General features: G+C 48.6%; 97 protein-coding genes, 2 tRNA genes and 2 pseudogenes (2 of these 101 only partly in view). 40 read left to right on the top strand and 61 right to left on the bottom strand.

Annotated elements, in window-relative coordinates; genetic code table 11:
* Together rpsA and htpG are read left to right on the top strand one after the other, a co-directional pair.
* Nucleotides 1-896 carry the 3' portion of a 30S ribosomal protein S1 gene (gene rpsA, locus T499_RS0105930; protein WP_013063631.1) on the top strand. Its footprint begins 883 nt before the window's first position, so the window shows 896 of its 1,779 coding nt (coding positions 884-1,779); its start codon lies beyond the left edge, outside the window; it ends in the stop codon at nucleotides 894-896.
* Nucleotides 897-1,503: 607 nt separating this feature from the next.
* A complete protein-coding gene (gene htpG / locus T499_RS0105925; RefSeq protein WP_033150078.1) occupies nucleotides 1,504-3,558 on the top strand; it encodes a molecular chaperone HtpG in 2,055 nt (684 codons plus the stop codon).
* A gap of 51 nt (nucleotides 3,559-3,609) precedes the next feature.
* On the opposite strand, the gene T499_RS0105920 is transcribed toward htpG, so the two are convergent.
* The 11 genes from T499_RS0105920 to T499_RS0105870 form a co-directional block, all read right to left on the bottom strand.
* Nucleotides 3,610-5,517 (bottom strand): sensor histidine kinase, encoded by a 1,908-nt coding sequence (locus T499_RS0105920; RefSeq protein WP_033150077.1) that lies wholly within the window; start codon nucleotides 5,515-5,517, stop codon nucleotides 3,610-3,612.
* On the bottom strand, nucleotides 5,510-6,991 hold the full coding sequence (locus T499_RS0105915; RefSeq protein WP_033150076.1) for a HAMP domain-containing protein: 1,482 nt from the start codon (nucleotides 6,989-6,991) through the stop codon (nucleotides 5,510-5,512). Before T499_RS0105915 ends, T499_RS0105920 begins: the two co-directional genes overlap by 8 nt.
* Nucleotides 6,992-6,993: 2 nt before the next feature.
* Nucleotides 6,994-7,962 (bottom strand): PDC sensor domain-containing protein, encoded by a 969-nt coding sequence (locus tag T499_RS0105910; protein ID WP_157054524.1) that lies wholly within the window; start codon nucleotides 7,960-7,962, stop codon nucleotides 6,994-6,996.
* Between the two features lie 130 nt (nucleotides 7,963-8,092).
* Nucleotides 8,093-8,797 carry a sigma-70 family RNA polymerase sigma factor gene (locus T499_RS0105905; RefSeq protein ID WP_052173451.1) on the bottom strand — a complete coding sequence of 235 codons (705 nt, stop codon included), beginning with the start codon at nucleotides 8,795-8,797 and terminating at the stop codon, nucleotides 8,093-8,095.
* Nucleotides 8,798-8,883: 86 nt separating this feature from the next.
* Nucleotides 8,884-8,960, bottom strand: a tRNA-Arg gene (locus T499_RS0105900).
* 30 nt (nucleotides 8,961-8,990) lie between these two features.
* A tRNA-Arg gene (locus T499_RS0105895) sits at nucleotides 8,991-9,064 on the bottom strand.
* 84 nt (nucleotides 9,065-9,148) lie between these two features.
* Nucleotides 9,149-10,033 carry an AraC family transcriptional regulator gene (locus T499_RS0105890; RefSeq protein WP_033150074.1) on the bottom strand — a complete coding sequence of 295 codons (885 nt, stop codon included), beginning with the start codon at nucleotides 10,031-10,033 and terminating at the stop codon, nucleotides 9,149-9,151.
* 3 nt (nucleotides 10,034-10,036) lie between these two features.
* Nucleotides 10,037-10,924: a 4-hydroxy-tetrahydrodipicolinate synthase gene (gene dapA / locus T499_RS0105885; RefSeq protein WP_013064109.1), complete on the bottom strand. Its 888-nt coding sequence runs from the start codon at nucleotides 10,922-10,924 to the stop codon at nucleotides 10,037-10,039.
* A gap of 17 nt (nucleotides 10,925-10,941) precedes the next feature.
* A complete protein-coding gene (locus T499_RS0105880; protein WP_013064961.1) occupies nucleotides 10,942-11,895 on the bottom strand; it encodes an SPFH domain-containing protein in 954 nt (317 codons plus the stop codon).
* Between the two features lie 42 nt (nucleotides 11,896-11,937).
* Nucleotides 11,938-12,387, bottom strand: a complete 450-nt coding sequence (locus T499_RS0105875) for an NfeD family protein (RefSeq protein WP_033150073.1) — start codon at nucleotides 12,385-12,387, stop codon at nucleotides 11,938-11,940.
* A gap of 6 nt (nucleotides 12,388-12,393) precedes the next feature.
* A complete protein-coding gene (locus tag T499_RS0105870) occupies nucleotides 12,394-14,751 on the bottom strand; it encodes a C10 family peptidase (RefSeq protein ID WP_033150072.1) in 2,358 nt (785 codons plus the stop codon).
* A gap of 114 nt (nucleotides 14,752-14,865) precedes the next feature.
* On the opposite strand from T499_RS0105870, the gene T499_RS0105865 reads away from it, so the two are divergent.
* The 6 genes from T499_RS0105865 (at nucleotide 14,866) to T499_RS0105845 (ending at nucleotide 22,708) form a co-directional block, all read left to right on the top strand.
* Nucleotides 14,866-17,226, top strand: coding sequence for a TonB-dependent receptor (locus tag T499_RS0105865; RefSeq protein WP_033150071.1), 2,361 nt, complete (start codon nucleotides 14,866-14,868; stop codon nucleotides 17,224-17,226).
* A 121-nt stretch (nucleotides 17,227-17,347) separates the two neighbouring features.
* The gene (locus tag T499_RS0105860) at nucleotides 17,348-19,918 is read left to right on the top strand and encodes a DUF4842 domain-containing protein (RefSeq protein ID WP_033150070.1); all 2,571 of its coding nucleotides are present in this window, start codon (nucleotides 17,348-17,350) and stop codon (nucleotides 19,916-19,918) included.
* Nucleotides 19,919-20,068: 150 nt separating this feature from the next.
* On the top strand, nucleotides 20,069-20,479 hold the full coding sequence (gene mce / locus T499_RS0105855) for a methylmalonyl-CoA epimerase (RefSeq protein ID WP_013064811.1): 411 nt from the start codon (nucleotides 20,069-20,071) through the stop codon (nucleotides 20,477-20,479).
* A gap of 42 nt (nucleotides 20,480-20,521) precedes the next feature.
* The gene (locus tag T499_RS0105850; RefSeq protein WP_028908505.1) at nucleotides 20,522-22,087 is read left to right on the top strand and encodes an acyl-CoA carboxylase subunit beta; all 1,566 of its coding nucleotides are present in this window, start codon (nucleotides 20,522-20,524) and stop codon (nucleotides 22,085-22,087) included.
* Nucleotides 22,088-22,124: 37 nt separating this feature from the next.
* Nucleotides 22,125-22,277 (top strand): hypothetical protein, encoded by a 153-nt coding sequence (locus T499_RS14830; protein WP_170857798.1) that lies wholly within the window; start codon nucleotides 22,125-22,127, stop codon nucleotides 22,275-22,277.
* A 2-nt stretch (nucleotides 22,278-22,279) separates the two neighbouring features.
* Nucleotides 22,280-22,708: a biotin/lipoyl-containing protein gene (locus tag T499_RS0105845; protein WP_028908504.1), complete on the top strand. Its 429-nt coding sequence runs from the start codon at nucleotides 22,280-22,282 to the stop codon at nucleotides 22,706-22,708.
* A gap of 79 nt (nucleotides 22,709-22,787) precedes the next feature.
* Here T499_RS0105845 and T499_RS0105840 read toward each other — a convergent pair whose 3' ends face one another.
* Entirely contained in the window at nucleotides 22,788-23,837 is a 1,050-nt protein-coding gene (locus T499_RS0105840) for an ATP-grasp domain-containing protein (protein WP_033150069.1), read from the bottom strand.
* Nucleotides 23,838-23,963: 126 nt separating this feature from the next.
* On the opposite strand from T499_RS0105840, the gene T499_RS0105835 reads away from it, so the two are divergent.
* From T499_RS0105835 to T499_RS0105825, 3 genes are all read left to right on the top strand, one after another.
* On the top strand, nucleotides 23,964-25,157 hold the full coding sequence (locus T499_RS0105835) for an ATP-binding protein (protein WP_013063784.1): 1,194 nt from the start codon (nucleotides 23,964-23,966) through the stop codon (nucleotides 25,155-25,157).
* A gap of 68 nt (nucleotides 25,158-25,225) precedes the next feature.
* Complete coding sequence (nifJ, locus tag T499_RS0105830) at nucleotides 25,226-28,801, top strand: pyruvate:ferredoxin (flavodoxin) oxidoreductase (protein ID WP_013065372.1); 3,576 nt, start codon at nucleotides 25,226-25,228, stop codon at nucleotides 28,799-28,801.
* A 75-nt stretch (nucleotides 28,802-28,876) separates the two neighbouring features.
* Nucleotides 28,877-29,992 carry an alpha/beta hydrolase family protein gene (locus T499_RS0105825; RefSeq protein ID WP_232221056.1) on the top strand — a complete coding sequence of 372 codons (1,116 nt, stop codon included), beginning with the start codon at nucleotides 28,877-28,879 and terminating at the stop codon, nucleotides 29,990-29,992.
* 6 nt (nucleotides 29,993-29,998) lie between these two features.
* On the opposite strand, the gene T499_RS0105820 is transcribed toward T499_RS0105825, so the two are convergent.
* Nucleotides 29,999-30,895, bottom strand: coding sequence for a LysR family transcriptional regulator (locus T499_RS0105820; protein WP_033150067.1), 897 nt, complete (start codon nucleotides 30,893-30,895; stop codon nucleotides 29,999-30,001).
* A 223-nt stretch (nucleotides 30,896-31,118) separates the two neighbouring features.
* Here T499_RS0105820 and T499_RS0105815 point away from each other — a divergent pair, with 223 nt between their 5' ends.
* The 4 genes and pseudogenes from T499_RS0105815 to T499_RS14975 all read left to right on the top strand — a co-directional run bounded on the left by T499_RS0105815 (nucleotide 31,119) and on the right by T499_RS14975 (nucleotide 34,821).
* Nucleotides 31,119-31,448: a hypothetical protein gene (locus T499_RS0105815; RefSeq protein ID WP_143040057.1), complete on the top strand. Its 330-nt coding sequence runs from the start codon at nucleotides 31,119-31,121 to the stop codon at nucleotides 31,446-31,448.
* Nucleotides 31,449-31,468: 20 nt separating this feature from the next.
* Nucleotides 31,469-32,755, top strand: coding sequence for a threonine/serine exporter family protein (locus T499_RS0105810; protein ID WP_052173450.1), 1,287 nt, complete (start codon nucleotides 31,469-31,471; stop codon nucleotides 32,753-32,755).
* A 110-nt stretch (nucleotides 32,756-32,865) separates the two neighbouring features.
* A pseudogene (locus tag T499_RS0105805) lies at nucleotides 32,866-34,536 on the top strand (Na/Pi cotransporter family protein); the annotation flags it as partial.
* Between the two features lie 24 nt (nucleotides 34,537-34,560).
* Complete coding sequence (locus T499_RS14975) at nucleotides 34,561-34,821, top strand: winged helix-turn-helix domain-containing protein (RefSeq protein ID WP_224083076.1); 261 nt, start codon at nucleotides 34,561-34,563, stop codon at nucleotides 34,819-34,821.
* Between the two features lie 32 nt (nucleotides 34,822-34,853).
* Here T499_RS14975 and T499_RS0105800 read toward each other — a convergent pair whose 3' ends face one another.
* Nucleotides 34,854-35,270, bottom strand: a complete 417-nt coding sequence (locus T499_RS0105800; RefSeq protein ID WP_052173448.1) for a D-Ala-D-Ala carboxypeptidase family metallohydrolase — start codon at nucleotides 35,268-35,270, stop codon at nucleotides 34,854-34,856.
* Nucleotides 35,271-35,557: 287 nt separating this feature from the next.
* Here T499_RS0105800 and T499_RS0105795 point away from each other — a divergent pair, with 287 nt between their 5' ends.
* On the top strand, nucleotides 35,558-35,866 hold the full coding sequence (locus T499_RS0105795; protein WP_033150066.1) for a helix-turn-helix domain-containing protein: 309 nt from the start codon (nucleotides 35,558-35,560) through the stop codon (nucleotides 35,864-35,866).
* Between the two features lie 375 nt (nucleotides 35,867-36,241).
* Here T499_RS0105795 and T499_RS0105790 read toward each other — a convergent pair whose 3' ends face one another.
* The 4 genes from T499_RS0105790 to T499_RS0105775 all read right to left on the bottom strand — a co-directional run bounded on the left by T499_RS0105790 (nucleotide 36,242) and on the right by T499_RS0105775 (nucleotide 38,236).
* Nucleotides 36,242-36,973, bottom strand: a complete 732-nt coding sequence (locus tag T499_RS0105790; RefSeq protein WP_157054523.1) for a hypothetical protein — start codon at nucleotides 36,971-36,973, stop codon at nucleotides 36,242-36,244.
* A gap of 283 nt (nucleotides 36,974-37,256) precedes the next feature.
* The gene (locus T499_RS0105785) at nucleotides 37,257-37,622 is read right to left on the bottom strand and encodes a HepT-like ribonuclease domain-containing protein (RefSeq protein ID WP_033150064.1); all 366 of its coding nucleotides are present in this window, start codon (nucleotides 37,620-37,622) and stop codon (nucleotides 37,257-37,259) included.
* Complete coding sequence (locus T499_RS0105780) at nucleotides 37,606-37,905, bottom strand: nucleotidyltransferase family protein (RefSeq protein ID WP_033150247.1); 300 nt, start codon at nucleotides 37,903-37,905, stop codon at nucleotides 37,606-37,608. Before T499_RS0105780 ends, T499_RS0105785 begins: the two co-directional genes overlap by 17 nt.
* Before the next feature lie 115 nt (nucleotides 37,906-38,020).
* Complete coding sequence (locus tag T499_RS0105775) at nucleotides 38,021-38,236, bottom strand: helix-turn-helix transcriptional regulator (protein WP_033150063.1); 216 nt, start codon at nucleotides 38,234-38,236, stop codon at nucleotides 38,021-38,023.
* Nucleotides 38,237-38,413: 177 nt separating this feature from the next.
* Here T499_RS0105775 and T499_RS0105770 point away from each other — a divergent pair, with 177 nt between their 5' ends.
* The 11 genes from T499_RS0105770 to pflA all read left to right on the top strand — a co-directional run bounded on the left by T499_RS0105770 (nucleotide 38,414) and on the right by pflA (nucleotide 49,399).
* On the top strand, nucleotides 38,414-39,361 hold the full coding sequence (locus tag T499_RS0105770; protein WP_033150062.1) for a hypothetical protein: 948 nt from the start codon (nucleotides 38,414-38,416) through the stop codon (nucleotides 39,359-39,361).
* Complete coding sequence (locus tag T499_RS0105765) at nucleotides 39,333-40,268, top strand: hypothetical protein (protein WP_157054522.1); 936 nt, start codon at nucleotides 39,333-39,335, stop codon at nucleotides 40,266-40,268. Before T499_RS0105770 ends, T499_RS0105765 begins: the two co-directional genes overlap by 29 nt.
* A 374-nt stretch (nucleotides 40,269-40,642) precedes the next feature.
* Nucleotides 40,643-41,086 (top strand): hypothetical protein, encoded by a 444-nt coding sequence (locus T499_RS0105760; protein WP_157054521.1) that lies wholly within the window; start codon nucleotides 40,643-40,645, stop codon nucleotides 41,084-41,086.
* A 224-nt stretch (nucleotides 41,087-41,310) separates the two neighbouring features.
* A complete protein-coding gene (locus T499_RS0105755) occupies nucleotides 41,311-42,642 on the top strand; it encodes a hypothetical protein (protein ID WP_157054520.1) in 1,332 nt (443 codons plus the stop codon).
* A gap of 2 nt (nucleotides 42,643-42,644) precedes the next feature.
* Nucleotides 42,645-43,607: a CHC2 zinc finger domain-containing protein gene (locus T499_RS0105750; protein ID WP_033150058.1), complete on the top strand. Its 963-nt coding sequence runs from the start codon at nucleotides 42,645-42,647 to the stop codon at nucleotides 43,605-43,607.
* A 1-nt stretch (nucleotide 43,608) separates the two neighbouring features.
* Nucleotides 43,609-43,827 (top strand): DUF4248 domain-containing protein, encoded by a 219-nt coding sequence (locus T499_RS0105745; RefSeq protein WP_033150057.1) that lies wholly within the window; start codon nucleotides 43,609-43,611, stop codon nucleotides 43,825-43,827.
* A gap of 188 nt (nucleotides 43,828-44,015) precedes the next feature.
* Nucleotides 44,016-44,573: an HU family DNA-binding protein gene (locus T499_RS0105740; RefSeq protein WP_033150056.1), complete on the top strand. Its 558-nt coding sequence runs from the start codon at nucleotides 44,016-44,018 to the stop codon at nucleotides 44,571-44,573.
* Between the two features lie 58 nt (nucleotides 44,574-44,631).
* The gene (locus T499_RS14635) at nucleotides 44,632-44,733 is read left to right on the top strand and encodes a smalltalk protein (RefSeq protein WP_157054519.1); all 102 of its coding nucleotides are present in this window, start codon (nucleotides 44,632-44,634) and stop codon (nucleotides 44,731-44,733) included.
* Nucleotides 44,734-44,888: 155 nt separating this feature from the next.
* The gene (locus tag T499_RS14115) at nucleotides 44,889-46,286 is read left to right on the top strand and encodes an endo-1,4-beta-xylanase (RefSeq protein WP_084162908.1); all 1,398 of its coding nucleotides are present in this window, start codon (nucleotides 44,889-44,891) and stop codon (nucleotides 46,284-46,286) included.
* A gap of 129 nt (nucleotides 46,287-46,415) precedes the next feature.
* Entirely contained in the window at nucleotides 46,416-48,662 is a 2,247-nt protein-coding gene (gene pflB / locus T499_RS0105730) for a formate C-acetyltransferase (protein WP_013063977.1), read from the top strand.
* Nucleotides 48,662-49,399, top strand: coding sequence for a pyruvate formate-lyase-activating protein (gene pflA / locus T499_RS0105725; RefSeq protein ID WP_198021244.1), 738 nt, complete (start codon nucleotides 48,662-48,664; stop codon nucleotides 49,397-49,399). Before pflB ends, pflA begins: the two co-directional genes overlap by 1 nt.
* Before the next feature lie 58 nt (nucleotides 49,400-49,457).
* Here pflA and nqrF read toward each other — a convergent pair whose 3' ends face one another.
* From nqrF to T499_RS0105695, 6 genes are read right to left on the bottom strand one after another with little or no spacing between them, the layout of a single operon-like run.
* Nucleotides 49,458-50,726, bottom strand: coding sequence for an NADH:ubiquinone reductase (Na(+)-transporting) subunit F (nqrF, locus tag T499_RS0105720; protein ID WP_033150054.1), 1,269 nt, complete (start codon nucleotides 50,724-50,726; stop codon nucleotides 49,458-49,460).
* Between the two features lie 29 nt (nucleotides 50,727-50,755).
* Entirely contained in the window at nucleotides 50,756-51,382 is a 627-nt protein-coding gene (nqrE, locus tag T499_RS0105715; protein WP_013064075.1) for an NADH:ubiquinone reductase (Na(+)-transporting) subunit E, read from the bottom strand.
* Between the two features lie 3 nt (nucleotides 51,383-51,385).
* On the bottom strand, nucleotides 51,386-52,009 hold the full coding sequence (locus tag T499_RS0105710; RefSeq protein ID WP_013065051.1) for an NADH:ubiquinone reductase (Na(+)-transporting) subunit D: 624 nt from the start codon (nucleotides 52,007-52,009) through the stop codon (nucleotides 51,386-51,388).
* A gap of 4 nt (nucleotides 52,010-52,013) precedes the next feature.
* Entirely contained in the window at nucleotides 52,014-52,676 is a 663-nt protein-coding gene (locus tag T499_RS0105705) for an FMN-binding protein (protein ID WP_049769215.1), read from the bottom strand.
* Between the two features lie 2 nt (nucleotides 52,677-52,678).
* Nucleotides 52,679-53,839 carry an NADH:ubiquinone reductase (Na(+)-transporting) subunit B gene (locus T499_RS0105700; RefSeq protein ID WP_033150053.1) on the bottom strand — a complete coding sequence of 387 codons (1,161 nt, stop codon included), beginning with the start codon at nucleotides 53,837-53,839 and terminating at the stop codon, nucleotides 52,679-52,681.
* Nucleotides 53,840-53,866: 27 nt separating this feature from the next.
* Nucleotides 53,867-55,210, bottom strand: a complete 1,344-nt coding sequence (locus tag T499_RS0105695) for a Na(+)-translocating NADH-quinone reductase subunit A (RefSeq protein ID WP_033150052.1) — start codon at nucleotides 55,208-55,210, stop codon at nucleotides 53,867-53,869.
* Between the two features lie 189 nt (nucleotides 55,211-55,399).
* Between T499_RS0105695 and T499_RS0105690 the strand changes: the two genes are divergently transcribed.
* Nucleotides 55,400-59,776, top strand: coding sequence for a translocation/assembly module TamB domain-containing protein (locus T499_RS0105690; RefSeq protein ID WP_033150051.1), 4,377 nt, complete (start codon nucleotides 55,400-55,402; stop codon nucleotides 59,774-59,776).
* A 112-nt stretch (nucleotides 59,777-59,888) separates the two neighbouring features.
* Here T499_RS0105690 and T499_RS0105685 read toward each other — a convergent pair whose 3' ends face one another.
* The 8 genes from T499_RS0105685 to T499_RS0105650 are packed head-to-tail and all read right to left on the bottom strand — an operon-like array spanning nucleotide 59,889 to nucleotide 67,931.
* Nucleotides 59,889-60,806, bottom strand: a complete 918-nt coding sequence (locus tag T499_RS0105685) for a DMT family transporter (RefSeq protein ID WP_013065547.1) — start codon at nucleotides 60,804-60,806, stop codon at nucleotides 59,889-59,891.
* A gap of 50 nt (nucleotides 60,807-60,856) precedes the next feature.
* Nucleotides 60,857-61,612 (bottom strand): tRNA pseudouridine(38-40) synthase TruA, encoded by a 756-nt coding sequence (gene truA / locus T499_RS0105680; protein WP_033150050.1) that lies wholly within the window; start codon nucleotides 61,610-61,612, stop codon nucleotides 60,857-60,859.
* Entirely contained in the window at nucleotides 61,606-62,199 is a 594-nt protein-coding gene (locus T499_RS0105675) for a hypothetical protein (RefSeq protein WP_052173445.1), read from the bottom strand. The genes truA and T499_RS0105675 overlap by 7 nt, the downstream gene beginning before the upstream one ends.
* Nucleotides 62,200-62,201: 2 nt before the next feature.
* Nucleotides 62,202-63,407 (bottom strand): ABC transporter permease, encoded by a 1,206-nt coding sequence (locus T499_RS0105670; protein ID WP_033150049.1) that lies wholly within the window; start codon nucleotides 63,405-63,407, stop codon nucleotides 62,202-62,204.
* Nucleotides 63,391-64,560: an ABC transporter permease gene (locus T499_RS0105665; protein ID WP_033150048.1), complete on the bottom strand. Its 1,170-nt coding sequence runs from the start codon at nucleotides 64,558-64,560 to the stop codon at nucleotides 63,391-63,393. The genes T499_RS0105670 and T499_RS0105665 overlap by 17 nt, the downstream gene beginning before the upstream one ends.
* A gap of 31 nt (nucleotides 64,561-64,591) precedes the next feature.
* The gene (locus T499_RS0105660; protein WP_033150047.1) at nucleotides 64,592-65,584 is read right to left on the bottom strand and encodes an HlyD family secretion protein; all 993 of its coding nucleotides are present in this window, start codon (nucleotides 65,582-65,584) and stop codon (nucleotides 64,592-64,594) included.
* An 8-nt stretch (nucleotides 65,585-65,592) separates the two neighbouring features.
* Nucleotides 65,593-67,050 (bottom strand): TolC family protein, encoded by a 1,458-nt coding sequence (locus tag T499_RS0105655; RefSeq protein WP_033150243.1) that lies wholly within the window; start codon nucleotides 67,048-67,050, stop codon nucleotides 65,593-65,595.
* An 8-nt stretch (nucleotides 67,051-67,058) separates the two neighbouring features.
* Entirely contained in the window at nucleotides 67,059-67,931 is an 873-nt protein-coding gene (locus T499_RS0105650; RefSeq protein WP_013064421.1) for a hypothetical protein, read from the bottom strand.
* A 198-nt stretch (nucleotides 67,932-68,129) separates the two neighbouring features.
* Here T499_RS0105650 and T499_RS0105645 point away from each other — a divergent pair, with 198 nt between their 5' ends.
* Genes T499_RS0105645 through T499_RS0105635 form a run of 3 tightly spaced genes read left to right on the top strand, consistent with a single transcriptional unit; the run spans nucleotide 68,130 to nucleotide 71,065 of the window.
* The gene (locus T499_RS0105645; RefSeq protein ID WP_033150046.1) at nucleotides 68,130-68,348 is read left to right on the top strand and encodes a DUF4492 domain-containing protein; all 219 of its coding nucleotides are present in this window, start codon (nucleotides 68,130-68,132) and stop codon (nucleotides 68,346-68,348) included.
* A 39-nt stretch (nucleotides 68,349-68,387) separates the two neighbouring features.
* Nucleotides 68,388-69,920 carry a cytochrome ubiquinol oxidase subunit I gene (locus T499_RS0105640; RefSeq protein WP_013065568.1) on the top strand — a complete coding sequence of 511 codons (1,533 nt, stop codon included), beginning with the start codon at nucleotides 68,388-68,390 and terminating at the stop codon, nucleotides 69,918-69,920.
* Nucleotides 69,917-71,065, top strand: coding sequence for a cytochrome d ubiquinol oxidase subunit II (locus T499_RS0105635; protein WP_033150045.1), 1,149 nt, complete (start codon nucleotides 69,917-69,919; stop codon nucleotides 71,063-71,065). Before T499_RS0105640 ends, T499_RS0105635 begins: the two co-directional genes overlap by 4 nt.
* Nucleotides 71,066-71,174: 109 nt before the next feature.
* Here the strand turns inward: T499_RS0105635 and T499_RS0105630 are convergent, their stop codons facing one another.
* From T499_RS0105630 to T499_RS0105605, 6 genes are all read right to left on the bottom strand, one after another.
* Nucleotides 71,175-71,711 carry a TlpA family protein disulfide reductase gene (locus tag T499_RS0105630; RefSeq protein ID WP_369793359.1) on the bottom strand — a complete coding sequence of 179 codons (537 nt, stop codon included), beginning with the start codon at nucleotides 71,709-71,711 and terminating at the stop codon, nucleotides 71,175-71,177.
* A 54-nt stretch (nucleotides 71,712-71,765) separates the two neighbouring features.
* Entirely contained in the window at nucleotides 71,766-73,295 is a 1,530-nt protein-coding gene (locus T499_RS0105625) for a sodium:solute symporter family transporter (RefSeq protein WP_033150043.1), read from the bottom strand.
* 57 nt (nucleotides 73,296-73,352) lie between these two features.
* On the bottom strand, nucleotides 73,353-74,441 hold the full coding sequence (locus T499_RS0105620; protein WP_073043128.1) for a hypothetical protein: 1,089 nt from the start codon (nucleotides 74,439-74,441) through the stop codon (nucleotides 73,353-73,355).
* Between the two features lie 376 nt (nucleotides 74,442-74,817).
* Nucleotides 74,818-76,038 carry a DUF4374 domain-containing protein gene (locus T499_RS0105615; protein WP_033150041.1) on the bottom strand — a complete coding sequence of 407 codons (1,221 nt, stop codon included), beginning with the start codon at nucleotides 76,036-76,038 and terminating at the stop codon, nucleotides 74,818-74,820.
* Nucleotides 76,039-76,051: 13 nt separating this feature from the next.
* Complete coding sequence (locus T499_RS0105610) at nucleotides 76,052-78,148, bottom strand: TonB-dependent receptor (RefSeq protein ID WP_232221055.1); 2,097 nt, start codon at nucleotides 78,146-78,148, stop codon at nucleotides 76,052-76,054.
* Between the two features lie 202 nt (nucleotides 78,149-78,350).
* A complete protein-coding gene (locus tag T499_RS0105605; protein WP_033150039.1) occupies nucleotides 78,351-79,676 on the bottom strand; it encodes a glycosyl hydrolase family 8 in 1,326 nt (441 codons plus the stop codon).
* 133 nt (nucleotides 79,677-79,809) lie between these two features.
* Between T499_RS0105605 and T499_RS0105600 the strand changes: the two genes are divergently transcribed.
* Together T499_RS0105600 and T499_RS0105595 are read left to right on the top strand one after the other, a co-directional pair.
* Nucleotides 79,810-81,882: a DNA topoisomerase 3 gene (locus T499_RS0105600; protein ID WP_033150038.1), complete on the top strand. Its 2,073-nt coding sequence runs from the start codon at nucleotides 79,810-79,812 to the stop codon at nucleotides 81,880-81,882.
* Between the two features lie 46 nt (nucleotides 81,883-81,928).
* Complete coding sequence (locus T499_RS0105595; protein ID WP_052173443.1) at nucleotides 81,929-83,986, top strand: PorE family type IX secretion system protein; 2,058 nt, start codon at nucleotides 81,929-81,931, stop codon at nucleotides 83,984-83,986.
* Here the strand turns inward: T499_RS0105595 and T499_RS0105590 are convergent.
* From T499_RS0105590 to T499_RS14110, 4 genes are read right to left on the bottom strand one after another with little or no spacing between them, the layout of a single operon-like run.
* Nucleotides 83,898-84,281: a DUF5056 domain-containing protein gene (locus tag T499_RS0105590; protein ID WP_176763599.1), complete on the bottom strand. Its 384-nt coding sequence runs from the start codon at nucleotides 84,279-84,281 to the stop codon at nucleotides 83,898-83,900. The two genes, T499_RS0105595 and T499_RS0105590, sit on opposite strands and share 89 nt — an antisense overlap.
* The gene (locus T499_RS0105585; protein ID WP_013063870.1) at nucleotides 84,271-84,813 is read right to left on the bottom strand and encodes an RNA polymerase sigma factor; all 543 of its coding nucleotides are present in this window, start codon (nucleotides 84,811-84,813) and stop codon (nucleotides 84,271-84,273) included. The genes T499_RS0105590 and T499_RS0105585 overlap by 11 nt, the downstream gene beginning before the upstream one ends.
* A gap of 28 nt (nucleotides 84,814-84,841) precedes the next feature.
* Nucleotides 84,842-85,039 (bottom strand): PspC domain-containing protein, encoded by a 198-nt coding sequence (locus T499_RS0105580; protein ID WP_074762322.1) that lies wholly within the window; start codon nucleotides 85,037-85,039, stop codon nucleotides 84,842-84,844.
* Nucleotides 85,032-85,721, bottom strand: coding sequence for a DUF6249 domain-containing protein (locus T499_RS14110; protein WP_157054518.1), 690 nt, complete (start codon nucleotides 85,719-85,721; stop codon nucleotides 85,032-85,034). The genes T499_RS0105580 and T499_RS14110 overlap by 8 nt, the downstream gene beginning before the upstream one ends.
* Nucleotides 85,722-85,834: 113 nt before the next feature.
* Between T499_RS14110 and T499_RS0105570 the strand changes: the two genes are divergently transcribed.
* Genes T499_RS0105570 through T499_RS0105560 form a run of 3 tightly spaced genes read left to right on the top strand, consistent with a single transcriptional unit; the run spans nucleotide 85,835 to nucleotide 88,567 of the window.
* Nucleotides 85,835-87,175: a methyltransferase RsmF C-terminal domain-like protein gene (locus T499_RS0105570; RefSeq protein WP_369793358.1), complete on the top strand. Its 1,341-nt coding sequence runs from the start codon at nucleotides 85,835-85,837 to the stop codon at nucleotides 87,173-87,175.
* A 54-nt stretch (nucleotides 87,176-87,229) separates the two neighbouring features.
* Entirely contained in the window at nucleotides 87,230-88,024 is a 795-nt protein-coding gene (locus T499_RS0105565) for a thymidylate synthase (RefSeq protein ID WP_013063515.1), read from the top strand.
* Between the two features lie 57 nt (nucleotides 88,025-88,081).
* Nucleotides 88,082-88,567 (top strand): dihydrofolate reductase, encoded by a 486-nt coding sequence (locus tag T499_RS0105560; RefSeq protein WP_033150036.1) that lies wholly within the window; start codon nucleotides 88,082-88,084, stop codon nucleotides 88,565-88,567.
* Between the two features lie 3 nt (nucleotides 88,568-88,570).
* On the opposite strand, the gene T499_RS0105555 is transcribed toward T499_RS0105560, so the two are convergent.
* Together T499_RS0105555 and T499_RS0105550 are read right to left on the bottom strand one after the other, a co-directional pair.
* Entirely contained in the window at nucleotides 88,571-88,954 is a 384-nt protein-coding gene (locus T499_RS0105555; protein WP_157054517.1) for a hypothetical protein, read from the bottom strand.
* Nucleotides 88,955-89,543: 589 nt separating this feature from the next.
* Complete coding sequence (locus T499_RS0105550; RefSeq protein WP_033150034.1) at nucleotides 89,544-90,926, bottom strand: inositol-3-phosphate synthase; 1,383 nt, start codon at nucleotides 90,924-90,926, stop codon at nucleotides 89,544-89,546.
* A gap of 180 nt (nucleotides 90,927-91,106) precedes the next feature.
* Between T499_RS0105550 and T499_RS0105545 the strand changes: the two genes are divergently transcribed.
* Nucleotides 91,107-93,164, top strand: coding sequence for a TonB-dependent receptor plug domain-containing protein (locus T499_RS0105545; protein WP_033150033.1), 2,058 nt, complete (start codon nucleotides 91,107-91,109; stop codon nucleotides 93,162-93,164).
* Here T499_RS0105545 and T499_RS0105540 read toward each other — a convergent pair whose 3' ends face one another.
* From T499_RS0105540 to T499_RS0105515, 6 genes and pseudogenes are all read right to left on the bottom strand, one after another.
* The gene (locus T499_RS0105540; protein WP_232221054.1) at nucleotides 93,165-93,713 is read right to left on the bottom strand and encodes a YiiX/YebB-like N1pC/P60 family cysteine hydrolase; all 549 of its coding nucleotides are present in this window, start codon (nucleotides 93,711-93,713) and stop codon (nucleotides 93,165-93,167) included.
* Nucleotides 93,714-93,787: 74 nt separating this feature from the next.
* Nucleotides 93,788-95,209 (bottom strand): chromosomal replication initiator protein DnaA, encoded by a 1,422-nt coding sequence (gene dnaA / locus T499_RS0105535; protein WP_033150032.1) that lies wholly within the window; start codon nucleotides 95,207-95,209, stop codon nucleotides 93,788-93,790.
* 328 nt (nucleotides 95,210-95,537) lie between these two features.
* Nucleotides 95,538-96,440 carry an MlaD family protein gene (locus T499_RS0105530; protein WP_033150031.1) on the bottom strand — a complete coding sequence of 301 codons (903 nt, stop codon included), beginning with the start codon at nucleotides 96,438-96,440 and terminating at the stop codon, nucleotides 95,538-95,540.
* A 17-nt stretch (nucleotides 96,441-96,457) separates the two neighbouring features.
* Complete coding sequence (locus T499_RS0105525; protein ID WP_052173439.1) at nucleotides 96,458-97,684, bottom strand: N-acetylmuramoyl-L-alanine amidase family protein; 1,227 nt, start codon at nucleotides 97,682-97,684, stop codon at nucleotides 96,458-96,460.
* 99 nt (nucleotides 97,685-97,783) lie between these two features.
* Complete coding sequence (folB, locus tag T499_RS0105520; protein ID WP_033150029.1) at nucleotides 97,784-98,149, bottom strand: dihydroneopterin aldolase; 366 nt, start codon at nucleotides 98,147-98,149, stop codon at nucleotides 97,784-97,786.
* A 90-nt stretch (nucleotides 98,150-98,239) separates the two neighbouring features.
* Nucleotides 98,240-98,680, bottom strand: a pseudogene (locus tag T499_RS0105515) (ribonucleoside-triphosphate reductase); the annotation flags it as partial.
* 307 nt (nucleotides 98,681-98,987) lie between these two features.
* On the opposite strand from T499_RS0105515, the gene T499_RS0105510 reads away from it, so the two are divergent.
* Nucleotides 98,988-99,752 (top strand): nitroreductase family protein, encoded by a 765-nt coding sequence (locus T499_RS0105510; RefSeq protein ID WP_033150028.1) that lies wholly within the window; start codon nucleotides 98,988-98,990, stop codon nucleotides 99,750-99,752.
* Between the two features lie 180 nt (nucleotides 99,753-99,932).
* Here T499_RS0105510 and T499_RS0105505 read toward each other — a convergent pair whose 3' ends face one another.
* From T499_RS0105505 to T499_RS0105470, 8 genes are all read right to left on the bottom strand, one after another.
* The gene (locus tag T499_RS0105505; protein ID WP_033150027.1) at nucleotides 99,933-101,387 is read right to left on the bottom strand and encodes an MFS transporter; all 1,455 of its coding nucleotides are present in this window, start codon (nucleotides 101,385-101,387) and stop codon (nucleotides 99,933-99,935) included.
* A 1-nt stretch (nucleotide 101,388) separates the two neighbouring features.
* Nucleotides 101,389-102,375 (bottom strand): 5-dehydro-4-deoxy-D-glucuronate isomerase, encoded by a 987-nt coding sequence (kduI, locus tag T499_RS0105500; protein ID WP_033150026.1) that lies wholly within the window; start codon nucleotides 102,373-102,375, stop codon nucleotides 101,389-101,391.
* Between the two features lie 30 nt (nucleotides 102,376-102,405).
* On the bottom strand, nucleotides 102,406-103,782 hold the full coding sequence (locus tag T499_RS0105495) for a PTS galactitol transporter subunit IIC (RefSeq protein WP_033150025.1): 1,377 nt from the start codon (nucleotides 103,780-103,782) through the stop codon (nucleotides 102,406-102,408).
* An 81-nt stretch (nucleotides 103,783-103,863) separates the two neighbouring features.
* Nucleotides 103,864-105,816, bottom strand: coding sequence for an ATP-binding response regulator (locus tag T499_RS0105490; RefSeq protein ID WP_033150024.1), 1,953 nt, complete (start codon nucleotides 105,814-105,816; stop codon nucleotides 103,864-103,866).
* Nucleotides 105,813-107,276: a PDC sensor domain-containing protein gene (locus T499_RS0105485; protein ID WP_084162907.1), complete on the bottom strand. Its 1,464-nt coding sequence runs from the start codon at nucleotides 107,274-107,276 to the stop codon at nucleotides 105,813-105,815. Before T499_RS0105485 ends, T499_RS0105490 begins: the two co-directional genes overlap by 4 nt.
* 159 nt (nucleotides 107,277-107,435) lie before the next feature.
* Nucleotides 107,436-109,484, bottom strand: coding sequence for a PP2C family protein-serine/threonine phosphatase (locus T499_RS14105; protein WP_232221053.1), 2,049 nt, complete (start codon nucleotides 109,482-109,484; stop codon nucleotides 107,436-107,438).
* 227 nt (nucleotides 109,485-109,711) lie between these two features.
* The gene (locus T499_RS0105475) at nucleotides 109,712-110,221 is read right to left on the bottom strand and encodes an NUDIX hydrolase (protein ID WP_033150237.1); all 510 of its coding nucleotides are present in this window, start codon (nucleotides 110,219-110,221) and stop codon (nucleotides 109,712-109,714) included.
* A 6-nt stretch (nucleotides 110,222-110,227) separates the two neighbouring features.
* Nucleotides 110,228-110,839 carry a DUF4840 domain-containing protein gene (locus tag T499_RS0105470; RefSeq protein WP_033150022.1) on the bottom strand — a complete coding sequence of 204 codons (612 nt, stop codon included), beginning with the start codon at nucleotides 110,837-110,839 and terminating at the stop codon, nucleotides 110,228-110,230.
* 199 nt (nucleotides 110,840-111,038) lie between these two features.
* Here T499_RS0105470 and T499_RS0105465 point away from each other — a divergent pair, with 199 nt between their 5' ends.
* Nucleotides 111,039-111,863: an EFR1 family ferrodoxin gene (locus T499_RS0105465; protein ID WP_033150021.1), complete on the top strand. Its 825-nt coding sequence runs from the start codon at nucleotides 111,039-111,041 to the stop codon at nucleotides 111,861-111,863.
* Here T499_RS0105465 and T499_RS0105460 read toward each other — a convergent pair.
* The 3 genes from T499_RS0105460 to T499_RS0105450 are packed head-to-tail and all read right to left on the bottom strand — an operon-like array spanning nucleotide 111,835 to nucleotide 114,292.
* Complete coding sequence (locus T499_RS0105460; protein ID WP_033150020.1) at nucleotides 111,835-112,509, bottom strand: YggS family pyridoxal phosphate-dependent enzyme; 675 nt, start codon at nucleotides 112,507-112,509, stop codon at nucleotides 111,835-111,837. The two genes, T499_RS0105465 and T499_RS0105460, sit on opposite strands and share 29 nt — an antisense overlap.
* Before the next feature lie 20 nt (nucleotides 112,510-112,529).
* Nucleotides 112,530-113,006, bottom strand: a complete 477-nt coding sequence (locus T499_RS0105455) for a DUF4494 domain-containing protein (RefSeq protein ID WP_033150019.1) — start codon at nucleotides 113,004-113,006, stop codon at nucleotides 112,530-112,532.
* Nucleotides 113,003-114,292 carry a protein kinase family protein gene (locus T499_RS0105450; protein WP_033150018.1) on the bottom strand — a complete coding sequence of 430 codons (1,290 nt, stop codon included), beginning with the start codon at nucleotides 114,290-114,292 and terminating at the stop codon, nucleotides 113,003-113,005. Before T499_RS0105450 ends, T499_RS0105455 begins: the two co-directional genes overlap by 4 nt.
* A gap of 127 nt (nucleotides 114,293-114,419) precedes the next feature.
* Between T499_RS0105450 and T499_RS0105445 the strand changes: the two genes are divergently transcribed.
* On the top strand, nucleotides 114,420-115,343 hold the 5' portion of the coding sequence (locus T499_RS0105445; RefSeq protein WP_013064730.1) for a pyridoxal phosphate-dependent aminotransferase. The gene runs 282 nt beyond the window's last position; the window shows 924 of its 1,206 coding nt (coding positions 1-924); the start codon lies at nucleotides 114,420-114,422; its stop codon lies off the right edge, out of view.

The raw sequence follows: 115,343 nt of genomic DNA, 5'->3' as shown, positions 1-115,343 counted from the left end.
ACCTCAAGGTGGGCGACCACGTTAAGGGTAAGGTAGTTGTTATTGCCGACTACGGTGCATTCGTTGAGATCCAGCCTGGTGTTGAGGGTCTGATCCACGTTTCAGAGATGTCATGGAGCCAGCACCTCCGTTCTGCTCAGGAGTTCCTGAAGGTTGGCGACGATGTAGAGGCTGTAATCCTGACTCTGGACCGCGACGAGCGCAAGATGTCTCTGGGTATCAAGCAGCTCCGCGAGGATCCATGGGAGGCTATCGAGACTAAGTATCCTGTAGGCAGCAAGCACACCGCTAAGGTTCGCAACTTCACCAACTTCGGTGTATTTGTTGAGCTCGAGGAGGGTGTTGACGGTCTGATTCACATCAGCGACCTGAGCTGGACTAAGAAGGTTAAGCATCCTTCAGAGTTCACACAGGTAGGTGAGCAGATTGAGGTTGTAGTTCTGGATATCGATAAGGAGAACCGTCGTCTTTCTCTCGGTCACAAGCAGCTCGAGGAGAATCCTTGGGATGTATTCGAGGGTAAGTACGCTGTAGGTTCAATCCACGAGGGTAAGATCAGCGAGATGCTCGAGAAGGGTGCCGTTGTAGCTCTCGAGGAGAACGTAGAGGGCTTTGCTACTCCTAAGCACCTCGTTAAGGAGGATGGTTCACAGGCTCAGGCTGGTGAGACTCTCCAGTTCAAGGTTATCGAGTTCAACAAGGACTCTAAGCGCATCATCCTGTCACACAGCCGCACATTCGAGGATCCCGCTCGCGAGGAGAAGAAGGCAGCTGCTAAGAAGGGCGGTCGCAAGAACGACACTCCAAAGATCGAGAATATCGCCGCTAGCACAACTCTCGGTGATATCGACGCTCTGGCTGAGTTGAAGGCTAAGATGGAGAAGGCTGAGAAGTAATTCTCACCCCTACCCTATAAAAACCAATCCCTCCGATTTCCATCGGGGGGATTTTTCGTTTATAGTCCCCTTCCCCTTATTTAAGGAGAATCTCATCATCCCCTAGCCCCTTCTTACCGTAAGAAGGGGTCTCGACCTTATCCCCAAACCCCTTTCCCTATCCCAGGGCAAGGGGCTTTAATTTATTCCGAGGGAAAACCCTCTCCATAAAAATCTTGGTATGGCTCTCCAGCCTTTGCCCCTTCGGGGTTCGCCATTCTTTGCTTAATGGGGGCTACTCGCCCCTATAACCCTCGTTTTTTAAGCATGGCATGGATTATCGAGGGCTTGGGGGCTGGCCCCCCATTAAGCAATAAAGGCCGAAGTCCCGGCCTGCCAAAACATAGCATGGATTTGGGTTTTCCCAAATCCAGGATTTAAGTCCCTTGCCAAAGATTGGCGAGGGGTTTGGGGAGTGGTTTGAAGCCCTCCTTAGGATGAAGGAGGGTTGGGTGGTTGTGACCCTGCAGGGGGCCCCTGCAATTGTTGGCACGCTATTTGCATAATCGTGGATTAGACAATAAGAACAAATATCATTTTGATAATAAGAACATAAATACATAAGATTATGCAAAAAGGTAACATCGGGGTTACAACCGAGAACATTTTCCCCGTCATCAAAAAGTTTCTCTATTCTGATCACGAGATATTCCTCCGCGAAATGGTGTCGAACGCCGTTGACGCTACACAGAAGTTGAAGACACTGGCTGCTCAGGGCGAATACAAGCAGGAGCTTGGCGACCTGTCCGTACGTGTAAACCTGGATACCGACAAGGGTACCATCACCATCAGCGACCACGGTATCGGCATGACCGAGGAGGAGATTGACAAGTATATCAACCAGATTGCTTTCTCGGGCGTTACCGACTTCCTTGAGAAGTATAAGGATAATGCCAACAATATCATCGGTCACTTCGGACTTGGTTTCTACTCAAGCTTCATGGTAGCCAAGAAGGTTGAGATTATTACCAAGAGCTGGAAGGAAGGCTCGAAGGCTGTTAAGTGGAGCTGCGACGGAAGTCCTGCCTACGAGATTGACGATGCTGAGCGCGAGCAGCACGGATCGGACATCATCCTGTACGTAGATGATGACTGCAAGGAGTTCCTCGATAAGTTCAAGCTCGAGGGCCTGCTCAACAAGTACTGCAAGTTCATGGCTGTACCCGTGGCCTTTGGTAAGAAGACCGAATGGAAAGACGGCAAGCAGGTTGATACCGACGAGGACAACATCATCAACAGCGTAGAGCCCCTGTGGACCAAGACACCAAGCACACTGAAGGACGAGGACTACAAGAGTTTCTACCGCACACTCTACCCCATGAGCGACGAGCCTCTGTTCTGGATTCACCTGAACGTGGATTACCCATTCAATCTCACAGGTATCCTCTACTTCCCAAAAATCAAGAACAACATCGAGCTGCAGAAGAACAAGATTCAGTTGTACTGCAACCAGGTATTCGTGACCGACCAGGTAGAGGGCATCGTACCAGAGTTCCTGACCCTGCTTCATGGTGTGATCGACTCACCAGACATCCCTCTGAACGTATCACGTTCGTACCTGCAGAGCGACCGCGAGGTTAAGAAGATTTCTACCTATATCACTAAGAAGGTAGCCGACCGCTTGAAGGCCATCTTTGGCGAGAACCGCAAGGAGTACGAGGAGAAGTGGGACGACCTGAAGCTGTTTATCAACTACGGTATCCTGAGCGAGGACGGTTTCTACGATCGCGCCAAGGAGTTTGCACTCTTCAAGGATACTGAGGGTAAGTACTTTACCTTCGACGAGTACAAGACTCTGATTGAGGCCAACCAGAAGGATAAGGACGACCAGCTGGTATATCTGTACGCTACCGACAAGGAGGAGCAGTACAGCTACATCAAGGGTGCCCAGGATAAGGGTTACAGCGTGCTGCTGCTTGACGGACAGCTCGACGTACCAACCATCCAGACTCTGGAGCAGAAGTTTGAGAAGAGCCGCTTCACACGTGTAGACAGCGATATCATCGACCGACTGATTGTAAAGAGCGATGCACCTAAGAACAACCTGAGCGAGGATCAAAGTGACAATTTGTCAGCCGTATTCCGCACTCAGCTGCCAAAGATTGAGCATACAGAGTTTATGGTTCAGGTAGATGCCCTTGGTGCCGAGGCCCGTCCTGTAGTTATTACTCAGAACGAGTACATGCGCCGTATGAAGGAGATGAGCCGATTCCAGCCAGGTATGAGCTTCTATGGTCAGATGCCCGACTCGTTCAACCTTGTTCTGAACTCAGACCATCCTCTGGTAAAGAAGGTGCTTGATGAGAGCAGCGCAGCTACCGAGGAGGCCCTGAAGCCAATCGTAGCCGAACTGAAGGGTCAGGAAGCCCGTTTGGCTGCCATCCGTGCCCAGCAGGATAAGAAGAAGTACGACGAGCTTACACAGGAGGATAAGGACCAGAAGGCCGAGGCTGAGAAAGCCGTACAGGAGCAGAAGGACAAGAAGCAGGCTGTAATTGCCGAATATGCCAAGGGCAACTCGGTTGTTCATCAGCTGATTGACCTGGCTCTGCTGCAGAACGGTATGCTTAAAGGCGAAGCCCTGGATGCATTCCTGAAGCGCTCAGTTGATTTGATTAAATAAAAGAATCAAGCATAAAGAAAGCTCCCAATTTTGAAGTTGGGAGCTTTTTTTTTATTTAGGTAATTCGAGCGTTACACGACAACCTTGATGATAATCGGCATCGAAAACCAGATTTCCACCCAAGCTCTTAGCATGGCGTTTGGCCAATGGGAGACCTAAGCCGAGACCTTCGGACAAATCGCCTTCGCGGGTAAATGGCTCGAACAGAAGTTCTTTCTTGTCGTCGGGCAATCCAGGACCTACATCCTCTACCGTATAGCTAACGGTATTATCGGTATCGGTAATACTCAACTTGATATGCTGACCATCTGAATATTTCGCAGCATTATAAAGCAACTCACGCAGCGTACGCATCAGGTAAATATGATTAGTAACGATGCAAAGCGTATCGGATACGGTTGAAGAGAGCTCGATATTGGCATCGGGGAAGTGGGCGTGCGTATAAAGGATACACTCGTGGGCCAACGCATTAACCGACTCCTCGTCCTGTTTCTTACACTTCAAGGCCTCGTTGGCATCGCTCTCCGAAGCATCGAACAGCATCAGCACCATACTGTTAAGATTTATGGCGTTGCTCTTCATCATACTTGAGATATTGGCCAGTTCCTCCTCGCCTATCATATCCTTATTGTTGCTGCTCTCGCGTAGCATGCTGGCAAAACCAGTAATCACATTTAATGGCGAACGCATGTGTTGGGCCACCTGCTGCATGAACTGGTTCTTTTTCTTCACGTTCTCCTGAGCCTGCAGGACATCCTGCTGCAGCGCTTCGTTACGCAGTCGCGCCTCGTCAACACTCTGACGCAAACGGCCCATCTTGTTGTTCAAAGCCATCTGCATCTGAGCAAAACTATTCTGTAGTCGCGCTATCACACCTTTACCCAAGTTGACAGGAATCTGCTCGTCATATCGCCCATCAGAGATATCCTTCGTCATATCAAGCAAATCGTTCAATGGACTGACGGTTTGTTTTACGATACGATTACTTAACCACATAATGGCCAGCAATCCTATCACAATCAAGGCTATGATAACGTATCCCATTCTGTGGTAACTACGCATCAGCTGGTTATCGGGACAAACCAAAGCCATACTCCAGTTGGTACCTTCGACAGGCTCGTAACACACATGATAGAGCTGGTTACCTATATGCACATGCATAGAGCCGCGCTTTCCAGCCGTCATCTCATAACTTAATGATATCAAATCCTGATTCGCATTGGGGTCGACATCCGTATAAAGCGTTTTACGGAACAAACGGGTGGTGTCGGGATGAATCAGATAACGTCCATCACCACCTATCAGCATATAATACGAATGATCGTAAGTATTCTCATCTTCGTTAATGAGCTTAGCCAATCTGCTGAATGAGAAGTCGACGGTAACAACACCTATCATACGACCATTATTCTGGCGCAGGGGTTTGCAATAGGTAGCGATTGCCTGGCGATAGTCGATCGTACTTTCGGTATGTTCAATAAACGGATCAACCCAGCATGATTTACCTGTTTCTACCGGTTTGGTATAGCTAAGTTTTTCCAGATAGTCGTATTCCGGTTCGCAGTAAGTAGCCAAAGTGTCACCCGTTCTTTTGGTGTAAACCGAGAATTTTTCGCCATACTGCGGAAACATGTTCGGCAAAGCATATACGGAACAACTCATCACATTGCCATTCAGGCGCACAATACGGTTAGACACAGTCTGAATAGCTTGAGGCTCAAAGTTTTCCTCGAGCATCCATACATTAGCATCAGCTGCCGTTTCAATGGTTTGCATATAGTTCTGAACGCGCTGCAAGGTGGTGTTCAGTAAACTCTGCGAACTCTCCATAGCCTCATGATGTATGAGATAACGCGACTGCAGGAAAAGGATGCCTAACGCCACTACAAAGATTGGGATAGCCAGCAGCATGATGCCCAGACTAAGCTCTCTCGACAAACTACGACGTACCTTAATCATGGTTGGCCTCCTTTCCTGTTTCGGCATCAGTAAAATGAGCCATATGATTCAACAGTTCGACCAGCATATCGCTTTTACGCTCGATATTATCTACCTGCTTATCTATTTCGTCTTTACTAATATCATGATAGTTGTTACACAACGTTGTGACGCTACGGTCGATACTCTCGGCTGGTACAGCCATCTGGTTTGTGATATAGTGCAGGAACGAAGTTTTCATCCTATCGTTCTCTTCTATCCTACCATAAGCAGCACGTAACTCATCGCTATGTTCATGCAACTGCATCGTTTCGTTCTCCAAATCAGCTGTCTGCTCCTTCAATCTGTCCTGCATCTTACGTAAACGGTTCTGCAAATGTCCTACCTCATCTTCGCGATTGGTGGCAGGTACCGATTCATCGTAGTTTCCAGCGGCTATACGCTGGGTTAATTGAGTAAGCAGACTGAGAGGCTTGAGTTCGTGACGAACAAGCCAGCCACAAAGCAGGAAGAATAACAACAAGCCTACAATGGTGATAGCAACCACCAGATAAAGCAGTTTGTTGTGCACACTATGTATATCGGCATCAGGATAAACCACACCTACACTCCAGTCTAACTGCCAATCAGAGCGCCCCTCCCACTCTACACGTTTAAATGGCTTATAGAACACGCTCCACGATTCGCCATTCATATAGAATTTCTTCATACCGCTGTGTCCCGACAGCATGGCTTCGATGGCATCATGATAAGTATGGTCGGCACCTTCCACCATTTTGGTCAATATACTTTCGGATTTCAGCATATCCATATCAGGATGCACTATCAGCGATCCACTCTTGGCCAACAGCAAACTATAGCCTCGCTCTGAGGGTTTTGCTGCCAATACAATCTTCGACAGCTGACTGATAGAAACATCGACAGCAATCACACCCACACGCTGGCCACTCTTATCGCTGAATGGCAGACAGAAATTAACCAGCGGCTCATTCTCGGTATCCTCACCTTTCAATGGGTCGGTCCAGCCCATCCATCCTTTGTTCATAGGATCCTTATACCAAGTCTGCTCGGTATAAGGACGATCGGTAAAAGTATCGGTAGTAACCAAATCGCTCTTGATATCGGTAGTAAAGGCACGGCGATGCACATAGGCCATAAACAGATCCTTACCAGGGAAATAGCCTGGTTTGAAAGCGATGGCACAACCTACAATATTAGGATTACTCTCAACCAGTTCGCGACAATACACATACATGCGTTCAGGCTCATCAACATGCTCCAGCAGATCGTAATACATATTACCTGTACTCTGCTCTACGCTCAACAGGATATTGTCGATATTCTGCACAGTACTCTCAAGTGTCAGCTCGGCATCGCGCATAGCCTCGTTCTTCAACACCTTATGGGAGAAGTAGAACAATACGCCCAGCGATACCGCTAACAACAGCAACGTTTGGCCTGCTATCAGTATATTAAGCTTATACTTTTTCTGCATAACTACATACGCTTACAAATAAAACCTACAGCCACAATGCCTATAATGCACAAAAATAAGAGTGTCCATCGCATACATCTGAAGGGTTTCGATACATCAGATATAGGAGCTACAACAGCCACCGACCAGTCAATACCATCAATCGGGCCGTAGTAAACCAACGAAGGCTCACCATCCACTTCCATCTCAATCATACCAGATTGCAGCTGCTCAAGATTCTTCAACATCTCAGGATCTTTAAACACCGTTTTCTTACCCTCGGGATGCACAATGCAAGAGCCATCATGATCAACAACCATCGAGAAAAAAGTGAAATCGCGCATCAAAAGGAATTTGTTTACCTGCTGGTCGTTACGACAAGCATCGTCGATACGCTGCAAGGCCTTAGTAAGCCACTCGAAAGTGATATCGGCTCCGCACACACAAGCCAGTTTACCATCGGCTGTATAAACGGGCTTTACGAAAGTACAATAATGACCACTAATATAGGTTCCATCATAGTAATAATAAGGCTCCGACCAGAAACTGGTCTTGATATCCTTGGCATGCTTGTACCAGCCCGACTGGGTGTAGTCATGACGGGCCGAACCTACCATACTAATTTCGAAATCCGAGCTATCAGAATGGTGTATATAGGGCTCGAACCATTGACCCTTACTGGGGAAGAAATTTGGTTCGAATGCAGCAAAATAACCACGCACATCGGGATTCAGGTTCGACTCCTCTTCGAGGGCTTGTACTACCGACTCGGGGCTATCCATGTGTTTCTCAACCTCATTAAACACATTGATTGCACTCATCTCCATACCCCTGATGGTTTTATTAAGCTGTGCAGCTATTACACTTTGCAAGCCTGCATAACGTACATTAGTCTCTGCGCGCATAGCCGCGCTAAATGCCCAATACGTTACACCTACAACCACCAGTATAACTACTGATGCTGCAATCAATACATACCATTTCTTATTCATATCTTTCTTCACAGAATACAGTTCCACGGTCTTATATTCAATTAGTTAGAACGTAATATTTCTGCAAAGATAGATAATTTTCCGATGTATTCAAAGAAATATTAATAAATTAACATATATTAATTGACGCCTATAGCGATTTAAGCTTGTTGCGATAGGCCTTACGCAGTTTACGAACAGCTTTTTCGCGTATCTGGCGTACACGCTCGCGCTTGACATCCATATCCTCGGCTATCTCGGCCATCGTTTCGTGCTCCTGATTAATTCCGTAGAAAGCATTTATCACACGGCGTTCGCGCGCATCAAGTGTGCCTAAAGCAAATTCTATGGCATCCTCGATAGCTTCAGAGTGTACTCGCTCATCAGCCAAGGGCGCATCCTTATTAACCAATACCGACAGCAGACTCATGTTGGTACGATGCCCCAGAGGTGCATCAACAGATACGGCTTGTGCCTGCTGGCGAGCCACCTCTTGCTTTACGTCCTTTGGCACCTGATAAAGTCCCCCCTGCCGGTCGATAGCCTTCTCGATAGACTGACGGATGTAAACAACAGCAAAGTTAACAAAACGCACACCTTTGCTAGCATCAAACTTGGCAGCAGCTTTCATCAATCCGAGATTGCCCTCGCTCACCAGGTCTTCCATATCTACACCTTTACCTTTGTACTGGCGAGCAACAGATACCACAAACTTAAGATTAGCCTCGATCAACTTCGACAGCGCACGTTCGTCGCCTTTAGCAATACGTTCGGCCAATTCGCGCTCCTCTTCATTGGTTAGCAACTGCTCACGTCCAATCTCATCCAAATATCTGTTTAATGCTGAATCTTCCATATCAATCTCTTTTTGTTTGCAAAGATACGAAAGTATTTCGATATACACAAAAAAAGGAGAGAAAACCTTTCGATTTTCTCTCCTCTTGGTGATTCCGGCGGGATTCAAACCCACAACCTTCTGATCCGTAGTCAGATGCTCTATTCAGTTGAGCTACGGAACCATTGTTCCTTTATTTTTGCAACCGTTTTTGTGATTCCGGCGGGATTCAAACCCACAACCTTCTGATCCGTAGTCAGATGCTCTATTCAGTTGAGCTACGGAACCATTTCCGATTTGCGGGTGCAAAGGTACTGACTTTTTTTGGAACCACCAAACTTTTGGAGGACTTTTTTCGAAAAAAGTGCAGTTTTACACGATAATTCGCGTTTTATGGTAGTTTTCGCGGAACTCAGAGGGGCTACAACCCTTACGTTTCTTGAAAATACGATTAAAGTTGCTCAAGTTATTGAACCCACAAGCATAGCTGATTTCGGATACCGAATTGGTACTATCCACCAACATACGGCTGGCATAACCCAATCGCTGGTCGATAATATACTCACTTAGATTACGACCGGTATGCAACTTAAAGAAACGACTGAAAGCCGAAGGACTCATACCTGCCAGGTCGGCAAGTGTAGTCAATCGGATTTCCTTGGTGTAGTTCTGCTCGATATAGTTCTTTACCTTCGTAACGCGTCGGCTATCGCTTGTTACCTCGATCTTAGCAAAGCTACTTGAAGCCAATGTATGGGCACCATCACACTTCGACAGCTCGTACAGGATGGTAAGGAACTGCTGGAAAGCATAAAAACCATCCTTTACGCTACATAGCGTATTGAGTTGCTGATACACACGCATGATAGCGTCCATCGGGAAACTAAGTCCCTTGCGTGCCTCCTGCATCATCTGCTGGATAGAGATGAAGGGATTTCGCGAAAAGATACTATTATCGGAAAAGTCGAACTCGAAGTGAATCGTTACCTCGTGGATATCATCGCTGTTGCAATCTCCTTGCTCCCATACATGCTCCAGATCAGGACTAGTTATCAGCACCAAGTCGTAATCGCCAATCACCTCGCTAGAGTCGCCCACAATGCGACGAACGCCTGGGGCATGCTCTACGAAGTTAAGTTCGAAAACCTTATGGTTATGAATGGGATAGGTGAACTCTTTTTTATGTCGTTCGGCAATATAGAGCACATCCTTTCCCGTCAACTGGGTAATCTCATGGATAACCTTGCTTTCTACCATATCTTAAATTTTCAGTTCTTTGAGAATCTCAGACATACGCTGCATGTTATTGATTCGCATGGGCACCAATGGCAAACGGAGCACATTCTGGATAAAGCCCATCTCCGAAAGCATGGCCTTTACACCTGCAGGGTTGCCATCAACAAACAGCAGAGAGAAGAGATCGGTAAAACGATGATGGATAGTGCGTGCAGGATCGTACTCGCCTCGCATCTGCAAACGGATCATACGCGAGAACTCCTTTGGCAACGCATTACCAATAACAGAGATGACACCTACGGCGCCACAGCTAACCATAGGGAATGTGAGCGAATCGTCGCCAGAGATTACATCAAAATCGGCAGGTTTGTTCTTGATAATCTCATCTACCTGCTCCAGATTACCACTGGCCTCCTTGATAGCCACGATATTCTGACAGTCGCGAGCCAGGCGAACAGTAGTTGCAGCCTGAAGGTTTACGCCTGTACGACCAGGCACATTATAAAGCACAACAGGCAGTTGTGTAGCTGCAGCAATGGCCTTAAAGTGCTGGTACAAACCTTCCTGCGAAGGCTTGTTGTAATAAGGACAAACGCTAAGTATGCCGTCGATGCCCTTGAAGTCGGCTGTTTGTAACTCTTCTACGACAGCAGCGGTGTTGTTTCCGCCACACCCTATTAATATAGGTACGCGCGCCTGCACGTAGTCTACTACTAAATCCTTAATTTTCTGTTTCTCCTCACGTGTCAATGTAGGTGTTTCACCTGTTGTAGCGAGGATGCAAAAGAAGTCAGCACCGTTGTTAAGCTGATAGTCAACCAGACGTATCAGCGCATCGTAGTCAACCGAACCGTCTTCCTTGAATGGGGTAATGAGCGCAATGCCCAGACCTTTAAAAATGTTATGTACCATGTATAATTGTGTTGCTATTATTCTGCTTTAAATAAATCCTTGATGCCGCCAATAGAGCCGAGGAGGTTAGTGGCCTCATACGGCAAGTAAACGGTCTTTGTCTTATCACCCTCTGCCAGTTCCTGCATCATCTGAATATACTTCTGAGCCAGCAGGTAGTTGGCAGGGTTGGTGCTCTTACCTACAGCCTGAGTAATCAGTTCGATAGCCTTAGCTTCGGCCTCGGCTTTACGGATACGAGCCTGTGCCTCACCCTCGGCCTGCAAGATAGCCTGCTGCTTAGCAGCTTCGGCCTTGTTAACGATAGCGGTCTTTTCACCTTCAGAAGCCAGAATCTCAGCAGCCTTCTGTCCCTCCGATGTCAGAATCTGCGCACGCTTATTACGCTCAGCCTGCATCTGCTTCTCCATCGCAGTAAGTACAGAATCTGGAGGTGTGATATCCTGCAGCTCTACGCGGTTAACCTTAACGCCCCACTTATCGGTAGCGTCGTCGAGTACGGCAGAGAGCTTTTTATTGATGGTGTCGCGAGATGTCAGCGTCTCGTCGAGTTCCAGTTCACCGATGATGTTACGAAGCGTAGTCTGAGTAAGCTTCTCGATAGCATTGGGCAGGTTGTTAATCTCGTATGTAGCCTTAAACGGATCAACAATCTGGAAATACAGCAGCGCATTAATCTCTGTCTGTACGTTATCTTTTGTAATCACATTCTGCTTTGGGAAATCGTACACCTGTTCACGCAGATCGATGGTGGTAGAGTACATATAGCGTCCGTGATGCAGAACAACTATCGACTTGGCACGATCGATGAACGGAATGATGATGTTGATACCTGGCTGGAGCGTAGCATAGTAACGACCCAGACGTTCGATGATCTTGGTTTCTGACTGAGGAATAATCACAAGTGCCATTTTGGCAAAGATAACCACGCATACCACAATGGCTATCAAGATGTAAGACATTATATCCATGTTTTAATACTTTAATTTTTCAATTCTTTAATTTTTAAATTTTTACATTCTCTCCACCGTAATGATGGTTGACGCACGATCTACCACTACCACGTTGGCACCCTCTGGGATGTCGGTATCGCTCTTGGTTACGGCTTTCCAGATGTCGCCATCTATCTGCACACGTCCAAAACCGCCAGCTTGGATAGGCTCTACCACCCTGCCCTGTCGGCCCAGCAACGCATCGGCATTACTAATGCGTTTGTCTTCGCCTTTATGCAGATAGCGCTTGGCAAAGGGGCGCACATAAAACAAGCTAACGAGTGTTACAACCGCAAACACCACAATCTGATAATAAGTGCCCGCACCAATAGCTGCCACGATAGCAGCAGGTACAGCGCCGATAGCGAAGCAGATAATGAAGAAATCGCCCGCTGTGAGTTCGAGTATCAGACAGATGAGTGCTACTGCAGCCCATAACTGCCAGAGATGTTGCATGATATAATCAATCATAATCGTTTATTTGTTTACCACTTTCTTTTTATTAATAATGTATACACCCTTTGGCAGACTCTTCAGTTCTGAAGCCTTACCCAGGCGAACACCACGCATGTCGTATACATCGGCATCAGGTGAATCAAGCTGGATATCCTTGATGGCAGTATCCTCTAACAACAGATAAATTGCACTATACGCGTATTGGATATACTGATTACCATCCTGCTCAAAAAGTTCGAAATTAAGAGGTAATATATCATCGCCATTAAATCCATAGACCAGCGGCAGATAATAATTTCCGACGGTAAGATTCTGGAAACTGAATGGAATATCAATAGTCTTGCCAAAAGCGATATTTACCGGGTTTTTCAAAATAGTGATGTTCTCAATATCAGTCGGTGACGTACCGCCATACAACAAGATATTAATATTGTCATTATAAGTTTCAGAACCGTAATTTGAAATGTGTGCGACACCCTTCAAAGTAGTTCCAGTAGATGCCTCATTCCAACCCGAAGATGTAAATTTAGCACCTTCAATCTCCAGATCCAAGACTAATGCCACGCCCGTAACACTGGCCTCGAAACGATAGAGCGAATCTGTGAGTTCGCTATAATTTCCACTCAGGTAGAACACAAAATCACCTGCACGCTGAGGGGTGTATTCCAGTATAACATCGCCTGTTTCACCTGCCTCAAGGTTGGTACCACCACCTGTCAGGAGCTGGAACTTATCAGTACCCTGCTCTAAGCTGGCATTACCATACAGGAACAATGGGGCATTGTTTGTCTTGTTCTTATCTGTTACGTTTACGGTAATTGTTATTGGCTTACCCACCTCACAATTCTCGCTTACGGTTACCGAATTGATAGTAAAACTTGAAACAGAAGGATCTTCAAATGATCCGTAAGCCTTGGTTGTCATCTGATTACCATTGATGGTTAGCTCAATATAACGACAAGTAGCGTTCAAAGCCTGTTGCCACAAACTCTTTCCCGTTTCACGGCTCATGGCTCGCAGCTGATAAGTACCATCATCAAGTCCCTTACCAAATGCCAACGAAGAGGTAATATATGAAGTGCCTTTAAAATAATCAAAATTGTAATTTACTGATGTCGAATCAATCATTGCCACCAGTTTATCATTCTGGTATAATGCATAGCCCAGATCATAGTGGCGTACTTCTTTAGGTTGGACAACATTATATATATACATCATCAACTGTATGCCAGGGAAGTTTTCCGAAGCAGAGTTACGAGTATAGGTACCTTTATCGCTTTTTATGGTACAGCTATTTACAAACAAACGCATAGACTTTCCTGCAACCGACGCACCTTTCTCAACACCTACAAGTGCCGACTGACTGAAAGAATAGCCACTTGAACCAGCATTACCACCCGTATATTGCATTTCAGGATTCAAAACAGAAATCAGGAAGTAATCATCGCTTGAACCTCCCCAACCCCAGTTTACATGGAAATAGCCCACACCATCTTTTGCCTGATAACCATCAAGGATAAAGGCATGCCCAACTATTCCTTGACCAGAAGAGGCTGAATTTCCACTATAGAGAACTGGACGATTAGCTGCTAACTCATTATAAATAACTTCGTCCCAACCCTTGGCGGTATAGCATGTACGCTCGATATAATTCGTTGTTTCGGCATAGCCGTATTGGATACGAAGCGCTTCACAGGCATCATAATCATAGGCACTTGAGCTTTCTGAGCCATATTGCATGTACACTTTCTCGCCTACATCTGCCATCAGTTTGGCTACAGCATCAACAGCCTCACCAGTATCGTCTGACGAATAGGTGGTCTTCATGGCATCCCAATTAAATGTTTCAGGCCATCTGTGATAATACATAATCTGAGCCGTCGCAGTAGCCACACAACCAGTAGGACAGTTCACGCCCGACTCAACAGGGCAATTCTTATTATAGGGAGTATTCTGATTCCATTGGGTCTTAATCAGAGAAGAAATATCTGCATGCGTAGGTACGGTAGCACGTGTTTTAACGCTACTGTTTACTGCATGATTATAAGCCTCGAGCATAGCCTGCATAGCAGGAGGAGCTGTCTGGGCATCATAGCTATTCTTCAAGCCATATGCCAGTACCGACGGCAGTTCGTCATCTGCACTAATAACCACAAAACCGCCATCACAATTAAACACATATATACCAGCGCTGTCTCCATCAGCTACGCCTGTTACAGCACGGGTTAACTCTCCACTAGCAGCACGGGTAACTTGCGGCATTTTACTACGCAAGAAATCACTTGCGATTCTACGGGCCGATTGCTCGTCAACAGGTGCTGCCATCGTCAGCAAGAAACTGAATAGCACCAGGTAGGTTGAGAGTAGATATTTCTTCATAATTGTAACAATTTGATGGTTTTATAGTGCAAAAATAGACATTTTTGTCGAAATAGCAAAGAAAAAACAAATTATTAGCAAATAAAAGCGCGATTTTTCCGTTATTATGTTATAATGATACGCAAATTAAACAAATTCATCATCATATTGGTACTATTGATGAGTACCCTGACTGCAGCCGCCGATGACTTCACCCTGAAGGGAAAAGTGATCGACGAAGATGGGCATGCATTGGAACTTGTAACCATATCGTGCGCCGCCCAAGGAAAGCTAACCATGACTAATCTGAAAGGCGAGTTCAGCATCGGTCTGAGCACAGCCGACTCGGTTGTGGTAAAATTCACGATGGTGGGCTATGGTGTAAGAAAGCGCGTGTTTAAACGTCCCAAAGGCAAGATGACTGTACAGATTGTGATGCATCCTGCAGCCACGCTGAGTGAGGTAACGGTAACGCAACGCCGCCGACAGACATCACAGACAGAACAACTGGACACCAAACACCTGAAACAAACACCTTCAACCACGGGAAATGCGGTCGAGGAGATGATACAGCAGCAGGCGGGTGTATCGAGCCATAACGAGCTGTCGTCACAATATAATGTACGCGGCGGATCGTTCGACGAGAACTCGGTTTACATTAACCAGATTGAGGTTTACCGACCTTTATTAATAAGTAGCGGACAACAGGAAGGCCTCTCGGTTATCAACCCGAATATGGTTGAGAAAATCGGTTTTTCAACGGGTGGATACGAAGCGAAATACGGCGACAAAATGTCGTCGGTATTAGACATCACATACCGACACATAAAAGGCTTTGAGGCCAACGCCACAGCCTCGTTGTTAGGAGCGAGTGGATTTATCGGTTACGGTAACAGCCGCTTCTCGATGAGTCACGGCATCAGATACAAGACCAACCGTTACCTGCTGAACACATTAGAAACTACAGGAGAATACAAACCAAACTTTCTTGATTATCAGACATATATAAGCTATACACCAAACAAAAGGTGGAACATAGATTTTATAGGTAATATAGCTGATAATCATTACAACTTTACGCCCAAAGACAGAGAAACAAGCTTTGGTACTTTAGCCGATGCCAAACAGTTTAAAGTATATTTCGACGGACAGGAAAAGGACCGTTTCAACACCCTTTTCGGCGCACTCGGAATTACACGTAGAATTAGTGATTCAACCAGTATAAAGTTTATTACATCAGCATTTCACACCAAGGAACGCGAAACGTACGACATCGCAGGACAGTATTGGCTCAACGACACGCAGACTCAGGAGAGTTTAGGCGTGGGTACCTATATGGAGCACGCCCGCAATTATCTTTCAGCCGATGTGATTAATTTCAAGCTGATAGTCCGCCATCAAACACGTCGTCACGACATCGAGGCAGGCATCAGCTACAAGACAGAACACATCAAGGAACAATCACGCGAATACGAGATGCGCGACTCGAGTGGCTACTCTATCCCCCACTCTGCCGATAAGCTGAACCTGATATACACACTGAATGCCAAGAACGATATCCGCAGCAACAGGATTGAAGCTTACATACAAGATGTTTACCGCTGGGCAAAAGGCGACAATTACTTTACGCTGAATTACGGCGTAAGAATCGCCAACTGGAGTTATAACAAGGAAACAACCGTATCGCCCAGAGCTTCGTTAGCCATCGTGCCGGCATTCGATAGCGATCTCACCTTCAGATTCGCAACAGGCTTGTATTATCAGGCGCCATTCTACAAAGAGATGCGCGACACCACAACGGTTAACGGCATCACAACAGCTGCGCTGAATAACCATATCAAGAGTCAGCAATCTATCCACTTCATAGCTGCAGCCGACTACCGATTCAGAATGCTGAACCGTCCGTTCAAGTTTACAGCCGAAGCCTATTACAAAGCGCTTAGCAACCTGATCCCGTATAATGTACAGAACATGAAGATAACCTATTACGGCGAGAATCTTACCAAGGGTTACGCCACAGGTATCGATCTGAAACTGTACGGCGAATTTGTACCAGGTACCGACTCATGGCTTACCCTCTCGCTGATGAGCACCCGCCAGAAGTTCAGCAACCAATGGATACCATTACCCACCGACCAGCGTTGGGCTATGAACCTGCATTTTACCGATTATTTCCCAGGTACCGAGCGATGGAAAATGACGCTACGATTGGCATTTGCCGACGGTCTGCCCTTTGGCGCACCACACAGAGGACTGGAACAGCAGCAATTCCGCGCCCCCGCCTACAAACGTGCCGATATCGGTATGAGCTATTGCGCTTTGAAAAACACCAAAGGCATCAAGGGCATCTGGTTAGGAATCGACTGCCTGAACCTGTTTGGTATTTCAAACGTCAACAGCTACTATTGGGTAACTGATGTAACCAACACCCAGTGGGCTGTACCTAATTTCCTGACGAATCGCCAAATTAACGGGAAAATTACTATAAATTTATAATATTTGTTAATTTTCGAGGGTTTTTCGAAGCTTCGCGGGTACAATTATAAATAAAAACGTTATCTTTGCAGAAATTACAGTTTGTTTGAAGTATAATAACGTAACTAAAAGAATTTTTGCGATGAGAAAGATATCGATTTATGCACTACTAAGCATTTTATCGTTAGGCAGTTGTACCAAGGAGTTTGTTTATAACGATGCTAACGACATTAAGGAAAATGCCGAACAGATATTTGGTTTGATTGATCCTAACCAGGATTGGCGCACCACAACATCTGGTACGGTTACCGTAACTGCTGACGCCGACCTAGCTAACATTTCCAAGGTGCAGATCTTGACAGGATCTCCGTTCTTTAACAAGAATGCAAAGATTCTGGCTGAGACAGAAGCTACAGCCGGACAGACCGTGACTTTAAGCTACGATGCCCCAAGAACTAGCACCCGAGTGATTGCTGCCTGTACAGACAACAACGGAAAGTACTATATTCAGGGCTTTAATATTGGCGACAAGACTGTTAGCTTCAGGAATTCTACTGCTGCCACCCGCGCTGCAGCTTTTACAAGAGCTGGAGCCGAACTTTCAAACGTATCGCTTGATTTCAAGAACTCATTCCTTTCATACAATGCTGAACGCACCTTAAGCGGCAACAGCAATTGGAAAGACAAGAATTGGGAAAACGACCGTTTGTGGCAGCCTACCGGATCGGGAAGTTCCAACGGCTGGACCATATCTAATTCTACCATTTACAGAAACGCTACAGCTTTATCCGAAGCTGAAGAAGCTACTCTTACGGACATATTCGATGCTGCACTCGGCAGATATGACTCCATAAACAATCCTAAAAACAATTTGCAGCTCATCAAAGAGAGCAGTCGTGTTCGTTTATACGGCAACCACCTGATAAGCACCGGCGATGCAGCTATCACACTAAGCCCCGTTCAGGCAGCTTCGACCGAGGCCTATTGGTGCGACATCTATTACTATTATTACAGAACAGAAGACATTCCTTCTGGAACAACAGAGGCCGACTATATCAAGACATTACCAAAGTTCAAGGCCATCGACGTGAATGACGTGAGAGAGGGAATCAAAGCTGTCACCAAAAAAGGCAAAGATAAATCAGACACAAAATTCCTCCGACAGTACGAATATCTGCTGCCTTTCTATGGAAATGCTTCAGAGTTCACCCCAAAGCCATCTTCACTAAGTACGTATGGCTATACTACTGATGGAAAATTCTATCGTATCTACAATTATTCTCAAAATTCAGACAAGAAAATCCCTTATGCATATCATTACATCACATACGATGCGAGTCACGACAAGAGTTTGAAGGATGAATACGATAAAAATTCTTCGGATATCAAATATCAGTTATTTCAGATTTACACCAACACAGATGGAACTGTTTTGCTTTATAATGTAGGAAGCCAAAAGTTCCTGTGGTGGGATAATGGAAATTACATTGAGTTTAAGGATATTGAAGAAAAGAGTTTAAAGAACTACTCTTTCAATCTTACCGATGGAGACAGAAACACGATTGCTTATGGGAACATAACCAATCAAGATCAAAAAGTGTATATCTACAGCAATAACAAGAACAACTGTATTAAAGTTCTTCTTGAAACCGGTCGTAGATTAATGTTTAATGGTGCCAAAAACAAGAATGAAGCTCGAGAATGGACATTTGTGGCATATGCAGATTCCAGTTCAGCATCAATCTCTGATATCGAATTACCTCTTAGCCTTTTCCCAGCAGGAAGCATAGCTCCACCAAGCACAACGCCTTCTACTATTATCCCTGCAGGCTACCGTATTGGATTCATGGTCAGAAAAGATGGTGGTGCAGAAGCAGGCAAAAACAATGGTAAAGGCAACAGTAACCAACAAGGCTGTGTGTATGGTTATGGCACATTGAATACAGAAATAAACAACTACGGCAATTTTAACAGATCTGTCACCAACTTCGGCATGTCCCTTGATTCCCCCCGTATGGCAACGTTTACCGCCAACAATAAAGTATATCTCACTTTCGAGGAAGGTACCGACGCACAGTTTAGTGATATTATTGTTGAGATGGGTTCTTCAGGTGAGACTGGCGTTGACATGTTCGACGAAGAACAAGAGGTTAGCGAGTATGCTTACACCATGTGCTTTGAGGACCGCCCCAATACAGCCGACTACGATATGAACGACGTAGTATTGCGCTGTATCCGCAAATCGGCAACCGAGTTACAACTATCGCTCATAGCTACAGGTGCTAACGACCCCGTACTTATCAGCGGTATTGAAGGCAAATATGTTAGCGGAACAGAGCTGAATAACCAGGAAGTACACAGTCTGTTTGGCGTAGAAACCTCTACATTTGTAAACACTCAGATAGCTGACAATGTTAGAACTGCCGTATCATGCATATACGAGGTAGATGCAAACACAACTATCAAGCAGTTCTTGAGCAACATTTACATCACAAACACCGTTACCGGCAGAACAATCGGTTTACCACCAACCGGCGAACCTCCTTTCGCCATTATTATGCCAGGCGATTTTGACTATCCTCAGGAAAGAATTAGTATAGCTACCGCCTACCGTCTCTTTAGCGAATGGGCTATCAACACCAACAACTTCGGCAACTGGCCTGAGTACTACGACAAGGACAAGATTTACACCAACCCCTACAACAGAGAATAAGTTGAGTAAATATACACAATATGCAAGAGATTGTAGCCGGAAACGGGCTGCAATCTCTTTTTTTTAATAAAAAAAGCAAAATAAGGTTGGATTATCCAATAAGTTTTGTACCTTTGCAATTCGAAAATATTAATTCTAATTTTTAAGGTTATGAAGATTTCGCACATTGAGCATCTGGGTATTGCCGTCCAGAGCATTGAAGAAAGCCTGCCGTATTTTACCGACGTGCTGGGTCTGGAGTGTTATGCAACAGAAGTAGTTGAGGACCAGAAAGTGAAGACAGCCTTTCTGCGTTGCGGCGAGGTAAAGCTTGAGTTGCTGGAGCCCACATCACCTGAGAGCACCATCCAGAAGTGGCTCGACAAAGGTAACAAGGGCGTACATCATGTAGCCTTCTGTGTTGAGGACGGTGTAGCCAAAGGTCTGGCCGAGGTTTCGGAGAAGGGCGTTCGCCTGATCGACGAGAAACCACGCAAGGGCGCCGAGGGATTGAACATCGCTTTCCTGCACCCCAAATCAACCTGCGGTATCCTGACAGAGCTCTGTGAGCACCCGGAATAAAATTGAAAATTGAAGATTTAAAATATTGAATTACAAAAAGAAATGAGCAAACAATTAGAAAAAATCAAGCAACTCATCGAGAAGCGCGAACAGGCCCGTCTCGGTGGTGGTGAGAAAGCTATTCAGAAACAGCACGACCGTGGTAAGTATACCGCTCGTGAGCGTATTGACATGCTGCTCGACGAGGGTTCGTTCGAAGAGTACGATATGTTTAAGGAGCATCGCTGCCATAACTTCGGTATGGAGAAGAAGCAGTTCCTTGGTGATGGTGTAGTAGCCGGTTCAGGTACTATCGATGGTCGTCTGGTATTCGTCTTCGCACAGGACTTTACTGTACACGCAGGTTCTCTGTCGGAGACTATGAGTCAGAAGATTTGTAAGATTATGGATATGGCCATGAAGATGGGCGCTCCTGTTATCGGTATCAACGATTCGGGTGGTGCACGTATTCAGGAGGGTATCAACTCTCTGGCTGGTTTCGCCGAGATTTTCGAGCGTAACATCCTGGCTTCAGGTGTTATTCCTCAGATTTCAGGTATCTTCGGTCCTTGCGCCGGTGGTTCTGTTTACAGCCCCGCTCTTACCGACTTTACTCTGATGATGGAGGGTACATCATACATGTTCCTCACAGGTCCAAAGGTTGTAAAGACCGTTACCGGCGAGGATATCGACCAGGAGCACCTGGGTGGTGCATCGGTTCACGCTACCAAGTCGGGTGTTACCCATTTCACAGCTAAGACCGAGGAAGAGGGCCTGCAGATGATTAAGACTCTGCTGAGCTACATCCCATCTAACAACATGGAGACCGCTCCTTCGAAGCCTTGCACCGATCCTATCAACCGTATGGAGGACACTCTGAACGAGATTATCCCTGAGAACCCCAACGAGGCATACGATATGTACAAGGTTATCGCTGCTATCACCGATAACGGCGAATTCTTCGAGGTACAGCCTAAGTTCGCTAAGAATATCATCGTAGGTTTCGCTCGCTTCAACGGTCAGAGCGTAGGTATCGTAGCTAACCAGCCTGCTTGCTACGCTGGTGTACTCGACGTTAACGCCAGCCGTAAGGGTGCCCGTTTCGTTCGTTTCTGCGACGCCTTCAATATTCCTATCGTATCACTCGTTGACGTTCCAGGATTCCTGCCTGGTACAGGTCAGGAGTACAACGCTGTTATCCTGCACGGTGCTCAGTTGCTCTACGCTTACGGCGAGGCTACTGTGCCCAAGATTACCGTTACCCTGCGTAAGTCGTACGGTGGTTCACACATCGTTATGGGCTCTAAGCAGCTGCATACCGACCTTAACTACGCATGGCCATCAGCCGAGATCGCCGTTATGGGAGCATCAGGTGCTGCTGCCGTACTGTACGCTAAGGAGGCTAAGGCTAAGAAAGAGGCTGGCGAGGACGTTAAGGCATTCATCGCCGAGAAGGAGGACGAGTACAACGAGCTGTTCGCTAATCCTTATCAGGCAGCCAAGTATGGCTACATCGATGATGTTATCGAGCCACGCAACACTCGTTTCCGCATCTGCCGCGGTCTGGCCCAGCTCGCTACCAAGCGCGACTCACTGCCCGCTAAGAAGCACGGTAACATACCAATGTAATTGGTAATTAACAATTGATAATTGACAATTGATTAACATGAATAATAACGAAGTATATGCTGCAATTGCCCTGGCCCTGCACGAGCATATGGGAAACAACGTTCACGACGTTGAAACAGGCATTATAACAATTAACGCACGCCCAACCCAGTGGAACGGCTATGCGCAAACATTCACTCAACATCCCTAAAAATGAAAGAATACAAGTATACCATTAATGGAAACAAGTACGAGGTTGTGGTAGGCGATATTACTGATAACATCGCTACCCTGACCGTTAACGGCGAACAGTATACCGTTGAAATGGAGAAGCAGGCTGAACCTGAGAAGAAGAAGCCAGTAGTTAAGGCTGCTGCAACAGCTGCTGCCGACGACGCTCCTGCAGCCAACAAGGGCGCTGTAAACAAGGCCAATGCCGTAAAGGCTCCTCTGCCAGGTGTTATTACCGACATTCTGGTTGCCGAGGGCGACGAGGTAAAGGCTGGCGATACAGTAGTAGTTCTCGAGGCTATGAAGATGGCCAACAACCTGGCTGCCGAGAAGGATGGTAAGGTTACTGCTATTTGCGTAAAAGTTGGTGAGAGTGTAATGGAGGACGATGCTCTGATAGTTATCGAGTAAGATTACACCTTATTAATAATAAAGAGAAATCCCTGCCAATGTAGTTTGGCAGGGATTACTTTTTTCTTCTGTATCGATGTTATCGTTTTACCACGTGCATCTTATATTTATCGGTATATTCTATGCGCATCACGCGTGTAAAGCCATCGGCAAAGGGCCGTATGGCCAGCGCCACATGGCCCATGGTGCGACGCAGATTTATCTCAACACATGGGTGCAACAGGAACCCATCCTTATCGGCTGTAGATACCAGCATCATATCCACGCCGAACGGTCCGCGATACTTATCCTTGAGTTTCTCGCCCATATACTGGCATATCTTTTCTCTAACATCTGCCAGCAAACCCGCTGGTATATAGTTACTTATCAACTCCTGCTTATCTTCTTCGGTAGCAATCAGGTTGCCCGTATAGGCGCCGTTCTTAGTATGAAACAGCGATAATCCCAGATACGTAACCTGGCCGTTACCATCGCTCATAAACTCCATACCAAAATCTTTCACCTTATTATAATAAGGCTCAACCACCACGCATCCCTGACTCTTGACAATGTTCTTAATCCAGCGTTCCTGATACTCGTCGAAAGCCACAGTTAAGAAACGCACCCCTCGCCCACTACTGCTCCAGGGGGCCTTTACCACCACCTTACCGTGACGTTTCAACTCATCACGAATCTCAAAGATGGTATCAGCACAACATGAATCGCCAATAGTCCCAGGCAGCTGCAACTGGCGCAGCAAATCTATCGCATGCTTACGATGCGACAAGTCGCGAATCACCTCAATCTGCTGCTCGGTAGGTACGGCATCCACGCCCTTACGCTTCAGGAAAGCACGCAAGGCCAGATCCCAGCCCCAAGGCTCCACATCTGTAATATCCTCGTTAGCCAACTGCGATGCATTAATAAACTTTTTGGGTGTTCCACCCACTTTTGCCCTTAATCGGCCATAAGCCCTCACGGCTGTTTCCACATCATCCACCAGAATCAGATCGTCGTCGCCAGCCCAAAGTGCGGGCAGGTATCCCAAGTCATGTCGCAACTGTCGTCCGGCATGTGGCGCAGTAAAATTTGAGAGGTTTGCTGCCAAAGCAAGGTCGTGTTCTGGATTAAATACGTATAATTTTGCCATTTTCATCAATTTTGGCGCAAAATTACTATTTTTTTTTGAGATTTTGCTAATTAGACTTTGCATTTTAATATAAAATGTGTATCTTTGCACCACTTTTAAAAGTACAAAGAAACAAATCAAGCAGGAATGGAAGCTTTTTTCAGGACGCACAGATATCTCGTAGAGCATGCAAATGCACCGGTTCGTCGCATTCTTATGGATGAGATAAACTGGAACGACCGCATGATTGGAATTAAAGGCACACGAGGTGTCGGCAAAACCACTTTTCTACTTCAGTACGCTAAGGAGAATTTTGATTTACTCGACAAGCAATGTCTGTATATCAACATGAACAACTTCTACTTTCAGGGTCAGGGCATTGCCAGCTTTGCTGGTAAGTTCTACAAGCAGGGCGGTCGCGTACTTCTGATCGACCAGGTGTTTAAGCAGCCCGACTGGAGTAGCGAGCTCCGTAAGTGCTACGACCTGTACCCCAACCTGAAGATTGTGTTCACCGGTTCGAGCGTGATGCGCCTGAAGGACGAGAACCCCGAACTTAACGGTATCGTAAAGAGCTACAACCTGCGCGGTTTCTCGTTCCGCGAGTTCATCAATCTGATGACGGGCAACAACTTCAAGCCCTACACACTCGAGGAGATTCTGCAGGATCACGAGCATATCATCAAGCAGATTCTGCCCAAGGCTTCGCCCAACAAGTATTTCCAGGATTACATCCACCACGGCTTCTACCCCTTCTTCCAGGAGCATCGCAACTACAGCGAGAACCTGCTGAAGACCATGAACATGATGACCGAGGTAGATATTCTGCTGGTTAAGCAGATTGAGCTGAAGTACCTTACAAAGATTAAGAAACTTTTCTACCAGATTGCCGAAGAGGGTGCCTCGAAGGCTCCCAACGTAAGTAAGCTGGCACAGGATATCGAAACCAGCCGCGCCACGGTGATGAACTACATCAAGTATCTTACCGATGCCCGACTGCTGAACCTGATTTACCCCGTTGGTCAGGAGTTCCCCAAGAAACCTACCAAGATTATGCTGCACAACTCAAACCTGATGTACGCCATCTATCCTATCCAGGTAGATAAGCAGGAGGCTATGGAGACCTTCTTTGTTAACTCGCTGTGGAAGGATCACAAGGTTAACAGCTGCAGCACACGCGATGCCAACTACGTGGTAGATGAGAAGCTTAAGTTCCGCGTGATAGATGCCAAGGCCACCGGCAAGCAGCGCACGTCGCCCGACATCATCTATGCGCGTTACAATACCGAGATTGGAAAGGACAACCAGATACCCCTGTGGCTACTGGGATTCCTATATTAATAATGTACGTGTCTATTAAGTAAAAGTTACACATATAGTTATTCATTTTTTTATAGTTATCAAAGACAATGGCTAAAGAAAAGAAGTTTATCACCTGTGATGGTAACGAGGCTGCAGCTCATGTGAGCTATATGTTCTCGGAGGTAGCTGCTATCTACCCCATCACCCCGTCTTCGCCAATGGCGGAGCATGTTGACGAGTGGGCTGCACGTGGTCGTAAGAACCTGTGGGGCCAGAACGTCTCAGTTCAGGAAATGCAGTCAGAGGCTGGTGCTGCCGGTGCCGTTCACGGTTCGCTGCAGGCTGGTGCTCTCACCACTACATTCACCGCATCTCAGGGCTTGCTCCTGATGATCCCTAACATGTACAAGATTGCTGGTGAGTTGATTCCTTGCGTATTCGACGTATCTGCCCGTACGCTGGCTTCACACTCTCTGTGTATCTTTGGCGACCACCAGGACGTAATGGCTTGCCGTCAGACCGGTTTTGCTATGTTCTGCTCAGGTTCAGTTCAGGAGGTTATGGACCTTACCGCTGTTCCTCACCTGGCTACCCTCGAGACTATGGTTCCATTCGTAAACTTCTTCGATGGTTTCCGTACCTCTCACGAGTATCACAAGATTGAGATGATGGACATGGAGGATATCCGTCCTCTGGTTAAGGAAGAGTACATCAAGCGTTTCCGCGATCGTGCTATGAGCCCTGAGCGCCCTGTAACACGCGGTACCGCCGAGAACCCCGAGACCTTCTTCACACACCGCGAGGCTAGCAATCCTTACTACGATGCAGTACCCGAGGTAGTAGAGAAGTACCTGGGCGAGATCTCTAAGATCACCGGCCGTGAGTACCACCTGTTCTCATACTACGGAGCCGAGGATGCCGATCGTATCATCATCCTGATGGGTTCGGCTACCGATGCAGCTCGCGAGGCTATCGACTACCTGAACGCAAACGGTCAGAAGGTTGGTATGATCTCAGTTCACCTGTATCGTCCATTCTCAGTTAAGCACCTGTTGGCTGCTGTTCCTAAGACAGTTAAGAAGATTGCCGTTCTGGATCGTACTAAGGAGCCAGGCGCTAACGGCGAGCCTCTGTACCTCGATGTTAAGGATGCCTTCTACGATGTTCAGGATCGTCCAGTTATCGTTGGCGGTCGCTACGGTCTTGGTAGCCGCGACACCACACCTGCTCAGATCATCAGCGTGTTCAACAACCTCGCTATGCCCGAGCCAAAGAACCACTTCACAGTTGGTATCGTAGACGATGTTACCTTCACCTCTCTGCCTGAGGTTGAGGAGATCGCCCTCGGTGGTGCTGGCATGTTCCAGGCTAAGTTCTACGGTCTGGGTGCCGATGGTACCGTAGGTGCTAACAAGAACTCAGTTAAGATTATTGGTGACAACACCGACAAGTACTGCCAGGCTTACTTCTCTTACGACTCTAAGAAGTCGGGAGGTTTCACCTGCTCTCACCTGCGTTTCGGTGATACACCTATCCGCTCTACCTATCTGGTAACTACACCTAACTTCGTAGCTTGCCACGTTCAGGCTTACCTGCACATGTACGATGTTACACGTGGTTTGCAGAAGAACGGTCAGTTCCTGCTGAACACTATCTTCGACGCCGACGAGCTCGAGAAGTTCATGCCTAACAAGGTAAAGCGTTACTTCGCACAGAACAACATTACTGTTTATACCATCAACGCTACTAAGATTGCTCAGGAGATTGGTCTGGGTAACCGTACCAACACTATCCTGCAGAGTGCCTTCTTCCGTATTACAGGCGTAATCCCCGTAGAGCTGGCTGTTGAGAAGATGAAGGCTGCTGCCTTGAAGTCTTACGGAGCTAAGGGTCAGGATGTTGTAGATAAGAACTATGCCGCTATCGATCGTGGTGGTGAGTATGTTCAGCTCACAGTTAAGCCTGAGTGGGCAAACCTGGCTGACGACGCTGAGAAGCAGGACGATGCACCCGCATTCGTTAAGGAGCTGGTTCGTCCTATCAACGCTCAGGCCGGTGACCTGCTGAAGGTTTCTGACTTCGTTAAGCACAACACCGTCGACGGTTCTTGGGAAGTTGGTACAGCCGCTTACGAGAAGCGTGGTGTTGAGGCCTTCGTTCCTGTTTGGAACAAGGACAACTGTATCCAGTGTAACCAGTGTGCTTACATCTGTCCTCACGCTGCTATCCGTCCATTCGTTCTCGACGACGAGGAGCTGAAGGGCTTCGCAGCTGCTGCTGATACTCTCGAGATGAAGGCTCCTGCCGCTATGAAGGGCATGCACTTCCGCATCGAGACTTCAGTACTCGACTGTCTGGGTTGCGGTAACTGTGCTGATATCTGCCCAGGCAATCCTAAGACAGGTAAGGCTCTTACCATGGCTCCATTCAATCCTGATGCTGCCGATATGGTTCAGGAGGCTAAGAACTGGGAGTACCTGGTTAAGAACGTTAAGAGCAAGCAGAACCTGGTTGACATCAAGAGCAATGTTAAGAACTCACAGTTCGCTCAGCCTCTGTTCGAGTTCTCTGGCGCTTGCTCTGGTTGCGGTGAGACTCCATACGTTAAGCTGATTTCTCAGCTGTTCGGTGATCGTCAGATGATTGCCAACGCTACTGGATGTTCTTCAATCTACTCTGCTTCTATTCCTTCTACACCTTACACCAAGAACGAGAAGGGTCAGGGTCCTGTATTCAACAACTCTCTGTTCGAGGACTTCTGCGAGTTCGGTCTGGGTATGGCTCTTGGTAACAAGAAGATGAAGGAGCGCGTAGCTAAGCTGCTGCAGGAGATGATCGACGGCAACGCCAGCGACGAGTACAAGGCACTTGCTCAGGAGTGGATTGCTAATCAGGACGACGCTGAGAAGACCAAGGAGATTGCTCCAAAGCTTCGTGCTTGCATCGCCGAGAGCGCTGCTAAGGGCTGCCCAGTTTGCAAGGAGCTCCAGACTCTGGATCACTACCTGGTTAAGCGTTCACAGTGGATCATCGGTGGTGACGGTGCCTCTTACGACATCGGTTACGGCGGTCTCGACCACGTGATTGCTTCTGGCGAGGATGTTAACATCCTGGTACTCGATACCGAGGTTTACTCTAACACCGGTGGTCAGGCTTCTAAGGCTACTCCTCTTGGTGCTATCGCACAGTTCGCTGCACAGGGTAAGCGCATCCGCAAGAAGGATCTGGGTATGATTGCTACCACTTATGGTTATGTATATGTAGCTCAGATTGCTATGGGCGCCGACCACGCACAGACCCTCAAGGCTATCCGCGAGGCTGAGGCTTGGCACGGACCTTCAATCATCATCGCCTACGCTCCATGTATCAACCACGGTCTGAAGGCCAAGGGCGGTATGGGTAAGAGCCAGGCCGAGGAGAAGAAGGCTGTTGAGTGCGGTTACTGGCACCTGTGGCGTTTCAACCCAGCTCTGGCTGAGGAAGGCAAGAACCCATTCTCTCTCGACTCTAAGGAGCCTAACTGGGAGAATTTCCACGACTTCCTGCTTGGCGAGGTTCGCTACCTGAGTGTTAAGAAGGCTTATCCTAACGAGGCAGAGGAGCTCTTCGCTGAGGCTCAGCGCATGGCTCAGCTCCGTTACAAGTCTTACATCCGTAAGAGCCAGGAGAATTGGGAGGACTAATTTTTCCTGAATAGTATATTAAGAGAGGTGGGGCTCAAAGAGTTCCACCTCTTTTCACAAAAACACTAAATGACAATGAAAGCAAAGCAACTAACTATCTTACTAATGTGGCTCACTACTGCATTCGGCGCGAGTGCAGCTACAACCGACGAGCAAACACTCATCAACGAGTGGAAGGACTCAGTACGTACCGTGTTTGCCGATGCCTACCGCAATAAGGTGCTGGTAATCGACAGCCTCACCATGAAACTGCATTGGAGCATCTATGGCCCCAAGCCAGCCGATGGCTACGCTCTGTACATCTCGCTGCATGGCGGTGGCGGCGCCCCTGCCGAACTGAACGATCAGCAATGGGAGAACCAGAAGCGACTGTATCGCCCACAGGGTGCCGTTTATCTCAGTCCGCGAGCCATCACCAACACATGGGACCTTCATTTCCGTCCCGAGGACGACACCTTCTACCGTCAGATTATCATGATGATGCAAGCCTACTGCGATGTAAATCCCAACAAGGTTTACATCATGGGTTACTCGGCCGGTGGCGATGGCGTGTGGCGCCTTGGTCCCCGCATGGCCGACCATTGGGCAGCCGCCTCGATGATGGCTGGCCACCCAGGCGATGTGTCGCTCCTGAATCTGCGTAACACTCCATTCATGATCTGGTGCGGACAGCTTGATGATGCCTACGATCGTGTGTACCGTTGCCAGGATCGTATCGTAGAGATGGACTCGCTGCACGCAGCCGATCCCGAGGGCTACATTCACGAAGGACATATCGTTGAAGGCAAGGGCCATTGGATGGATCGTGTTGATACCGTGGCTGTTAGCTGGATGGCCAAGTATCAGCGTAACCCCTACCCTAAGCGCGTGGTTTGGCATCAGGCCGATGTGGTTACCCCATACTTCTACTGGCTCACAGCCCCCGTTAACGAGCTATCGCGCGAAAAGGAGGTACGCGCCCAAATAGATGGCAACACCATAACCATCACCCGTTGCGACTATTCGCAGCTCACACTCTCGCTGTGCCAGGAGATGGTAGATCTTAAAAAGCCCGTTACCGTTATGTATCAGGGCCGCAAGCTGTTCAAGGGCAAGGTAAAAACCCAGCCCGGCACCCTGCGCCGCACCCTTTACCAGCGCAACGATCCGGCTTACATGTTCCCCGCCGGAATTACGGTAAAAATCAAGTAATAAGAGTTATAAGGCCATCGTTTTCCAGATGGCAATACTCTCATTCACCATTCTGATAAACTCTCGAGCGGCTGCCTTCTGGTAGCCGTTCTTTAGTGTATGTATGCAGCCTTCCATAACATTACCTTCGGCTATGATGGGTATAGCGGTAAGCCCGTCCTCGTCGATAACCGACGCTTCGGAGAGTACGGTTACATACTTGGTCTTGTACATGAATTTAAATATCAGGTTTACGTTGTTTATCTCGGCCTTCAGATTATACTCCAGTCCACTATGGGCCGTCATACGGTCGAATGCATTACGTGCCTGCAAGCCCTTAGTGGGCAGCACCAGCGGATAGCGCTGCAGGTCCTCAAGCGTCATACTCTTTTCGCCAGCCAAGGGGTGCTCATGGTTCACTACAGCTGCCAGACGGGTGTTAAATAGCAGTCGGCTCTCTATGCGCGGGTCGGCCTCGTTGGGTTTGAAAGCCAGCACCAGGTCGAGTTCATGGCGCAACAGGCGCTCAATCAAGTCCTCCATCGACGAGTAGCATACCGACAGCTTTACCTTAGGGTGCTGTCGCATAAAGTCGGTCATCGTCTCGGCCATGATGCTGCTGAACGAGAACGTTACGCCGATGTTCAGTTCACCGGTAAGCAACTGTTTCAGCTCCTGCAGTCGCAGCACACAGTTGTCAACCATGTGTATGCTCTCACGGGCCATGGGCAGCAGTATCTCGCCGGCCTCGGTAAGCATCACCTCATGACTGTTGCGCACAAACAGCTGCTGGTTAAGCTCCTGCTCCAGGTGCAGTATCTGCTGCGACAGCGTACTCTGAGTGATAAACAGCTCGCGGGCTGCCTGCGAGAAATTAAGCGTTTCGGCCACACGTAGAAAGTATCTAAGCTGACGGATTTCCATGATATATACCTTATTATATTAATATTTGCGCGTGCAAAGTTACAAAAAATATGCATTTGCCAACACGTTCGGCTATCGTTTTTACCGATAGCCGCATTCGTCTTGACATAAATTGCCACGTTCGGCACAAATCATAGCCAATTGGGTGCCAGGTGCCAGAAAAGCCGTACCTTTGCACCCGGAAAAAGAAAAGTAACTGTTTTAATATAATTAATTAGGTATTATGTCTTCAAGTTGGTTTATTGTTTTAGGAGAACTATCTGTGTTATTCATCTGCCTCTACTGGTACCTGCAACACAACCACGAGCGCAAGTTTGCTGTAGTCATCGAGCACGACAGCATCGAGGGGCTGACGCTGGGTAAGGTAGAAGAGCTGATAAGTCGCCGTTTTGTGGTGCGCGAGATTCGATTGGCTGACTCATCGAATTGTATCGTGCACCCCGACGACGACACAGTGCTGCACCACGGCGACCATTTGCTGATACAAGCGCGTCCGCACGAGATAGAGCCAATAATCGCCTTTCTGGGACAACGCGAAAACACCACTAAATGATGATTCTGGATAATTTGCAAATGAGGCTGGACCTGCTGCTCCGTACTGGATGTTTGTTGATGGAGAGCGCGGCAGATACCAGTCGTACCATGAGAACCATGAAACGAGTGGCGGCTTATTTAGGGCTGCCACTCGACAGGTTACATATCTACATTGTTTATAACATGCTGATGGTAAACCTGAGTGACGGCCAGCGCTCGTTCACCAAGTTCCAGCGTGTTGAGCGGCATGGCGTTAATCTCGACACCCTGCGCCAGGTGAGTCACCTGTCGTGCGAGGCGCTGCGCCTGCATTATCAGCTGGATCGCTACCGGCAGGAGCTTGATTACATAGCCCGCCAAAAACGCAACTACTCGCCCTGGCAGGTAGCCGTTGGTGGCGGACTGGCCTGCGGTGGTTTCTGCATCCAGTTCGGCTGCGACTGGACCGCTTTTTTCTATGCTGCCCTGGCTGCCATCATGGGTTTGCGCCTGCGCATGTATCTGAACGAGAAAGGCAGCAATACCTATGTCAATATCAGCATAGCCGCCTTTGTATCCACGCTTCTGGCCTGGGTGTGCAGTCTGCTGTCGGTTTATGCCCAAGCCAGCAGCTGGCTGCCGTCGGTACTCGTATCCTCTACCCCCTGGCACCCGTTGTTGGCCTGCGCCCTGTTTATCGTGCCCGGCGTACCGCTCATCAATTTCGTAAGCGACATGCTCTCGGGGTTCACCCAGGTGGGCATGACGCGGGCTGTTAACACCCTGATGATGCTGCTGGCCATGGCTTTTGGCATCGCCTTTGCCATCCAGGTGTGCGGCATCGACAACTTTGCCAAGGATCTGCCGATGACGCCCCATCACAATTACCACGAATATATGCTGGCTGCAGCCATTTCGGCCATCGGTTTCTCGATGATTTTCAACACCCCGCGCCAGTTGATGTGGGTGGTGGCCCTTGGAGGCATCATCAGCGTGTGCACGAGAAACTTCGTCAATCTCGGTCCGTCCAGCGGTAACATCGGACTGGACCAAGGCCTGGTAGTAGGTTCGTTTGCAGGTTCGGCAGTAGTCAGCATCATCTGCTGTGCGCTCGTTCGCCAGCTGCACACCCCTCACCAGCTGCTCAGCATCCCCAGCGTCATCCCCATGATTCCCGGTGTGCTCATGTATCGGGCCCTGTTTGCCTTTATCAACATGCACGGCATCGAGGGCGAGGTAACAGTAGCTATGAACAATGCCATCCAGGCCTCGCTCACCATCCTGTTCATCGCCCTCGGTGTTGCCATCCCCAACATCTTCTTCCGAAGGATGATTGCGGCGAAATAAAGGTATAATATAGTTATTTAAGTAATCGTAACCAAAACGTAGCCTGTAATATTTGCAGGCTAATTACTTTTTGCGTATCTTTGCCACCGAAATCATTAAAATGCAAAACTATGACATTAGAGATTGTTTTACAACTTTTAGGCTCGCTCGCATTACTTATTTATGGCATGAAAACTATGAGCGACGCCCTACAGAAAATGGCAGGATCAGGATTACGACATATTCTTGGCCGAATGACCACAAACCGGTTTACCGGCATGCTTACAGGCACATTCGTTACCTGCGCCGTGCAGTCGTCGTCGGCCACTACGGTTATGACGGTATCGTTCGTTAGCGCCGGACTGCTCACGCTGGCACAAGCCATCTCGGTTATCATGGGTGCCAATATCGGTACCACGCTTACAGCATGGATTATGTCGCTGGGTTACAATCTTAACCTAAGCGTAGTGGTGTTCCCCGCCTTCCTGGTGGGCATGGTGCTCATCTATAAAAAGCGCCATCGCTATGCAGGCGAATTCCTTTTCGGATTGGCATTTCTGTTCTGGTCGCTCGTTATGCTGAGCGGCGCTGGTAAGGCTATGGACCTGCAGCACAATGCCCAGGTGGTAAGCTTCTTTTCATCGTTCGATACCAGCAGCTATCTCACCATTTTTATCTTCCTGATTGCAGGCACACTCATCACCTGCATCGTACAGTCGTCGGCAGCCGTCATGGCCATCACCATCCTACTCTGCTCTACGGGCGTACTGCCTATCTATATGGGTATAGCCCTGGTGATGGGCGAAAACATCGGCACCACGGCTACGGCCAACCTGGCAGCACTCGGAGCAGGCATCGAAGCCCGACGCGCAGCATTAGCCCACCTGCTGTTTAATATGTTCGGTGTGGTGTGGGTGCTGATAGTTTTCTACCCGTTCGTAGATCTGGTGTGCAGCATCGTTGGCTACAATCCTGCTATAGGCTCACAAACAGCGCTTCTGCCGGTGGTACTGGCCATGTTCCATACATGTTTCAATGTGCTTAATACCGCTCTGCTCATCGGTTTCATCCCGCAGATGGAGCGCATCGTGTGCCGTTTGCTGCCCGACCGCCAGCTTACCAAACCCAACGCCACCCTGCACTTTATCGATGGCGGCGTAATGGCAACGCCCGAAATATCCGTCATGCAGGCACAAAAAGAGATTATCCATTTTGCCGAGCGCATGCAACGCATGTTTGGCATGACGCGCACGCTTACCGACGAGAAGAATAAGAAAGAGTTTGAGCGCCAGTACGAGCGTATCGAACGCTACGAAACCATTGCCGATAATATGGAGATAGAGATTGCCACCTATCTTGAGCAGGTAAGTAACGATCACCTTTCCGATGCCACCAAGGATAAGATACGTATGATGTTCCGCCAGATAGGCGAGCTCGAATCAATAGGCGATGCCTGTTTTAAGATGGCCCGGACCATCAAGAATCTGCGCGAAAACCGCGAGGATTTCACACCTGGACAGTATGCGCGTTTGCGCGATATGCAGCATCTGGTAAACGAGGCCCTTACACAGATGATGGTTGTATTGAATGGTCGTCGCGAAAACCTCACCATCGATGCCTCGCGGGATATCGAGACCGACATAAACACCATGCGCGACAACATCAAGGCCCAAACCCTTAGCGATGTCAACAGCCATGCCTATAGTTACACGCTGGGTACAATATATACCGACATTGTGACCGACTGCGAAAAGCTGGGCGATTACGTGATGAATGTGGTAGAGGCACGTTTGGGTAAACGCTATCAGAACTATAACGGTTTGAAGATGAATGTAGATCGCCGAACCGTAACTATTGATGGTCAGCCCATCAGTCTTACCCGTACCGAGTTCGACCTGCTGTACCAGCTGCTCGCCCACCGCAACCATGTGCTCAGCCGCCAGCAACTCATGGACACGGTATGGGCCGATGTCATCGTAACCGAACGTACGGTAAATGTACACGTCACCCGCCTCCGCAAAAAGCTAGGCCTCTACGCCCAGAACATCGTCAGCCGCCAGGGCCTTGGCTATGTGTTCGAGGGATAGAGTTAGAGTTATAAGGCCATGGAAAAGTAGGGTTACTTATAGTACCCTACTCTAACATCATGCCTTGGTGTGGCGATGGGATTCCATGAGATGTGCAGCCAGCCGTTACCTGTTAATAGCTGATCGGTTTGGTCGTGTGCCTTTAGGAATTCGATTAGCCGCTGGAACTGCTGTGCGTCCTTAGGACGGATATCCGCAGCCTGACCTACGAGGTGCTGCGAGTTACTCACCCCACCAACCAAAGTGTTCACCCGCCTACAACGGAACCCAGAGTTAATGATGATAGGCCCAAGCACCTGCCTGGCAGGCTCCAGTAGTATGTGGCAACCATAAGTCAAGTTAACCACCGCCTGCATAGTAGGCATGTTATCTGCATATTTCTGCAGATTAATAAACTCGCCCAGCATAAAATGGGCCGATAAGCGAATGTTGTTTAGATTCTCTTTCATTGTAATACTTCGTTAATGATTAATACATCACGAAGATACACAATCCAATCCGGGCAAGCTGCCGTTCCCTGCCCTTTAATCTCGATAGCATTACTTAACGGAGTATTATTTCGTCCCTATCTGCCGCATATTCTAAAATATCGACCATTTTCTTGGCTAAAGATGGTTTTATCGACCATTTACAGCCTCATCGCCTCTTTTATCGACCATTTTCTTATAAAAATACAACCTAAAAGTTGTTATATTCTAAATATATTCTTATCTTTGTGCCCAAAAGGAGGTAAAGTATGAAAGATGTAATTGCACGACTGAAGGAACATCAGTCAACAACACCTTCAAAATGGAGGGAACGTGCAGAGTGGAGGCAACAGAACAAGTCGTGGTTGCGTCACTCTCAGCGTATCGCTGTGAAGATGCTTGAGAAGATGGATGAACTAGGCTTAACCCAGAAACAGCTGGCCGAACAGATGGGATGTAGCCAGCAGTACGTTTCAAAAGTTCTGAAAGGTCAAGAGAATCTATCTCTCGAAACCATGTCAAAAATAGAGGATTGCTTGAAAATCCCTATCCTCCAAGAAGAACTGGAGATGGCATAACACTCAAATACTCGGTAAGTTGACGCAAATAGCGTTTAGCAGTTGTTGCGTTGAAACCGAAGTTGTTAACAATCTGTTCTGTGGTGATTTCATCCCTATCAGCCGCATATTCTAAAATATCGACCAGTTTCTCGGCCAAAAATGGTTTTATCGACCATTTTCAGCCTCGGCGGCTAGTTTATCGACCAATTGCTCCGATGTAGCAATTATATAAATGTCGAAAAGTTGATGTTATTTGGCATTTTCGCCACCTTACTATAACGCAACAAAAACGAGAAATAACGAACAAATTATTATTATACAATTATCCCCCCGCCGCATGGCGAGGGGATAAATTCTTTTTTCCAATTGCTGACGCAGCAATACTCAGAAAGCTTAATCAATCAAGAACGAACGTAATGCTTCTATACATTTCTCCTTTTCCTTATTATTCTCGATTGAACGCGTAGAATTATTCGTATATGGTGCATAATAAACATCCCATTCGTTCACATTACGCAACTGCATCAGCACCATTGTTTTTGCATGATTTTCATCTAAACCATCAATTCCAGCGAAATACGTTTCTTTTCCTTGGTAATAGGGAAGTATCAAATATCTTTCAGAGAGATAATCTGCAAGAACAGAAGTATGGTTAGAACTAACAATTGCCATAACTGAAGCTAAAGTACCATTTTTAAAGTAATATGCCAACAATGAAGCTCCACCAGCATCATTATAAGCTAATATCGCATCTGTTGATTTAGGATTTAAAGAACCTTGCTTTTGATTCTTCTTGACATGATCCATAGAGCATCCCCATTCGCAAATAGGATCTGCATAGAGATTGTACTTGGGGGCTATTGTTACTTGGATGTTTTTCTTTCCATTAACTGTAACTGTTGTTTCACCTACATGCCAACCATGAATTTTGTTTTTGCTGCCATATGCAACAAACTTGTTTAACGAACTTATAGTATCTGCCCCCTCAATAGTTTTGTCACTACCAGCATACATAGTGATAGGCGTTGTGTCAATACTATCGTCCTCAGAACTGCTACTGCATGAAAAAAGACACCAACATACGACAGTCATCAATGCCAGACTAATTGAATTTAATTTCTTCATAATTGTTTTGATTTTGAATTATTACTATTGTTTGTATGAATATAAAAAAACGTGAGCAATTTACTTCGCTTACGTCATTCGAGGTATCGCCAAACACCTATCAATCTTAAACGAGTAAGTGCTCACGCCATTCGGCGTGAACCATCTACTATTGTTCTTGATTGATCTTTTTGAAATTTGGCGAATTTCGAATGACAAGAATCAAAGCGGACGCTTCACAATATGTCTGTTAATTAACTACTTCAGCACATAGGCATATATATTTTAAAGTTTAACATTTCATTTATTTCTCCCATGCATCCCAATCTACATCAGATATGTAGCTGGTAACATACTTTTTTAATTCTACAATATCGCTATGAATAACATCCCATACGGTATCGTTGTCAACTCGGAAATACTCATGAACCAGAAAATTACGCATCCCAGCTATAACACGCCAAGGTACTTCTGGATGAGCATCCTTGAAATTCGAAGAGAGCATATTGGCCGCTTCTCCAATAATTTCAATGTTCTTTACGATACCATAATAACGCATTACGTCGGTCTCGAGTTCATCACGCGAAAGATTTCCCGCATGTGTTTCAAGGCGTTCAATGGCGTCTATTATATGTTCAATGCGGAGTTTGTCTTTACGCAGCTCTCTCATAAATCAATATTTTATCGCGCTCTACACTATCTCTAGCAAAGTCCATCAACCCCTTAACTGTAACAAGGTCGACAGGCAAACCGAGCAAATCTTGCAAATCAAGGTGCATGCCACTTAGTTTAAACAAGCCAACAGGTTGTGATCTGTCAACCAAAATAAGTATGTCGACATCAGAATCTTCACATTGTTCGCCACGAGAGTAGGAACCAAAAAGCCATGCTTTCAACACGGGTTGCGTCTTGAAATAGTCAGCTATTACTCGTTTTATCTCTTGCGTAGACATATGCATCCTATTTAGAATTCGTTTGCAAATATACACACTTTCCAATAAATATCCAAGAAAATATTTATTTTTTTAAATTTCAGAGTCAAATATCAGATTATGATAATCATTTCAACTATGTGGCTGGCAATTCATCAAATCTTAATAGGTCGTCAACCTTTACTTCCAGGAGGCGGGATATCTGCATAAGGGTTTCGAGCGAGGGTTGGGAATCGTTGGTGCACCATTTACTAACTGTAGATGGTGCTACATTTAATTGTTCGGATAGCCATTTATTGGTCTTACGTTTGTCGACCAAAACGACTTTAATGCGGTTAATATTACGTCCCATATCGAACTAAAGCTATAGGTTTGAGTGCAAATATATGAAAAATCTGGAATAAAACACGGAAATTTACAATTATTTTTCAAATTAATAGCGTAGCTCTCACTTTTTTGGCGATTTTTCACTATCTTTGCACACAATATAAAACCAAATTCTAATTAGTAATTTATTAAGTAATTATTCATGACTGTATACGCTATATACTCATACGAAATTCAAGAAGGCGACAGAAGCCTCTTTTATAAAAAAACGGAAAAGAAAGCCATTGATATGGCAAACGAAATTATCAGCAATCTGCTGAAAGATGGATTAACCGTTATTGGTAAAAAAAGGAATGAGGACCTACCGTTGAAGAATCGCCATTTCATTGGAAGAGAAGGCGTATTTGCATGGGAATTATGTAATGTAAAAGACAAGTCTCTACTTGAAGGTCATGATAAAATCCCCTATGAAGAGCATCCTGGTAGTTACGTTATTGTCGACAATAGGCCAGATGTGTGCCAAATAGCTATAGAGAAAAATAGTGCCTTTGGCCCTGATACCGACAAGGTGGTTAAGTATCTCAAACGAGCATTTAAAGCTCATTTGTCCGAATATGGTCTGAAGATGGTCATCAAGAGGAAATGGCAGGCAAGTAATTTTAAGGATATTATACGCGACAGAATTATCAAACAAAAAGATTCAGTAAAAAAAGTTGTATGGGAATTCCCCAATCCCGACAGGGTAAAGGGTATTGATGCAACACAACAATTGAAAGACCGATTATATGGTCTTATGATATTTACACAGGCTTCGAATGCATTAAGAGGAAAACTTACGCTAACCGGTTCAAAGAGTAATCCTATAGATGTAGATGACGATAAGATTGAAGACTGGGCACAGATTATTGCCTTAAGTGCACAAAACAATTATAAGTTGTCATACTATTTCCATAATTCGCCAGTAGTGAATTTTAAAGATGTTGCAGACGCTTTCTGTACTATTAACGATAAACTGATAAGAGACTTTGAGTCTGGTCAGCTCATAAATAAAGGCGAAGGAGTTACATTTGAATTAATAGAGAAACTTGACGAAATTAGAAAACAAATAGCAGACTATGATTATGAAAAGATTGTTGACGACGGAGAGTAAACGTAATATTAAGGAAGCTTTCAAAATCAATCCAGTATTCCGTACTATCAATGCGGCTTACAAGGAACAAGAGACTCAGATGACAACTCTTAGGTTTTCGCCAGAGGAGATTTTTGTCAACAGCTTCATTGGATTTGATCTGATTCTAAAAAACCGTAACGACATCGGCGACGTAACATTTCGTATGTGGCACGATATCTTCTGCGAATTGAGAGATGATGCCAAAGAAACTTCACGAGAATATGAAGAGGATGAACTTAAAACGGCTACATCCTGCATTGTTTATTCTATCATTTCATGCATACTGGCAAGCGGTGATATGGAGATGATAAAATATACAGACCTTCTTTTGGCGCAAATTAGCATGCAATCAGACCTCCCTACTATCAGTCTGCTTTTCATCAGAAATATCGAGAACAACTTTGTGTCGTATATACAAAAGTACATCAGCATGGAAAAATATATCAGCGATAGTTTGAATAGTCCCAAATGCTATACTGACCCTATTAATCCCATATACACACCCCAAGAAAGGATAAAGATAAAAAATGGTGTAAAGAAACGTATTGAGTTCATGAAAGGTTGTTTGCCAAATAGTGAAACTCTGATTATGACTTCCTCGAATTTCAACACGATGATAGAGGCGGTAGAATACCTTATAGAAAACGACATTGTGAAAAAGCAGGAATCAAAGCTCCATACCAATCTAAAGATATCGCATTTACGTTATACATTTTATTTAGTTTTCTCGAACGAAGGAAAAGGTATTGGCCGCGATAAGTGGTTGGAATTCCTTAGTGAGACATTCGCTCAAATGCAAAATAATAAAGACTCGCTTTACAACCACTTTTCTGATAAACCAAATGACTATACCAACTATTTCAATCCAAAGAATAGAAAAAAGTAAATGGGGATAATGGGATTTTCGGAATCCCATAAAAAAAATAATTAATGGAGATTAGAAATTTATCGTGTTTCTAATCTCCATTTTTTCACTTGTGCATCAGATAGTTATGTTTTTCTACCGAATGGGATTACAACAATTCGTGAATGGGATTTTATGATGTAAAAATCCCATATTGACTCCCTTCTAATCCCATACTTCCTTTGCAGCCGAGAATTGAACAGTTCAGTTCTTGGCCGTCTGTGGTTGTGGCAAAGCAGATGGTCGTACCGCCACAAATCTTTTTAAGCTCTATGGCAAAAGATTTTCATTTTAAGGAAGAGGCAGGTTCTCAGAAATCAAATGAACCTCGCCTTCTCGGAAGCATCCTATCAGAAATGCTTCATAGTGATTCACCTCTTGCTGTTGGTTATCGACAGTACATCGCTTCGAAGGAGAACGGAGAAGCCGAAGACCGTGGTTGGCACACCAACACAGAACTTGGCTGCAACTTGAAGACGATTCTTCACAGCAGCCAGCGAATGAAACCTGGTAAGGTGTATAACGGGGTGCTGCAATGCGATTCGGAAAACATCGTTGATGAGTTCCTCTGTCGCGATCCTCACTACACTTTTGTTGAGCTGCCACCCAAGTCGCCAGTTAAGCACAATCCACGGGTTTTCGACGGTAAGCACATTACAATTACCATGCGCGATGATGGAACGTACCGACCAAACTTCAAACCTATGCGTGAGGAAGATGTGCTCAATCTGGCACGGTATACGCACGAGGTTTACATAGAACTTTGCGAGGGATTGAGTGGCCTTATAGAGGAAGGCTAACCCAACAGCAAATGGCCCTGAAACGTGTGACAGTTCCAAATGTTCCAGTTTTATTTTGCGGAGCAAATAACCCTTTTAATCATTTATAACTAATTGATATATAGATAGTTATATAAGTAAAAAAGGGTAATTGGGACTACCAGAATAATAATTGGAACAACTGGAACTGGAACGCGAGGGTTATATCATTAGTAGTATTAATTCACCTAAAAAGCAGATTATCAATGAAATACGAGATTTCAAATAACACAGCGCCTGCGATGCCAAACCTTGGTAAAGGCACAGAAAGTATAAAACTCCTACTCTCGCAGGCATCAAAAGATATGCACGCGCCCCTGGTTCCGATGTTCTTCCCCGTACTTGGCGCACACATCAGCGGCACGGAATTTATGTACCCCGACAACAGTTGGAAGGAACCATGCGGCATGATGGCCAACCTGGTGGCCAATAGTGGCGATAACAAGGGGCAGTTTCCGAACCTTATTAATGCCATCTGTCGCGACTTTACCGAGCACGACCTGGTAGAGATGAACAAATTGGTAGAATGGGCAAAGCTACCCAAGGGCAAAGGCAACAACAAGGATAAAGTACGTCCCGAGGTGGCCATCTATTTCCCGCCAACCGACACCACCAACCCGGCATTCATACAGAACGCGATGGCACTCGAGGCACAGGGCGGTCGCACACAGTACTTTAATATGCCTGAGGTTGAGATGGCCGACCAGCTGTGTGGTAGTCATAAAAAACTGTCGCAGTTGCTGCGAAATGTTTACGATCGTGCCCGTGCAGGTGCCTTGCGTGCCACAGCCGATGGTGTAAGCGGCAACCCTATCCTGCGCGCCAACCTCACCTTCTCAAGCACCCCTGGCGCCACGCGCCGTTTCTATAAGTACGAGCTGTTTAACGGAACCTTCGGTCGCATGGTGTTCTCGTTCAAGCCCCGTGGTGAGCGTAGTGGTCGCATCCCCCGTCAGGGTAACTATCCCGATGAGTTTTACCAGAAGTTGGATGAGTACCTGGAGCGTCTTGGTAACAGCAAGGGCCGATACATTATCCGTCCACTCAACAAGCTTATCGATCGATTGGCTGAGGATATGGCCACGCTGGCCGACCTGACCGACGACGACGTGCTGTTCGAGATATCACACCGTAGCTTGGTATCGGCCTGGAAGGCTGGATGCGTGCTGTGGATACTGAACAACCAGACGTGGACAAAGGCGATGGCCGAACTGGTAGAATGGCTAGTGTATCACGACCTTTGGAGCAAGATGCAGCTATTTGCCACTATGCTAAGCAACGGCGAAGAGAGTGCGAACGACAGCCAGCGCCGAGGCCCCAGAAATATGCTCGACGACCTGCCCACCCAGTTTAACAAGGCCCAGTTAGAGGCTCTACGCGAAAGTCAGAACAAGCCCATTGAGGGTGCCAGCAATCAGCTGCGCAAATGGCTGCATCGTAAGTTTATCGAGTACAGCGCCCAAACGGGGATTTATACCAAGACGGAGTTGTACTTGCAAAATGCAAAAATGAGAGAATGTAAAAATGAAAAAATGTAATTATGGATAAGATACAACTGCAAAAGCTCCGCGACCTGCCTATTGAGGGGGTCGCCGAGCGACTTGGACTTCGCGTAAAGCATCACAAAAGTCTTTGTCCGTTTCATGCCGATAGCCACCCCAGTCTGTCGTTCCGTGTAAAGACCAACACCTACCGCTGCTTTGTGTGTGGGGCTACGGGCGGCACTATCGATCTGGTGATGCGCCACCTGCACATGGAGTTTAAAGATGCATGCCGATGGTTGGCCGATCAGCACAATGTAATCATAGACGAGTGGCAACCAGTCCAAAAGGACGATGCGCCACAGCCATTCGATGCCAGTCGCTACGAGCCATACTTTGAGCACCCGTGGCTGAACGAGGCTGCACGCAAGTTCCTGTTCTACGAGCGACTGATTGATCCCCGCGTGGTGTGGTGGTGCCGGTTAACCTCGTGGACCGACCGCAAGGGTGTACCCTGGTTGCAGATACCTTATTATAATAAAGAGGGGCAGCTGGTGGGTGTGCAGAACCGCAACTTGGTGAAAGGTGCCCTACCCCGTTTCCGCTTTCCACCAGGCGCCGAGTGCGGCATTTACAACCTGCCCGTACTCAACCTGCTGAAGCCAGGCGAACCGCTGTTTATTACCGAGGGTGCATCCGACTGCTGGTCCATGCTATCGGCTGGTCATAAAGCCATCGCCATCCCCTCGGCCACCCTGCTCACCAAAAAGGATGTAGAACAATTGTCAATTATCAATAATCAATTGTCAACTACCTTCCACATGTATCCCGACCAAGATGAGCCAGGCGAGCGATTGTTCCTACAGTTACAGCAGGTGTTACCCAATCTGCAGCACCATCAGTTGCCCAAAGGGTGTAAGGACTTTAGTGAGTTTTTTACATTAAGGATTAAAGATTCTTGCGTCCCTTCGGTAGCAAGCGCCACCCTTCGGGATGTCGAGCGAAACATTAAACATTATTGATATGGATACATTTACCATTAGGGCTTATACCAAGAAGGAGCTGGCGTTGATGTATTTTCCTGAGAGCATGCCACGCACAGCCGTTAACCACCTGATGGCCTGGATTAACCGCTGCACCCAGCTATTGGAACAACTGCAAGCCACCGGCTATCAGCCCACCTGCAAGGCATTTACCCCACGACAGGTAAAAGCCATAGTAGAACACCTTGGCGAACCCTAAAAAAAAGTAGGAAAAAAAAGTTCGCCTATCGCACGGCATCGCCTGCCATCGCCTAAACGGTGGCGGCGAATGTTGTACCTTTGTAATGTCGAAACAAAGGAGAAAAATATCTCGCTAGTTAGAGAAAAAGATCTCCCTAGTTAGGCAGAAAAAATTTATTGTTAAACCCTTTAAAACGTAATTTTATTATGGCACTTAAAGTTAAAGCAACCGAACAGTTGATTAAGATTGGCACTTACGCTGGCACGTACCGCTACGTGATGTTGCCTGAGTTGTACACCGCCCTGAATCAGGACAAAGTGATTAAGGAGGCTGCCCTGCGTAGCGGAGTTAGCAAAGGTGTGATGCAGGCTTGCTGGGATGCAGCTGGCGAAGTAATTAAGGCATGGGCCACCGAGGGTCACAGCGTGGCGCTGCCCGGACTGGGTACGATGCGATTCGGCCTGCGCGCCAAGAGTGTTGACGATGTGAACAAGGTAAAGGCCGGACTGATTTCGAGTCGCCGCATCATCTTCACCCCAGATGTTGACCTGAAGGAGGAGCTCTCGAAGACAGCTGTGCAGATTACCTGCTTCGACCGCACCGGCAAGGAGGTTAAGCGTGTTACCTCGAGTGACAGCGGCGATGTGGAAGATCCCGACAACCCACAGCCCAGCAACGGCGGCAATACCGGTGGCAACGGCGGCAATACCGGTGGCGGTGGTAACCAGGGCGGTGGTAGCAACCACGAACCAATCGGAGATTAAGGGTTGGGGCGAAAGCCCCACCCTAACATTAAACATGAAACATTAAACATTAAACATTATGAGTAAGAGAGAAACCATCAAGTTTATCGTACAGATGATTGCAAGTATCGCTACGGCGATAGTAACGGCGCTGGGGACTACCAGTTGCATGGGGCTGTAGAGAATAGCCAAACATTGGCTGTAACTAACTGGAGAGGCAAAACAAAAAAAGTTTTGTCTCTTTTATTGTGTTTTGTTGATGGTTTCTCGAAAAAAACGTGTACCTTTGTAGCCGCAATATTACAATAGCTAATAATTATCAACGTAAATATCACAATGAAACAATTACTTATGTGTGTACTTGCTGCCAGCCTAACCACAACCATGGCAGCTCAAGAGAAATTTGAACAGGGTAAACCTAACAATAGCAACTATCGCTATCTCGACAATTATCAGGCCCTGAAAGATTATATCAACTACGAAAAGTACCCCAACTTTAAACTGGGCATCGGCACCACCGTGAACGATTACTTTACCAATCAGACATTCAGAAACCTGGTGAACAAGAACTTTACCGAAACCGTGGCTGGCAACGCCATGAAGATGGGCAGTTGCGTGGATGCCAACGGCAATATGAACTTTGCCAACGTGAAGCGCTACGTGCAAGCTGCCACCGAGGCCGGACTGAACGTTTACGGCCACACCCTGGCCTGGCACTCGCAGCAGCCCAACGCCTGGTTGCGCAGTCTGATCAGCGGGCAGAGTCAGCAGGTGCGCCACGACACCCTGATATACGCCATGGACAAGTGGATTAAGGGTATGATGGAGGCTTGCGACGGCAAGGTAAAGGCTTGGGACCTGGTGAACGAGGCTATCGCTGGCGATGGCAACGACGGTCAGGGCAACTACACGCTGCAGCACTCCGACGCCTATAAGAAAGGTACCTGGGATGTGGGTGGCGATGCCTTCTTCTGGCAAGACCATCTGGGCGATCTCGACTACGTGCGCCAAGCCTGCCGACTGGCCCGCAAGTACGGCCCCGAGGACGTGAAGCTGTTTATTAACGACTACAACCTGGAGAGCGACTGGGACGATAACAAGAAGGTGAAGAGCCTGGTAAACTGGATTAAGAAATGGGAGGCCGACGGCGAAACCCACATAGATGGCATAGGCACCCAGATGCACATCTGCTGCTTTGAGGACGACAACACCATGAACAGCATTAAGCAGCACATCACCACCATGTTCGAGGTGATGGCAGCCAGCGGCAAGCTGTGCCGCATCAGCGAGATGGACATGGGCTATGTGCGCGGCACCAACAACCGATGGGGCGACAAAATTAAAACTGTACAGCTTACCGAGGCCGAACACCAGAAGATGGCCGACTTTTACGAGTGGATTATCAAGGAGTACCTGCGCGTGATACCAGCCGAACAGCAATGGGGCATCTGCCAGTGGTGCCCTACCGATGTACCCGACGCGCAATACATGTGGCGTAGAGGCGAGCCCGTGGGCATCTGGGATCTGAGCTACTATCGCAAGCACGTGTATGCAGGCTTTGTTCGCGGACTGGGTGGACAGGCAACCAGCGGCATCAAACAGGTAGAGGCCAGCAAGACCATCAACGCGCAAAAAGGCATCTACACGCTGAACGGCACCCGCGTACAGGCCACCAGCGTCGACAAGTTACCACACGGCATCTACATTGTAGATGGCAAGAAGTTGGTACGCTAAATCAATTGCGCCAAATCAAAATAATCAATTATTGCTACGTAAATATTTGCGTAGTCCAAAAAAAAATAGTACCTTTGCACCCGATTTTGCAATAGGTATTATTTTTTTATATAAAACACTAATTGATTTATGCGTAAAGAATGGCGTGGTTTTAAAGGAACCAAGTGGACCGAGGAGGTCAATCTCAGAGACTTTATTCAGAACAACTACACAGCTTACGAGGGCGACGAGACCTTCCTGGCTGAGCCTACAGATGCCACAAACGTATTGTGGGGCCGTCTGCAGGAGCTGCAGAAGGAAGAGCGTGCCAAGGGCGGTGTGCTCGACATGGAGACAGAGATCGTATCGAGCATGACAGCTTATGGCCCTGGCTACATCGACGAGAGTAAGAAGGACCTGGAGAAGGTAGTTGGTCTGCAGACTGATAAACCCTTGAAGCGCGCCTTCATGCCTTTTGGCGGTATTAAGATGGCTGAGCAGGCTTGCACCAACTACGGTTACAAGCCATCAGAGAAGCTGCACGAGATTTTTACAAAGTATTGCAAAACCCACAACGACGGCGTATTTGATGCTTACACCGAGGAGATGAAGCACGTACGTCACAACCACATCCTGACTGGTCTGCCCGATACTTATGGCCGTGGCCGTATCGTAGGCGACTACCGTCGTGTGGCCCTGTATGGTATCGACTTTATCATTGCCGAGAAGGAGGCCGACAAGCGCAACTGCGGTGCCGGTGTAATGAGCGACGATATCATCCGTCAGCGTGAGGAAATCTCAATGCAGATTAAGGCCCTGAAGGAGATGAAGGCTATGGCTCAGATCTACGGCTTCGACATCTCGCAGCCTGCTAACAACGCTCGCGAGGCTGTACAGTGGCTGTACTTCGGCTACCTGGCTGCCATCAAGACTCAGAACGGTGCTGCCATGTCGGTAGGTCGTGTATCTACATTCCTGGATATCTACATCCAGCGTGATATGGAAGAGGGTACCCTGACCGAGAGCGAGGCACAGGAGCTGATCGACCACCTGGTAATGAAGTTCCGAATGGTTAAGTTCGCACGTATCCCATCATACAACGAGCTGTTCTCGGGCGACCCCGTTTGGGCTACTCTCGAGGTAGGTGGTATGGGTATGGACGGACGCCACATGGTGACCAAGAACGACTACCGTTTCCTGCACACTCTGGAGAACATGGGTCCTTCACCCGAGCCAAACCTCACCGTACTTTACTCGCCACGACTGACCGAGAACTTCAAGAAGTACGCTGCCATGATCTCGGTTAAGACCAGCTCGATCCAGTACGAGAACGACGAGGTGATGCGTCCTGTATGGGGCGACGATTATAGCATCTGCTGCTGTGTAAGTGCTACACAGACTGGTAAGGAGATGCAGTTCTTTGGAGCACGCGCCAACCTGGCTAAGTGTTTCCTGTATGCATGTAACGGTGGTGTCGACGCCAAGACCCGCGAGCAGGTTGCTCCAGGTTTCCGCCCCATCAAGGACGAGTACCTGACATGGGAGGAGCTGGCTCCACGCTTCGACCAGGCTATGGACTGGCTGGCTGGTGTATATGTAAACACCCTGAACCTGATTCACTACATGCACGATAAGTACTTCTACGAGGCTGCCGAGATGGCCCTGATTGATACCAACGTACGTCGTACATTCGCTACCGGTATCGCAGGTTTCTCACACGTAGTAGATTCTATCTCTGCTGTTAAGTATGCAAAGGTAAAGATGATTCGCGACGAGGAGGGATTCAACGTAGACTATGTAGCCGAGGGCGACTTCCCACGCTACGGAAACGACGACGACCGCGCCGACGAGATTGCTGTATGGCTGCTGAAGACCTTCGTTAAGAAGATTCGCAAGCACGCTACCTATCGTAACGCTACCCCAACCTGCTCTATCCTTACCATCACATCAAACGTGGTATATGGTAAGTACACAGGTAACCTGCCCGATGGCCGTCGTGCTGGTACTCCTCTGTCGCCAGGTGCTAACCCAAGCTATGGTGCCGAGAAGAACGGTCTGTTGGCATCGCTCAACTCAGTAGCTAAGCTGCCTTACGAGTATGCCCTCGACGGAATCTCGAACACTCAGACCATCAGCCCCAACACTCTGGGCCAGAACGACGAGGAGCGTGCTAACACGCTGGTTCGCGTAATGGACGGTTACTTCAGCCGTGGTGCTCACCACCTGAATGTGAACGTGTTTGGTGTTGAGAAGCTGCGCGATGCTATGGAGCATCCTGAGAAGCCCGAGTACGCTAACTTCACCATCCGTGTATCGGGTTACGCTGTGAAGTTCATCGACCTGACTCGCGAGCAGCAGGAGGATGTAATTGCACGTCAATCTCACGAGAGTCTGTAATGAGTAGTACAGGCTATATACACTCTACCGAATCCTTTGGCTCTGTTGATGGGCCAGGGATTCGGTTTCTGATTTTCATGCAGGGTTGCCGCATGCGCTGTCGCTACTGCCACAATCCTGACACATGGAAATTGGGCTCGGATGCCTGTGGCACCACAGCTACCGTAGATGAGCTGCTGAACAAGGCCGAGCGCTACCGCAGCTACTGGGGCCCCGATGGCGGCATAACCGTGAGTGGTGGCGAGGCGCTGCTGCAGATTGATTTCCTGATAGAGCTGTTTGAGGAGGCACATCGACGCGGCATCAACACCTGTCTGGACACCGCTGCCCAGCCTTTTACCCGCGAGGAGCCTTTCTTTGGTAAGTTTGAGCGCCTGATGCAGAGTACCGACCTGGTGCTGCTCGATATCAAGCATATCGACAGCGAGAAGCATCGCTGGTTGACAGGTCACGGCAACGAGCATATTCTGGATTGCGCCCGCTATCTGTCGGACATCAACAAACCCGTGTGGATTCGCCACGTACTGGTGCCTGGAATCACTACCGATGAGGAGCAACTCATCCAACTGCGCCATACCATCGACACATTGCAGAACATTCAGAAGGTAGAGGTGCTGCCCTATCACACCCTGGGCACCTTTAAATGGGAACAGCTGGGCATAGATTATACGCTGAAGGATGTGGCCCCGCCCACGGCCGAGCAAATAGCAAAAGCAAGAGAGATTTTAATCAAATAAAAAAAATGAGGATGCGCCGAAAGGTACATCCTCACTTTTTTTATATTCACAAAAGCGATTATCCGCCAAAGTTATCGTACATAATGCTTTCGGGATCTACGCCGAGCGAGTCGAGCATAGAAACCACGGCCTTCGACATGGGGCCAGGACCGCACATGTAGTACTCGATATCCTCGGGAGCCTCGTGGTCCTTCAGATAGGTGTTCAGCATTACCTGGTGTACAAAACCTGGAGTGTACTTTACGCCAGCTGCATCGGCTGCAGGGTCTGGACGGTCGAGGGCCAGGTGGAAGTGGAAGTTGGGGAACTCCTTCTCCAGTCCCAGGAAGTCGTCGAGATAGAACACCTCGTTCAGCGCACGTGCACCATAGAAGTAGTGCATCTCGCGATCGGTAGTGTGCAGCGTCTTGGTCATGTGCATGATCTGAGCACGCAGAGGAGCCATACCGGCACCACCACCAACCCAAATCATCTCCTTCTTCGAGTCGAAGTGTGGGTGGAAGTCGCCATAAGGGCCACTCATGATTACCTTGTCGCCAGGTTTCAGCGAGAAGATGTAACTTGAAGCGATACCAGGATTTACATCCATGAAGCCCGAACGGTCGGCCTTGAATGGAGGTGTAGCGATACGTACGGTAAGCATGAATACATCACCCTCGGCAGGATAGTTAGCCATTGAGTAAGCACGGATGGTGTCCTCGGGGTTCTTACACTTAAGTGGGAACAAACCGAACTTCTCCCATGCGGGCAGATACTCGTCGCCAATCAGACTCTTGTCGAAGTCCTTATCATAGTCGATGCAATCAAACTTAGGAATACGGATCTGAGCGTAAGAACCAGGCAGGAAGTCCATGTGAGCGCCAGCAGGCAGCTGTACCTTGAACTCCTTGATGAAAGTAGCCACGTTCTTGTTAGAGATAACGGTACACTCGTACTCCTTAACACCCAGGATCGACTCATCTACGTGAATCTTCAGGTCGCCCTTAACCTTACACTGGCAACCCAGGCGCCAATGGTCCTTAATCTGCTTACGAGTAAAGTGAGGCTTCTCAGAGTCGAGAATCTCGCCACCACCCTCGAGCACCTGAACCTTACACTGGCCGCAACTGGCCTTACCACCACAAGCCGAAGGCAGGAAAATGCCATTCTCGTTGAGGGTAGCCATCAGGTTGTTGCCCTGTGGTACGTTCAGCACCTTATCTCCGTTAACTGTAATATTCACATTACCGCTGGGGCTGAGATACTTCTTAGCCACCAACAGGATAATCACCAAGAGGATGATTACCGCGAGGAAAACCCCTATACTATATGCTATAAACTGAGCCATAATCTACATTAAACATTAATCATTAAACATTAAATGTTAAGGCCTGAGAAACACATCATAGCCATAGCCATGAGGCCCACGGTGATAAACACGATGCCGAGGCCCTGCAGAGGCTTGGGCACATCGCTATACTGCATCTTCTCGCGGATGGCACCCATAGCCACGATGGCCAGCGCCCAACCGAGACCAGAGCCGAAGCCATAAACGATGGCATCCCATACGCTGGTAATGGCCTGCGAGTTAGAGGGGTCCATCAGGATGCGCTGCTGCATGAACAGCGAAGCACCCATGATAGCGCAGTTTACGGCAATCAGAGGCAAGAAGATACCCAGCGCTGCATAGAGCGATGGAGAGTACTTCTCAACAGTCATCTCAACCAACTGCACCATACCGGCGATAACGGCGATGAAGAGGATGAACGACAGGTAGCTGAGGTCAACACCCTCGACAAGACAGTCGGGACCCAGCACCTTGGTCTGCAACAGATAGTTAACAGGAACGGTAACGGTAAGCACGAAGGTTACAGCGAGACCGAGTCCTAACGAAGTCTTCACAGTCTTCGACACAGCCAGATAAGAGCACATGCCGAGGAAGAAAGCGAAGATCATATTGTCGACAAAGATCGACCTGAATAGTAATGATATTGCGTGTTCCATATCTTATTTCTCCTTATAAAAGTAAGCACGATGAACCCAAATCACACATCCCACGAGAATCAGCGCCATAGCAGGCATCGTCATCATACCGTTGTTAACGTAACCGAAGTCGTAGCAGGCATCGGGTACAATCTGGAAGCCCAGCAGACTGCCGCGGCCCAGCAACTCACGAACGGCACCAACAATCACCAGAATCATAGCGTAGCCCAGACCGTTACCTACACCATCGAGGAACGAAGGCCAAGGCTTGTTCTGCATGGCGAACGCCTCGAGGCGACCCATCAGGATACAGTTGGTAATGATCAATCCTACATATACCGACAGCTGAACGCTCACATCGTAAGCGAAAGCCTTCAGAATCTGGCTAACGATAGTTACCAGCGCAGCCACAACCACCAGCTGAACCACAATACGAATGCGGTTAGGGATAGTGTTGCGGATGATTGAGATAATTACGTTTGAGAATGCGGTAATCACAGTAACGGCGAGTCCCATTACGATGGCAGGCTTAAGCTGCGATGTAACAGCCAATGCCGAGCAGATACCCAGCACCTGTCCAAGGATAGGATGGTCGACGTTTAATGGGTTTGTAAAAACCTCCTTATTTTGTTTACTGAATAATGCCATAATCTTACTCCTCCACTACTTTAGTTGAATCAGTATTTGCAACAGTCTCGAGCATTCGGCCGATAGCATAGGTCTGGAAACCTTTCAATCCGTCCTTCAGCATGGCGTCAACACCATTCGAAGTAAGGGTTGCACCAGTTACACAGTCGACCTGAGTAGCGGGATCCTCAACCTTCTTAACAACTGAGAGTACTACGTTGCCGTTCTCGTCCCAGATCTTCTTGCCGATGAACTTCTCCTGCCAAGCCTGAGAGTCCTTGATTTCGGCACCCAGACCAGCGGTCTCACCTTCGTGGTTGAAGTAGGCGCCGTAAACCTTGCCCTCTTCGTCGATAGCAAGATAACCGCTGATGCCACCCCAAAGGCCCATACCCTTCAGGCTAACTACAGTAATGTTCTTACCATCAATCTGGCACTCATAGGCCTTCTGACCATTATTCTCGTCCTCCTTCTCGGTCTTCACCACCTCGGCATACTTAGCCTCGGCCTCGGCACCATCCAGATTGCGGATATTGAGCGAGTAGAGAATCTGCTTCTTCACATCAAGTGCTACGTTAGCATCCTGCATAGGCTTCAAGGCCTGATAGACAAATGCCAGCAGGAAGGCTACGATAACCACCATTACCGCGCTATATATAATAATGTACGCGTTAGAGTTTGTATTCAGTTTCATTTGCGACCTCCTCTCTTTAAACGGTTAGAGATATTGCGCTCCACAACGAAGTGGTCGATAGTAGGAGCAAACATGTTACCAAAGAAGATGGCGAGCATCATACCCTCAGGATAACCGGCATTCAGCACACGGATGATGATGGCCATAGCACCAATCAGGAATCCGTAAATGTACTGACCTGTGGTTGTGCGGCATGATGTAACAGGGTCGGTAGCCATAAACACGGCACCGAATGCAAAACCACCCATTACCAGGTGATGCCACCATGTCATGCCCTGACCAGTCTGCTCGAACAGTACGGCGAGTGCGATACCACCCACGAATACGCTGAGCATGGTGCGCCAAGAGGCGATGCCTGTCCACAGCAGGATAGCAGCACCGATAGCAATAGCCACGAGCGATGTCTCACCGATTGAACCTGGGATGAAACCGAGGGCCATATCGAGAATCGACGAATCGGGAGTGATGTTCTGTGCCAGCTGACCGAGTGGTGTAGCTGCTGTAAAGCCATCGGGCAGGTCGTTACCCAAACCGAAGATAGAATTCTGAGCCACCCAAACGGTATCACCAGTCATCTTCGAAGGATAAGCGAAGAACAGGAACATACGTGCTGCAACAGCAGGGTTGAAGATGTTCATACCTGTACCACCGAAGATCTCCTTACAGAAGATTACTGAGAATGCACAGGCCAGAGCCAGCATCCACAATGGGCAACCGATAGGAATAATCAATGGAATGATGATACCTGATACGAGGTAACCCTCCTGGATTTCCTCACCCTTCCACTGTGCCCAGGCAAACTCGATGCCCAGACCTACGATATAGCTAACCAGGATTTTTGGCAGAACGGCCAGGAAACCGTAAGCAAAAATCTCGCAGAAACTTGCGCTTGCCAATGTGCCGGCAGCAGCATAGTTCTGGTAGCCGATGTTATACATACCAAACAGCATGGCAGGCATCAGGGCGATAACCACCATACTCATAATGCGCTTCGAGTCGATAGAGTCGTGAATATTCACGCCACCAGCCTTCGCTGTGTCGTTAGGCACATAAAGGAAGGTCTCAAAGCCGTCGAACACCGAGCGGAAGGCATGAAGTTTGCCACCCTCCTCAAAGTTCGGCTTGATCTTATTGAGATAATTTCTTAAAAAGCTCATGTAAAATTATACATTAAAGATTAAACATTAAGCATTTTCCTTACGAAGGATATTGAGGCCTTCACGCACGATGCGCTGCAACTCCAATTTAGAAGAATCTACGAACTCGGCAAGAGCAAAGTCCTCGGGAGCAACCTCGTAGATGCCAAGGGCCTCCTGACGGTCGATATCGCCAGCGATGATAGCCTTAATCAGGTATTCGCCGTAGATGTCCATAGGCAGCACCTTGTCGTACTCGCCACTCATAATCATGTGGCGCTCGCCACCCTTTACGCGGGCATCGAGAGCGTACTTCTTCTTACCACAAAGCCAAGAGAAATAGCTGCGGTTAACCGAGAACTGCTTAAAGCGTGGCAGAATCCAACCCAGCATCTCGTCAGCATCGTTACCCTCGGGGATAACGGTAATCTCGCTGGTGTGAGCACCCAGGAAACCTTCCTTGGTTGTTGGACGGCCAGTAAGCACGTTACCATTAATAATACGAACGCTCTTCTGGGCATCGTAGCTGTTGCTCAACAGGGTTGAGAGCTCCTCGCCTACCAGCATATCCACGTGGGCAGGGTTCTTAACCTCGCTACCACACAGGGCTACGGTACGATGCAAATCAACCTTACCTGTATTAAACAAGCGACCGATGAACAGTACTACCGAAGGGTCGCCGATGGTCCATACCACCTCGCCCTTGTTTACAGGAGCGATGTTGTTAACCTGTACGCCTACGTTACCTGCAGGGCACTTACCATCAAATACGGTAACCTCGGCATTCTTGGTGTTCTCGAGTTTAGAACCAACTCCTACACCCAGATATACGGTAGCGATACGCGACAGGGCGTCGATACCAGTCTGGAAATCGTCAATCTGTCCCTCTACCTCGTACTCAAAATCGCAAGCCAGGGGCTTATCGCGCAGAGCAGAAACAAAAATTGCCCTCGGCTTCACACTAGGATTGGTGGAAACAGCGTAGGGCAACTGATTAATGTATCCGAAGATACCTGCCTCTAACAGCGCATTAATAACCTGCTCGTCTACAAGCTTGCTGACGTCCTTTTTGCCGAAGTCGGTAAACTCCTGCTGCTCGTCGGCATCAACTCTCACGCAGAGCACTTTTCTTCGTTCACCACGCACCACCTCGCGGACGGTTCCGCTAACAGGCGAGGCAAACTTTACCTCAGGATACTGCTTGTTAACAAACAAGGCATCCCCGGCCTTGACATGATCGCCCTCCTTGACAACAACCTTTGGAGTTACACCCTCAAAATCGTCGGGTACAAGCGCAAACTTGCCGTTCGATTTCAGCTGGATTTTCTTCTCCTCGGCCTTGCCCTCAAGGGTAATGTCTAAGCCTTTGCGTAACTTAATCACATTTGCCATTTATATCAGAAATTTTATTGAATAGTGTCGTTGCGAGTGCAAAATTACATAAAAAAAGCCACATAATAACAAATAATGAGAAAAAAAAGCCCAAATCACAACAAAAAGTCGTAATTTTGCCTCGTGAAGTTACTCAAAAGATTCGTTAGCTGGACAATTTGGGGTGTCATTCTACTTAATGTGGCACTCATGACCGTCTCATATATACCCCAGGCTCAGAACTACCTTGGCAGCAAGGTAGCCGATGCTATTGCCGATAAATTAGGCACCCAGGTAAGCATCGGTCGCGTTGATCTGGGACTGTTTAACCGTGTGATTATTGATGATGTGCGAATTAAGGACCAACAGCAGCAGGACATGTTGCGTGTAGGCCGCCTGTCAGTACGCCTGGAACTGCTGCCGCTGCTGGATGGCAAGATTTCCATCTCGTCGGCCCAGCTGTTTGGAGCACATCTTATATTATATAAGGAAAACGAGCGCAGCAAGACCAATTTTCAGTTCGTACTCGACTCGCTGGCATCAAAAGATACCACCAGTCATACCCCACTCGACCTGCGTATCAACTCGCTCATCGTACGTCGCACCAGCGTAACCTACGACGAGAAATACAAGCCCGTTACCATCGGCGTGTTCAATCCCTCGCACCTGAAGATAAGCGACCTGAGTGCGCACATCAACCTGAAGGCGCTGACCGACGACTCGCTGAACGTGAACGTAAAACGACTGGAGTTGAAGGAGCGTTGCGGACTGGTGGTGAAGCGCTTAAAGTTCCATTTGGCAGCCGGTCGCAAGCAGTCGCAATTAGAGAATCTGCTGGTAGAACTTCCCCAGTCGCGTTTGCAGATAGACACGCTGAACGCCACCTATCTGATGACCGACAGCGGCTTGCAGAAGGGCTCGTTAGACTATTACGGAAAGATTTCTAACACCAGCATAACTCCCTCAGAGCTAGTCTGTTTCGTTCCACAACTAAAGGGATTATCAAACCGCTTATCCATCGCAACCAGCTTTAATGGTACCGATACAAAAGTAACCATACCCAGCCTGCTGATAGCATCGGCAGGACACGAATTGGACATCAACGCCCATGGTTGGGTGGCCGACTGGCAGAAGCGTCCATCGTGGAACGTACAGCTGAACCGCCTGGCGGTTTCGGAGGGCTATCTGGCCACGCTTGCCAACGCCTTCCCTCAGATACCTGAGGAGCTGACACGTATGGGTGGCGTACAGCTATCGGCCGAAAGCGAGCGCAACCAGCAAGGGGCGGGCAACCTGCAGGCCGATGTGCATACAGGCGCCGGCGATGCCAAGGTGGATATGAACCTGGCAGCCGACCAATCGTTTGCCGGTACGGTTGAAGTTGCAGCCTTGAACCTGCAGCAGCTGCTGGCCAGCAACGACCTGGGCAAGCTAACCACTACCCTCGCCCTGAAGGGTCAGCTGCACGAGGGGCAGAAACCCGACGTGAATGTGGATGGCATTATCAGCGATTTCGACTACAAGGGCTATACCTATCATAACCTGGCGCTTAACGGCGGCTACAACCAAGGTGTGATAACCGGTAACTTTGATATAAACGACCTTAACCTGGAGGCGCAGATTACAGCTGAGCTGGCCGACCAGCATCTGAACGACAAGCCGCTTAACAGCATTAAGCTGCAGGCAAACATAGAGCGATACAACCCGCACGCCCTGCATCTGACCGACCAATGGGGCGGTGCCACGCTGAGTGGACAGCTGGAGGCTAATCTGGCTGCACGCAACCTGAACGATGCGCAAGGTAACATCCGACTGAGTAACTTCAACATCTCGGCTACCGAGCAACATCCTGCCTACCGTCTGGATAACCTGAACATCACAACAGGTCATACGGATGGCATCCACTTCCTTACCGTAAAGAGCGACTTTGCCGATGCTGAGTTGAAGGGACAGTTCGACTTTAACACGCTGGCAGGATCGTTCGTAAACCTGCTGAAGAGCAAGCTGCCCACCCTGCCCATTCTGCCTGCTACCACCACCAAGACCCACAACAACTTTGTGGTACGCCTGATGGTAAGCAAGAGCGACTGGCTGCGACGTGTGTTTAACGTCGACCTGCAACTGCGCCAGCCCGTAACCCTACAAGCCCGCGTTAACGACTTTACCAACGAGCTATACTTGAACGGCGACATCCCATCGTTTGCCTACAACGGCTCGTGGTATAGCGATGGCTACATCAACATCTCGTCGCCAGCCGACACCATGCGTTGTAACCTGAACATACGTAAGCAGATGGACGACGGCCAGCATCTGGATCTGGGACTCTCGGCCCATGCCGCTAATAATAACCTCACCACATCGCTCTACTGGGACAACCACAACGAGGGCGAGCGTATGAGTGGCGAGCTGAACACCATCATGCAGCTGTACCACAACGTGGCAGGCAAGCAAGAGGCACACCTGCGATTCATGCCGTCGCACATCATTTTGCGTGGCGAGGGTTGGGATGTAGAGCCTTCGGATGTGCTGTATAGCGATAAGTTCCTGCTGGTAGACCACTTCTCGGTTCAGCACGGACGTCAGCATATCATCGTGGATGGTATCGCCTCGAAGAACGCAACCGACTCGCTCACCGTGGATCTGCGTGAGGTTGAGGTGGGTTATATCCTCGACCTGGTGAATTTCCACAGCGTGGAGTTCAGCGGTAAGGCCACAGGAAAAGCACGCGCCTGGTCGCTCTTCGACGAGTTTAAGGCTAATGCCGACCTGACCGTAGATGAGTTTAAGTTTGAACGCGGACGCATGGGTGTGCTGCATGCCCTTGCCAACTGGAACCACGAGGCCCAGCAGATTGACATACATGCGGTGGCCGACGACGGTCCCGATGCTCAGACGCGTATCAACGGCTACGTATCACCCGTACATAACACCATCGATCTTGGTATCGAGGCCGATGGCACCAGCATCGAGTTCATGCACAACTTTACCAAGAGCTTCCTCTCGAGCATTACCGGTCATGGTAAGGGCTTGGCCCGTGTGGCTGGCACTCTCGACGATATCAACCTGACAGGTAAGCTGATTGTGGATGGCGAGGCTACCGTTACGCCGCTGAACACCACGTATAAGCTGGTACGCGACACCGTAGTGATGGTGCCCAACGAGATAGAACTGCGCCACATGCCTATCTACGATGCCTTAGGCAACAAGGCCATACTCTCGGGTGGCATACACCACCAGAGCCTGACCAACCTGAGTTTCGATCTGTTTGTAGAAACCGACAACCTGTTGGCTTACGACTTTAAAGATTTTACCAATCCCGATGGTAGCGAATCAACCTTCTACGGCACCGTTTATGCAGGTGGTAACGTATCTATCAGCGGTCATGGCAACGATGTGATTATCGATTGTAACGTAACGCCCCAGCCCGGTAGCGTGTTTGTGTATAACGCCGCCAGTCCAGATGCTATCAGCAATCAGGAGTTTATTACCTGGGAGCACCCCGATACCACCACAGTTGGCACAACGGCTAAGCTGGGTGCCACCACGCCTGCCAACACGCGTGCCGACGATACGGATATCTACATCAACTTCCAGATTAACGCCACGCCCAACGCCGCCCTGAAGCTGCTGATGGACGAAGGCACCAAGGATTACATCACCCTTTATGGTAACGGTTCGATACGCGCATCGTTCCACAACAAGGGCTCGTTTAATATGTTTGGAACCTACACCGTTGATCACGGCACGTACGGCATCACCATCCAGAATATCATCAAGAAGAACTTTACGTTTAACCGCGGTGGTACCATCGTGTTTGGTGGCGATCCCTATCAGGCTGCACTCAACCTGCAGGCCGTTTATACGGTTAGCGGCGTGAGTCTTTCCGACCTGAACATCGGAAACTCGTTCAGCAGCAACACCATTCGTGTAAACTGCTTGATGAACATTGGCGGACAGCCCGCAGCACCACAGGTTGACTTCGACCTGGAGATGCCAACGGTAAATGCCGACGAGCAGCAGATGGTACGCTCGGTTATCAACGGACAGCAGGAGATGAACCAGCAGGTGGTATATCTGTTGGCTATCGGTCGATTCTACAATCAGGGTGCCAACAACAGCACCAGCGCCACAGGCGAGCGAACCGACCAGACATCGCTGGCCATGCAGAGTTTCCTGTCGGGTACGCTGTCGTCGCAAATCAATACGCTTATCAACCAGTTTATCAAGAACGACAACTGGAACTTTGGTGCCAACATATCTACAGGTAACGAGGGCTGGCATAATGCCGAGTACGAGGGTATCATCAACGGTCGCATGCTAAACAACCGACTGCTGATTAACGGACAGTTTGGCTATCGCGACAACGCCACGCAAGCCAACCCATCATTCATTGGCGACTTCGACGTGCAGTATCTCCTCTACCCCAACGGCAACTTAGCCCTGAAAGTTTACAACCAGACTAACGATCGCTACTTCACCAAGTCAAGCCTTAACACCCAAGGCATCGGTCTGATTATGAAAAAAGACTTCAACGGCATTAGAGATTTATTCTCGTCGAAGAAACGTAAACGCAAAGAAAAGAAATAGAGATTTTAGGCACGGATTACACGGCTTAATAAAATTAAAACACGGCTTTAGCATTGCAACTAAGGCCGTGTCTTTTTATAAAAAAGCCGTGTTAATCCGTGCCTAAAAAAAACTACTTGCTACCGATGTAAAGGAATACCATTCCAAGGAGCACAAGCGCCAAGTCGAAGGCTTTGGCCTTGAGATTCTTCTCGTGGAAGAACATCGCACCAAACGTAAAGCTTACAATCACACTACCACGACGAATCATCGATACGATAGAAATCATGGCCTCGGGCAACGAGAGTGAATAAAAGTACATGAAGTCGGCGATGCTCAGGAACAGACTCACACCCACAATCGACCACGACCAATGGAACGGCGTTGTCTGCTCGTGCTTAGGCCACCACAGCAACCACAGCATAGCACCCATCATTAAACACTGGTAGATGTTATACCACGACTGCACCATCATGCGGTCCAAGCCCACGCCACCATTCTCTACTGGCGCCATCAGGAACTTGTCGTACAAACCGCTCACGGCACCCAGTATGGCAGCACCTACAATCATAAATATCCAGTTGTTGTGCTTAAAGTCGATGCCCTCCTTCTTGCCGCTACGACTCAGCAGCAGGAACGAGGCAATGGCCAGCAGCACACCTATCCATTGCCAATGGTTCAGGCGCTCGCCAAACACCAACAGCGCACCCACCAGCACCATCACCGGACGTGTGGCGTTGATAGGACCCACAATCGTAAGTGGAAGATGCTTCATGCCGAAATAGCCCAGAATCCAGCTCGACAGCACGATGAGCGACTTGAGCAGGATATACTTGTGCATATCCCAACCGCCTGCCGACACATGGAATATACTGCCATCAAGCACCTGAGTAGTACCACTCAGCACTATGAACGGCAGGAAAAACAAACTTGAAAACAACGTATTGAGAAACAGCACGGGAATAACCGCATTACCCTTCAGGGCCTGTTTCTTTAATGAATCATAGCAGCCCAACAAAGCTGCCGACATAAACGCCAATAATAACCACATAATCTGTTATCCAAAAAACTTCAATTTTTCAATTCTTCAATCTTCAATTTTCAATATTTCACATTCTCAAGGAACAAGGCATTACCAGGCATCGACTCGCCTGCATCGCTGCGGCGCTTGCCCTCAATCACACTTCGGAACTCATCAAGCGAGAGTCTACCACGACCCACATCTACCAGCGTACCCACCACGGCTCGGACCATATTACGCAAAAAACGGTTGGCCGTAATCACAAAGTACCAGGTAGTATCGCCCGTTTGTATCCACTCGGCACGGGTTACATTACAAAGGGTGGTCTTCACATCGCTATGCGCCTTGCAGAAAGCACCAAAATCCTCGTAGGTACAGAGAATACGGCCAGCCTCGTTCATCTTCTCGAAATCGAGCGGATAGTGAATCTCGCACGAGTAATGGCGCTCGAACGGACTCTTACGCGTGTGTATATAATAATGGTACGTACGCTCAGTAGCCGAGAAACGGGCATGCATATCGAGCGAAACCTCCTCAATCCTATCAACCACGATATCCTGAGGCAGCATCCTGTTCATCTTATAGGCGAGTTGCTGACAATCAATATCTCCCCTCCCTTTGGAGGGGTCGGGGGAGGCTTCAAAATGCGCCGCCATCACACGGGCATGCACACCTGCATCCGTTCGGCCTGCGCCTGTAATACTAATTTCCTGTCGGAGTAAGGTTGAGAGTACGCGTTGCAACTCGCCCTGTACGGAGATACCGTTAGGCTGCACCTGCCAACCGTGATAGTTGGTGCCATCGTAACTCAACCAAATAAAATATCTTTTTACCATCTGTTATCAAAACCATTTCGCTGATTCCACACACTCAGCTGAAAACTGAAGTTAGGATTCACGTTATATTTCACCATAGCGCCAATCTTGTCGCCAAAACCATCACCAAGCCACCACATGTTCTGTAGCGGCATGCGAGGTTGCATCATCGACTTCTGTGCAAAAATGCCTGCCTCCCAATGCTCATCAAAGCGATAATTCAGCATAGCCGTCAGTCCGGCATCCTTCATCTGATGGCGCCCATAGTCCAGGAACGAGCTATAGCCGCCTATCGAGAACGAGAGTTTAGGCATCAACTGCCCAGCATACATGACAGCCGCACTATTGGCAAAGCCGCTGCTGGCATGTTTGCCCACCCCAAAGATGGCCGAAGCCGAAAACGACGCATTCAGTCCGGGATGCAGCTCCCAGTTACCCAAACTGGTGTACATCGGTCCTATATACGGATAGGTGGCTATGGTGCCACGATACGTTAGCGGGGGTAACGAGAAGGTGGTATCGGGCTGTAGCAACACACCACGCTCTGCCTCCTGCGCCTTGAGGCAGGTGGCGAAACAAACTAATGCGATGACCAACCACTTTCTCATATCTAATCCGTTATGTGTAAATGCCGGCGCGTCTCACGCAGCTGATGACCATATACCAGGCACGCCATACCAAAATAGAAAGCCACCTGAACCCAAAGACAGCGCAACTCGAAGGCCACATCACCAATACTGGCGCCCATACTGTTTAATCGCAGATAGGCTCTGACACCAAAAGTACTGGGGAAAATCCACGACACGCCCTGCCATGCACCAGGAATATTGCTTTGCGGCCACGAAACACCCGTCAGGAACAACAACGGCAACGAGATGAACACCATCAGCAGAATCACATTCTCGCGATAGCGCACCATGCACGAAACCGTCATGCCAAAGAAGACACAGGCCAACAGATAAGGCACCATGAGAGCCATCAGATTCTGCCAAGGAGCCAACTGCATAAAACCAAATAGCTTTGGCACCACCGCTACCAGATAAGTGCCCATAACAGCATACACCATCAGATAGCAAAGCGCTTTACCACCTACGATACGATAGATGCCCGAATAAGCGGGATGAGCAGGTACCAGATCGCCATCAGGATTTGACTCGCGAGCCGTACCGGCAGCCAGTCCGATGCCAAGCGCCAACGTCTGCTGGATAATCAGCATCAGCACGGCAGGCAAAACCGATGTACCATAACCACCTTGAGGATTAAACATCGGCACCTCCTCTACTTCGAGCGGACTAACGGTTATCACATCCTCGCGCGCAGTATAGTTGCCAGCCAGCGCCACCTGCATCTGCGCACCCATCTTGGTGCTCACAGCCATCGCCGTCTGATAAATAGCTTTATAGGTAAGCATCAGCGCCATATCACAATACACGCTAATGGTGGATTGCTCCATGCGATTCAGCTTCGTGGCAAAATCCTCGGGAATATAATAGATACCCTTTGCTACCTGCCGACTCACTAAGCTTTTTGCTTCGTCTAAATCTAATGCATGACTAATCACCTTCACATCGGGCGAAGCATCGCACATGCGGATAAACTGGCGCGACTGATGCGAATGCGACATATCGACCACTACTACAGGCACCTCGCGAACGGTCTCATTATTATAAACCCACGAGTAAAGCAGCGGATAAACCAAAGGCACAATGACACAGAAAATCAGCACGCCCTCGTCGCGAAGCACCTGCTTGAACTCCTGTCGCCAGATATAAGCGGCATCATTTAAAGCCTGTATGATTTTATGGAATATAGACATAAGTAAGCATAGCATTTTTAACCTTACTGATAACAAACCAAGGCATCAGCGTGAAACCTATCAGCGCTACCAGATGGAACCAGGCATCAATAAGCGGATAGCCATTAAATACCGTTATCTGGAATAGCATATAATAATGGCGCAACGGGAATAGCCACGTGAGCGCCTGCAGAGGAGCATCCATACCCATAGCCGGGAAAGCAGAACCCGCCAGCGAGAAACTAAGAACGCCCCACAACGAACAGATACTCATGGACATGCGCAACGAAGGCATCAGGCCAAAGGCAAAGATACCGAATCCGATAGACCCAAACACGCCAAGTAAAGACAGGAGGACTACCATCATCCAACCGCCTACGTGTGGGAAATGGAGCACATGATAGATGTAGAACTGATAGAAAAACATCAGCAGCAAGAATACCAATATATGTGGCAGATACTTACCAATGATGGCTACAACTATCTTACCATCGGCCTTTTCGATCCACTCCTTACCACGATTAAACTTCAGTTCCATGCCCAACGAATAAGCTGATATCAGGAACATAAAGAGCATCATGATACCTGGCACAAATACCGTTGAGAGATACACATTGTAATTGCTCCAAGGATTGGCCACCTGATGCAGGTCGATACGGATGGGTTGCAAAAAAGCCTGAATCTGCTTGTCGGTAGCGCCTTTAGCACGCAACGTGGCCATACCTACAGCTGCTGAACCAAGGGTTGAAACGGTTTTCAAATCCTTCATCACCATCGAGCCGCCCGATAATGACACATTACTATAATAGAACGACACCTTGGGCCGACGAGCCGATATCAGATTACTGGTAGTGCCCTTGGGGAAATACAGGAATCCGTAGATCTCGTTTTCCTGCATAGCATGACGCGCCTCGGCAACCGACTGGAAATGAGCCACTACCCGCGAATTCTGAAAGCCATCGAGCTTACGAGTAAGCGCACGGGTAGTCGAGGTATTGTCGAGATCAACCACACCCACAGGCAAGTCCTGCGGCAGGCCATCGTCGAGCAGCGATGTAAAAAACACCATCGTCAACAGCGGGAAAACCACCATACAGAAGCCATACATGGGATTCTTTTTCAGAATCTTCATCTCACGCAAAGCTATCTCCCAGATTTGATTAAAACATTTCATCAATTAATGCTTAATCTTTAATGTTTAATGTTTAATCCTTAATAATAAGTGACATGCCAGGGCGCAAGCCTTCCATCTTCTCAACCGGACGGGCTTTAACCTCAAAGGTTTTCAGGTCGTACTGACCATTAGCCTTGGTGGCCTTCCACACGGCATATGAACCCTGATCTTTCAGGTAGTAAACCTTCATCTTGATGATTTTATCGAACGCAGGCACATAGACATTAACCTCACTACCCATCTGCATACCTTTCAGCTGATCCTCGCGAACATTGAATGTACCCCAGAGATCCTGCATCACAGCTATCGACATGATGGGCGAACCAGTACCAACCAACTCACCTACCTTTGGATAAACATCAGAAACCTCGCCTTCCATCTGGGCCACCTGAACCGTCTCGTGAATATAAGAGTTAACCTCCTGCACGGCACCACGGGCACGCCCCACCTGAGCAGCAGCAGCCATCTTATCCTCGCGACGTGCACCATTCACAGCCATATCATATTGACTCTGAGCAGCTTTTACCTGAGCCTCCATGGCCTTATAATTGGCAAAAGCCTCGTCGCGTTTCTGGGCACTCATCACACCCTCGTCGAACAGGCGCTGCACACGATTGTAAGATTTCTCTGCAATCTCAAGTCCTGCCTTAGCCTGCTGAAGAACAGAGAAAGCACCCTGAATCTGCTCTTTGCGAGCACCATTCTGAGCCTTCAACTCCAAAGCCGCAGCGGCGCTCTCGGCGCTTTGGGCTTGTTCCATCTTGGCACGCACCTCAGGGGCATCAAGTATAGCAAGTGTATCACCCACCTTTACATAGTCGCCCTCTTTTACGCGAAGTTCAAGAATACGACCTGGCACCTTGCTAGATACACGGTACTCTGTAACCTCTACCTGTCCCTGGATAATGTCTGGATCACGATCCAGCGCAAAGAATCCAATCAATGCCACGATAACCACAACTGTAGCAAAACCTAAAATAGCAAGCAGTATGTTGTTATGCTGGCGTTTAGCTTGTTCTGTCATAATATCTTTTATTCTAATGTGCCAAGGGCCTTCTGCAGGTCAACCTGACTAAGTTTAACATCAATTTCCGCATCAATTTTCTGAGACTGAGCCTGCAGCCAAGCCGTCTGAGCCTCCATCACAACGGTAGGACTGATAACACCCTCCTGGAATCCCAGGTTAGCGGTACGCAGGTTCTCGTCGGCGCGCTGGATATTCTTCTGCGCCATGGTCAGCTTCTTGTTAGCCTCGTCAACCTTAAAGGTGGTCTGGTTAACCTGAAGCTCAATCTTTTCGCGGGCCTCGTCGAGTTCGAGGGTTGCGATGGCAGTAGCGCCCTTCGAGGCACGGACCTTATACATCACGTCGCCCCAGTTCCAGATGGGCACACGAACGATAACACCCAGATGCCAGTAACCAGCGAACTTCTTTTCGAAACCATTCAGCACGTTAGGATTGCTAACAGCGTAACCACCCATGAGCGCTACCTGCGGCAGGTTTGCAGCCTTGAGCACGTTGGTGGCCTGCTTACTCAGGTCGACGGTATTCTGCAGCATCTTCAACTCTGGGCGATGGGCCACAGCATTCTCCACATCCAACTGTGGGGTGAGCTCTACTACAGCAATATTATCGGCCTGCTCGTCCTGAAGAATCACAGGCTCGTTCAAGGGCAGTCCGCACAACTGATTGAGCAGCATACGCGAAAGTACCAAGCCGTCGTTCACCTTAGTCAGGGTCATCTCGGCCTCGTTCACCTTCACGTCAACACTCAGTCCGTCGCTACGTGTAGCCACGCCCTCGTCAATCATCTTATGTACATCGCTATCAAACTTCTTAACGAGTTCGAGATAGCTCTCGGCTAATGCCTTTTTATGATGGAGCGATACCACCTGCCAGTAGGCCTGATCAATCTGATACAGCGTGGCATGACGACGGGCATCCATCGAGTTCTTGGCCATCTCGTTGGTGATGTCGGCCATCTTATTGAGAGCTACGATAGCACCACCCATAAACACGGGTTGGGTAACCACAACCGAACCAGCAAAGATGTTACGGGTATCGGTACGGAAAGCATCTACGATGTTCTGGCCCTTCTGGTTCAAACCAGCTGTTACATTAGCCATATCCTGCGCCATCTGCATCTGGGCTGCTGGTGGCAACGTGGCTACCAACGAACCTAAAGTGTTTTGCAGGGTACCACCGACAAGAGTACCAAGACCACCCAAGGCAGCCTTCTGACCATCATTAAGAATAGATATCTCCTCGCTCGTAAACTCATAGGTACCTATAGCACTCACGTGGGGCAGGTACTTGGTGCGCGCCGACTTACGAGCATTCTCGGCCACATCCTGTTTAAGTTTGGAAATACCTAACTGCTTATTGTTTCTCAGCGCCATCTGTCGGCAACTGTCCAAGCTCAATATTCTTTGAGCCCCAACAGGCGTGATGACTGCCGAAAGCAGTATAATTCCAAAAGTTTTTTTCATCATATCTCTTATTTAAAACTAAATGTCTTCGTTCCTATCATATTGCCATCCACAAAGATGCTTACACGGTAGTCGCCTGCCTCCAGCATCTGTGTCATGTTCCAATAAACGGTTACAGGGGTCTCCTCGCCTGTGTACTCAATCACCTTCTTAGCCGAGCACTCGATGTTACGGTTCTCGTAAGCAAAGCTGCCGCCACCGCTCAGGGTGTTACCGCCAGGGTTCTGGATACGTACATAAACGGTACGGTTACCATTCGATGCGGTTACGTTCTTGGTGATGGTGAAGTTTACGCGCATCTGCTTGCAATCCTTCAGTTTCTTGGCGGCCTTACCATTCTTACCCAGAATCTGCATCTGGATATTGGTAGCATCAAGCTGGGCAGCAATAGCCACCTTCTCCGAGAGCGATGCCTTCTCGCTGTTCAAGCCTGCCACCTGGGCATTACGCTCGTTCAACTCAGCGTTTACACGACTGTTCTCGGCCTTCAGATTCTCGTTCAAACGGTTCAGCGAGTCAATCTGATACACATAATCGCGCAGCACCTCACGAACGGTTGCCAGTTCCTTCTTCAATCGGGCAATCTCACGTGCGTCGCTGGCCTTTACCTGCTTCAGCTCTTCCAGCAACTTCTGAGTCTTCATCTGCTCCTCGGTCAGCTGGGCGATAATCGAGTCGTTGTTAATCTGCGTTTTCATCTCGCTATACTGCATGGTGAAACGCTCATATTCATTCTCCATTTCCTGCTTGTCGAGTTCGGCCAGTTCCTCCATATCCTGCACAACCTGTTTCTGTTCCTGCAGACTCAAAAACAACCATGTAGCAGCACCACAGAGTGCCAAAATTACAACAATCAGGGGTATTAAAACTTTCTTATTCATAACTTTCTTTATATTTTCGGGTGCAAATTTAGGTTATTTCATTGAAATAACAAAAAATTTTATGTTTCAAACATTTAAGCAACATTAAAAATTAGAAAAATAGCGTGATTTAGACCAATTTTTGAAGTTTACACCTTAATTATTTGGAACGTAACAATAAAAAATGTATATTTGCCACATCATTTTACAACAATCTGTATGAGTAAGAACAACTTTTTCAGCAAGGTGTTCCGTCTGTATTACGATGGGTTCCGCTCGATGACGCTCGGCAAAACGCTTTGGGCCATCATCCTCATCAAATTGTTTATAATATTTGCGGTACTCAAAGTGTTTTTCTTCCCCGATTTCCTGAAGACGCATGCCGATGGGCATGAGGCGGAGTACGTAGCGGGGCAGCTGTTGGACATGAAAGATTAAACATTAAAAATTAAACATTAAATATTAAACATTATAGTTATGCTACAAAACCTATTACTAAACATTGATGCCGGAACGATCGACTGGTCGAGAGCACAATTTGCGCTGACGGCAATCTACCACTGGCTCTTCGTGCCTCTGACGCTGGGTTTGGCGGTTATCATGGGTATTGTTGAGACCAAGTATTACCAAACAAAAGATGAGTTCTGGAAAGAGGCTGCAAAGTTCTGGCAGAAGCTTTTCGGTATCAACTTCGCCATGGGTGTGGCCACAGGTATCATCCTCGAGTTTGAGTTTGGTACCAACTGGAGTAACTACTCGTGGTTTGTAGGCGACATTTTTGGTGCCCCGCTGGCCGTTGAGGGTATTGTGGCTTTCTTTATGGAGAGCACCTTTGTGGCCGTGATGTACTTTGGATGGAAAAAGGTTTCGCCAGGCTTCCACTTGGCATCAACGTGGCTTACTGGCTTAGGTGCTACGATATCGGCTTGGTGGATTTTGGTGGCCAACGCGTGGATGCAGTACCCCGTAGGTTGCGAGTTCAACCCCGACACCATGCGTAACGAGATGGTATCGTTTGCCGAAGTGGCCCTCTCGCCCTTCGCCATCTCTAAGTTCTGCCACACCGTTACCTCATCGTGGATTATCGGCGGCATCTTCTGTGTAGGCGTTTGCTGCTGGTATCTGATGAAGAAACGTCACACACGTCTGGCTGTAGAGAGTATGAAGATTGGTGCAGGCGTAGGTTTGGTGGCCGCTCTGTTGGCAGGTGCTACTGGTCATAAGTCGGGTATGGATGTGGCCGAGGTGCAGCCCATGAAGCTGGCTGCGATGGAGGCACTTTACGATGGTGGAACCGAACAAGGCCTGAAGCTGATTGAGGGCATCGAGGTGCCTTACGGACTGAGCATCATGGCTACCAACGATCCTAAAGGATATGTGCCAGGCATTAACGACTTGCTGAACGGCTATACCACTCCCGATGGCAAGACCGAGCCAAGTGCCGACGAGAAGATAGCACGAGGCAAGAAGGCCATCGAGGCACTCGCCGCCTATCGCAAAGCCAAAGCCGAAGGAGCTCCCGACTCAACTATCAACTATCAATTGTCAATTATCAATTCAAACATGAAGTACTTCGGCTACGGCTATGTAAAGGATAAGGCCGACCTGGTACCACCTGTTCTGGTAAACTTCTGGGCATTTAGAGTGATGGTTGGTGTGGGTTGCTTGTTCATCCTGTTCTTTGCCGTTATCTTGGCTGTAACCTACAAGTTCCCCAAGGCTCTGTTCAAGAAGTACGACATTACCGCCCTACCCGCCTGGCATTATTGGGTAGCCATCCTGCTTATCCCGCTAGCCTATATCGGTTCAGAGTGCGGCTGGTTGGTAGCCGAGTTCGGACGCCAGCCTTGGACCATCCAGGATATGCTGCCCACATGGGCATCGGTGAGCGATCTGCAGTCGTCGAGCGTCATCATTACGTTCTTCCTGTTCCTCGTACTCTTCACCACCATGCTGGCGGTTGAGATAAATATTTTACTAAAACAAATTAAGAAAGGACCAGAGTTATGACATACGATTTCTTACAACATTATTGGTGTTTTATCGTTTCGCTGTTAGGAGCGATACTGGTATTTTTGCTTTTTGTTCAGGGAGCCAACTCTGTAGCCCGCTCGTTGGGTCGTACGGAGGAGGGACGCCGACTGGTGTATAACTCTACTGGTCGCAAGTGGGAGTTCACATTCACCACACTTGTTACCTTTGGTGGTGCGTTCTTTGCCTCGTTCCCATTATTCTACTCTACCAGCTTCGGCGGTGCCTATTGGTTGTGGATGATTATCCTGTTTACTTTTGTGCTGCAAGCCGTGAGCTACGAGTTCCAGAATAAGATTGGTAACTTCTTGGGGCCCAAGACTTTCCAATTCTTCCTTACACTAAATGGTATCATTGGTCCGCTACTGTTAGGTGGTGCTGTTGCCACCTTCTTCGAGGGTTCTAACTTTATCATCGCTAAGGACAATCTGGTTGATGCTGGAGCCATCACTCCTATCATCAGTCGTTGGGCCAACGCTTCGCACGGACTGGATGCCCTGCTGAATCCTTGGGTGCTGGTACTAGGCTTTGCGGTGGTGTTCTTGGCACGTGTTTTAGGCATACTCTACGTAATGAACAACGTAGCCGACGAGGATATCCGCTCGCGTGGCAGCGTACGATTGGCGGGTGCAGCTGTACCTTTCCTGCTGCTGTTTGTAGCCTATCTGGTACACGTACTGCTGAAGGACGGTTTTGCTTATAACGACGAGGGAATCATCTACATGGAACCATACAAATATCTGAACAATTTCCTGGAGATGTGGTACCTGTTGGTATTATTATTAATAGGTGTAGTATTGGTGCTGTTTGGTATTGGTAAGACCATCTTCAGTAAGGGGTATAATGGTGGCATCTGGCCTGCAGGCATAGGTACTGTGCTAACCGTTCTGGCACTCTTGCTCAGCTGTGCCTGGAACCATACTGCTTATTATCCTTCGACAGCCGACTTGCAGAGTTCGCTCACCTTGGTTAACTCCTGCTCAAGCGAGTTCACCTTGCGCACCATGTTCTATGTATCGCTGTTAGTACCATTTGTACTGGCCTACATCATCTACGCCTGGCGCGCTATCGACAAGAAAAAAATCACCAAGGAAGAACTCCAAGGTGACGACCACGCTTACTAATTATTAGGCACGGATTACACGGCTCTTTTATAAAGAAACACGGCTTTAGCATTGTAACTAAGGCCGTGTTTTAAATTTATTTAAGCCGTGTAAATCCGTGCCTAAAAAACTACTTGAACAACTCATCGAGAAACGTGTAGAAAGCGGGATCCTCGCCTACTACCGTTCTTACAAGTTTACCATCAGGATCGATGATAACCTTTGTGGGGAAACCTTCGATGCTATACTGCGAAGCGATAGTCTGCAGCTGCTCATCAGGACAACGCACCTGCAACCAAGGCAACTGGTACTCATCAACGGCAGCTCGCCACTTTTCCTCAGTATCGCGGCAGTCAACACCTAATATCTCCATCTTGTCCTTATACTTTGTATAAGCCTCTTTCATTTTGGGAATACCACGAATGCACCAAACGCACCATGAACCCCAGAAGTCGAGTACTACATATTTGCCACGCAGCGACGACAGTTTGGTAGTAGATCCCTGCAGATTAGGCAATTCAAAGTCGGGTGCCAGTTCGCCATCCACAGCCACCTCGGTAGCCTCTGCGGCAGGGGCAGCTGCAGCCTTTGGTTTGTTGGCACACGAGGCAGCCATCAATGTGATAGCCACCCCCAGAAAAGTAACGGTTAAAACGGATTTCTTCATAAAGTCTAATTGTTAATCTTTAATGTTTAATGTTTAATATTTAATGTATAATGTTTAATGTTTCTTGTAGCACTCGAAAATAGCATCCACACGGGCCTTCGACATCTGATGGGTAAACATACTTACCAACCAAACCACAGGGAAACCGCCTACCATGGCAATGGCACCACAGTTAATGGGGTTGATGGGGTTACCAGCCAGCATATTTACTACAGTAAGTCCAACACCCCACACGAAGCAAGCCCACACGCTCATGGTGGTGATGCGACGTGAATACAAACCCAGCATAAATGGTGCCAGGAATGCACCTGCCAAAGCACCCCACGAAATACCCATCAGCTGGGCAATAAACGTTGGTGGGTTAAGGGCGATGAGCAGCGAGATGGCGATAAAGAACATGATGAGCACACGCATCACGATTACCTTACGACGCTCAACCTTCTCGGATACGATATCGTTAATCTCGCCATCCTCTACCTCGCCTGGCAACGCTTTCTTATCGCGATAAATCAGGTCGAGTGTCATGGTGCTTGATGAGGTGAGCACCAACGAAGCCAAGGTTGACATCGAAGCACTCAGTACCAGCAATACAACGAGGGCAATCAGAATATCGGGCAATGTTACCAGCATCGAAGGCACAATCGAGTCGAAAGCCAGCTTGCCATTAGGCAGCATGGGTGGTGTACCAAACAGGCGACCAAAACCACCTAAGAAGTAGCAGCCACCAGCCACAATAAAGGCAAATACGGTTGAGATAACGGTACCACGCTTGATAGCGCTCTCATCGGTAATCGAATAGAACTTACCCACCATCTGTGGCAGTCCCATCGTACCAAGTGATGTTAGGATAACTACCCCCAACAAGCCCCAGGGATCGGGACCGAACAGCGTAGCAAAACCACCATTCATCGTTGGGTCGGCATCTGATGGCATAGCAGCCAGCTTGTCGACAGCAGCCACCAAACCGCCCTGCACGTTAAGCACAGCCACAATCACAGCCACAATACCAAACAGCATGATAATACCCTGAATAAAGTCGTTCATGGCTGTGGCTTTGTATCCACCCAGAATCACATATACAGCTGTGAGTATCGACATAATCACCACGCAATACTCGTAAGGAATACTGAATCCCATCTCGAACAAGCGCGAAATGCCGCTATATACACCAGCGGTATAGGGAATAAGGAATACAAAGGCGATGATTGATGCTGCCACACGCAAGCCCTGATCGTTAAAGCGGGTGCCAAAGAAATCAGGCATCGTGCGACTCTCGATATGTTGCGTCATCAGTTTGGTACGGCGACCTAAGATAAGCCACGCCAACAGCGAACCGATGATAGCGTTACCAATACCAATCCATGCCGACGACAATCCGTATTTCCAGCCAAACTGACCGGCATAACCTACGAACACAACAGCCGAGAAATAACTGGTTCCGAAGGCAAAGGCTGTGAGCCAAGGACCCACGGCACGACCGCCCAACACAAAACCTTCGACACTACTGGCCTGCTTACGGGTATAAAGTCCTACCCCAATCATCACGGCCAGAAATATAACTGTAAAAAGTATCTTGATAATCATAATTAATTCTCAATCTTTAATGTTTCATGTTTAATGTTTCATGTTTAATGTTTAATGTCAGAAGGCCACCTGCATCTGAGCCTGCACCCAGTTGTAGTCCTTACTGCTGATATTCTCGCCACACAGGCAACGGGTGTACTGCAGCTGCATACGGCACTTTTTATAGAACCAGTACTGCAGACCGATGGTGAGATTCGTCTGATCCCATCCCTCTACCTTGGTGTTACGATCATAGGTCTCGCCACTAGCCACGATATCGAGGGCATCAACCACAGGTATGCAGGTTGTCACGTAACCACCTCGGCTACCCACCTTTCCATCCTGTCCACCTAACCACTCGGCACGTATCGATGCTGGGCGCGCCTCTTTATATTTACCACCCGCATAGGCCTGTGTTTTGTACTCAGCACCTATGCTGTAGCGATTACGCTTATAGTTATCGCCCACCTGTATATCAGGGTTCCACTTGGCTGTACCCACGGCACAACCTGTACCCAGATAACCTGATGCCACCACGCGGAAGCCATCTACAGGGCGAAGTTCCAACTTGGCAATAAAGTCTTTCTGATTGTTCAGGTCCTTACGATTGATACCCTGACCACTCATCAGCGCCAGTTCGTAGTGCAGCACGCCTTTAGCCAGATCGCCATAAACCTCCAATCCCATATCACGACCGTAGTTTACGCCATTCAGCGGGTCGGGTCCCTCGCCTGCCAGATACAATACTGCCTGCGAGTACACATCCACCAGCTCCAGCTGCGTAGGACTCATGGGGTTCTCCATCGTGTACGAGTGTTTAAACTGTCCTAAACGCACCGTCAACTCGTTACCTTTTGATAAACGATAATCGGTGTAGAACTCTTGAACCACACTCGAGAAGTCGTGCATAAACATAAACGACCATCTGTCGGTGATTCGGGCCTTAGCCCAAAGCAACGTACGTTTTAGGTTGTAAGCATTGGTTTTCTGCCCATTAGGATCTTGATAACTCCATCCACCCTGAGCATAACCATTCAGAGTAATACGACTGGTAAAATCCTTCATCCAGTCGATGTCGCTGTCTTTCTGCTGTGCGTTAGCCATGGTGCACAATCCCATTGCTGCCAGAATAGCAAGCGTTCTCAATTTGCAAGTTTTACGTTTCATTTAGTCATCTTTTTCTGATTATTTAGTTCCTTGCGGCAGCAAAAGTACTACTTTTCTTTCAATTTGCCAAAAATATTCGCAAATTTCTTATAGAATTTTATATTTATGCATCATTTTACTACCAGTTGTAGTACCTATACAAATCAAAAGTGGCTCGTTTCACAACGAACCACTTTCTCAAAAAATTACTTAAAAAACTAAATTAATCAACCATAAACCTTAACCATTAAAATCTTTTTCTGCTGCAAATATACGACAAGTTTTTGAAACAAACAAGAAAATTACCGTTAAATTTTGTTTATAAAGTGACTTTTAACGCTTTTTAGACATAAAATACGCCAAAAACAACAGTATTTTCACCCATTTCGTCGTCTACTTACAGTTGAAAGAACCCACCAACGAATGTAGTTGAGACCCTCGCACCACGCTCAGCTCGAGCTGTAGTAACGTCGGTTCGATAGATATAAACCCCATCAGAAGTGGATACTGGCAGGTATACATTATTTCCCTCGGTTAAATATGCAAAACGTCGGCCGCCGTTGCCATTATGTACGGGTATGCCCTCTACATCGGTTACCGTCTGGTTCACCAGATCGATGATGCAGCACTTCAGGCTCTTATCGCCCCAGCGATCGTTAGCTGTCTGTGGGTTCAGGGTGCTCACTTCGGCAAACACCAACCCATTGCCTACATAAGCCACGTGGGCTGGCTTCAAGCCACCAGTAAGTTCCTCGAAGTCGAAGAAGTAATCGGCATCAAACTCAGTCTCGCCTTTGTTGATACGCAGAAAACCTGCGTGCTTGGTACTCTGCGAGTAACCGTTAGAGATAGCCGAATTCGACATCACGTACAGGTTATCGTTCTCGTCCTTCATCAAACCGTTAAACGCACCCCACGAGCCACCAGGTCCCACGCGGGTATCCTTCATCAGCTTAACAAACTGCATGTCGGGATAGCTGTAAACAGCCACAAAGCAGGTATCGGTATAAGCCGTCTCAAAGGTCATGCTGTTCATTGGGGTATAAGTTACATAAAGATTGCCACCACTATACATCATACCTGTAATCGAGGGCCAGTCCAAGCGGTCGATAGGATCAACGGCAGTATCAGTATTCTTCGCAAGGATGGCAGCGGTGTTGGCATCAACGGTATAGAAAGTAAGCTGCGAACCGCTCTCCTTGTTGGTAGGCAACTCCAGTCCCACCATCGTGTTGGCATCTACCTGGCAGAATCCGCTCAGCGAATTATCGAACACAAACTCGCCCTGCTCCTTCAGCAAGCCGTCGGCACCACGTACTACGGCTGTGGCGCTGGTAACGCCCATACCACCAATACAGAAGATGCTGTTACCACCCTTCTGGTAGTCGTGATAGCCATTCTGCTCAATGCCCTTACCCACGGCATTAATGGTACCCTCCATCAGGTTATCGGTACTAACCACATAGTAAGTGGTGTTACCATTCGCTGTTACGCCCAGACTCAGAACATAGGGGGCGTTAGGTGTTTCCTGCTCGGCTGCCAGGTCGTCTTCGCACGATGTCAGGACACCTACGGCCATAGCGGCCAATATGATAGAATTTCTAAAGTATTTTTTCATAACTTACTGAGTTTTACTTACTTAAATAATAACGGAACTTTACATTAAATGAGCGACCGGGCTTCTGCAGGCGGTAGTTATCGTACAGCTTGGCATCGGTCAGATTGTTGCACTCGGCCACCACGCTGTAGCGTCCATCGCACAGACTGTAGCCTACCGAGATGTTATGACTCAGCTGCTCTGGAATCACCTTCTTGGTTGCCTTAGCACCCAGACCTGTGAACGAGAGATAGTAGTCGTGAATGTACTGAATGTCGTAGTTCAAGGTGAGACTATTACCCTTGGCACCCAGATTAAAGAACTGGTAATCGGCATGGCCGTTCATAAAGAAATAAGGGATGTTAGGCAGACGCTGACCGTAGGTGATGTTCTCGCTGATGCCATCGCCCACGAAGGTGTTCTGCGACTCCTGATACTTCATCTTGTCCTTGATATTCTGATAGGTGAGATTGCCATTGATGTGGAAGTTGCGCTTGTAGGCATAACCCAGCGAAGCCTCGATGCCACGTGTCTGCACCTTGCCGATGTTATCGTAGCTGGTAGTAGGATTGCTCGACAGGCTTACCCCTTTCAGGATAAAGTCCTTGGTGTCGCGATAGATGTAGTTCACCTCGGCCTGCACGCGATGGGCACCAAAGGCCTGATCGTACAGCAAACCGGCATTCAGGTTGTTACTGCTCTCAGGCTTCAGGTCGGGGTTAGCCTTCTGTACCAGTCCGTCGCCAAACATCTCAACGGCCTCGGGCATACGGTAGGCGCGCTCAAAGCTCACCTTAGCCTGCAGCGATGGCAGTATATAATAGGTAGCGGCGGCACCATAGCCGTAACGCTGCTTGCGGTCGCTCAGCTTCTCCCAGCGCTGGTTCTCAGTAAACTGGTCCATCAGCTTATTGGTCGAGCTGTACAAGCGGTACATCTTTCCAAACACGTTGGCATTCCAACGGTTATAGCGTATCTGGTAGCCCAGACCTGTGATATTCTTCGTCAGCTGCTGGGGCACGTTGTTCATCTCGTCGTCGGGATACATCTCGTCGTTGCTCTTGCGGCGGTTGGCCGAGAACACATTGTTGAGTACCAGCGAGTGGTGATCGCTGATAATGTAGCTCAGGTTGGCATCAGCCTGCCACTGGCGCTCACGGATGGTAGCATCAGTCAGGTAAGCCTCGCCTGCGCTGGTGCTGGCCACATAGTCGCCATACCAGTTATAGCGGCGTGCCAGGGTATCCACGTTATAGGTGTTCACCATGCTGTAGGTGCCATAAAGCGAGAGCGAGAGGCCTGGCAGCAGCAGGTCGTTCTTCTTATAACGCACGCTGGGAATCAGGCTCCAGCTGCGATTCTTCACACCACCATACACAGCATCCATTGTGGCACCAGTCTGTACGTTGCGCTTATCGGCCGAAGCTATAACACCAAACAATAGATAGTCGGCCCACGATTTGCGAACCACACCTGCTTCGAGCTTCAAGCCGTACGACTGGTAGCCATCATTGAATCGTCGCACCCACTCTTCGCCCTCCTGCTTGTTGGTAGAAAGGTTCACGATAGGTGCAAACACTTTATAATCGTTATCTGAATAGTTAGCAAACGCATTGGCGCGCAGCGTAAAGCCACCCTTAGATGTGTAAACGCCATTCAGGGCAGCACGATGGGTGTTGAACGAGCCAACTGAATAGGTTGCATCCAGATAGTTGGCATTGGTGCGCGATACGATGTTAACGGCACCACCCAGCGCGTCGCTACCCAGGTAAACGGGCAGCACACCCTTGTACACCTCGATGCGGTCGGCCATGTTGGCTGAGATATTAGCCAGATTGAACGACGAGCCGAAGTTATCCATAGGGATACCATCGATAAAGAACTTTACCTGATTACCCGAGAAACCGTTCATGGCAAAGCTGTAGTTCGAACCCAGTCCGCCATCCTCGCGTATTTTAATAGATGTAACGGTGTTCAGCACCTGGTTAAGTGCCGATGCACTCTGATACTTAGTAGCCAGATCAACTACCGATATGGCATAAGCCTGCTCGTGCATCTTGCGCGCCTTGGTCTTGCCCACAATCTGCACCTCGTGTAAATCGATAGAATCATGAAGATCGGTCTGTGCCATAGTCTGAGAGCAAAAAGCAAGTCCAGCTACTGCGCACAGCATTTTTGTTGTGTTGATTTTGCGCATTTTTTATTCCTAAATTAATCTTTTTTACCTTAGTATTTTTTCCTTCTTGAAAGCGGGTGCAAAGGTACAACAATTCAGGAATACCCACAATACCTAAAAATAATGAAAAGCCCCGCCATCGCGGCGGGGCCCATCATCACTTCTGTGGAATAATCTCTCTGTAATTACCACTTAAGTGCATAAATGCAAACAACCTTAATAAGCCATCATAATATGCATCAAAATAACCATCTTCAAAGGGTTCGTGCTTAGCATTCCAAAGGGCATCAACAAACTCCTTACTCTTGGCATGCTTACACATGATAGAGGCAGCGGCTACTGTACTAACCAGTCCGATGCTATGGCGCAGCTTGCGGAAACCGCCAGCTTGCAGTATCTCGTTCTCCTCGGGCAGCGAGCCATCCGGGCGATACTGATCCACGAACTTGTCAACGCCCTGCGAATAGAAGAAGTTCTGGATTCGCTCACCATAACCACGCTGCCACTCAGCATCGGCCCCACTCCACTCGTAGTCGAGTGTAATGTTCATGGGCACACGCCACGAGTCGTAGCGGAAGTTGTTGCTACCATTACGGCGGGGCTTCTCGCCTGGCTTGGGCTGAGGCATACCAGGCCAGCGGGGCATCTGCATCTCGCTACCATCATACTGGCACATATCGGCATTCAGTCCTGTAACAGGGTGTGTGGCCTTATGCAGGAACTCGCGACTCTTCTGGGCGCACTCCTTCCACAGGTCGGCTCTGCCATCGTCGGCCCACTTGGCCCATACCTCGTAGAAGGCGGGGATGTGGTACGAAGGGTCGGTATAGCGGTTACCAAAGCCATCAGGGGTAAAGGTGATGAGCTTGGTCTCTGGGTCGATAAGATACATCTTCTGAGGACCCTGCTGCTGGGCACCAAAACCGCCAAAACCTGGGAAACCGCCCTTGCGTGGCTCTGGGGTGTACTCCTTAGGCTGAATGCAGTTCAGAATATGCTGCGCCTCGGCCTTGTAGTTAATACCTGTGTTATCGCCCCAACGGTTCGAGGCAAATATCAGGGCTGTAATAAAGTACAGCTCGCCATCGCTGGCAGCACCTTCGGCATTACGGGTGCCATCGGTCTTACAGCTCCAGGCAAAATAGCCCTCGCGGTTGCCACTCTGGTGCTGCATGTACTTCTTGCTCCAGCGCCACAAGCGGTCGAATATATCTTTCTCGCCAAACTGCACGGCTATCATCATACCGTACGACATACCCTCGGTACGGGCATCGTGGTTCTTAATGTCGGATACATAACCCATCGAGTCGCCCACCTCAAAATACACCTTGTTGGGACCACGAAACACATCGTAAAACACCTCTTTCAGCTTTGCATCCACCTGAGCAGGCTGGTAGCCCATCTCAACAAACACGTTACGGCACTTGGCATGCACTACGGTAGTGGCAGCCATTAGGATAGTGATAATAAATAGTTTTCTCATATAAATATCATAATGTGATTAATTTCTATACTAAATGACGAAAATACGCGCCAAAAGTTTAATATCAAGTGATAAATTTGGTATTTCGGCCGATTTACACTATCTTTGCATCCAAAATTACAAATAAAGGAATATGATTGTTTGTATAGCAGAGAAACCGAGTGTAGCTCGTGATATAGCAAGAATCTTGGGAGCCAACAGCTCGCACGACGGATATATGGAGGGCAACGGATACCAGGTAACGTGGACCTTCGGACACCTGTGCACGCTGAAGGAGCCCGGCGATTATACACAAGCCTGGAAACCCTGGGCGCTTACCCAACTACCCATGATACCCCAGCGTTTTGGCATTAAGCTGATAAACGATAAGGGTATCGAGAAGCAGTTTAAGATTATCGAGGGCCTGATGCAGAAGGCCGATGGTATCGTGAACTGTGGCGACGCCGGTCAGGAGGGAGAGCTTATCCAGCGATGGGTGATGCAGAAGGCCAAGGCCACCTGCCCCGTTAAGCGATTGTGGATTTCGTCGATGACCGACGAAGCCATCAAGGAGGGTTTTGCCAGTCTGAAGGATCAGGGCGATTACCAGCCCTTGTACCTGGCAGGCTTGAGCCGTGCCATTGGCGACTGGCTGCTGGGTATGAACGCCACCCGTTTGTACACACTTAAGTACGGTCAGAACCGTCAGGTGCTGTCCATCGGTCGTGTGCAAACGCCTACCCTGGCGCTCATCGTGAACCGTCAGAAGGAGATCGAGAACTTTAAGCCCGAGCCCTACTGGGTACTGGCCACCGTTTATCGCGATACCACTTTTACGGCTACCAAGGGAAAGTTCACCTCGCAGGAAGAGGGCGAAAAAGCCTTTGCCACCATCGAGGGCAAGCCTTTCGAGGTAACTAAGGTTGAGAAGAAAGAGGGCAAGGAGCAGCCCCCACAGCTGTACGACCTTACCTCGCTGCAGGTGGATTGTAACCGCAAGTTCGGCTATTCGGCCGAGATGACGCTCAACCTCATTCAGAGTCTGTACGAGAAGAAATATACCACCTACCCCCGTGTTGATACGCAGTACCTCTCAGACGATATCTACCCCAAGTGCCCGCAAACGCTCAACGGGTTGTATCAAACTAAGTTCGACGGCGTTCAGCCTTACGCTGAGTTCATCAAGCCCATTGGTGGCAAAACGCTGAATAAGACCAAGCGCGTGTTCGACACCTCGAAGGTAACCGACCACCATGCCATCATCCCAACAGGCGTGGTGCCACAGAACCTCACCGATCTCGAGCGCAAGGTATTCGACCTGGTAGCACGCCGCTTTATCGCTGTGTTCCTGCCCGATTGTAAGTTCTCAACCACCACCGTTCTTGGTGAGGTTAAGGGCGACGAAACGGTTGAGTTCAAGGTTACAGGTAAGGAGATTCTGGATCCAGGCTGGCGCGTGGTTCAGGGTAAAGTGCAGAAAGAGGAAGAGGAGGCGGGGAATACCGATGAAGAAAGAACCCTGCCTACCTTCGTGAAGGGCGAAAGTGGCGACCACAAGCCAACGCTGACAGAAAAGTGGACAACCCCACCCGCTTACTATAACGAGGCCTCGCTGCTGCGCGCGATGGAAACAGCAGGTAAGTTTGTGGAGGACGAGACCCTGCGCGCTGCCATGAAGGAGAATGGTATCGGCCGCCCATCAAGTCGTGCCGGCATTATCGAAACACTCTTTAAGCGCCACTATATCAAGCGCGAACGCAAACGCCTGATTGCCACACCCACAGGTATCGAGCTGATCGACCTGATTCGCGAGGAACTGCTCAAGAGCTGCGAGCTCACAGGTATCTGGGAGAAGAAGCTGCGCGACATCGAGCACCAGAAGTACGATGCCCAGCAGTTTATCGAGGAACTGAAACAGCAGGTAACCGAGATTGTTAACGAGGTGATGACCGACTCAACCAACCGTCGTGTAACCGTACTGTCGGATGCCGACCTGAAGAAGGTGAAATCGCCTAAGGCCGAAGCGGCACCCAAGCCCAAGGCCACCCGCAAAACCAAAGCTGCCAAGCAACAGGAGGCAGCACCCCAAGCCCAGGCTGACGGCATAAAAGAGGGCGATGTTTGTCCTGCGTGCGGTCAGGGTCACATCATCAAAGGCAAAACAGCCTATGGTTGCTCCCGCTGGAAAGAGGGTTGCACGTTCAGGGCTCCACTTGGCGATAAATGATAAAAGGCAGGCAATAAAACGCCTGCTTTTTCGTTTATATGATAGTATGAGAAATTTCGTTGCTTATATATATATAATAATGTGTACCCTGCTGCTTGGTGGCTGTGGGGCCGATCAAGCTGTGAAAAAGGGCGATAAGTTCTGGGCTGTGGGCGAATACTACGATGCCGCTGCCCAGTATCGCAAGGCCTATGCCCAAACACCCAGCAAGGAGCGCGCCACCCGTGGCGAACGGGCCCAGAAACTGGCCGAGTGCTATCGTCGCCTGAACCAGACCAACAAGGCCATCACCGCCTATAAGAATGTGGTACGCTATAAGAAAGCCGACTCGCTCACCCATCTGTATCTGGGTCAGCTGTATATGCGCAACGGAAACTACAAAGAAGCTGCAAAAGCTTTTGCTGTAGCGGGTGATAGCCTGAGGGTGTTGGGTGATAGCTTGCTTCTGCAACTCGCTAAAGTGGGATTGGAATCGGCGCTCAAGGCACCTGCGTGGAAAAAAGAGGGCTCGGCCTATACCGTTAAGCGCATGGACCTGTTTAACTCGCGACGCGACGACTACTCACCTATGCTGGCAGGCGATGCCGACGACCAGCTTTACTTTACCTCTACCCGCAATCAGGCGCAGGGCGATGAACTCAATGGCATTACAGGCACCAAGAGTGCCGACATCTTCTATGCCCAGAAGGATGAGAAGGGCAAATGGGGCAAGCCACAGGTTATTGCTTCAGAACTTAATTCGGCCTTCGACGAGGGTGCCTGCTGCTTCTCGCCTGATGGCAAAGCCATGTACCTGACCCAGTGCCAAACCGACCCAAACTACCCGCGTTACGCCCGTATCATGGTGTCACGTCGTAGCGATGCCGCCTGGAGCAAACCTCAAGAGCTTATCATCTCCAACGATACCACCTGCAGTTTCGCCCACCCCGCTGTGAGTCCCGATGGACAGTGGCTGTATTTCGTCAGCGATATGAGTGGTGGCATGGGCGGACTTGACATTTGGCGCTGCCGACTGCTGAGTGCTACCGAGGCAGGTGTGATGGAGAATCTGGGTGCGCCCATCAACACCCCAGGCGACGAGATGTTCCCCACCTTCCGCCCTAATGGCGATTTTTATTTCTCCAGCAACGGTCACCCCGGCCTCGGAGGGCTCGATATCTATTACATCCCCAATTTTCAATTGTCAATTGTCAATTGTCAATTAAACCATCCTGGTTGGCCGTTGAACTCCCAGGCCGACGATTTCGGCATGACCTTCGAGGGCAAGCTTAACCAGGGTTTCTTCTGCTCCAATCGCGGCGATCTGCGTGGGTTCGACCACATCTACAGCTTCTATAATCCCGAGATTGTGCAAACCATCAAGGGTTGGGTGTACGAGCAGGACGGCTACGAACTGCCCGCTGCCCAGGTGTATATGGTGGGCAACGATGGCACCAACCTCAAGCTCAGCGTGCGTAGCGATGGCTCGTTTGTGCAGGAGATTAAGCCCGACGTAGATTACGTGCTGCTGGGCACTTGCAAGGGCTATCTCAACCATCAGGAGCAGATACGCGTGCATCCCGTTAAAGCCTCGCACGAGTACGTGCTACAGTTCCCCCTGGCAAATATCTCAGCCCCTGTGCTCATCGAGAATATTTTCTATGATTTCAACAAGGCCACGCTGCGCCCAGAGTCAAAAACGGCTCTCAACCAGCTGGTGGTGCTGCTCAATCAGAATCCCAACGTAACCATCGAGTTGTCGGCCCATACCGATTGTCGTGGTTCCGAGGCTTACAACCAGCGCCTGTCGCAGCAGCGCGCCGAGAGTGTGGTGGCCTATCTCATTGCCCATGGTATCGCTGCTGATCGCCTTACGCCAAAAGGTTATGGCGAGAGCATGCCCAAGCGTATAAAAGCCCGTGTGGCCGAAAAATATCAGTTCCTCAAGGAGGGCGACGTACTCACCGAAGAGATGATTAACGCGCTCCCTGAGGAACAGCACGAACAGTGCCATCAGATGAACCGACGCACCGAGTTCAAAGTGTTGCGGACAACTTACGGAATGTTTGATAAGGCAGGAAAACTAATACAAAGCCCAACAGCAGTACCACCGTCCAAGGATTAATTTCAATCTCGGTAGTAGGTGCCGTCAGCATAAACACCTCGATGGTGTTTATCAGCATGTGCTTGCCGCCAGTCATCATGCTTTCTATCATATCCCATCCGCTTATCAGCCAGAATATCAGTATGGCCATCACCACACAGAACATCGTCCAGAGTCGTGTATAGCAACGCACGCGGCTCTCTTTTACCTCAGGCAGGTTCATCATCACCCGCTCGGTAAATCCGTTGTCTTCTATCTGCTGCTGTGCAGCCTGCTCAAACAACTGTTTCAGTAATATATCATTCTTATCCTCCATATCCATTCTCTCTTAAATAGTTAGCCATTTTATCTTTCCCTCGTTTCAAATGCGATTTAACAGTATTTTCGGCAATGCCGGTTATTTTGCTGATCTCGTCGATGGGATAGCCATCTATCAGCTGCAAGGTAATGCACGTGCGTTCGTCAGGTTTCAGTAGCGCCATCGCGGCGTGTACGTCCATCTTGATGTTCGAGTCGCCAGTCTGTGCAGTCTGTCGCATAACGGTTGGCGATTCCTCGATATCATCGGTCTGGCGTTTCGAGCGCACCTGATCGTAGAACACGTTGTAGGCAATACGCATCAGCCAGGTCGAGAAACTGCTCATGCCACGAAACTTGGTAATGTTCACATAGGCCTTGATAAAGGTCTCCTGTGCCAAGTCGTCGCTCAGCTGCTCATCGCCCAGCGTCTGGTTCAAGAAGAACCTGCGCACAGGCGACTGGTACTTCCTCACAAGCTGGTCGAAGGCCTGCTTGTTGTGGAACACCGCCACCTGTGTCACTAATGCTATGTCGCTGATGCTTGCCATCTAATTTTCAATTCTCAATTGTCAATTATCAATTTTGAAGGTAGTTTTTCTCCGGCATTACCAGCCAAAGTACAAAGTAGAATATCAGTCCGCTAAAAGCGGTAAAGAGTGTCAGGAATGCGTAAGCCAAACGTACCATTGTTGGGTCGAAATCGAAGTACTCAGCCAATCCGCCGCATACGCCAGCAAACACTCTATCGTTCGATCTCATCAGTCGCTTATTCATAATTCTGTATATTATTGTTGTTATTAAATGTCTGATTATTATCGCGGTTGTTACGGTCCTGTCGGGCTATATACCACTTACCCAGTCCGATAAAGAATACCAGTGCGCCGATACCAAAACCCACCTCGCCAGCTACGATACCCAGGAAGATGGCCAGTCCCACGCCTGTAAACATCTGTCGGATGCCGGCATTATAGCTTGTGCTGTCCCAGTCGTCGTTCTTACTTTCTTTCAGCAGCGCATCGGGTATAGGCTGTCCGTTCTTGATAGCCATTTCGGCCAGACGGTACTTCTCTTTGCGGTTGCGATTAATAAAGTAGAACACCAGCAGTACAAGGATAACAGGCAACAGGAATCCTACACATACGATAGCCAGGATAGGTATCAGCATGCCCATAAAGGCAGCGCCGTCCATATCTCCAAAAATCCCACTAACCACACGCTCAGTGTCTTCGCCCTCGTAAACCACGTGGTGGCGGTAGCCGCTGTGGTTGTCGTTGTCGTCAGCGTTGGCGTTGTTAGTAGCAGTAGTGTCCGAGTATGCCTCGATGGCATCTTGGTTGTGCTTTACTGTATCGCTCACCTGCTCAGTGCGAGGCGTGTGGCGATGCTTCTGTGCTGTTGCATTAGCGTTTGTGCTAAGTGCGAGCACCATGGCGATTGCGATTAAATACTGTTTCATATCTCCTTTGTTTTTAAATTCTACATCTGTTTGACGTTTCAAAACTAAATTTAGTTGCAAAGATAGTGTTTTTTCTCAGATTTTTTTTAATTTTGCCACAAATTTCGGATATAATGGTGAATTTACCCGCTGATTTCGTAGCAGAAACACGCCGTATCATGGGCGATGAGAGATATAATCGCTTTGTAGGAGCCTTCGACGAAGAGGCACCCGTGAGTATCCGTGTCAATACAAAGAGATATATAAATTGTCAATTATCAATTGCCAATTGTCAATTAAACAAGGTTCCTTGGTGTGCCGAGGGCTATTATCTCAACAATCGCCCTCAGTTCACCTTCGATCCCCTACTCCATGCCGGCTGCTACTACGTACAAGAGGCCTCCTCTATGTTCGTCACCCACATCCTGCGTAATGTTCAATGGTCAATGGTCCGCTCCAGCTCTGCTGGCTTGCAAGGCAAGAATGGTCAATGTTCAATGGTCAATGGTCAATGTTCAATGGTCAATGGTCAATGGTCAATGGTCAATGGTCAATGTGCACTCGATCTCTGCGCTGCTCCTGGCGGCAAATCTACTGCCCTGCGTAGTGTGCTGCCCGATGATTGTGTGCTCATCAGCAACGAGCCCATGGGCAATCGCGCCCAGATTCTATTGGAGAACGTTACCAAATGGGGCGGTCCTAACCACATCGTCACCAACAACTACCCTCGCGATTTCCGTAAGGCCAAGCTTAAGTTCTTCGACAAGCGAAGCGGCACAGCCGGTTTCGATCTCATTCTGTGCGATGTGCCCTGTTCAGGCGAAGGCATGTTCCGTAAGGATCCCAATGCCATCAGCGAGTGGAGTGCGCAGAATGTGGAGAAATGCTGGCAACTGCAGCGCGAGATTGTGGCCGATGCCTGGGAATGCTTAAACCCTGGCGGCCTGCTTATATATAGTACGTGTACATATAATACTAAGGAGAACGAGGAGAATATCCGTTGGATACTGGATACCTACGATGCCCAGGTGCTCGATATCCCTGTAGATCCCTCGTGGAATATCACAGGTTCGCTGCTCCAGGGATTTAATGAGCCCGTTTATCGTTTCATCCCCGGCATCACCCGTGGCGAGGGTCTGTTTGTCTGCGCTTTGCGCAAGGCTGGTTCATTAGAGCCCAAGCCTTTCAATGCCAAAAAGTTGGCATTAAAAGTACTTGATGCCGAATTCGAGAAAAGCGACGTTTGCGTCGATGTCGATTACGCCACAGCACTCAAGTATCTGCGTGGCGAGGCACTCGTGCTGCCTGCCGATACCCCTCGCGGCATCGTCACCATCACCTATCAGGGGCAACCGCTTGGTCCTGCCAAAAACATCGGCAACCGTGCCAACAACCTCTACCCCAAGGCCTGGCGCATCAAGAGCACCCACCTGCCCTCCGAACCACCCGAAGTGCTGAAAAATGTAAAAATTTAAAAATTTAAGAATGTAAGAATTTAATGTTTAATCTTTAATGTTTAATCTACATAAATGAAACAGTATTTAGACATCCTGAACCGCATCCTTACCGAAGGCACCCAGAAGGGCGACCGCACCGGTACAGGCACCATCAGCATCTTTGGTACCCAGAGTCGCTATAATCTCGACGATGGTTTCCCCTTGCTCACCACCAAGAAGCTCCACCTTAAAAGTATCATCTACGAGCTGTTGTGGTTTCTTAAGGGCGACACCAACGTAAAATACCTGCAGGACCATGGCGTTCGCATCTGGAACGAGTGGGCCGACGAGAATGGCGAGCTTGGTCCAGTTTATGGTCACCAGTGGCGTTCGTGGCCCGATTATAATGGTGGTACCATCGACCAGATACAGTATGTGCTCGATCAGTTGAAAAACAATCCCAACTCGCGTCGAATGATTGTGTCGGCATGGAATGTGGCCGAGGTCAACAAGATGGCCCTGCCCCCTTGTCACACCATCTTCCAGTTCTATGTGGCCGATGATCGTCTGTCGCTGCAACTCTATCAGCGTTCGGCCGACACCTTCCTTGGCGTACCTTTTAATATTGCCAGTTATGCCCTGCTGCTGCAGATGATGGCACAGGTAACAGGCTTTAAGGCAGGCGACTTTATCCATACCACGGGCGATACCCACCTGTATCTCAACCACATCGAGCAGGCCAAGCTGCAGCTCACCCGCGAGCCTCGCCCCCTGCCTAAGATGATTATCAACCCCGATGTTAAGAATCTGTTCGACTTTACGTTCGAGGATTTCCAGCTCGAAGGTTACGATCCCCACCCCCACATCAAAGCCGAAGTTTCGGTCTAATGTTATAATGTTATAATGTTTAATGTTTAATCTTTAATGTTTAATGTTTAATCTTTAATGATTAGTATAATTGCAGCGGTGGCTCAGGATAGAGCCATTGGTTTTCAGAACAAGTTAATATATTGGTTGCCAAACGATTTGAAGCGTTTCAAGGCGCTCACTACTGGGCATACCATTATTATGGGTCGCAACACCTTCCTGTCGCTGCCCAAGGGCGCCCTGCCCAATCGTCGTAACATCGTGCTTAGCCGTAGTGTGAGTGCTTTTCCTGGTTGCGATGTGTATCCATCGTTAGACGAGGCCCTGGCTCATTGCGCCCCTGACGAGGATGTGTATATCATCGGTGGTGCCAGCGTTTACCAGCAGGCCCTGCCCCTGGCCGATCGCCTCTGCTTGACAGAAATCGACGATACCCCAGCCGAGGCCGACACCTTCTTCCCTCCCTACAAAGATGAGTGGAAAGAGGCCGCCCGCGAATCACACGACATCGACGATCGCCACGCCCACCGCTACGCCTTCGTAGATTATATTAGAAAAAGTTGATGGTTACTCGCCATCAACTTTTTTAATATGGTATCGCTCGTTCGAGTTATACTCCCTATCCTTATCCTTACCAAAGTACTCCAGCAGATACGTCTTTTCCTCCTCCAGTTTGGTTACACGTATCAGCACTTCGCGATAGGTTACTGCACCGTTTTTCAGGTACGTTTCGTACGCATTAAAGCTCGTGGTAGCCTTATTCTGGCTGTTCTTCACCAGCTTAAAGGCCGACAGGTTACGCATGCTCTGCGCAATATCCACGTACAGACTGTCGCCCTTAAACACGAACATCAGTTCGCCACTCTGCGACAGGTATTTTCCATCCAGTCCGGCCGCCTTAACCCCACAGCAGCCACACATCATCAGTAAAAAGATTATTAATTTCTTCATCATCATATCATGTTATCAATAGTGCACAATCACGTTTTAGTTCACAATGCAAAGATACTAAGAATAAATGAAAGCACCAAAAATATAATTGCAAAAATTGATTAAATTAATCTATCTAATGGACTCACTGTGACAATTGTTACAGTTACAGTTTTTTAGGCGAGCAAATATGCAAAAAGAAAGAATTTTTTACAAAATAAATTACTATATATAATATATATTATATATAGTAAAAATTTAGTTGTTAGTTTTTAGGGCTCATTAAAGAAACTGTAACTGTCACTACTGTAACACTTACAGCACCTTGGTGAATTTAACAATTCATTAACAGTTGACATTTCATAGTATAACGAAAATTCCTTACCTTTGCATCATCAAAATACAGATAGAGATGATACTCCCACGCGAGGGAAAACAATCTTCTACGTGCACGAGAAAAATCTGCCACGTGTGGGCGCAAAAACGCCTTCAGAATAGCAGCAGATTAAAACTAAACAAAAATATTAACAAGCACAAATACCCCACAACAAAAAGAGACCCGCAAACCAGTTCACAGACCTCTCTTAGTGCTTAATTTAATGTTTAAAGTTTAATCGATCTCTTCGTCGGGCTCGTAACCTCCCATTTCGCGGATGGCGTTTTTGAGCATGGTGTACTGCTGATAGAGATGATTAACGGCCTCCTCGCCTTGGGTGTAGTCGTGCATAGGCGACTTGAGGAAGAACGAGAGGAAGCGCTGGATGCCATAACGACCAGCACGGGCGGCCAGGTCGCTAAGCAGACAGAGGTCGAGACATAGGGGTGCAGCCAAGATTGAATCGCGGCACAGGAAGTTGATCTTAATCTGCATGGGATAGCCCATCCAACCAAAGATATCGATGTTGTCCCAACCCTCCTTATTATCGTTGCGTGGGGGATAATAGTTGATGCGAACCTTATGGTAATACTGGGTGTCCTCGTCGTTACCATGACCGTAGAGGTCGGGCTGCACATCGGGTTTCAGGATGGTTTCGAGGGTTGAGAGCTTTGATACCTCCTTGGTACGGAAGTTGGCAGGCTCGTCGAGCACCAGTCCGTCGCGGTTGCCCAGGATATTGGTTGAGAACCAGCCGTTAAGACCCAGACAGCGGGTGCCGATGATGGGGGCAAAACCTGACTTGACGAGGGTTTGACCGGTCTTGAAATCCTTACCAGCGATAGGCATTTTTGTCTGCTCGGCCAGCTGCCACATGGCGGGGATATCGACGGTGGTGTTAGGAGCTCCCATAATGAATGGGGCACCTTCGCTCAAGGCGGCATAGGCATAGCACATGGATGGGGCGATATGCTCGCGGTCGTCGGCCTTCATGGCGGCTTCGAGATCGGAGAGCTGATAGTGAACCGACTCGCACACGGGCACGTAGATTTCGGTAGAGGCTGCCCAGAGCACTACCACACGGGCGCAATCGTTAGCGGCCTTGAACTGCTGGATGTCCTTACGCAGCATCTCCACCATTTCCCAACGAGTGGGCATTGAACATTGACCATTCTTGCCTTGCAAGCCAGCAGAGCTGGAGCGGACCATTGAACATTTCACATTATCGCCATCCAGGCGCTTGGCGTAGTTCTTATCGAAGGCGGCAGGCATGGGCACTATCTTCTCGAGCTCATCGCGAACGGGCTCGATATCCTTCTCTTTCAGCACCTCGGCATACATGGCTGCCTGATAGGCGTTCTGCGGATACACATCCCAACAGCCAAACACGATATCATCAAGCTTAGCCAGGGGCACGATGTCGGCATAGTGCAGATAACGGGCATCGGCACCACGACCAACGCGTATCTTATCGTACTGAGTCATTGAACCTACGGGTTTGGTTAAGCCCTTGCGAGCCATGAGCACACCCGTAATAAAAGTGGTAGATACGGCGCCACAGCCAACTACCAGGATGCCCAGCTTACCTTGGGCGGGGGTTACTTTGTTTTGTGTCATTTCTTACTTTATTTGGTTGATAAACATATCTATGTTTAGTGCGCTGCAAAGGTGCACAAATAAATTGAAACAAGCAAAGAAAACTTAAAATTTTTGCAAAGTTTTACAGCTTTTAAGTGTTTTGTTACAGAAAAATACATTAATTTTGCACCCGATTTTTTTAGGTAACAAATATTATTTATGTACAAACAAGCATTCAACATGAAGCGCCAGCGCCTGGTTTTCCGTCGTTTCGGAAACAAGGGCTACTCGCTCTTTAGTTGTCTGGGCCGCGAGGTGGTTTGCAGCGTGCTATCGGTTAGCACCCTTACCTACGCATCGGCCGAGAGCGTGAGCACACACCCTGTGGTGAGCGACTCAACCGCTACGACAACTGCACGCGAGATGATGCTCGACGAGGTTAGCGTAACCGGATCGAGGGCGCCACTGACCAAGAGTCAGGCTGCGAGAATGGTAACTGTACTGGACCGCAAGGCTATTGCGCAGGCGCCAGTACAAAGTGTAAACGACCTTTTAAAGTACGCTGTAGGCGTGGATGTTAGGCAACGAGGACCCATCGGTGCCCAGACCGACGTGTCGATTCGTGGCGGCAACTACGAGCAGATTACCATCCTGCTGAATGGAATCAACATCTGCGACCCGCAAACAGGGCACAACGCCTTCGACTTTCCTGTAGACATCAGCGACATAGTGCGCATAGAGGTGCTTGAGGGACCTGCAGGGCGTGTGTATGGAACGTCGAGTCTGGTAGGAGCAATCAACATTGTGACGAAGCCTACCCTACCCTCTGCCGTGCATGCCGAAGCAGGATCGTATGGCTATGCCAATGTGGGCGGACGTGTGGCTTTTGGCGGCAAAACCAGCCACAGCCTGTCAGGCAGCTATACCCGAAGTGACGGCTACAGCCGCAATAAGGCTGGCAAACTGAATGCCGACTACAAAAGCGGAAAGGCTTTTTACCAGGGACAGTACGACGACAACGACATACGCGTGAACTGGCATGCAGGTATAAGCGTAAGGGATTTTGGCTCGAACACCTTTTATGGCGCCAAATGGGACGACCAGTTTGAGCACACACTGAAAACCTACACTGCCGTAACAGCCGAGAACAAACAAGGGCGCCTGCACTTGAAACCAACCATATACTGGAACAGATCGCAAGACCGCTTTGAGCTGTTTAGAGATGCACCCGATATCTACCCATTTAACTACCATCGCACGGATGTGTACGGCGTGAATCTGAACAGCCACTTTGACTGGGTTGCAGGGCGCACAGCCATAGGCGCCGAACTGCGCAACGAAGACCTTGTGAGCGGCAATCTGGGCGAGCCACTATCGCGCACACACCATATTCATGGTACCGACCGTAACTACGAGTACGGTCTGAACCGCACCAACATGAGCTTTGTGCTGGAACATAACATACTGCTTGAGCGCTTTACCCTTTCGGCAGGCGTGGTGGCCGTAAAAAACTCGTGGAACGAGATGAACATGCGTCTGTATCCAGGCATTGATGCCAGCTACCGTATTGGCAGCAACTGGAAGGTGTATGCATCGTACAACACATCGCTACGCATGCCATCGGTTACCGAGCTGTACTACTCGGTGGGCGGGCATAAGGCCGACAAGCACCTGAAACCTGAGGAACTGGCGGCCGTAGAGGGCGGACTGCAATACAACTCGTACCTGGTTGACGCCAAGCTGAGCGTGTATCGTAACCACTGCAAGAACCTGATTGACTGGATCAGGCGCAGCGATGATGTGGATGCACCATGGGAATCGGTAAACTTTACCAAGGTGAACGCCACTGGTATAGAGGCCACACTGGCCCTGAACCTACAGGAGATGATGCCTGCACAACACATACTGAAACGCTTGCAGGTAGATTACAGCTACATTAACCAGGATAAGGTGGAGACCGACGGCATACAGAGCCAGTACACGCTGGAGTATCTGCGACACAAACTGGTGGCACAGTTACAGGCCAACCTCTGGAAGCGCTTGCATGCAAATATAAGCTACCGCATGCAGGACCGCACGGGCACCTACACCAACGCCGACGGCGAGATAACCGAATACAAGCCTTACGGCATAGTTGACGCACGACTGAGTTGGAATGCCGATAACTACACGATGTATGTAGAGGCTAACAATCTGCTGAACAAAACGTACGTTGACTTTGGCCACATACCACAACCAGGCAGATGGTGGATGGCTGGATTTAACATCCAACTGTAGTTAACGGAAACTGAACAGGAACCTGAGCTTGGGGCTGCGCGACAAATCGCCAGGATTGCTACCCGGACAGCCCTCAGGAACCTGAAAACCCTTACGGGCATAGTAATCCTTCCAAAACTGGGTTACTTTGCCCGTTTTATCATGGAACGACATGGGGATGGGCTCGAATATCAGCTGGCCATCGGCATCAAGATAATTCTTCTGCACCAACTCGCTACAATAGAATTCGTCGTCGCTAGGCATGAACATAAAGTCGTAAGGGCGACCTAAATACTGCAGGGCACGCTGAACGGAACTTGCCACGCCAATGGTATCTTTTAACCGAGTGGCGATGACCAGCGAATCGCGACGCACCAGAAAGCTATCGATAGGCGTTAGCACTACGCCCTGGTGGATAGCCTCGAGCACAAAAACACTATCCTTACAAAAATGCACCATGCCAACATGATCGATAGCCAAATCATCAACGCCCTGGGTAACTTGCGTGATATGATTACCCTGAGCAGAAATGCAAAACAGGAGGTCGCCCTCCTGTAATTGCTGTGCCATGTTCTGAGCAACGCCCTGCAGGGATATTGTCAACAACAGGCATAAACTAAATATTGTTTTCATGCTAAAACGCATCAACCTTTAAGCTTAAACGAATTTTCGATGCTGCTGAGCTCGGCTACAAAGGCCTTATCAATCTTAAGGCGCTGCTCGACGGCATTGCAGCTGTGGATAACGGTAGAGTGATCGCGACCGCCGATGAGCTGACCAATACGCGACGAAGGCATCTTGGTGTGCTTCTGAGCCAGATACATAGAAATCTGACGGGCCTGCACAAAATCGCGCTTGCGACTCTTGCTGAACACACTCTGCTGACTTACGCCATAGTGGTTACAAACCTTATCAAGGATATCGTCGATAGTAAGCGGATGGTTGTCGACCTTAACTGAACGCTTAATCACACGCTCGGCCAACTTCATATCGATGTTAGAGTTGTAAACAATCGAGTAAGCCATCAGCGAGTTTACCACACCCTCCAAGTCGCGTACGCTGCCATTAGCAGTCTGGGCGATATACTCGATCACATCTGCAGGAATCTTCAGTCCGTCGCGCTTACACTTAGCGTTCAGGATATCTACACACAACTGCACGTTGGGCTTCTCGAGCTCGGCAATCAGTCCGCAGGCAAAACGGGTAAGCAGGCGGTCCTTAACACCAGTAAGATCTACTGGGGGACGGTCGCTGGCCAGAATAATCTGCTTGCCGATACGGAACAGGTGATCGAAGATATGGAAGAAAGTATCGAGTGTTTTTGGCGAATTTACCCACTCCTGAATATCGTCGACAATCAGTACGTCGATACTCTGATAGAAGTTGATGAAATCGTTCGTGGTATTCTGACGTACAGAATCGGTGAACTGTACCTGGAACAGACGGGCACTTACGTACAGCACGCGCTTGTTAGGATAAAGCTCGCAGCACTTCAGTCCGATGGCGTTGATGAGGTGGGTTTTACCGCAACCTGAAGGGCCATAGATAAAGAAGGGGTTGAAGGTGGTTTTACCCGGGTGCTCGGCGATAGAGAGACCAACGGTACGAGGCAGCTTGTTAGAGTTACCCTCGATATAGTTGTGGAAACCCTTCTTGGTGTCGAGCTGGGGGTTGAGCTGCTGCTGACGGGGTGCATCGAGCACATTGGGCGCCTTGTTAAGATGCTGGCGGGCGGGTACGGTCTCCAAGCTGGGACCCTCGCTCTCAACATCGGTTGTAACGTCGTGACCCTTAGCAGTAGCGGCCTTAACCTCAACGATTCTGTAATTGAGTTTTACATTGGTACCAAACACTCGCTCTAATACCTTACTTAATAATCCAACGTAGTACTGCTCCAAGAACTCGAATACGTATCGGCTTGGAACCTGCACCAGAACCGAACGGTTCGCTTCGTCGAACGACTCGAACACGATTGGTGCAAACCACGTTTTGTACTGCTGCTCTGTAACGTTAGCCTGGATGAGACGAAGGCAGTCGGCCCAGAGCGCCTGATGATTATTATTCATTTGGCGAATGTTATATTTTTTAAATTTTATCAAACTTATTACAAGACTTAGGCTTGTAGAGTTTATTGTTGTTTCCGAGTGCAAAGGTAAAACAAATTTTTGAAACTTGCAAATGTCCGATTTTCCTCAATGTGTGTACACAATTTGTAACTGCTTAAAAACGTGGTAGTTACGGTGTTTCACAGAAGTAGTACCAATTTAGCGCACTTGTAAACGTACCAAACCCTGAAAATCAGGCACTTACGCGTGTGCGAACACACAAATAATAATGGCCAAGGTACAAAAAACGTACCTATGGCCAAAATTTGTTATTTAGACAAAATCTATTTTACTTATCTTTCTTGCCGAAAACTGAGAAGTGAACATAGCGTTTTGGATGTTGCTTTAGATCAAGCATCAGCGAGTCGGCATGCATCATGGTGCTGTTCAGGTTGTAATACAGACTGGGGTCGCGCATCAGCAGTCCGAGGGTACCCTCGCGGCTGTTCAGGGCGGCAATCATCTGCTCTACATTCTTCAGCGTGGTATTAACGCTGGTCATAGTAGCGGCAAAATCCATGTTGCTGATATCCTTGGTAATCTGGTTGGTGTTAGCCAGCACGCCATCGGCATTCTGCAGCATCTGTGGCATCTGACGGTTGAGCTGTGCTGTGAGCAGGCTCAGATCGTGCGAGGTGCGCGTCAGGTCGGCAGTAATCTGATCGACATTATGCAGCGAGTTGGCGATGGCAGGATCGGCCAACAGGGTATTTACGCTGGCCAGGATAGAGTCGAGCTTAGGCAGCATCTGCTGTACGGCTGGAATCATATCGGCAGCCTTACCCATAGCACCTACCTGCTGACTGCCTGTGATGGTATCGCCAGGGGCCACCATACCGTCGGCAGCATTACCCAGCACCAGCAGCACTTTTACATTGCCCATCAGGTCGGTAGCAATCTCGGCACAACTGCCCTTGGGCACACTCAGTTCGGTATCTACATCGATAGCAGCCACAATCTCGCCTGTGTTCTGATAGTCGAACATGATTTCCTCGACCACACCTACACGGTAGCCGTTGGCAAAGATAGGACTGGCCACCGAGAGGCCGCTTACATCCTTGAACTTAACGTAATATTTGTTGTCGCCAGAAAACAGCGTCATTCCCTTTAGAAAGTGCAAACCAAAATAGAGCACCAACAGAGCAGCAATGGCCACCAGGGCAATCTGAATTTCTTTCGAAAACTTTTTCATATCTTATAACTTATAATTTATTTCTTTGATTTAAACTCGCGGATAGCCGCATTCACATCTACACGCTGACCGCCCTTGAAGGCAATGATAAACGCCTCGGGGATGGTGGCAGCCACCTGCTTGCGCAAGCGGTAGATCTCGTTGTAATCGGTTGATGCGCCAACGGTGTACTTGTACATACCGCCATCGCGATACGAATCAACATCGGTAAGACCCTTAAAGCGGGCATCGCCAGCCTTGAGCTTGCTGGAGCTTGAGAGTATCTGCACCTTAAACACAGGGGCATCGTTGCTGGCAGCTGCTGCAGCAGGCTTGGGCTCGGCCTTTGCAGGTACCTTTGCCTCTACTACGGGCTTTGGCTCGTTAACCTGGCGCACCTCTACGGGTTCAACCCTGGCCTCGGCTACCGGCTCCTGCGGCTCCTCAACCTGCGCATCGGGCAGTGGGGCCAAACGGCGCTCTGGCTCAGCCTCTTCAATCTTCTTATAAGGGATGGTGATGTTACCACCATGACGCTTACGATAGTTCAGGAAGGCATTGAACATACCTGTGGCATACAGGGTTTCGGCACGGGCCGAGTTCATAAACTCCTCCTCGTCGCGGGTTGAGATAAAGCCCAACTCCAGCAGCGCACCAGGCATCGACGAGAGTCGCAGCACAGCCAGGTTGTCCTGCTGGGCACCCATATCCTGGCGGCCAGTGGCCTGGCACACGTAACGCTGCATGTACTTGGCCAGCTCAACGCTGTTCTCCATATTCTTATCCTGGATAAACTCAAACATGATATCGCTTTCGGGCGAGTTAGGATCGTAGCCATGATAGGTTTGCTGGTAGTCCTTCTCCATAAAGATAACCGAGTTCTCGCGCTTGGCCACCTCCAGGTTCTGCAGCACACCAGTCTGCTTGCCTGTACGCTTGCTGCTACCTAAGGTGTAGGTTTGGAAACCACGTGCCACCCTACCCTTTGGCAAGGCATTGATGTGGACAGAGATAAACAAATCGGCCTTGGCCTGATTAGCAATCTCGGCACGACGGTACAACTCTACAAACTTATCGGTTTTGCGGGTATAAACCACTTTTACATCGGGACAGTTCTGCTCAACCATACGTCCGAAGGCCAGCGCAAACTTCAGCGTGAGGTTCTTCTCCTTAGAGACTGCACCCACGGCACCCGTATCGTGACCGCCATGACCGGCATCGATCACCAACGTAAAACCATTTTTACCAGCTGCCTGGGCCATCATAGCCCCTCCCAGCAGCAACACACATAATATATATCTTAACCTAATCACGTTCCTAACCAATCTTCAATTTTTTAATTTTTAATCTTTAATGTTTAATCTTTAATGTTTAATGTATAATTCCACCCCTGCGCCTTTGCTATCGGCCCCCATCGGCGGATTCTTCTTGGTGATACGTAGATGGATGCTCGACACCTGCGGAAACTGCTCATGGATGGCCTTTACGATGCGACCTGCCACATGTTCGAGCAGTTTTGAGGGGATGTCCATCTGCTGTTTTACCAACTGGAACAGTTCGGCATAGTTCAGCGTGTCGGCCACATCGTCGGTTTCCATAGCCCCCTGGATGGGATAACCCACACGCAAGCTAACCAAAAACTCGCCTCCAACCTGTGACTCCTGGGGCATCACCCCATGAAAGGCATAAAAGCGAACCTCGTCCAGATATATGTAACTTTCTATCTCCAATGTATAATGTTTAATCTTTAATGTTTAATCTTTAATGTTTCATGTTTAATCCTCCATCTGGAGTTCCTCCTCATCGTGGCAGCCAGGAGCGTACTTCTTCAGTGCGCGCTCAACACCTGTTTTCCAGGTATTGATACTCTCATCCTTGAGCGAAAGCGAAGCCACCAGCTTGATGACATGTTCGATAGGCATGCGATAACGCAGCACACCTGATATCAGTTTAGCGTAGTTCCAGTACTCGGGGTTGAACTTCTCAGAGAGGCCCTCGACGGTGGTTTTATAGCCACGACGGTTCTCGAACTGGAAATCGTAACGCTTGGTGCCATCGGGGTTAACCTGCTTAATGATTTTACCCGTGGTAACGGTTTTGGGCAGCACAATGCCATCCTCGTCGTCGGCCAAGCCTGTAAATATCTCGTAAGGGTAGCCATTCAGCAAGCCTACCAATGCCACCCATTTTTCGCGGTTATTCTGGAAACGTACCACGTCGCACTCCAACACCTCAGGACGCACCTCGGTTACCTCCGGTCGGGTGCCCAACAAGAAGATATCGAATGCCTGATTGGCCAACGTAAGCAGCAATTCGGCATCATCGGCCTTAACCGATTTGAGGCACTGGTTAAGGATGCTGGCCACACGCTCCTCGGACAGAGTAGCATCGCTGTGCTGACCTATGGCTGTGAGTTCGTGAGCAATACGCTCAACGAGTTCACTACGCAAGTTTTCTTCCATATCAAACTATTTTTGCCTGCAAAGTTAGATAAATTTGCCGAATTATTTGTATTTTTGCAACCAAATAATACAAAAAAGAAGATTTTTATAAGCAAAATTAAGAGATATGAAACATTTATTGACACGACGAACCATCAGAAAATACGCCCAGGAGCCAGTGAGCGACGAGTTGCTGAACCGCCTGATGAACGAGGCCGCACGCACCCAGACCATGGGAAACCTGCAGCTTTACAGCGTGGTGGTGACACGAAGCGACGACATGAAAGCCAAGCTGGCACCTGCACATTTCAACCAGCCCATGGTGAAACAGGCGCCTGTGGTGCTTACCATCTGTGCCGATTTTAACCGCACCAGTTTCTGGGCAAAATGTCGCAAGGCCGAGCCTGGTTACGACAACTTCCTGTCGTTTATCAATGCGGCTACCGATGCCCTACTCTACACCCAGACGCTGTGCAACCTGATGGACGAGGAAGGCTTGGGCTACTGCTACCTGGGTACCACCGTGTATCAGCCCCAGCAGATTATCGACGTGCTGCAGTTGCCAAAGCTGGTGATGCCTGTGGCTACGCTTACCGTGGGTTGGCCTGATGAGGAACCCGCCCTGAGCGACCGATTGCCACTTGAGAGTTTTGTGCATCAGGAGACATATCAGGATTATCTGGGTGCTGATATCGACACCTATTATAATTATAAGGAGAACCTGGAGGAGAATAAGAACTTTGTTAAGATCAACAACAAAGAAACGCTGGCGCAGATATTTACGGATATCCGCTACACGCGCAAGGACAACGAGGCGATGTCAACCACACTCCTCCAAACCTTAGTACGCCAAGGTTTCCTTCCCCACACTATCCTGCTGCAGAAAATTTAGGCACGGATTACACGGATTAACACGGATTTTTTCCGTCCTCGCGATTTTAATTTTGGCACGGATTAACACGGCTTTAATAAATTAAAGACACGGCTTTAGCATTGTAAACTAAGCCGTGTCTTTTTTTATAAAAAAAGCCGTGTTAATCCGTGCCTAAATATATAGCAAAATTACAATCTCTTACTCGAGTGTGATGGGCTTGTACTTTGGTACGAGTGCCTTCATGATGCACCAACCAATCAGGTAGGCTACAGCACAGATACAGAATACTACCATGTAAGCAGCAGGCTTGCCTTCGAAGCCGAAGAACTGGAAGGCGGCACCCTGATTGGCTGCCCAGGTAAAGAACTCACCCGAACCCATGTTGATGGCCATTGAGCCGAAACCACCAGTCATGGTACCCAGACCAACGATGGTACCGATGGTGCTCTTGGGGAACATGTCGCCGATGGTTGAGAACAGGTTGGCACTCCATGCCTGATGACCTGCACCCAGCAAACCAATCAGGATAGCTGGCCACCAAGCGCTATAAGCACCAAGAGGCTGAGCCAACAGACCTAATACTGGGAAACAAGCAAATATCAACATGGCACGCATACGACCCAGATAGGGATTCATGCCCTTCTTATCAACAAAATAGGTAGGCAGATAACCACCACCGATACTGAGAACGGTTACAATGAGGTAGAGCGTAAAGATGAGCGCAATACCCATAGCCGAGTCAGAGGTATAGCCGTACTGGTCGCTGAAGTAAGCAGGTGCCCAGAACAGGAAGAACCACCAAACACCATCGGTCATGAGCTTACCTACGAGGAATGCCCAAGTCTGACGATAGGTAAAGCACTTGAGGAATGGGATAGCCTTCTCCTCCTTCACCTCGCCGCGATCCTTCACCTCTTCAAGGTCGTTGTCCTGCTCAATGTAGTTCAGCTCGGCCTGGTTCACAAACTTGTTGCTGCGTGGCTTTTCGTACAGCCACATCCACAAGCCCATCCAAACATAACCCAGCACACCGATGATGACGAATGCCATCTCCCATCCCCAGGCACGGGCCAACAGGGGAATAGTGGCAGGAGCAGCCAGCGCACCTACCGATGCACCACTATTAAAGATAGAGGTAGAGAAAGCACGGTCCTTCTTTGGGAAGTACTCGGCAGTGGCCTTGATGGCAGCGGGGAAGTTACCTGCCTCGCCCACAGCCAGAATCATACGGCATGAGAGGAACAACCATACTGAGATGGTGGCAATGGCCACAGCGGCATCGCTACCAGCCTGCACCATACGCAAAGCCTCGATGCTGTCGTAACCCTCGATATTCATAGCTACCCATCCGCAGCCTGCATGCATCACAGCACCTGTGCTCCATACAAAGATGGCGATGAGATAACCTTTTTTAGTTCCCATCCAATCGATGAACTTACCCGAGAACAGGTTGGCGATGGCATAGAACAACGAGAACAAACCCGTAATCTTACCATAGTCGGCATCGGTCCAATGGAAATCAACGGCGATAAAATCCTTCCAAGTTAAAGAGAGAACCTGACGGTCCATATAGTTTACTGTGGTTGCCAGGAACAGCAGCGCACAGATAACCCAACGGAAGTTGGACATTTTTGTAGTCTGTACTGGTGTCATATTATCTCAAATCTTTAACCTCGATGTTATCTTTATCGTTATAGTTCAAGTTCTCGCCTGCCATACCCCAGATAAAGGTATAGTAATAAGTGGCCGAAGCGCAGTGGATGCTCCACTCAGGGCTCATGATGGCCTGCTCGTTCTTGAGCCATACCACACGGGTTTCCTGGGGCTCGCCCATCACATGACTGATCTGATGACCCTCGGGCAGATTGAAATAGTAATAAGCCTCGATACGGCGACCATGGGTGTGAGGTGGCATGGTGTTCCATACGCTACCCTCCTGCAACTGGGTCAAACCCATCTGCAACTGGCAGGGGCCCTCCTCAAGGGCGGTATTTACAATCAGCTGGTTGATGGTGCGCAGATTACTCTCGGCCTTGCTGCCCAGAGGCTTCTCCTTGGTACCAACAATCACAGCCTTCAGGCTCTGTACCTTACCATTCTTACGACCATCGAGTGTAACCCACTGTGTTTTATAGTGCTTGTGGGCTGTAGCCGAGTTAAGATAGAACTTAGCTGGGTTGCTGGCATCCTTTGAACGGAAGATAACCTCCTTGTTGGTGTCGATATCGTTACCCTTCTTGTCCTTACCCAGCCAGCCGCGACCCACGTAAAGGGCCTCGCTATAGCCAAGTGGATACTCCTGACCATCGACGATAACCACGCCAGGACCACCAGTATTAATGATACCCAACTCGCGGTTGCGCATAAAATAATCAGCACGCAGCTGGGGATGAGTCTCCAGTTTCAGATCCTTGTTAACTGGCATAGCGCCTCCGTAGATAAAACGATCGTAGTACGAATAAGTGAGGTTAATCTCATCGGGCGCCATCACCTTCTCCATCACAAAACGGTCGCGCAGGGTCTGCGTGTCGTAATGCTTCACGTCGGCGGGGTGACAAGCCGTCTGGAACGTCATGTTCTGCTGGCCAAAGGCCGTCATCAGATTTCCCATAAGCATCAAAGTAAAAATAGATTTCTTCATATTGTTATTAATTAATAATTTTGCAACGGACTACAGGACTTCATGATTCTTTTTTTCGTCCTCAATAATGCGCTTGCGGTTGAACCACATCATAGCGGCAGTAAAGACAGTAAGCACGCCCAGACCTACCCACTGCAGGTTGTTAACGCACTTGTAGATAGTCCAGCCAAACAGGCTCGAAGCAAAGTCGAGCGCACCAGCCTCGAAGCCCTCAGGAATCTTGGCGGCGTTATCGCCCGTCTGCTCAAACACAGTATGGGCGGCCTGCGTAAAGGCGGGGGCCATATCGGTTACAAACCACAGGCCGATGGCCAGCGCCACCAAACCTACGATAAACGTCTTAACCACGTTACCCTTAGTGTAAGGCAGCACCATCACAAACACATAGAACATGCCAGCCAACGAGGCCAATGGCAGGAACTGGTTGCCTGGCAGGATAACGGCCAAGCCCAGAGTTACAGGGATGAGCAGCAGCGATACTACCAGCGTGGTGGGATGACCGATGACCAATGCTGGCGACATGCCGATATATACCTTCTTACCATTGAACTTCTTCTTAACCACCTCCTGTGTCTTCTCTGAGATAGGCATCAAGCCATCGATAAACAGCTTGGTGATACGTGGGATGAGCTCCATCACAGCACCCATGGTAACACCCAGGAACAGGATTTTCTTAATATCCAACTGAGCCAAAGCACCAATCAGCGCACCTACGATAACACCCAATACCAGGGGCTCGCCCAGTACACCAAACTTCTTTTTCAATCCCTCGGCATCGATATCCAGCTTTGAGAAACCAGGAATCATATCCAAGCCCTTATTAACGAGCATGGCAAACGGGGTGAAACTCTGCACAAAAGGCTGCGGGATAGAGATGCCCTCCATACCCTCGTAATAGCCCTGGAACTTAGGCGCTGTAAGGTCGGCCATTACCAGCGTGTTGATATAGCATACGATAGCGGCGAAATAGCCCCATGCCAGACTCTGATCCATCACGAAATAGGCTACGGCACCAATAAAGGCAAAGTGCCAGTAGTTCCACAGGTCGATATTAACGGTGCGGGTGGTTTTGGTGATGAGCATGAGGAAGTTTACACCCAGACAGATGGGGATAATGAGTGCGCCTACAGCCGTGTTGTAAGCCACAGCAGCTGCTGCCGGCCAACCCATATCGAACACGCCGAGCTGGAGGTTGTACAAACGCGAAATCTCAGAAAGCGGATCGCCAAAATTGTTTGTCAGCAAGGCGGTAACAATGCCCAGTCCAACAAATCCTACACCTACGTAAAGTCCTGACTTCAAGGACTTTCCGAATTTTAATCCAATACAAAGTCCAATAATAGTAAACAGTATGGGCATCATGACCGATGCACCAAGACTGATAATGTAACTGAATACTTGTTCCATTGTTTTTAGTCGATTTTTGGTGCAAAGATACACATTTTTGCCGAACAACACGAGAAAGCGAACGTTTTTTTTACTCAAACGTTAACGTAAGTCGTCGTGCAGGTCAACCCATGCCTCTTCGTCGGGTATCACAATCACAAATCGTGAGCCGTTGGTATAGGTGGCATCCAGCTTCAGCTCGCCTCCAATCAGGCGCACCAACTGGCGGCATACTGGCAAGCCCAAGCCTAAGCCCTCGCTAAAGATATCACCCTTCTCGAACGTATCGAAAAGATTCTTGCGAACACTCTCACTAATACCAGGACCTGTATCCTCGACAAAGAACATCACCTTGAGTCCATCGGTCTTTACCGACAGCTTTACATGGCCCTCGGTAGTAAACTTCTTGGCGTTAAACAGCAACTCGTTCAAGGCCTTGGTAAGATAGTCGCGATTGGTTTTAACCGTACGTGTATCATCCACCTGCACATCGGTAGTTAAATCGATGGTATGTGGCGGGCGCGAGGCATAGATATCGGCCACATGCTGAATCAACTCCTTAATACAAACACGCTCACGGGTATCCACCTTTACATCCTTACCGGCATTCGAGGCTACAATAAGCATACCCACCATACGACTGATGAGAATGGCGTTGGTTTGCATAGTTTCTGTAATATTGCCGAGCTCCTCCTGAGGGATGCTCTCGTAATCGTCGCGCAGCACCTGGGTAAAGCCGTTGATAATGTTGAGCGGCGTACGTATCTGGTGGGTTATATCCTGCAAGAACTCGTTCTTCTTCTCGGCGGCCTTATGCGCCTGTTCGTTAGCCTCGGCCAAATCCTGGTTCATCCGCTCGGCCTCCTCGTTGGTTTGCTTCAGGTCCAGGATATGACTACTCAGGGCCTGTTGCATCTCAGCAAAATTATTCTGCAGGCGACCTATCACATCCTTACGCCTACTGAAGCTGATGGCCTCGTGGAAGTGGCCGTCGGTAATGTAGCTGATCTGGCGGGTCAGGTCGTTAAGCGGCTGCACCATCATCGACACCACATTGAGGCAGAATACCAGAATGAGCAGCAAACCAAACGTAAGCACAGGTATCAGAATGTAGAGCAGTTTGTTGTAGCTCACAAAGATATCGCTCTCATAACAAATCAGCGCCATGCTCCACGGGGTTTTGGTGAGCGACTGATAAAGCACCACGCAAGGCTCGCCGTTCACCTTTACGTTGAGCATACCCTTCTTGCCGGCTATCATCTGGTGACCAAGCGAAATCAGATCCTGCTGCTTGGTGGGGTCGGCATCGTTGAAGATGGTACGACTCTTAAGCTTCGTGGTATCAGGATGCACAATATACTGGCCATCGGCACCCAGCAACATGACATACGATTTAGGATACGGCTTATACGACGATATCACCTCCGACAGCCAGTCGATGGCCAAGTCGGTTGAGATGACACTCATCAGACGCTTGTGGCGATCGTACATCGGCACGCAGTATGACACAATCATATCGTTGAAATCAGTCGACTCTACACCCTGCAAATCCTCGGCATAAGCCTCAACCCAGCAGGGTTTGCCTAAGGTGGCGGCTGTGCGATACCAAGGTTTGTCGAAATAGTTGTAAGGATCCTCGATCTTAGCCACTACCGTATCGGCATTTTCAGGATTATAGGCATAAACTGAGAAATAGCGGCCACGATCGGGGAAGAAATCGGGCGACATAGCCACCGAACAACCATCGAAGTTAGGATTCTGCCCTACTACCAATCGGATGTAATTAAGCAGCGAGTCGGGGCGTATGTCGTCGCCCAGATGCCATACGGCAGTACGGGTGGCAGTCTCCACCTCGTTCATCAGCTCGTTTACACGCTCGGTACAATTCTTGAGCTCAAGGTTGGCGCGCTCCATAGCCTGCTGCTTTACCAGCTGGCGCGAATAGAGGAACAGGGTGCCGATAGAGAGTGTGAACACCACTACCAGGAACAAGAGGATGCCCAAACTGAGTTTGAGCGACAGCTTGCGTTTGATGCGATTCAATAATATACTCATGCCTCTCCCTCCTCTTCTTGATTTTTAGTTGCAACTTCGAGCAGTTTGTCCAGCAACTGAGTAACAGTAAACGTATGGGCATCAACCTGATTGGCCAGCTCTACAATCTGCTCGTGCGGCATCTCATGATGATGCTGGCGCACCTCGGTTACCAGTCGCGATATCTCGTTAACGGGCTCGTCCATCTGGTCGGTCATGTTCTGCAGGAATACCATCTTCACCCTATCAGCCTCGGTCTTATGCTTCTGAGCCTCGGTAAGCAGCCAGTTCTGCTCAACCAGCATCAGATTCTTGTGGTCGATCTCGTCGAGGTGATGCCTGATGGATTGTTGCATGGTAATAAAACTGTTGGCCAGAACACCCACCTCGTCCTGGCGGTTACTGGTCTTGATAGGCACATCGTAATGACCGCTCTTAATCAAACGGGCCGACTTCTCGAGAGCGCGCAACGGGTGCAGCTCGCGATGGATAAATACTGAGCAGAACACCACGATAGCAACCAGAGATAGCAGTACTACAGCAAACATCAGCGGAATCATCGTGTTGTAGTTACCCATAATCTCGTCCTCGGGGCATGCCACCGTAATCTCCCATTTGGTTTTCTCGAAAGGCTTATAAGCTAACACACGGGGCGTACCGTTCAGGCTGAGCTGCTCGGTACCACTCTGGCCGTTCATCATCTTATAGGCTGTTAAGTTGTACTTCTCCTCAGGATACTGCTCCATCAGCGTAAACATGGCGCGTGGGCGCAACAACGAGGTATCGGGATGGATGACAAAAGCTCCCGTATGGGTCATGAGCGAACCTGTTACATAAGGTAACGGGCGCTGCTCGTAAATGATTTTCGTCAACCAATAGATAGAGATATCTACACCATACACACCTACTACCTTACCATCCTTGTGTATAGGCATGGCGTAGGTGATAATAGGCTCATCGTCGGTTCGGTAATCCTCGCGGGGCTCTGTCCACATATTCTTATCGTGGGTCATTGGCTCCTCGTACCACTGCTGGTGCAGATACGAGTCGTGAGCAAACTGCGAGCTCCTGACTACCTTTCCCTTCCATCGGTGATAGTAAATCATATAATCCTTTTCGCCACGATCGGGGAAGGTGCCAGGCACAAAGGCGGTGGCAATACCTATAATCGTGGGTTCGTTGGCCAGTATCTGCTGGGTGTACTTCCCAATCTCGAGCGTGTCGGTCATGTTCTGCTCTACCCACCAATGCGTCTGGCGGGTTATCACCTCAATCTCGTGCAACTTCTGCCCCACCGCTATCTCAAACTGATCAAGTATATCCTCGGCCTTACCCAGCGATTCGTCGTGAACCGCCTGGCGGGCATAATAGAACATCAAGGAGAAAGTGGCGGCAAACAATATTGACACGAACAATACCACCCACAAACTGAGCTTTGCAGATAGTGATTTTATGATGGTATATAGAAAGTTCGGTTTCATTGTTCCAAAATTAATAGAAGATTGTTTGGGTACAAAGATACAAAAAAAATTAATACAACCAAACTTTTTACCATATTTTTACAAAAAAAGATCGGAAGCCCGCATCACTGCGAGCTCCCGACAATGGACTCTATATATGAAATATTGTGCTGGGTATTATCAGCTTACACGCAAACAGAGCATGGTTAAATCGTCGTTTGGATCGGCTCCGTTACGATGGGTGTTAACCTCGGTCTGCAAACGGTTAATCATCTGGCGGGCCGATACAAATGGAGTATAGCGCAGGATTTCGAGCAAGCGCTCATCGCCCAGCTGCTTCTGCTCCAGGTTCTCGGACTCGTTCAAACCATCCGAGTAAACCAGCAGGGTGCGGCCCTTGATACTCTCAATCTCCTCGCCAATATACTCTACCTCGGGCCACAAGCCAATAGGTGCGTTAGGCTCGATGGTAAGGAAATCGGCAGCCTTGATGCCACAATCAATGATAGGAGGATTATGACCGGCATTACAGAAACTGAGGTGACCATTATCGAGATCAAGCAGACCGACAAACAGGGTTACGAACATACCATTGATATTATCGTCGCCCGACAGTTCCTTATTCATGATATTACAAATCTGGGCGGGCTGCAGGTGCTCATCGGCCAAGGTATGGAACAGGCGGGTTACCTGAGCCATAAACAGCGAGGCAGGAATACCCTTACCACTCACGTCGCCAACAGCAAAATACAACTTGTTATGGTCGAACACGTAACCATACAGGTCGCCACCAACCTCCTTGGCAGGCTCCATATAGGCAAACATATCAAGCCCGTGGTGCTTGGGGAACTCGTGAGGCACCATACTCATCTGGATATCGCGCGCAATCCGCAACTCGCTCTCGATACGCTCCTGAGCAGCCTTCACCTCGGCCAAACGGCGACTGTGACGACGGTTACGAACGGTATAGCTAGAGAAGAAGCCTACCATCAGCACAATGAAACCCGACAGGCCCCAGGTGCGCTGCTGGATAATGTGCTCTTCCTGCTCGATAATCTTCTCCTCTTTCTTCAGCGAGGCATAGATATGACCCAGCTGACTACCCTCGTCGTGCATGTACTTAGTCAGGGTGGTATCAAGGCGCTCGCAAATCATAGCAGCCTGCACGTAAGCCGAGTCGCGCATACCTGCATTCAGGTTGGCTTCGAACTTAGGCAGATAGTACTCGTGAATCCAGTCGAGCGAGATGCTGGGGCTATAAACAGCCAGCGCCTTATCCAGACTCTGGAAGATGATAGCAGCCTCGCGGTAGTGGTGGCTGGCCGAGAGATAGAAGGCGCGATTAAGGCGACCGATAACGGTGTGAGCCATATCGCTCTTCAGGTATTTATTGTAAGCCTCAGCAGCTTCATCAGGTCTACCCAAATGCTCGAGCGCAACAGCCTTACATATCTGAGCACCAGCAAGATAGCCCTCAACAAACTGTGTTGTGGTGTGAGGCATATCCTTAAACTCGGGCGACTTGTAATACTCATCAACCGACTCCTCGCAACGCTCCACCCAAGGCAGCACACGATCGTACTGACCGCTGGTGGTGTAGGCACGGATGATAATCTCGAACAGCTCGAAATGGCGTGGATACCACTCGGCCAGTCGCAGCACACCATCCTTCATCTCGTTAGAGAGATCGAAGTACTTCCGGAACTGCTTTTCAGCCTCGTCATAGTCGCCTGTCGACACCATACCGTCGCCCACAAAGGTTCCTAAGCGGATATAGCTCTCGAGGGCAATCTGGTCCTGCAGCGCCTCGTCGAGCGAGAATCGCTGCATGGCATCAATGGCTGTAAGCATCGAAGTCTCGATATGACCCTGATAGCGCAGAATCATCGTCAGCTCCGAAGCAGCATAAATCTGGAACAAACGCTCCAGCGAATCCTCAGTACCATCCTTCAGCATCTCACGGAAAATGGGAACGGCCGCGTTAAACTGGTGATGTTTACTGCAAAGAGGGTAAGCGTGATAGAACTTGCGGCAAAGGTCGGTAATCTGTCCAGCCTCGTACAAGCTATCACCACGTTGTTCCATGCCCTCCACGTTGTAGGGAGCAAGCAATGTGTAAAGAACATCGTCCTGAATCTGATAATCGTGTTGGTTGTCACATGATGTAAAGAATAGCAGAACTCCTGAAAACAATAAGGCCACTGCGGCCATCATACATTTTAATCTCATAAATTTTTGTTTGGTGTTGGTGAATAAAATTCCCTTTTTGGTGTTGGTGTTACTGAAAACAATTCATTTTTGTGGCGCAAAGGTAAGCATTATATTTGGTACTACAAGCGCCTGTTAATTAATTTTAAGGAAACCATTTTTGGAGTTTTGGTTTTATGGATATGAGCTGTATAAAAATAAGTCCCACAACACAGGTTGCAGGACTTAAAATATAGTATTACAGAGGGTTATCGCGCCAAGAAAAACTTGCGAAACTCGCTCTCGAAATTAGGCGTCAGGAATCCGCGCCCCATCGCCAGACGTATCTCCTGGATGCTCCAGAACCTACCACCATCAAGCTCAGAGGCCGAAGGGGTAACAGGACCATCGTAAACGGTGCGATGTACATATACCAATTCGCGCTCGCGTGCACTCTCAAATACGTACATTCCTACCCGCTCGGGCTTAAAGTCGGTCATACCAAGTTCCTCGCGCACCTCGCGCACCAAGGCCTGCTCTGGGTTCTCGCCATAATCTATATGACCGCCCACGCTGGTATCCCACTTGCCTGGCTGAATATCCTTCCACTCAGGGCGGCGCTGCAGATACACCTCGCCCTTACTGTTAAACACATGCAGATGCACCACAGGATGCAAAAGACGAGAGCCACTATGGCACTCGCCTCGTGTGGCTGAGCCGATAACGCTGCCGTCGTCGGCCACCACAGGGAATAGTTCCTCACTATTATCGCTCATCACCACTTATTATTTGTTGCGATAAAAAACAAATGGTGTGTCCTTGCTAAGATATGAGGTAAGCTTATCGTCCATATAGATGGCACCCTCGATAATCTCCATCGAGAACTCCTTAGTGCTGGTGTTATAGATACCGCTTGAATAGGTGTTGGTAGAATAGAAAGCCACCTGTACCTTGTGCTCGCCATCGTTGAGCTTAACAGTATATTTTGGAGCCTTGGGGTTAATGAGCCAGTAGATAGGCGAAATCTTCATAAAGCCAATGTAGCAATCGATGTCCTGATCGGGACAAGCCTGAAGGGCAGCACGCAACTCCTTACCCTGAGTACTTACGCTATCGATATTGTGAGCCAGCAAACGGGCGGGGAAATCGTGAATGGTCATGGTGCTATCGGTAGAGATAGTCCAGCTGAGCTCCACTGAATCTACGTTATTCACATCCTTCTGGGTGGGAGCCGAATAATACACCTTACCAAGATGAGTGCCACGAACGGCATTCAAACAGGTAGCAATCTCGCCTTGAGTAAGGTTCTTAACCTCACTGCTATCATCACCAATACACGATGTTAAACAAACAGCTGCCATGCAGCATGCAACAGAGAAAATTTTTAATGCTTTCATTTTTTTACTTATTGTTTTTGTTTTGTGATTTGAATTGTACACACTCTAAATGCACTACAACCCAAAATCTTGCATCACTAACCGTTAATAATATTTAATTCGTCGTTTTTTTAGGTTTCGACCCTGCAAAGGTATATTGTTTTTGCGAAAAACACGAAACTTTAATCAGAATATCAACAAAAAAATGTATTTTTGCACCATGATATTCTATTTTACAGGCACAGGAAACACCAAATGGGTGGCCAAGCAGATTAGCGAGGCCATCGGTGAAGAGCTTTATTACATCCCCGACTTGATACGTAAGGGACAGTACCAGTTTGAGTTAAAGCAGAACGAAACCATCGGCTTCTGCTTCCCCACCCATGGCTGGCAACCACCCAGAATCGTACGCGAGTTTATCAAAAAATTAATTATCAATTATCAATTGTCCGCTCCAGCTCCGCTGGCTTGCAAGGCAAGAACTGTCAACTGTTACTGCTGGGCGCTGACGACCTGTGGCGACAACATGGGCGAAACGATGACGATACTGAACAAGGATTTAGCCACTATCGGCTTGCAGGCCACCACGCAGTTTGCCGTTGTGATGCCCGAGAGCTATGTCTGCCTGCCGTTTATGTACACGGATACTGAGGAGAAAGAGCACGCCAAGATAAACCAGGCACGAAAGATGCTGCCACATATCATATCGGTTATACGCGAACGCACGACGGGTGTTGAGGAGTTAGTAAAAGGCGGCACTCCCCGACTCTACTCGTACGTGATTGGTGCTTACTTTAATGCCCGCATGGTAAACGACAAGAAGTTTACGGTTGATGAGGATGCGTGTATCAAATGTGGCAAATGCATAAAAGTGTGCCCTGTAGATAATATACAAGGAACACCGCCCGAGTGGATTCACAACGGACGGTGTACCTCTTGTTTAGCCTGTTATCATTATTGCCCCGTGCATGCCATCAACTTTGGCAAGATTACACGTAAGCGCGATCAGTACTACTTTAATAAACGCGGGGACCAAAAATCTTAGTGCCCACACGTATCATGGTTGAGCCTGTCTGCAGGGCGATGGGATAATCATCGCTCATACCCCACGAACGCTCACAAAACGCATCGTCGTCGGCAAAATACTGAGCCTTCACCTCGTCGAAGAAATCGCGAGCAGTCTGCATCTCCTGGCGAATCTGCGCTTTGTCATCTACAAACGATGCCATCATCATCAAGCCACAAATCTGCACATGCTGCAGCTCGCGCCACTCGCCAGCTGCCAACAGCTCGCGACAGGCATCGAGTGTAAGACCGTACTTGGTAGCCTCCTCGGCAATATGCAGCTCGAGCAGCACCTTGATACGGCGACCACACTTTTCGGCCTGCTTGTTAATCTCGCGCAACAACTTGAGCGAGTCAACAGCCTCGATCATCGTTACATAAGGTGCAATGTACTTTACCTTGTTGGTCTGCAAATGGCCGATAAAGTGCCATTCGATATCCTGAGGCAGCGACTGATGCTTCTGGCGCAACTCCTGTTCGTGACTCTCGCCAAACACACGCTGACCCTCCTCGTAGGCTGCCTCGATATACTCGTTAGGGTGATATTTAGAGATAGCCACAAGGCGAACACCTTGTGGCAATGTATCGAGCACCTCGTGCAGATGGGATTTAACGTCGTAATCCATCATCGTATCGTTTGCGTTTCTTACTGCTGCTCGTATTCGGGCTTATCGTTCTTTTTGCCGTACTCGTAAACGTCCATCAACGTTGTCTCGGCTACCGACGCAACCACATAATCAATCATGGTACCGCCCATCACCTCGTCGATATTCTTCATGGCACCGTTCATCGAACCTGCCTGAACCAGGTAGTTAACGGTTGAACGCTTCTCCTTCTCAGTCTTCTCATCGATAGTGATGAACTGGAGCTTAGCCTTGTACCACTTATCGGCAATGTTATCATCGGTAAAGAATACCTCTTTGTAAGCTGCTTTCTTTATATCGGCCACCTCGAACTCGCCGCTGATATACGACGACATCTCCTCGGTGATGCGAGTCTCGGCCTCGCTGAAACTCAGGGCGTCGACTACATAATTTTCGTTTACTTTCTTCTGCAAGCCGTCCTCGGTTACCTTCTCATAACGGATCTTGCATTCAAACCACGTTGCTGTTCTACTTCTCATTTCTTTTCTGTTTTATTCTTTTTTATTCCCATATAATCTTTGTCCAGCGCCTCCATTTTCTTGGTGGTAAGCTGGTCGATAATCTCACTGGCAATGCGCTGCGAGCGCTCGTTACCCAGGTTGCTTTGCTTGGCAAGATCCTGTTCGGCCTTGGCCAACTCCTGAGTCATACTACGGCTGCGCGCCATAAAATCCTTTTCCGAAAGGTTCATCTGCTTGTTGTTATAAACCTTCGATAGGATGCGGTCGGCCTCTTTGGTAAACTGCTTGCGGAATATCTGCTCGGCCTTGGCCTGATACTCCTTCATCTCCTTCTCGTCGATAGTGAGCGAATCCTTCATACGCATCTGCCTGGCCACGATATTGGCGATGGTAGCCGAATCGGCATCGGCACCCAAGCCGTAAAGCAGGTTCTCCTCGTCGAGCATATCATCGGGGATAGGCTCCTCAACGGCCTTTACGTATTCTACGTCCTCGGGCTGGGGCAACATATAGAAATAGCTACCCACAATGGCCAGCGCAATAGCAACTGCAGCAAAACCCACCAAGGCTGTGCGGCGCATCTGCTTGCGACTGATGAGCGCATGGTAGAAATCGTGAACCGACTGATAACGGCGGTCGGGGTCCTCGGCTGTGGCCTTAGTGATAATCTGGCGCCACTCGAAAGGCAGACCGGCTGAGTGATACAGCCACACCACAAACTTGGCCATCGAGTACACATCGGCACGGGCATCAATCTCGCCACCAGCCAAAACCTCGGGCGCTACGTAATCCTCAAGTCCGTCGTACAGTATCTCCTGATCCAACTTGGCATAGAACGAACCATGACAAAGCAGGCGGATGGTAGCATCGTTTTTGCGAGCCAGCACATTACAGGGGGCAAAACATACATGGTACACGCCCTGCTCGTTAAGCTGATGGGTGAGTTCTACCAGATCGCGCAACGTGTTGTTGGCAAAATCCTCGCGCGCCAAAACAGCCGGATTCTCGTTCAGCAGCTGCTCGAAAGTAACAAAGTTACCCACCTCAACCGCTATGGCATAAACACCGCCGTCGCCCTCGTTGGGCACAAAGTGCAACTGGTGCTTATCCTTTACCTTATCCATATCGGCAGCCTCGGTACGCACACAATTACTAAAGGCGACATGATCGGCCACCTCGTCGTGGAACTCCACGAAGTTAGAGTACTTTCCATCGATCAACCGCTTGTAGAAGTAACCGTAGGGAAGACGGACTTTCGTGGTTTTTCTAACGTCACGCGTTTCTAATAATTCCTCGAAATTCATCGTAAGCTCACAATTTTGCTGCAAAAGTAAACAAATAAATCGAAAAAAAGCACGATTTAAAAATATTTTAGTAACTTTGCACCGCAAAATAATGAAATAGTAAATTGTCAAATCGTAAAATAGAAAGATGCCTGAGATATCAGTTCGCGGACTAGAGATGCCCGAGTCGCCTATCAGAAAACTCGCCCCTCTCGCTGTAGCCGCTAAGAAAAGAGGTACCAAGGTGTACCATCTGAACATCGGTCAGCCTGACCTGCCAACACCGCAAGTAGGACTCGACGCCCTGAAGCAGATAGATCGCAGTATCCTGGAGTATTCACCCTCGCAGGGTTATCAGAGCTATCGCGAAAAGTTGGTAGACTATTATGCTAAGTACAATATCAACGTAACAGCTGATGATATCATCATTACCAGTGGTGGTAGCGAGGCGGTGCTGTTTGCATTCCTGAGCTGCCTGAATCCTGGCGATGAGATTATCGTACCAGAGCCTGCTTACGCCAACTATATGGCCTTTGCCATTTCGGCAGGAGCCAAAATCCGCACTATTGCCACTACCATCGAGGAGGGTTTCTCGCTCCCCAAGGTAGAGAAATTCGAGGAGCTGATTAATGAGCGCACACGCGCTATTATGATATGTAACCCCAACAACCCAACGGGTTATCTGTACACACGCCGCGAAATGAACCAGATTCGCGACCTGGTGAAGAAGTACGATCTGTATCTCTTCTCCGACGAGGTGTATCGTGAGTACATCTACACTGGCTCGCCTTATATTTCGGCTTGCCATCTGGAGGGTATCGAACAGAACGTGATCCTGATCGACTCAGTATCTAAGCGTTACTCAGAGTGTGGTATCCGTATCGGCGCCCTGATTACCAAGAACGCTGAGGTACGTAAGGCCGTGATGAAGTTCTGTCAGGCTCGCCTCTCTCCCCCACTCATCGGACAGATTGTGGCCGAGGCTTCGCTGGATGCCCCTGAGGAATACTATCGCGACGTGTACGACGAGTACGTTGAGCGCCGTAAGTGCCTGATCGACGGACTGAACCGC

The organism is Prevotella sp. RM4, from assembly GCF_000701965.1.
GTDB classification, from domain to species: domain Bacteria; phylum Bacteroidota; class Bacteroidia; order Bacteroidales; family Bacteroidaceae; genus Prevotella; species Prevotella ruminicola.
The sequence above is the reverse complement of the archived record's forward strand: the minus strand, read 5'-3'. Positions and strand labels throughout refer to the sequence as shown.

Excerpts from the sequence above, each read along its gene's own strand:
- T499_RS0105550 (WP_033150034.1), bottom strand. The coding sequence starts at position 90,926 with ATGACACAAAACAAAGTAACCCCCGCCCAAGGTAAGCTGGGCATCCTG.
- pflA (WP_198021244.1), top strand. The coding sequence starts at position 48,662 with ATGAGTAGTACAGGCTATATACACTCTACCGAATCCTTTGGCTCTGTT.
- T499_RS14830 (WP_170857798.1), top strand. The coding sequence starts at position 22,125 with ATGAATAATAACGAAGTATATGCTGCAATTGCCCTGGCCCTGCACGAG.
- T499_RS0105450 (WP_033150018.1), bottom strand. The coding sequence starts at position 114,292 with ATGAATTTCGAGGAATTATTAGAAACGCGTGACGTTAGAAAAACCACG.
- T499_RS0105490 (WP_033150024.1), bottom strand. The coding sequence starts at position 105,816 with ATGAGTATATTATTGAATCGCATCAAACGCAAGCTGTCGCTCAAACTC.
- T499_RS0105565 (WP_013063515.1), top strand. The coding sequence starts at position 87,230 with ATGAAACAGTATTTAGACATCCTGAACCGCATCCTTACCGAAGGCACC.
- nifJ (WP_013065372.1), top strand. The coding sequence starts at position 25,226 with ATGGCTAAAGAAAAGAAGTTTATCACCTGTGATGGTAACGAGGCTGCA.
- T499_RS0105700 (WP_033150053.1), bottom strand. The coding sequence starts at position 53,839 with ATGAGCTTTTTAAGAAATTATCTCAATAAGATCAAGCCGAACTTTGAG.
- T499_RS0105765 (WP_157054522.1), top strand. The coding sequence starts at position 39,333 with ATGAAAAGATTGTTGACGACGGAGAGTAAACGTAATATTAAGGAAGCT.
- T499_RS0105455 (WP_033150019.1), bottom strand. The coding sequence starts at position 113,006 with ATGAGAAGTAGAACAGCAACGTGGTTTGAATGCAAGATCCGTTATGAG.
- T499_RS0105840 (WP_033150069.1), bottom strand. The coding sequence starts at position 23,837 with ATGGCAAAATTATACGTATTTAATCCAGAACACGACCTTGCTTTGGCA.
- T499_RS14115 (WP_084162908.1), top strand. The coding sequence starts at position 44,889 with ATGAAACAATTACTTATGTGTGTACTTGCTGCCAGCCTAACCACAACC.
- T499_RS0105815 (WP_143040057.1), top strand. The coding sequence starts at position 31,119 with ATGTCTTCAAGTTGGTTTATTGTTTTAGGAGAACTATCTGTGTTATTC.
- T499_RS0105545 (WP_033150033.1), top strand. The coding sequence starts at position 91,107 with ATGTACAAACAAGCATTCAACATGAAGCGCCAGCGCCTGGTTTTCCGT.
- T499_RS0105485 (WP_084162907.1), bottom strand. The coding sequence starts at position 107,276 with ATGAAACCGAACTTTCTATATACCATCATAAAATCACTATCTGCAAAG.
- T499_RS0105820 (WP_033150067.1), bottom strand. The coding sequence starts at position 30,895 with ATGGAAATCCGTCAGCTTAGATACTTTCTACGTGTGGCCGAAACGCTT.
- T499_RS0105605 (WP_033150039.1), bottom strand. The coding sequence starts at position 79,676 with ATGAGAAAACTATTTATTATCACTATCCTAATGGCTGCCACTACCGTA.
- T499_RS0105695 (WP_033150052.1), bottom strand. The coding sequence starts at position 55,210 with ATGGCAAATGTGATTAAGTTACGCAAAGGCTTAGACATTACCCTTGAG.
- T499_RS0105620 (WP_073043128.1), bottom strand. The coding sequence starts at position 74,441 with ATGAAACGTAAAACTTGCAAATTGAGAACGCTTGCTATTCTGGCAGCA.
- T499_RS14975 (WP_224083076.1), top strand. The coding sequence starts at position 34,561 with ATGAATGTAGATCGCCGAACCGTAACTATTGATGGTCAGCCCATCAGT.
- T499_RS0105600 (WP_033150038.1), top strand. The coding sequence starts at position 79,810 with ATGATTGTTTGTATAGCAGAGAAACCGAGTGTAGCTCGTGATATAGCA.
- truA (WP_033150050.1), bottom strand. The coding sequence starts at position 61,612 with ATGGTAAAAAGATATTTTATTTGGTTGAGTTACGATGGCACCAACTAT.
- T499_RS0105915 (WP_033150076.1), bottom strand. The coding sequence starts at position 6,991 with ATGCAGAAAAAGTATAAGCTTAATATACTGATAGCAGGCCAAACGTTG.
- T499_RS14635 (WP_157054519.1), top strand. The coding sequence starts at position 44,632 with ATGAGTAAGAGAGAAACCATCAAGTTTATCGTACAGATGATTGCAAGT.
- T499_RS0105905 (WP_052173451.1), bottom strand. The coding sequence starts at position 8,797 with ATGGAAGATTCAGCATTAAACAGATATTTGGATGAGATTGGACGTGAG.
- T499_RS0105860 (WP_033150070.1), top strand. The coding sequence starts at position 17,348 with ATGAGAAAGATATCGATTTATGCACTACTAAGCATTTTATCGTTAGGC.
- dapA (WP_013064109.1), bottom strand. The coding sequence starts at position 10,924 with ATGGTACATAACATTTTTAAAGGTCTGGGCATTGCGCTCATTACCCCA.
- T499_RS0105710 (WP_013065051.1), bottom strand. The coding sequence starts at position 52,009 with ATGGCATTATTCAGTAAACAAAATAAGGAGGTTTTTACAAACCCATTA.
- T499_RS0105675 (WP_052173445.1), bottom strand. The coding sequence starts at position 62,199 with ATGAGAAAGTGGTTGGTCATCGCATTAGTTTGTTTCGCCACCTGCCTC.
- T499_RS0105890 (WP_033150074.1), bottom strand. The coding sequence starts at position 10,033 with ATGGTAGAAAGCAAGGTTATCCATGAGATTACCCAGTTGACGGGAAAG.
- T499_RS0105870 (WP_033150072.1), bottom strand. The coding sequence starts at position 14,751 with ATGAAGAAATATCTACTCTCAACCTACCTGGTGCTATTCAGTTTCTTG.
- T499_RS0105865 (WP_033150071.1), top strand. The coding sequence starts at position 14,866 with ATGATACGCAAATTAAACAAATTCATCATCATATTGGTACTATTGATG.
- T499_RS0105505 (WP_033150027.1), bottom strand. The coding sequence starts at position 101,387 with ATGACACCAGTACAGACTACAAAAATGTCCAACTTCCGTTGGGTTATC.
- T499_RS0105595 (WP_052173443.1), top strand. The coding sequence starts at position 81,929 with ATGAGAAATTTCGTTGCTTATATATATATAATAATGTGTACCCTGCTG.
- kduI (WP_033150026.1), bottom strand. The coding sequence starts at position 102,375 with ATGAAGAAATCTATTTTTACTTTGATGCTTATGGGAAATCTGATGACG.
- T499_RS0105610 (WP_232221055.1), bottom strand. The coding sequence starts at position 78,148 with ATGGCACAGACCGATCTTCATGATTCTATCGATTTACACGAGGTGCAG.
- T499_RS0105530 (WP_033150031.1), bottom strand. The coding sequence starts at position 96,440 with ATGAAAAAGTTTTCGAAAGAAATTCAGATTGCCCTGGTGGCCATTGCT.
- T499_RS0105540 (WP_232221054.1), bottom strand. The coding sequence starts at position 93,713 with ATGGCACAGCAATTACAGGAGGGCGACCTCCTGTTTTGCATTTCTGCT.
- T499_RS0105750 (WP_033150058.1), top strand. The coding sequence starts at position 42,645 with ATGGATAAGATACAACTGCAAAAGCTCCGCGACCTGCCTATTGAGGGG.
- T499_RS0105795 (WP_033150066.1), top strand. The coding sequence starts at position 35,558 with ATGAAAGATGTAATTGCACGACTGAAGGAACATCAGTCAACAACACCT.
- htpG (WP_033150078.1), top strand. The coding sequence starts at position 1,504 with ATGCAAAAAGGTAACATCGGGGTTACAACCGAGAACATTTTCCCCGTC.
- T499_RS0105875 (WP_033150073.1), bottom strand. The coding sequence starts at position 12,387 with ATGATTGATTATATCATGCAACATCTCTGGCAGTTATGGGCTGCAGTA.
- T499_RS14110 (WP_157054518.1), bottom strand. The coding sequence starts at position 85,721 with ATGAAACAGTATTTAATCGCAATCGCCATGGTGCTCGCACTTAGCACA.
- T499_RS0105760 (WP_157054521.1), top strand. The coding sequence starts at position 40,643 with ATGCTTCATAGTGATTCACCTCTTGCTGTTGGTTATCGACAGTACATC.
- T499_RS0105580 (WP_074762322.1), bottom strand. The coding sequence starts at position 85,039 with ATGAATAAGCGACTGATGAGATCGAACGATAGAGTGTTTGCTGGCGTA.
- T499_RS0105625 (WP_033150043.1), bottom strand. The coding sequence starts at position 73,295 with ATGATTATCAAGATACTTTTTACAGTTATATTTCTGGCCGTGATGATT.
- T499_RS0105630 (WP_369793359.1), bottom strand. The coding sequence starts at position 71,711 with ATGAAGAAATCCGTTTTAACCGTTACTTTTCTGGGGGTGGCTATCACA.
- T499_RS0105690 (WP_033150051.1), top strand. The coding sequence starts at position 55,400 with ATGACCGTCTCATATATACCCCAGGCTCAGAACTACCTTGGCAGCAAG.
- T499_RS0105665 (WP_033150048.1), bottom strand. The coding sequence starts at position 64,560 with ATGAAATGTTTTAATCAAATCTGGGAGATAGCTTTGCGTGAGATGAAG.
- T499_RS0105910 (WP_157054524.1), bottom strand. The coding sequence starts at position 7,962 with ATGAATAAGAAATGGTATGTATTGATTGCAGCATCAGTAGTTATACTG.
- T499_RS0105770 (WP_033150062.1), top strand. The coding sequence starts at position 38,414 with ATGACTGTATACGCTATATACTCATACGAAATTCAAGAAGGCGACAGA.
- T499_RS0105645 (WP_033150046.1), top strand. The coding sequence starts at position 68,130 with ATGAGTAAGAACAACTTTTTCAGCAAGGTGTTCCGTCTGTATTACGAT.
- T499_RS0105465 (WP_033150021.1), top strand. The coding sequence starts at position 111,039 with ATGATATTCTATTTTACAGGCACAGGAAACACCAAATGGGTGGCCAAG.
- T499_RS0105635 (WP_033150045.1), top strand. The coding sequence starts at position 69,917 with ATGACATACGATTTCTTACAACATTATTGGTGTTTTATCGTTTCGCTG.
- T499_RS0105495 (WP_033150025.1), bottom strand. The coding sequence starts at position 103,782 with ATGGAACAAGTATTCAGTTACATTATCAGTCTTGGTGCATCGGTCATG.
- T499_RS0105555 (WP_157054517.1), bottom strand. The coding sequence starts at position 88,954 with ATGAAGAAATTAATAATCTTTTTACTGATGATGTGTGGCTGCTGTGGG.
- T499_RS0105850 (WP_028908505.1), top strand. The coding sequence starts at position 20,522 with ATGAGCAAACAATTAGAAAAAATCAAGCAACTCATCGAGAAGCGCGAA.
- T499_RS0105835 (WP_013063784.1), top strand. The coding sequence starts at position 23,964 with ATGGAAGCTTTTTTCAGGACGCACAGATATCTCGTAGAGCATGCAAAT.
- T499_RS0105570 (WP_369793358.1), top strand. The coding sequence starts at position 85,835 with ATGGTGAATTTACCCGCTGATTTCGTAGCAGAAACACGCCGTATCATG.
- T499_RS0105655 (WP_033150243.1), bottom strand. The coding sequence starts at position 67,050 with ATGAAAAAAACTTTTGGAATTATACTGCTTTCGGCAGTCATCACGCCT.
- T499_RS0105785 (WP_033150064.1), bottom strand. The coding sequence starts at position 37,622 with ATGAGAGAGCTGCGTAAAGACAAACTCCGCATTGAACATATAATAGAC.
- T499_RS0105740 (WP_033150056.1), top strand. The coding sequence starts at position 44,016 with ATGGCACTTAAAGTTAAAGCAACCGAACAGTTGATTAAGATTGGCACT.
- T499_RS0105920 (WP_033150077.1), bottom strand. The coding sequence starts at position 5,517 with ATGATTAAGGTACGTCGTAGTTTGTCGAGAGAGCTTAGTCTGGGCATC.
- dnaA (WP_033150032.1), bottom strand. The coding sequence starts at position 95,209 with ATGAATAATAATCATCAGGCGCTCTGGGCCGACTGCCTTCGTCTCATC.
- T499_RS0105510 (WP_033150028.1), top strand. The coding sequence starts at position 98,988 with ATGAAACATTTATTGACACGACGAACCATCAGAAAATACGCCCAGGAG.
- T499_RS0105825 (WP_232221056.1), top strand. The coding sequence starts at position 28,877 with ATGAAAGCAAAGCAACTAACTATCTTACTAATGTGGCTCACTACTGCA.
- T499_RS0105585 (WP_013063870.1), bottom strand. The coding sequence starts at position 84,813 with ATGGCAAGCATCAGCGACATAGCATTAGTGACACAGGTGGCGGTGTTC.
- T499_RS0105560 (WP_033150036.1), top strand. The coding sequence starts at position 88,082 with ATGATTAGTATAATTGCAGCGGTGGCTCAGGATAGAGCCATTGGTTTT.
- T499_RS0105615 (WP_033150041.1), bottom strand. The coding sequence starts at position 76,038 with ATGAAAAAATACTTTAGAAATTCTATCATATTGGCCGCTATGGCCGTA.
- T499_RS0105880 (WP_013064961.1), bottom strand. The coding sequence starts at position 11,895 with ATGGATATAATGTCTTACATCTTGATAGCCATTGTGGTATGCGTGGTT.
- T499_RS0105755 (WP_157054520.1), top strand. The coding sequence starts at position 41,311 with ATGAAATACGAGATTTCAAATAACACAGCGCCTGCGATGCCAAACCTT.
- T499_RS0105775 (WP_033150063.1), bottom strand. The coding sequence starts at position 38,236 with ATGGGACGTAATATTAACCGCATTAAAGTCGTTTTGGTCGACAAACGT.
- T499_RS0105460 (WP_033150020.1), bottom strand. The coding sequence starts at position 112,509 with ATGGATTACGACGTTAAATCCCATCTGCACGAGGTGCTCGATACATTG.
- T499_RS0105590 (WP_176763599.1), bottom strand. The coding sequence starts at position 84,281 with ATGGAGGATAAGAATGATATATTACTGAAACAGTTGTTTGAGCAGGCT.
- nqrE (WP_013064075.1), bottom strand. The coding sequence starts at position 51,382 with ATGGAACACGCAATATCATTACTATTCAGGTCGATCTTTGTCGACAAT.
- T499_RS0105800 (WP_052173448.1), bottom strand. The coding sequence starts at position 35,270 with ATGAAAGAGAATCTAAACAACATTCGCTTATCGGCCCATTTTATGCTG.
- T499_RS0105670 (WP_033150049.1), bottom strand. The coding sequence starts at position 63,407 with ATGTCTATATTCCATAAAATCATACAGGCTTTAAATGATGCCGCTTAT.
- T499_RS0105685 (WP_013065547.1), bottom strand. The coding sequence starts at position 60,806 with ATGTGGTTATTATTGGCGTTTATGTCGGCAGCTTTGTTGGGCTGCTAT.
- T499_RS0105780 (WP_033150247.1), bottom strand. The coding sequence starts at position 37,905 with ATGTCTACGCAAGAGATAAAACGAGTAATAGCTGACTATTTCAAGACG.
- T499_RS0105650 (WP_013064421.1), bottom strand. The coding sequence starts at position 67,931 with ATGAATAAGAAAGTTTTAATACCCCTGATTGTTGTAATTTTGGCACTC.
- T499_RS0105810 (WP_052173450.1), top strand. The coding sequence starts at position 31,469 with ATGAGGCTGGACCTGCTGCTCCGTACTGGATGTTTGTTGATGGAGAGC.
- mce (WP_013064811.1), top strand. The coding sequence starts at position 20,069 with ATGAAGATTTCGCACATTGAGCATCTGGGTATTGCCGTCCAGAGCATT.
- T499_RS14105 (WP_232221053.1), bottom strand. The coding sequence starts at position 109,484 with ATGAGATTAAAATGTATGATGGCCGCAGTGGCCTTATTGTTTTCAGGA.
- pflB (WP_013063977.1), top strand. The coding sequence starts at position 46,416 with ATGCGTAAAGAATGGCGTGGTTTTAAAGGAACCAAGTGGACCGAGGAG.
- nqrF (WP_033150054.1), bottom strand. The coding sequence starts at position 50,726 with ATGGCTCAGTTTATAGCATATAGTATAGGGGTTTTCCTCGCGGTAATC.
- T499_RS0105790 (WP_157054523.1), bottom strand. The coding sequence starts at position 36,973 with ATGAAGAAATTAAATTCAATTAGTCTGGCATTGATGACTGTCGTATGT.
- T499_RS0105745 (WP_033150057.1), top strand. The coding sequence starts at position 43,609 with ATGGATACATTTACCATTAGGGCTTATACCAAGAAGGAGCTGGCGTTG.
- T499_RS0105470 (WP_033150022.1), bottom strand. The coding sequence starts at position 110,839 with ATGAAAGCATTAAAAATTTTCTCTGTTGCATGCTGCATGGCAGCTGTT.
- T499_RS0105845 (WP_028908504.1), top strand. The coding sequence starts at position 22,280 with ATGAAAGAATACAAGTATACCATTAATGGAAACAAGTACGAGGTTGTG.
- T499_RS0105525 (WP_052173439.1), bottom strand. The coding sequence starts at position 97,684 with ATGATGGCCCAGGCAGCTGGTAAAAATGGTTTTACGTTGGTGATCGAT.
- T499_RS0105640 (WP_013065568.1), top strand. The coding sequence starts at position 68,388 with ATGCTACAAAACCTATTACTAAACATTGATGCCGGAACGATCGACTGG.
- T499_RS0105660 (WP_033150047.1), bottom strand. The coding sequence starts at position 65,584 with ATGACAGAACAAGCTAAACGCCAGCATAACAACATACTGCTTGCTATT.